At 62.4% G+C, this 113,513-nt stretch carries 105 protein-coding genes and 1 pseudogene (1 of these 106 running past the window's edge); 75 read left to right on the top strand and 31 right to left on the bottom strand.

Annotation, left to right across the window (positions count from 1 at the left end; translation table 11 throughout):
• The 12 genes from ffh to AC58X1_RS15105 form a co-directional block, all read left to right on the top strand.
• Window positions 1-1,347, top strand: partial view of a signal recognition particle protein gene (gene ffh / locus AC58X1_RS15050; protein ID WP_101317095.1) — the 3' portion only. Its footprint begins 30 nt before the window's first position; the window shows 1,347 of its 1,377 coding nt (coding positions 31-1,377); its start codon lies off the left edge, out of view; the stop codon is at window positions 1,345-1,347.
• Window positions 1,348-1,592: 245 nt separating this feature from the next.
• On the top strand, window positions 1,593-1,844 hold the full coding sequence (gene rpsP / locus AC58X1_RS15055; protein WP_101317097.1) for a 30S ribosomal protein S16: 252 nt from the start codon (window positions 1,593-1,595) through the stop codon (window positions 1,842-1,844).
• A 5-nt stretch (window positions 1,845-1,849) separates the two neighbouring features.
• Window positions 1,850-2,386 carry a ribosome maturation factor RimM gene (rimM, locus tag AC58X1_RS15060; protein WP_101317099.1) on the top strand — a complete coding sequence of 179 codons (537 nt, stop codon included), beginning with the start codon at window positions 1,850-1,852 and terminating at the stop codon, window positions 2,384-2,386.
• A gap of 3 nt (window positions 2,387-2,389) precedes the next feature.
• Entirely contained in the window at window positions 2,390-3,142 is a 753-nt protein-coding gene (trmD, locus tag AC58X1_RS15065; RefSeq protein WP_103436271.1) for a tRNA (guanosine(37)-N1)-methyltransferase TrmD, read from the top strand.
• A gap of 42 nt (window positions 3,143-3,184) precedes the next feature.
• Window positions 3,185-3,535 (top strand): 50S ribosomal protein L19, encoded by a 351-nt coding sequence (gene rplS, locus AC58X1_RS15070; RefSeq protein WP_023629812.1) that lies wholly within the window; start codon window positions 3,185-3,187, stop codon window positions 3,533-3,535.
• 102 nt (window positions 3,536-3,637) lie between these two features.
• Window positions 3,638-4,048 (top strand): acyl-CoA thioesterase, encoded by a 411-nt coding sequence (locus AC58X1_RS15075; protein WP_188035502.1) that lies wholly within the window; start codon window positions 3,638-3,640, stop codon window positions 4,046-4,048.
• A gap of 81 nt (window positions 4,049-4,129) precedes the next feature.
• A complete protein-coding gene (gene xerD, locus AC58X1_RS15080) occupies window positions 4,130-5,026 on the top strand; it encodes a site-specific tyrosine recombinase XerD (RefSeq protein ID WP_101317105.1) in 897 nt (298 codons plus the stop codon).
• A 154-nt stretch (window positions 5,027-5,180) separates the two neighbouring features.
• On the top strand, window positions 5,181-5,933 hold the full coding sequence (locus AC58X1_RS15085; RefSeq protein WP_103436272.1) for a thioredoxin fold domain-containing protein: 753 nt from the start codon (window positions 5,181-5,183) through the stop codon (window positions 5,931-5,933).
• Between the two features lie 82 nt (window positions 5,934-6,015).
• Entirely contained in the window at window positions 6,016-7,320 is a 1,305-nt protein-coding gene (locus AC58X1_RS15090) for a homoserine dehydrogenase (RefSeq protein ID WP_101317109.1), read from the top strand.
• A 54-nt stretch (window positions 7,321-7,374) separates the two neighbouring features.
• On the top strand, window positions 7,375-8,784 hold the full coding sequence (gene thrC, locus AC58X1_RS15095; RefSeq protein ID WP_101317111.1) for a threonine synthase: 1,410 nt from the start codon (window positions 7,375-7,377) through the stop codon (window positions 8,782-8,784).
• A gap of 486 nt (window positions 8,785-9,270) precedes the next feature.
• The gene (locus tag AC58X1_RS15100; RefSeq protein WP_497429053.1) at window positions 9,271-9,711 is read left to right on the top strand and encodes a response regulator; all 441 of its coding nucleotides are present in this window, start codon (window positions 9,271-9,273) and stop codon (window positions 9,709-9,711) included.
• Window positions 9,712-9,786: 75 nt separating this feature from the next.
• Complete coding sequence (locus AC58X1_RS15105) at window positions 9,787-10,071, top strand: DUF3509 domain-containing protein (protein WP_101317115.1); 285 nt, start codon at window positions 9,787-9,789, stop codon at window positions 10,069-10,071.
• A gap of 131 nt (window positions 10,072-10,202) precedes the next feature.
• Here AC58X1_RS15105 and AC58X1_RS15110 read toward each other — a convergent pair whose 3' ends face one another.
• Together AC58X1_RS15110 and AC58X1_RS15115 are read right to left on the bottom strand one after the other, a co-directional pair.
• Window positions 10,203-11,084 (bottom strand): TIGR02285 family protein, encoded by an 882-nt coding sequence (locus tag AC58X1_RS15110; RefSeq protein ID WP_497429054.1) that lies wholly within the window; start codon window positions 11,082-11,084, stop codon window positions 10,203-10,205.
• A 14-nt stretch (window positions 11,085-11,098) separates the two neighbouring features.
• On the bottom strand, window positions 11,099-12,298 hold the full coding sequence (locus tag AC58X1_RS15115; RefSeq protein WP_101317120.1) for a CaiB/BaiF CoA transferase family protein: 1,200 nt from the start codon (window positions 12,296-12,298) through the stop codon (window positions 11,099-11,101).
• Between the two features lie 131 nt (window positions 12,299-12,429).
• Here AC58X1_RS15115 and AC58X1_RS15120 point away from each other — a divergent pair, with 131 nt between their 5' ends.
• The 3 genes from AC58X1_RS15120 (at window position 12,430) to AC58X1_RS15130 (ending at window position 15,966) form a co-directional block, all read left to right on the top strand.
• The gene (locus AC58X1_RS15120) at window positions 12,430-12,972 is read left to right on the top strand and encodes a YaeQ family protein (protein WP_103436278.1); all 543 of its coding nucleotides are present in this window, start codon (window positions 12,430-12,432) and stop codon (window positions 12,970-12,972) included.
• Window positions 12,973-13,002: 30 nt separating this feature from the next.
• A complete protein-coding gene (recJ, locus tag AC58X1_RS15125) occupies window positions 13,003-14,712 on the top strand; it encodes a single-stranded-DNA-specific exonuclease RecJ (RefSeq protein WP_188035506.1) in 1,710 nt (569 codons plus the stop codon).
• A gap of 144 nt (window positions 14,713-14,856) precedes the next feature.
• Entirely contained in the window at window positions 14,857-15,966 is a 1,110-nt protein-coding gene (locus AC58X1_RS15130; RefSeq protein ID WP_497429055.1) for an NADH:flavin oxidoreductase/NADH oxidase, read from the top strand.
• Between the two features lie 56 nt (window positions 15,967-16,022).
• On the opposite strand, the gene AC58X1_RS15135 is transcribed toward AC58X1_RS15130, so the two are convergent.
• The 5 genes and pseudogenes from AC58X1_RS15135 to AC58X1_RS15155 all read right to left on the bottom strand — a co-directional run bounded on the left by AC58X1_RS15135 (window position 16,023) and on the right by AC58X1_RS15155 (window position 20,668).
• Window positions 16,023-17,447 carry a gamma-aminobutyraldehyde dehydrogenase gene (locus AC58X1_RS15135; protein WP_497429056.1) on the bottom strand — a complete coding sequence of 475 codons (1,425 nt, stop codon included), beginning with the start codon at window positions 17,445-17,447 and terminating at the stop codon, window positions 16,023-16,025.
• A 46-nt stretch (window positions 17,448-17,493) separates the two neighbouring features.
• Complete coding sequence (locus AC58X1_RS15140) at window positions 17,494-17,940, bottom strand: methyl-accepting chemotaxis protein (RefSeq protein ID WP_412072367.1); 447 nt, start codon at window positions 17,938-17,940, stop codon at window positions 17,494-17,496.
• A gap of 105 nt (window positions 17,941-18,045) precedes the next feature.
• A pseudogene (locus AC58X1_RS15145) lies at window positions 18,046-18,759 on the bottom strand (PAS domain-containing protein); the annotation flags it as partial.
• Between the two features lie 18 nt (window positions 18,760-18,777).
• On the bottom strand, window positions 18,778-19,833 hold the full coding sequence (locus AC58X1_RS15150) for a GGDEF domain-containing protein (RefSeq protein WP_497429057.1): 1,056 nt from the start codon (window positions 19,831-19,833) through the stop codon (window positions 18,778-18,780).
• Window positions 19,784-20,668, bottom strand: coding sequence for a hypothetical protein (locus tag AC58X1_RS15155; RefSeq protein WP_497429058.1), 885 nt, complete (start codon window positions 20,666-20,668; stop codon window positions 19,784-19,786). The genes AC58X1_RS15150 and AC58X1_RS15155 overlap by 50 nt, the downstream gene beginning before the upstream one ends.
• Before the next feature lie 308 nt (window positions 20,669-20,976).
• Here AC58X1_RS15155 and AC58X1_RS15160 point away from each other — a divergent pair, with 308 nt between their 5' ends.
• From AC58X1_RS15160 to AC58X1_RS15230, 15 genes are all read left to right on the top strand, one after another.
• Window positions 20,977-21,672: a tellurite resistance TerB family protein gene (locus AC58X1_RS15160; protein ID WP_497429059.1), complete on the top strand. Its 696-nt coding sequence runs from the start codon at window positions 20,977-20,979 to the stop codon at window positions 21,670-21,672.
• Window positions 21,673-21,800: 128 nt separating this feature from the next.
• Window positions 21,801-23,423 (top strand): methyl-accepting chemotaxis protein, encoded by a 1,623-nt coding sequence (locus AC58X1_RS15165; RefSeq protein ID WP_497429060.1) that lies wholly within the window; start codon window positions 21,801-21,803, stop codon window positions 23,421-23,423.
• 5 nt (window positions 23,424-23,428) lie between these two features.
• Window positions 23,429-23,950: a chemotaxis protein CheW gene (locus AC58X1_RS15170; protein WP_375139946.1), complete on the top strand. Its 522-nt coding sequence runs from the start codon at window positions 23,429-23,431 to the stop codon at window positions 23,948-23,950.
• Complete coding sequence (locus tag AC58X1_RS15175) at window positions 23,947-25,233, top strand: CheR family methyltransferase (RefSeq protein ID WP_497429061.1); 1,287 nt, start codon at window positions 23,947-23,949, stop codon at window positions 25,231-25,233. The genes AC58X1_RS15170 and AC58X1_RS15175 overlap by 4 nt, the downstream gene beginning before the upstream one ends.
• A complete protein-coding gene (locus tag AC58X1_RS15180; RefSeq protein ID WP_150571530.1) occupies window positions 25,230-25,895 on the top strand; it encodes a chemotaxis protein CheW in 666 nt (221 codons plus the stop codon). The genes AC58X1_RS15175 and AC58X1_RS15180 overlap by 4 nt, the downstream gene beginning before the upstream one ends.
• Window positions 25,892-28,189, top strand: a complete 2,298-nt coding sequence (locus AC58X1_RS15185; RefSeq protein ID WP_312391775.1) for a hybrid sensor histidine kinase/response regulator — start codon at window positions 25,892-25,894, stop codon at window positions 28,187-28,189. Before AC58X1_RS15180 ends, AC58X1_RS15185 begins: the two co-directional genes overlap by 4 nt.
• A complete protein-coding gene (locus AC58X1_RS15190) occupies window positions 28,186-29,199 on the top strand; it encodes a chemotaxis response regulator protein-glutamate methylesterase (protein ID WP_101317146.1) in 1,014 nt (337 codons plus the stop codon). Before AC58X1_RS15185 ends, AC58X1_RS15190 begins: the two co-directional genes overlap by 4 nt.
• A gap of 51 nt (window positions 29,200-29,250) precedes the next feature.
• Complete coding sequence (locus AC58X1_RS15195; protein ID WP_101317149.1) at window positions 29,251-30,255, top strand: response regulator; 1,005 nt, start codon at window positions 29,251-29,253, stop codon at window positions 30,253-30,255.
• Between the two features lie 96 nt (window positions 30,256-30,351).
• Window positions 30,352-31,447, top strand: a protein-coding gene (gene prfB / locus AC58X1_RS15200) for a peptide chain release factor 2 (protein ID WP_101317151.1) whose coding sequence is annotated in 2 segments (ribosomal slippage) — window positions 30,352-30,423 and window positions 30,425-31,447 — 1,095 coding nt in all. Because the reading frame shifts where the segments join, the coding sequence is not laid out codon by codon here.
• Window positions 31,448-31,521: 74 nt separating this feature from the next.
• Window positions 31,522-33,024, top strand: a complete 1,503-nt coding sequence (lysS, locus tag AC58X1_RS15205) for a lysine--tRNA ligase (protein ID WP_497429062.1) — start codon at window positions 31,522-31,524, stop codon at window positions 33,022-33,024.
• A gap of 123 nt (window positions 33,025-33,147) precedes the next feature.
• Window positions 33,148-33,852, top strand: coding sequence for a TetR/AcrR family transcriptional regulator (locus tag AC58X1_RS15210; protein ID WP_101322957.1), 705 nt, complete (start codon window positions 33,148-33,150; stop codon window positions 33,850-33,852).
• Between the two features lie 45 nt (window positions 33,853-33,897).
• On the top strand, window positions 33,898-34,449 hold the full coding sequence (locus tag AC58X1_RS15215; protein ID WP_101317156.1) for a hypothetical protein: 552 nt from the start codon (window positions 33,898-33,900) through the stop codon (window positions 34,447-34,449).
• 22 nt (window positions 34,450-34,471) lie between these two features.
• Window positions 34,472-35,749, top strand: coding sequence for a flavohemoglobin expression-modulating QEGLA motif protein (locus AC58X1_RS15220; RefSeq protein ID WP_101317158.1), 1,278 nt, complete (start codon window positions 34,472-34,474; stop codon window positions 35,747-35,749).
• Window positions 35,721-36,632, top strand: a complete 912-nt coding sequence (locus AC58X1_RS15225; protein ID WP_497429180.1) for an alpha/beta hydrolase — start codon at window positions 35,721-35,723, stop codon at window positions 36,630-36,632. The genes AC58X1_RS15220 and AC58X1_RS15225 overlap by 29 nt, the downstream gene beginning before the upstream one ends.
• Complete coding sequence (locus AC58X1_RS15230; protein ID WP_101317164.1) at window positions 36,629-36,955, top strand: PA3694 family proteiin; 327 nt, start codon at window positions 36,629-36,631, stop codon at window positions 36,953-36,955. Before AC58X1_RS15225 ends, AC58X1_RS15230 begins: the two co-directional genes overlap by 4 nt.
• A 141-nt stretch (window positions 36,956-37,096) precedes the next feature.
• On the opposite strand, the gene lptF is transcribed toward AC58X1_RS15230, so the two are convergent.
• The 3 genes from lptF to AC58X1_RS15245 all read right to left on the bottom strand — a co-directional run bounded on the left by lptF (window position 37,097) and on the right by AC58X1_RS15245 (window position 38,971).
• Window positions 37,097-37,882, bottom strand: a complete 786-nt coding sequence (gene lptF / locus AC58X1_RS15235) for a lipotoxin F family OmpA-related lipoprotein LptF (protein WP_101317166.1) — start codon at window positions 37,880-37,882, stop codon at window positions 37,097-37,099.
• Between the two features lie 48 nt (window positions 37,883-37,930).
• A complete protein-coding gene (locus tag AC58X1_RS15240) occupies window positions 37,931-38,344 on the bottom strand; it encodes a DUF4398 domain-containing protein (RefSeq protein ID WP_101317168.1) in 414 nt (137 codons plus the stop codon).
• A gap of 282 nt (window positions 38,345-38,626) precedes the next feature.
• Window positions 38,627-38,971, bottom strand: coding sequence for a pilin assembly protein (locus AC58X1_RS15245; RefSeq protein WP_103436297.1), 345 nt, complete (start codon window positions 38,969-38,971; stop codon window positions 38,627-38,629).
• Between the two features lie 177 nt (window positions 38,972-39,148).
• On the opposite strand from AC58X1_RS15245, the gene ppc reads away from it, so the two are divergent.
• The 7 genes from ppc to AC58X1_RS15280 all read left to right on the top strand — a co-directional run bounded on the left by ppc (window position 39,149) and on the right by AC58X1_RS15280 (window position 46,293).
• Window positions 39,149-41,776: a phosphoenolpyruvate carboxylase gene (gene ppc, locus AC58X1_RS15250; protein WP_497429181.1), complete on the top strand. Its 2,628-nt coding sequence runs from the start codon at window positions 39,149-39,151 to the stop codon at window positions 41,774-41,776.
• Window positions 41,777-42,034: 258 nt separating this feature from the next.
• Window positions 42,035-42,682 (top strand): adenylate kinase, encoded by a 648-nt coding sequence (gene adk, locus AC58X1_RS15255; protein WP_497429063.1) that lies wholly within the window; start codon window positions 42,035-42,037, stop codon window positions 42,680-42,682.
• An 87-nt stretch (window positions 42,683-42,769) separates the two neighbouring features.
• A complete protein-coding gene (gene tsaB, locus AC58X1_RS15260; protein WP_103436300.1) occupies window positions 42,770-43,444 on the top strand; it encodes a tRNA (adenosine(37)-N6)-threonylcarbamoyltransferase complex dimerization subunit type 1 TsaB in 675 nt (224 codons plus the stop codon).
• 131 nt (window positions 43,445-43,575) lie between these two features.
• Entirely contained in the window at window positions 43,576-43,863 is a 288-nt protein-coding gene (locus AC58X1_RS15265) for a hypothetical protein (RefSeq protein WP_101317179.1), read from the top strand.
• A 3-nt stretch (window positions 43,864-43,866) separates the two neighbouring features.
• Window positions 43,867-44,736, top strand: a complete 870-nt coding sequence (locus AC58X1_RS15270) for a DUF72 domain-containing protein (protein ID WP_497429064.1) — start codon at window positions 43,867-43,869, stop codon at window positions 44,734-44,736.
• Between the two features lie 30 nt (window positions 44,737-44,766).
• Window positions 44,767-45,597, top strand: coding sequence for an isocitrate lyase/PEP mutase family protein (locus AC58X1_RS15275; protein WP_101317183.1), 831 nt, complete (start codon window positions 44,767-44,769; stop codon window positions 45,595-45,597).
• A 6-nt stretch (window positions 45,598-45,603) separates the two neighbouring features.
• The gene (locus AC58X1_RS15280) at window positions 45,604-46,293 is read left to right on the top strand and encodes an extensin-like domain-containing protein (RefSeq protein WP_497429065.1); all 690 of its coding nucleotides are present in this window, start codon (window positions 45,604-45,606) and stop codon (window positions 46,291-46,293) included.
• Here the strand turns inward: AC58X1_RS15280 and AC58X1_RS15285 are convergent.
• Entirely contained in the window at window positions 46,290-46,910 is a 621-nt protein-coding gene (locus AC58X1_RS15285; protein ID WP_101317188.1) for an energy transducer TonB, read from the bottom strand. The genes AC58X1_RS15280 and AC58X1_RS15285 overlap by 4 nt on opposite strands.
• A gap of 94 nt (window positions 46,911-47,004) precedes the next feature.
• On the opposite strand from AC58X1_RS15285, the gene AC58X1_RS15290 reads away from it, so the two are divergent.
• Window positions 47,005-47,787, top strand: a complete 783-nt coding sequence (locus AC58X1_RS15290; protein ID WP_497429066.1) for a class I SAM-dependent methyltransferase — start codon at window positions 47,005-47,007, stop codon at window positions 47,785-47,787.
• On the opposite strand, the gene AC58X1_RS15295 is transcribed toward AC58X1_RS15290, so the two are convergent.
• Together AC58X1_RS15295 and AC58X1_RS15300 are read right to left on the bottom strand one after the other, a co-directional pair.
• Complete coding sequence (locus AC58X1_RS15295) at window positions 47,784-48,425, bottom strand: TetR/AcrR family transcriptional regulator (RefSeq protein ID WP_150571539.1); 642 nt, start codon at window positions 48,423-48,425, stop codon at window positions 47,784-47,786. The two genes, AC58X1_RS15290 and AC58X1_RS15295, sit on opposite strands and share 4 nt — an antisense overlap.
• 64 nt (window positions 48,426-48,489) lie before the next feature.
• Window positions 48,490-48,639, bottom strand: coding sequence for a hypothetical protein (locus tag AC58X1_RS15300; RefSeq protein WP_497429067.1), 150 nt, complete (start codon window positions 48,637-48,639; stop codon window positions 48,490-48,492).
• Between the two features lie 209 nt (window positions 48,640-48,848).
• Between AC58X1_RS15300 and AC58X1_RS15305 the strand changes: the two genes are divergently transcribed.
• From AC58X1_RS15305 to AC58X1_RS15315, 3 genes are all read left to right on the top strand, one after another.
• Window positions 48,849-49,910 (top strand): NAD(P)/FAD-dependent oxidoreductase, encoded by a 1,062-nt coding sequence (locus AC58X1_RS15305; protein WP_497429068.1) that lies wholly within the window; start codon window positions 48,849-48,851, stop codon window positions 49,908-49,910.
• A gap of 392 nt (window positions 49,911-50,302) precedes the next feature.
• Window positions 50,303-51,403 carry an efflux RND transporter periplasmic adaptor subunit gene (locus tag AC58X1_RS15310; protein WP_497429069.1) on the top strand — a complete coding sequence of 367 codons (1,101 nt, stop codon included), beginning with the start codon at window positions 50,303-50,305 and terminating at the stop codon, window positions 51,401-51,403.
• Between the two features lie 6 nt (window positions 51,404-51,409).
• A complete protein-coding gene (locus AC58X1_RS15315; RefSeq protein ID WP_497429070.1) occupies window positions 51,410-54,463 on the top strand; it encodes an efflux RND transporter permease subunit in 3,054 nt (1,017 codons plus the stop codon).
• Window positions 54,464-54,517: 54 nt separating this feature from the next.
• On the opposite strand, the gene AC58X1_RS15320 is transcribed toward AC58X1_RS15315, so the two are convergent.
• The 3 genes from AC58X1_RS15320 to plsB all read right to left on the bottom strand — a co-directional run bounded on the left by AC58X1_RS15320 (window position 54,518) and on the right by plsB (window position 58,229).
• A complete protein-coding gene (locus AC58X1_RS15320) occupies window positions 54,518-55,207 on the bottom strand; it encodes a DUF4197 domain-containing protein (RefSeq protein WP_101317199.1) in 690 nt (229 codons plus the stop codon).
• A 35-nt stretch (window positions 55,208-55,242) separates the two neighbouring features.
• Window positions 55,243-55,641: a YbaY family lipoprotein gene (locus AC58X1_RS15325; RefSeq protein ID WP_101317201.1), complete on the bottom strand. Its 399-nt coding sequence runs from the start codon at window positions 55,639-55,641 to the stop codon at window positions 55,243-55,245.
• Between the two features lie 98 nt (window positions 55,642-55,739).
• Complete coding sequence (gene plsB, locus AC58X1_RS15330; protein ID WP_101317203.1) at window positions 55,740-58,229, bottom strand: glycerol-3-phosphate 1-O-acyltransferase PlsB; 2,490 nt, start codon at window positions 58,227-58,229, stop codon at window positions 55,740-55,742.
• Window positions 58,230-58,460: 231 nt separating this feature from the next.
• On the opposite strand from plsB, the gene AC58X1_RS15335 reads away from it, so the two are divergent.
• Window positions 58,461-58,670, top strand: coding sequence for a cold-shock protein (locus tag AC58X1_RS15335; RefSeq protein ID WP_101317205.1), 210 nt, complete (start codon window positions 58,461-58,463; stop codon window positions 58,668-58,670).
• Between the two features lie 86 nt (window positions 58,671-58,756).
• On the opposite strand, the gene AC58X1_RS15340 is transcribed toward AC58X1_RS15335, so the two are convergent.
• From AC58X1_RS15340 to AC58X1_RS15355, 4 genes are all read right to left on the bottom strand, one after another.
• The gene (locus AC58X1_RS15340) at window positions 58,757-59,134 is read right to left on the bottom strand and encodes a hypothetical protein (protein ID WP_150570837.1); all 378 of its coding nucleotides are present in this window, start codon (window positions 59,132-59,134) and stop codon (window positions 58,757-58,759) included.
• Between the two features lie 17 nt (window positions 59,135-59,151).
• Window positions 59,152-59,964: a putative RNA methyltransferase gene (locus tag AC58X1_RS15345; protein ID WP_101317209.1), complete on the bottom strand. Its 813-nt coding sequence runs from the start codon at window positions 59,962-59,964 to the stop codon at window positions 59,152-59,154.
• Window positions 59,964-61,115, bottom strand: coding sequence for a succinyl-diaminopimelate desuccinylase (dapE, locus tag AC58X1_RS15350; RefSeq protein ID WP_150570838.1), 1,152 nt, complete (start codon window positions 61,113-61,115; stop codon window positions 59,964-59,966). Before dapE ends, AC58X1_RS15345 begins: the two co-directional genes overlap by 1 nt.
• Before the next feature lie 103 nt (window positions 61,116-61,218).
• A complete protein-coding gene (locus AC58X1_RS15355; protein WP_101317213.1) occupies window positions 61,219-63,810 on the bottom strand; it encodes a glycosyltransferase in 2,592 nt (863 codons plus the stop codon).
• Window positions 63,811-64,065: 255 nt separating this feature from the next.
• Between AC58X1_RS15355 and tcdA the strand changes: the two genes are divergently transcribed.
• The gene (tcdA, locus tag AC58X1_RS15360; RefSeq protein ID WP_150570840.1) at window positions 64,066-64,887 is read left to right on the top strand and encodes a tRNA cyclic N6-threonylcarbamoyladenosine(37) synthase TcdA; all 822 of its coding nucleotides are present in this window, start codon (window positions 64,066-64,068) and stop codon (window positions 64,885-64,887) included.
• A gap of 15 nt (window positions 64,888-64,902) precedes the next feature.
• Here the strand turns inward: tcdA and AC58X1_RS15365 are convergent, their stop codons facing one another.
• The 4 genes from AC58X1_RS15365 to AC58X1_RS15380 form a co-directional block, all read right to left on the bottom strand.
• The gene (locus AC58X1_RS15365; RefSeq protein ID WP_497429071.1) at window positions 64,903-65,313 is read right to left on the bottom strand and encodes a SufE family protein; all 411 of its coding nucleotides are present in this window, start codon (window positions 65,311-65,313) and stop codon (window positions 64,903-64,905) included.
• Window positions 65,310-66,515 (bottom strand): cysteine desulfurase, encoded by a 1,206-nt coding sequence (locus AC58X1_RS15370; protein WP_497429072.1) that lies wholly within the window; start codon window positions 66,513-66,515, stop codon window positions 65,310-65,312. Before AC58X1_RS15370 ends, AC58X1_RS15365 begins: the two co-directional genes overlap by 4 nt.
• A 76-nt stretch (window positions 66,516-66,591) precedes the next feature.
• Window positions 66,592-67,626, bottom strand: a complete 1,035-nt coding sequence (gene dapD / locus AC58X1_RS15375) for a 2,3,4,5-tetrahydropyridine-2,6-dicarboxylate N-succinyltransferase (RefSeq protein WP_101317221.1) — start codon at window positions 67,624-67,626, stop codon at window positions 66,592-66,594.
• 43 nt (window positions 67,627-67,669) lie between these two features.
• Window positions 67,670-68,017, bottom strand: coding sequence for an ArsC family reductase (locus AC58X1_RS15380; protein WP_101317223.1), 348 nt, complete (start codon window positions 68,015-68,017; stop codon window positions 67,670-67,672).
• A gap of 270 nt (window positions 68,018-68,287) precedes the next feature.
• On the opposite strand from AC58X1_RS15380, the gene AC58X1_RS15385 reads away from it, so the two are divergent.
• Window positions 68,288-69,934: a Na+/H+ antiporter gene (locus AC58X1_RS15385; RefSeq protein ID WP_497429073.1), complete on the top strand. Its 1,647-nt coding sequence runs from the start codon at window positions 68,288-68,290 to the stop codon at window positions 69,932-69,934.
• A gap of 2 nt (window positions 69,935-69,936) precedes the next feature.
• Here AC58X1_RS15385 and AC58X1_RS15390 read toward each other — a convergent pair whose 3' ends face one another.
• The 4 genes from AC58X1_RS15390 to map all read right to left on the bottom strand — a co-directional run bounded on the left by AC58X1_RS15390 (window position 69,937) and on the right by map (window position 75,485).
• Window positions 69,937-70,671 (bottom strand): M12 family metallopeptidase, encoded by a 735-nt coding sequence (locus AC58X1_RS15390; protein WP_150572029.1) that lies wholly within the window; start codon window positions 70,669-70,671, stop codon window positions 69,937-69,939.
• A gap of 87 nt (window positions 70,672-70,758) precedes the next feature.
• Window positions 70,759-71,955: a succinyldiaminopimelate transaminase gene (dapC, locus tag AC58X1_RS15395; RefSeq protein ID WP_150570845.1), complete on the bottom strand. Its 1,197-nt coding sequence runs from the start codon at window positions 71,953-71,955 to the stop codon at window positions 70,759-70,761.
• Window positions 71,956-71,978: 23 nt separating this feature from the next.
• A complete protein-coding gene (locus tag AC58X1_RS15400) occupies window positions 71,979-74,681 on the bottom strand; it encodes a [protein-PII] uridylyltransferase (RefSeq protein ID WP_101317232.1) in 2,703 nt (900 codons plus the stop codon).
• A gap of 21 nt (window positions 74,682-74,702) precedes the next feature.
• Window positions 74,703-75,485, bottom strand: a complete 783-nt coding sequence (gene map / locus AC58X1_RS15405) for a type I methionyl aminopeptidase (RefSeq protein WP_101317234.1) — start codon at window positions 75,483-75,485, stop codon at window positions 74,703-74,705.
• Window positions 75,486-75,832: 347 nt separating this feature from the next.
• Here map and rpsB point away from each other — a divergent pair, with 347 nt between their 5' ends.
• From rpsB to ispD, 23 genes are all read left to right on the top strand, one after another.
• Window positions 75,833-76,570, top strand: coding sequence for a 30S ribosomal protein S2 (gene rpsB, locus AC58X1_RS15410; protein ID WP_101317236.1), 738 nt, complete (start codon window positions 75,833-75,835; stop codon window positions 76,568-76,570).
• Window positions 76,571-76,757: 187 nt separating this feature from the next.
• A complete protein-coding gene (tsf, locus tag AC58X1_RS15415) occupies window positions 76,758-77,621 on the top strand; it encodes a translation elongation factor Ts (protein ID WP_101317239.1) in 864 nt (287 codons plus the stop codon).
• 181 nt (window positions 77,622-77,802) lie between these two features.
• Window positions 77,803-78,546 (top strand): UMP kinase, encoded by a 744-nt coding sequence (gene pyrH, locus AC58X1_RS15420; RefSeq protein WP_101317241.1) that lies wholly within the window; start codon window positions 77,803-77,805, stop codon window positions 78,544-78,546.
• On the top strand, window positions 78,543-79,100 hold the full coding sequence (gene frr, locus AC58X1_RS15425) for a ribosome recycling factor (protein ID WP_150572028.1): 558 nt from the start codon (window positions 78,543-78,545) through the stop codon (window positions 79,098-79,100). Before pyrH ends, frr begins: the two co-directional genes overlap by 4 nt.
• Before the next feature lie 16 nt (window positions 79,101-79,116).
• A complete protein-coding gene (uppS, locus tag AC58X1_RS15430) occupies window positions 79,117-79,872 on the top strand; it encodes a polyprenyl diphosphate synthase (protein WP_101317245.1) in 756 nt (251 codons plus the stop codon).
• Window positions 79,872-80,687 carry a phosphatidate cytidylyltransferase gene (locus AC58X1_RS15435; RefSeq protein ID WP_101317247.1) on the top strand — a complete coding sequence of 272 codons (816 nt, stop codon included), beginning with the start codon at window positions 79,872-79,874 and terminating at the stop codon, window positions 80,685-80,687. The genes uppS and AC58X1_RS15435 overlap by 1 nt, the downstream gene beginning before the upstream one ends.
• Window positions 80,684-81,874: a 1-deoxy-D-xylulose-5-phosphate reductoisomerase gene (ispC, locus tag AC58X1_RS15440; protein WP_497429074.1), complete on the top strand. Its 1,191-nt coding sequence runs from the start codon at window positions 80,684-80,686 to the stop codon at window positions 81,872-81,874. Before AC58X1_RS15435 ends, ispC begins: the two co-directional genes overlap by 4 nt.
• Before the next feature lie 46 nt (window positions 81,875-81,920).
• A complete protein-coding gene (gene rseP / locus AC58X1_RS15445) occupies window positions 81,921-83,273 on the top strand; it encodes an RIP metalloprotease RseP (protein WP_150572026.1) in 1,353 nt (450 codons plus the stop codon).
• A 73-nt stretch (window positions 83,274-83,346) separates the two neighbouring features.
• Window positions 83,347-85,695 (top strand): outer membrane protein assembly factor BamA, encoded by a 2,349-nt coding sequence (bamA, locus tag AC58X1_RS15450; RefSeq protein WP_101317252.1) that lies wholly within the window; start codon window positions 83,347-83,349, stop codon window positions 85,693-85,695.
• A 45-nt stretch (window positions 85,696-85,740) separates the two neighbouring features.
• Complete coding sequence (locus tag AC58X1_RS15455) at window positions 85,741-86,244, top strand: OmpH/Skp family outer membrane protein (protein ID WP_101317254.1); 504 nt, start codon at window positions 85,741-85,743, stop codon at window positions 86,242-86,244.
• A gap of 1 nt (window position 86,245) precedes the next feature.
• A complete protein-coding gene (gene lpxD / locus AC58X1_RS15460) occupies window positions 86,246-87,301 on the top strand; it encodes a UDP-3-O-(3-hydroxymyristoyl)glucosamine N-acyltransferase (RefSeq protein ID WP_497429075.1) in 1,056 nt (351 codons plus the stop codon).
• Window positions 87,302-87,416: 115 nt separating this feature from the next.
• The gene (gene fabZ / locus AC58X1_RS15465) at window positions 87,417-87,857 is read left to right on the top strand and encodes a 3-hydroxyacyl-ACP dehydratase FabZ (RefSeq protein ID WP_101317259.1); all 441 of its coding nucleotides are present in this window, start codon (window positions 87,417-87,419) and stop codon (window positions 87,855-87,857) included.
• Window positions 87,854-88,630, top strand: coding sequence for an acyl-ACP--UDP-N-acetylglucosamine O-acyltransferase (lpxA, locus tag AC58X1_RS15470; protein ID WP_101317262.1), 777 nt, complete (start codon window positions 87,854-87,856; stop codon window positions 88,628-88,630). The genes fabZ and lpxA overlap by 4 nt, the downstream gene beginning before the upstream one ends.
• A 1-nt stretch (window position 88,631) precedes the next feature.
• The gene (gene lpxB, locus AC58X1_RS15475) at window positions 88,632-89,759 is read left to right on the top strand and encodes a lipid-A-disaccharide synthase (protein WP_497429076.1); all 1,128 of its coding nucleotides are present in this window, start codon (window positions 88,632-88,634) and stop codon (window positions 89,757-89,759) included.
• Complete coding sequence (gene rnhB, locus AC58X1_RS15480) at window positions 89,760-90,383, top strand: ribonuclease HII (RefSeq protein WP_497429077.1); 624 nt, start codon at window positions 89,760-89,762, stop codon at window positions 90,381-90,383.
• Window positions 90,384-90,495: 112 nt separating this feature from the next.
• Window positions 90,496-94,020, top strand: a complete 3,525-nt coding sequence (gene dnaE, locus AC58X1_RS15485; protein WP_497429078.1) for a DNA polymerase III subunit alpha — start codon at window positions 90,496-90,498, stop codon at window positions 94,018-94,020.
• A gap of 106 nt (window positions 94,021-94,126) precedes the next feature.
• A complete protein-coding gene (locus AC58X1_RS15490; RefSeq protein WP_101317270.1) occupies window positions 94,127-95,074 on the top strand; it encodes an acetyl-CoA carboxylase carboxyltransferase subunit alpha in 948 nt (315 codons plus the stop codon).
• Between the two features lie 56 nt (window positions 95,075-95,130).
• A complete protein-coding gene (gene tilS, locus AC58X1_RS15495; RefSeq protein WP_150570851.1) occupies window positions 95,131-96,426 on the top strand; it encodes a tRNA lysidine(34) synthetase TilS in 1,296 nt (431 codons plus the stop codon).
• A 270-nt stretch (window positions 96,427-96,696) separates the two neighbouring features.
• Window positions 96,697-98,325 carry a CTP synthase gene (gene pyrG / locus AC58X1_RS15500; RefSeq protein ID WP_101317274.1) on the top strand — a complete coding sequence of 543 codons (1,629 nt, stop codon included), beginning with the start codon at window positions 96,697-96,699 and terminating at the stop codon, window positions 98,323-98,325.
• A 3-nt stretch (window positions 98,326-98,328) separates the two neighbouring features.
• On the top strand, window positions 98,329-99,174 hold the full coding sequence (gene kdsA / locus AC58X1_RS15505) for a 3-deoxy-8-phosphooctulonate synthase (RefSeq protein WP_101317276.1): 846 nt from the start codon (window positions 98,329-98,331) through the stop codon (window positions 99,172-99,174).
• A gap of 154 nt (window positions 99,175-99,328) precedes the next feature.
• Window positions 99,329-100,618, top strand: coding sequence for a phosphopyruvate hydratase (gene eno, locus AC58X1_RS15510; protein ID WP_101317278.1), 1,290 nt, complete (start codon window positions 99,329-99,331; stop codon window positions 100,616-100,618).
• Between the two features lie 158 nt (window positions 100,619-100,776).
• Entirely contained in the window at window positions 100,777-101,058 is a 282-nt protein-coding gene (gene ftsB, locus AC58X1_RS15515) for a cell division protein FtsB (RefSeq protein ID WP_101317280.1), read from the top strand.
• Window positions 101,055-101,762 (top strand): 2-C-methyl-D-erythritol 4-phosphate cytidylyltransferase, encoded by a 708-nt coding sequence (gene ispD, locus AC58X1_RS15520; protein WP_188035530.1) that lies wholly within the window; start codon window positions 101,055-101,057, stop codon window positions 101,760-101,762. The genes ftsB and ispD overlap by 4 nt, the downstream gene beginning before the upstream one ends.
• 4 nt (window positions 101,763-101,766) lie before the next feature.
• Here ispD and AC58X1_RS15525 read toward each other — a convergent pair whose 3' ends face one another.
• On the bottom strand, window positions 101,767-102,663 hold the full coding sequence (locus tag AC58X1_RS15525) for a LysR substrate-binding domain-containing protein (RefSeq protein ID WP_178080817.1): 897 nt from the start codon (window positions 102,661-102,663) through the stop codon (window positions 101,767-101,769).
• Window positions 102,664-102,770: 107 nt separating this feature from the next.
• Here AC58X1_RS15525 and AC58X1_RS15530 point away from each other — a divergent pair, with 107 nt between their 5' ends.
• From AC58X1_RS15530 to rpoS, 8 genes are all read left to right on the top strand, one after another.
• Window positions 102,771-103,883, top strand: coding sequence for an S-(hydroxymethyl)glutathione dehydrogenase/class III alcohol dehydrogenase (locus tag AC58X1_RS15530; protein ID WP_103436338.1), 1,113 nt, complete (start codon window positions 102,771-102,773; stop codon window positions 103,881-103,883).
• Between the two features lie 8 nt (window positions 103,884-103,891).
• Entirely contained in the window at window positions 103,892-104,746 is an 855-nt protein-coding gene (gene fghA, locus AC58X1_RS15535; RefSeq protein WP_312392080.1) for an S-formylglutathione hydrolase, read from the top strand.
• Between the two features lie 93 nt (window positions 104,747-104,839).
• Window positions 104,840-105,313 (top strand): 2-C-methyl-D-erythritol 2,4-cyclodiphosphate synthase, encoded by a 474-nt coding sequence (ispF, locus tag AC58X1_RS15540; RefSeq protein WP_101317291.1) that lies wholly within the window; start codon window positions 104,840-104,842, stop codon window positions 105,311-105,313.
• Window positions 105,310-106,368 carry a tRNA pseudouridine(13) synthase TruD gene (truD, locus tag AC58X1_RS15545; protein ID WP_150572018.1) on the top strand — a complete coding sequence of 353 codons (1,059 nt, stop codon included), beginning with the start codon at window positions 105,310-105,312 and terminating at the stop codon, window positions 106,366-106,368. Before ispF ends, truD begins: the two co-directional genes overlap by 4 nt.
• Window positions 106,356-107,105, top strand: a complete 750-nt coding sequence (gene surE, locus AC58X1_RS15550) for a 5'/3'-nucleotidase SurE (RefSeq protein ID WP_150570857.1) — start codon at window positions 106,356-106,358, stop codon at window positions 107,103-107,105. The genes truD and surE overlap by 13 nt, the downstream gene beginning before the upstream one ends.
• 38 nt (window positions 107,106-107,143) lie before the next feature.
• Window positions 107,144-107,782: a protein-L-isoaspartate(D-aspartate) O-methyltransferase gene (locus AC58X1_RS15555; RefSeq protein WP_178080818.1), complete on the top strand. Its 639-nt coding sequence runs from the start codon at window positions 107,144-107,146 to the stop codon at window positions 107,780-107,782.
• A 200-nt stretch (window positions 107,783-107,982) separates the two neighbouring features.
• A complete protein-coding gene (locus AC58X1_RS15560; RefSeq protein ID WP_103436343.1) occupies window positions 107,983-108,837 on the top strand; it encodes a peptidoglycan DD-metalloendopeptidase family protein in 855 nt (284 codons plus the stop codon).
• Window positions 108,838-108,945: 108 nt separating this feature from the next.
• Window positions 108,946-109,953, top strand: a complete 1,008-nt coding sequence (rpoS, locus tag AC58X1_RS15565) for an RNA polymerase sigma factor RpoS (RefSeq protein WP_101317301.1) — start codon at window positions 108,946-108,948, stop codon at window positions 109,951-109,953.
• Between the two features lie 498 nt (window positions 109,954-110,451).
• Here rpoS and fdxA read toward each other — a convergent pair whose 3' ends face one another.
• Together fdxA and mutS are read right to left on the bottom strand one after the other, a co-directional pair.
• On the bottom strand, window positions 110,452-110,775 hold the full coding sequence (gene fdxA / locus AC58X1_RS15570; protein WP_101317303.1) for a ferredoxin FdxA: 324 nt from the start codon (window positions 110,773-110,775) through the stop codon (window positions 110,452-110,454).
• Window positions 110,776-110,915: 140 nt separating this feature from the next.
• On the bottom strand, window positions 110,916-113,492 hold the full coding sequence (gene mutS / locus AC58X1_RS15575; protein ID WP_497429079.1) for a DNA mismatch repair protein MutS: 2,577 nt from the start codon (window positions 113,490-113,492) through the stop codon (window positions 110,916-110,918).
• Window positions 113,493-113,513: the final 21 nt, after the last annotated feature.

Raw genomic sequence — 113,513 nt, forward strand, 5'->3', positions numbered from 1 at the left:
CAGACGCTGCGCCATGTCACCGGCAAGGCCAAGCTGACCGAAGACAACATCAAGGACACGCTGCGCGAAGTGCGCATGGCGTTGCTCGAAGCCGACGTTGCGCTGCCGGTGGTCAAGGATTTCGTCAACAGCATCAAGGAACGCGCAATCGGCACCGAGGTGTCGCGCAGCCTGAGCCCGGGCCAGGCGTTCGTGAAGATCGTCCAGGCCGAACTCGAAAGCCTGATGGGCGCAGCCAACGAAGACCTTGCCCTGAACGCCGCCCCGCCCGCCGTGGTGCTGATGGCCGGCCTGCAGGGTGCGGGCAAGACCACCACCGCCGGCAAGCTGGCGCGCTTCCTTAAAGAGCGCAAGAAGAAGTCGGTGATGGTTGTGTCTGCCGACGTCTACCGTCCGGCGGCGATCAAACAGCTGGAGACCCTGGCAGGCGAAGTCGGCGTGACCTTCTTCCCGTCCGATATCAGCCAGAAGCCTGTGGCAATCGCTGAAGCGGCGATCCGCGAGGCCAAGCTCAAGTTCATCGACGTGGTCATCCTCGACACCGCCGGTCGTCTGCACATCGACAGCGACATGATGGACGAGATCAAGGCGCTGCACGCTGCGGTCAAGCCGGTAGAGACCCTGTTCGTGGTCGACGCCATGACCGGTCAGGATGCCGCCAATACCGCCAAGGCGTTTGGTGATGCGCTGCCGCTGACCGGCGTAGTGCTGACCAAAGTCGACGGTGACGCCCGTGGCGGTGCCGCGCTGTCGGTACGCTCGATCACCGGCAAGCCGATCAAGTTCATCGGTATGGGCGAGAAGAGCGACGCGCTCGAGCCGTTCCACCCTGACCGTATCGCCTCGCGCATCCTCGGCATGGGCGACGTGCTCAGCCTGATCGAGCAGGCCGAGCAGACCATCGACAAGGCCAAGGCCGACAAGCTGGCCAAGAAGCTGAAGAAGGGCAAGGGCTTCGACCTCGAAGACTTCCGCGACCAGCTGCAACAGATGAAGAACATGGGCGGCCTCGGCGGCTTGATGGACAAGCTGCCGAGCATCGGCGGGGTCAATCTGTCGCAGATGGGCAATGCCCAGGGCGCGGCCGAGAAGCAGTTCAAGCAGATGGAAGCGATGATCAACTCGATGACCCCGGCCGAGCGCCGCGATCCCGATTTGATCAGCGGTTCGCGCAAGCGCCGCATCGCCCTCGGCTCCGGCACCCAGGTGCAGGACGTCGGCCGGTTGATCAAGCAGCACAAGCAAATGCAGAAGATGATGAAGAAATTTTCCACCAAGGGCGGCATGTCGAAGATGATGCGCGGCCTTGGCGGCATGATGCCAGGTGGCGGCATGCCCAAGATGTAACCCTACTCAGGCCAGTGGCGCGAAGGCGCGGCTGGCCGGGATCCCGCTTCGGCGGGGACACCGCTGCCTTGCGAGAGGCAGCTTTATCGCAGATCGGCAGGCGGGTCTTTTTTCAGGGTGAACAACCCGGTGAAAAAAGGCATTTGCAAATGTCCGGATATTCCTTGAGAATATGCGGCCTTTCGGGCACCCGTGTGCCCGCTGTGCATCATGATTTGCAGCACCGACTACAGGAACGATGTTCAATGCTTACCATTCGTCTTGCCCGTGGCGGCTCCAAAAAGCGCCCGTTCTACCAACTGACCGTAACCGACTCGCGTAACCCGCGTGACGGCTCCCACATCGAACAGGTTGGCTTCTTCAACCCAGTCGCTCGTGGTCAGGAAGTTCGTCTGTCCGTTAAACAAGACCGCGTTGCTCACTGGTTGAGCGTTGGCGCACAGCCGTCTGAGCGTGTTGCTCAGCTGCTGAAGGAAGCTGCCAAGGCTGCTGCCTGAACAGTATGAACGCGACGCCAGAAAAGGCTGACGACCTCATCGTCGTTGGCAAGATTTTTTCGGTACACGGCGTTCGCGGCGAGGTGAAGGTTTATTCCTTTACCGATCCGATTGAAAACCTGTTGGATTACCAGAACTGGACGCTTCGGCGCGAAGGGACGGTCAAGCAGGTCGAGCTGGTCAGTGGCCGTTCCAATAAAAAGGAGCTGGTCGCCAAGCTCAAGGGCCTCGACGATCGTGACGAAGCACGTCTTCTGAGCGGTTACGAGATTTGCATCTCGCGAAGCCTTTTGCCCAACCTGACTGACGACGAGTACTACTGGTACCAGTTGCAAGGTCTGAAAGTCATCAACCAGGACGAGCATCTGTTCGGCACGGTTGATCACCTGTTGGAGACCGGCGCGAACGATGTAATGGTGGTCAAGCCTTGTGCAGGCAGCCTGGATGACCGTGAGCGTCTGTTGCCCTATACGGCGCAATGCGTGCTTGCAGTCGACCTTGAAGCCGGCGTGATGCGGGTCGAATGGGACGCGGATTTCTAACTGATGGGTAACCTTCGCGTAGAAGTCATCACGTTGTTCCCCGAGATGTTCTCGGCCATTACTGAGTACGGCATTACCAGCCGCGCGGTGAAGCAGGGCTTGTTGCAAGTCACTTGCTGGAATCCGCGGGACTACACCACAGATCGTCACCATACGGTGGATGATCGGCCGTTTGGCGGTGGTCCGGGGATGGTGATGAAGATCAAGCCTCTGGAAGATGCACTGGCTAGCGCCAGGCAAGCGACCGGAGCAACGGCGAAGGTGATCTACCTCTCGCCACAGGGCCGCAAGCTGGATCAGCAGGCGGTTCAAGGCTTGGCCGAACAGGAATCTTTGATCCTGATCGCCGGCCGATACGAAGGCATTGACGAGCGCTTTATTGAGGCTCATGTCGATGAAGAGTGGTCGATTGGTGACTATGTACTTTCCGGTGGCGAGCTGCCGGCCATGGTACTGATCGATGCGGTTACGCGGCTGCTGCCCGGAGCTTTAGGGCATGTAGGCTCGGCGGAGGAAGATTCCTTCACCGATGGCTTGCTGGATTGCCCGCACTACACCCGACCTGAGGTGTATGCGGATCAGCGTGTACCCGACGTGTTGCTAAGTGGCAACCATGCACATATCCGGCGATGGCGGATGAAGCAGTCCCTTGGTAGGACCTTCGAACGTCGCGCCGATCTTCTGGAAAGTCGCTCACTTTCTGGAGAAGAGAAAAAGCTGCTCGAGGAATACCTCCGCGAGCGGAACGATAGTTAACGTATCGATGGTGGATCACGTTTTCCACCTTAGGAGCACAGCATGACTAACAAAATCATCCAGCAGCTCGAAGCAGAGCAGATGAGCAAGGAAATCCCTACCTTCGCACCAGGCGACACCATTGTCGTTCAGGTTAAAGTGAAGGAAGGTGATCGTTCCCGTCTGCAGGCATTCGAAGGCGTTGTTATCGCCAAGCGTAACCGCGGTCTGAACAGCGCCTTCACTGTGCGCAAGATCTCCAGCGGCGTTGGCGTTGAGCGTACCTTCCAGACCTACAGCCCGCAGATCGACAGCCTGGCCGTGAAACGTCGTGGTGACGTGCGTAAAGCCAAGCTGTACTACCTGCGTGACCTGTCCGGCAAAGCCGCTCGCATCAAAGAAAAACTGTCCTGAGTACAGTTTGACTGGCGGCTGCGGCCGCCATGCGAGAAAAAAAGCAGCCTTCGGGCTGCTTTTTTGCTTTCTGCAACCTTGCCTTAGTGATGTGACATAACCATGACCAATACCCGCGAGCAGGAAATCCAGCGCCGCACCGAACTGTCGATAACCCGCGTGACCAAGGCGGTGTTCCCCAACACCACCAACCACCACAACACCTTGTTTGGCGGCACCGCGCTGGCCTGGATGGATGAAGTGTCGTTCATCGCCGCAACGCGCTTTTGCCGCTTGCCGTTGGTGACCGTGTCGACCGATCGCATCGACTTCAAACACCCGATCCCGGCCGGAACCATCGTCGAGCTGGTCGGCACTGTGATCAAGGTGGGCAATACCAGCTTGCAGGTGCAGGTCGATGTGTTCGTCGAGAACATGTATCTGGATGGCCGCGAGCGCGCCATTCATGGGGTCTTCAGCTTTGTCGCCATCGACGAGGACAAACGCCCGGTGCCGGTGCTGGCCGGGTTCTGACGGCTGCAGCGCGGAGCGCCGATGACAGCGTGTCGGTGGCTGTGAAACACTCAGCCCATCTTCCCTGGATAGCGACTGTGCATGCCCGCCCTCGACCACCCTTTGATTGACCAGTTTCTCGATGCGCTATGGCTTGAGAAAGGCCTGTCCGACAACACCCGCGTGTCCTACCGCAGTGACCTTGCGCTGTTCAACGGCTGGCTGCAGGAGCATGGCGTTGCCCTGCCAGATGCTGGTCGCACGTTGATTCTCGATCACCTGGCCTGGCGCCTCGATCAGGGTTACAAACCGCGCTCGACGGCGCGTTTCATCTCCGGCCTGCGTGGCTTCTTTCGCTACCTGCTGCGGGAGAAGCTGATCGCGGTCGATCCCACCCTGCAGATCGACATGCCGCAACTGGGCAAGCCACTGCCCAAGTCGCTGTCGGAGGCTGACGTCGAGGCGTTGCTGCAGGCGCCGGATCTCAGCGAGGCTATTGGTCAGCGTGATCGGGCCATGCTCGAGGTGTTGTATGCCTGTGGTTTGCGCGTTACCGAACTGATCAGTCTGACCCTTGATCAGGTCAATCTGCGCCAGGGCGTGGTGCGGGTAATGGGCAAGGGTAGCAAGGAACGGCTGGTGCCAATGGGTGAGGAAGCTGTGCTGTGGCTGGAGCGCTATGTGCGTCATGGCCGCCCTGAGCTGCTCAACGAGCGCCCCAGCGACGTGCTGTTCCCCAGCCTGCGCGGCGAGCAGATGACCCGGCAGACCTTCTGGCACCGGATCAAGCACCAGGCCAAGGTTGCCGGAATCGACAAGGCCCTGTCGCCGCACACCCTGCGTCATGCCTTTGCCACGCACCTGCTCAATCACGGTGCAGACCTGCGCGTGGTGCAGATGCTGCTGGGCCACAGTGACCTGTCGACCACGCAGATCTACACCCATGTAGCCAAGGCTCGGCTGCAGCAGCTGCACGCACAGCACCATCCGCGTGGATGAAGCAAATTCATGTTGCGCCGAGCGGTCGCTGAGGGCTCATTCAGCACAGCCTGATGTGGTAGGCTTGGGCGGTTTGCACCAAGGGCCGCACGGTCGCCGCGGTTTTTTACCCGCAGGTGACGTCTTCGGCCCGGTCCGTCTTCAGGAGTACCCCATGCGCGTGACCCGTATCATTGCCGCCGCCGCCTTGGCGCTGGCCAGTACCTTTGCTGTGGCTGCAACCAGCGAAACCAACAATGGCGCCGAGCAGGCAATCCGCAAGAGCCTGCAGACCCTCGAGCTGGAAGTGCCGATCGAGAGCGTCGCCAGCAGCCCGCTCAATGGCCTCTATGAAGTCAAGCTGCAGGGCGGCCGCGTGCTCTACGCCAGCGCCGACGGCCAGTTCGTCATGCAGGGTTATCTGTTCCAGATCGCCGACGGCAAGCCGGTCAACCTGACCGAGAAGACCGAGCGCCAGGGTATCGCCAAGCTCATCAACGGCATTCCAGCTGCCGAGATGGTGGTTTATCCTGCCAAGGGCGAGACCAAGTCGCATATCACCGTGTTCACCGACACCACCTGCCCGTACTGCCACAAGCTGCACGCCGAAGTACCCGAGCTCAACCGTCGCGGTATCGAAGTACGCTATGTCGCCTTCCCGCGCCAGGGCCTGGGTTCGACCGGTGACGAGCAGTTGCAGGCCGTCTGGTGCTCCAGCGACCGCCGCGCGGCGATGGACAAGATGGCCGATGGCAAGGACGTCAAAGCGGCCAAGTGCGTCAACCCGGTGGGCAAACAGTTCCAGTTGGGCCAGTCAATCGGTGTCAACGGTACGCCAGCCATCGTGCTCGAGAGCGGGCAGGTGATTCCTGGTTACCAGCCAGCCCCGCAAGTGGCCAAGCTGGCCCTGGCTGCCGGCAGCAAGTAATCCAATTCAGTGCGCCGTCGCCATGCGGCGGCGGTAGTTTTCACGGTCGGCCGAGTGCCGGCCGTTCTATGGGGAGTTCACAGTGAAACCGGTCAAAGTAGGCATCTGTGGGTTGGGGACCGTCGGTGGCGGTACCTTCAATGTACTTCAACGCAACGCCGAGGAGATTGCCCGTCGTGCCGGGCGCGGTATTGAAGTTGCTCAGATTGCCATGCGCTCGCAGAACCCGAACTGTCAGATTACCGGTACCCCCATTACCGCTGACGTGTTCGAGGTTGCCAGCAACCCGGAAATCGACGTCGTCATCGAACTGATCGGCGGCTACACCATTGCCCGTGACCTGGTCCTCAAGGCCATCGAAAACGGCAAACATGTGGTTACCGCGAACAAGGCGCTGATCGCCGTGCATGGCAACGAGATCTTTGCCAAGGCGCGCGAGAAGGGCGTTATCGTTGCTTTCGAAGCCGCCGTTGCCGGTGGTATTCCGGTGATCAAGGCGATCCGCGAAGGGCTTTCGGCCAACCGCATCAACTGGCTGGCCGGGATCATCAACGGCACCGGTAACTTCATCCTCACCGAAATGCGCGAAAAAGGCCGGGCGTTCCCCGATGTGCTGGCCGAAGCGCAGGCGTTGGGTTACGCCGAAGCCGATCCGACCTTCGACGTCGAAGGCATCGATGCAGCGCACAAGCTGACCATCCTGGCCTCGATTGCCTTTGGTATCCCGCTGCAGTTCGACAAGGCCTACACCGAAGGCATCACTCAGCTGACCACTGCTGACGTCAACTATGCCGAAGCACTGGGCTATCGCATCAAGCACCTGGGCGTGGCTCGTAGCACCGAGGCCGGTATCGAGCTGCGCGTGCACCCGACGCTGATCCCGAGCGACCGCCTGATCGCCAACGTCAATGGCGTGATGAACGCGGTCATGGTCAATGGCGATGCCGCGGGTTCCACGCTGTACTACGGCGCTGGCGCCGGCATGGAGCCGACTGCTTCGTCGGTGATCGCCGACCTTGTCGACGTGGTACGGGCGATGACCTGCGACCCGGAAAACCGCGTGCCGCACCTGGCCTTCCAGCCGGATTCGCTGTCGGCCCACCCGATCCTGCCGATCGAAGCCTGCCAGAGCGCCTACTACCTGCGCATCCAGGCCAAGGATCACCCCGGTGTGCTGGCTCAGGTCGCGAGCATCCTCTCCGAGCGCGGGATCAACATCGAGTCGATCATGCAGAAGGAAGCCGAGGAGCAGGACGGCCTGGTGCCGATGATCCTGGTCACTCATCGCGTGGTCGAGGAGCACATCAACGACGCGATCCTGGCTCTGGAGAGCCTGCAGGATGTAGTCGGCAAGGTCGTGCGCATCCGCGTCGAGCAGCTCAACTAATTTCGCCGTCGGGCCGCGTCTGCGGCCCAGGCCCCAGCATTGAAGGTTTGCACCATGCGCTATATCAGCACTCGCGGCCAGGCACCGGCCCTGAACTTCGAAGACGTCCTGCTTGCCGGTCTCGCCAGTGATGGCGGCCTGTATGTGCCGGAGAACCTGCCGCGCTTTACCCAGGAAGAAATCGCCTCGTGGGCCGGCCTGCCGTACCACGAGCTGGCCTTCCGGGTGATGCGCCCGTTCGTGGCCGGCAGCATTGCCGACGCCGACTTCAAGAAGATCCTCGAAGAAACCTACGGCGCCTTCGCCCATGCGGCAGTGGCGCCGCTGCGTCAGCTTGGCTCCAATGAATGGGTACTGGAGCTGTTCCACGGCCCGACCCTGGCGTTCAAGGACTTTGCCCTGCAACTGCTCGGCCGCCTGCTCGATCACGTATTGGCCAAGCGCAACGAGCGCGTGGTGATCGTCGGTGCTACCAGCGGCGACACCGGCTCGGCAGCTATCGAAGGCTGCCGCCGTTGCGACAACGTCGACATCTTCATCCTGCACCCGCATCAGCGCGTATCGGAAGTGCAGCGCCGGCAGATGACCACCATCTTTGGCGAAAACATCCACAACATTGCCATCGAAGGCAACTTCGACGATTGCCAGGAGATGGTCAAGGCCAGCTTCGCCGACCAGTCGTTCCTCAAAGGCACGCGCCTGGTGGCAGTCAACTCGATCAACTGGGCGCGGATCATGGCCCAGATCGTCTACTACTTCCACGCCGCCCTGCAGTTGGGCGGGCCGGCGCGTTCTGTGGCGTTCTCGGTGCCGACCGGCAACTTCGGCGACATCTTCGCCGGTTACCTGGCGCGCAACATGGGCCTGCCGATCAGCCAGCTGATCGTCGCGACCAACCGTAACGACATCCTGCACCGCTTCATGAGCGGCAATCAGTACGTCAAGGAAACCCTGCACGCGACCCTGTCGCCGTCGATGGACATCATGGTTTCGTCCAACTTCGAGCGGCTGCTGTTCGACCTGCACGGGCGCAACGGTGCGGCGATTGCCGAGTTGATGGCCAACTTCAAGCAGGGTGGTGGTTTCAGCGTCGAGCAAGACCGCTGGACCGAGGCACGCAAGCTGTTCGATTCGCTGGCGGTCAGTGACGAGCAGACCTGCACGACCATTGCCGAGGTGTTTGCCAGCACGGGTGAGGTGCTGGATCCGCACACGGCGATTGGCGTGCATGCTGCGCGTGAGTGTCGGCGCAGTCTGGATACGCCGATGGTGGTGTTGGGGACGGCGCATCCGGTCAAGTTCCCCGAGGCGGTGGAGAAGGCTGGGGTGGGCAAGGCGTTGGAATTGCCGGCGCACCTGACTGACCTGTTTGAGCGGGAAGAGCGGTGTACGGTGTTGGCCAATGACCTGAAAGTGGTGCAGGGGTTTGTTAGCCAGCATGGCAATCGCGGTAAGCCATTGTGATGGGGTAGCTGGGGGACGGTCCCCTCGCTCCGGTCTTGCTCCCGGGGGACCGCGCTGTACGGGCCATCCTGGCCCGCAGCGCTTGCCGGCCATCCATGGCCGTCACCTCCCTTCGCAAGACCTGCGCTCGGCCTCCTGAGTCGCCGGTGGATCAACATCAAAAGCAGATCAAGATCAAAAGCACGCCTCGCTGCGCTGGCGCAGATTAACAGCGGGGCCGCTTAGCGGGTGAATCCGCTCCCACAGAGTTCGCGTTGCCAGGAGTGGTGTGCAGTATGGAAGCGAGGTTGCTGGAGCGTCGAACCAAAGGTCTGCTGAGAGCATCGCATCCTGTGGGAGCGGGTTCACCCGCGAAGGTCTGCGAAGCAGACCCCATTCACGGATTGTCCTGTTCGCACTTTCAGCCTTTTCCTATATCCCTCGCACTTGACCCTTTCTACAGTTGGCGCTACTTCAACCCGGGCGCGCGGCGCTCAGGAGCGCCCTATGTACCGGCTCAACGTCGTCATCTATCACACTCGTCCCGCCCAGCAGATCAGCCTGCATCAGGCTTGCAATGCTCAGGGCATATTCAATGTGCGCATCGCCGACAACCTGATCATCGCCACAACCTTGCTGGCTCGCCGGCGTGCACCTGATCTGCTGATCATCGATCACACCATGCCCAGTGCCGACGGCAAGGCGTTGCTGCAGCACCTGAGCTTGACCTGCCCATCTACGGCGTTGCTGTTGATCGGTCAGCCCCGTCCCGAGCATCTTGATATCGCCCAGCAGGCCCGGCAAAAAGGCTTGTGGGTGGTCAACGAACTGGCCTGGCCTTTGTCGATGCCAGCACTGCAACGAACGCTGCAGCGAGTGGGTGGCAGCCGCCATAAGCCTGCTGTGAGCGATTTTCAAACTGTCATGATGCGCGCGCATGCTCACTGAACCCCGCAGCAACGAACTTTCTGCGGCCGCCAAGGGTCAGTACCCATATAGCCAAAAAACAAGTGAGTGCGCCGGATGGAAAGAATTTGCAGACTGCTCAATGATGCTCTGACCCCTTACCAAGCTCACCTTGCCGCCGCCGATGCCAATGGCAATCGTCAACTGGTTCTGCGTGATCCCCAAGGCAATGTCACCCTGCAACGGGCTGTCACCTCGCGACAATTGCAGGAACAGAGCCTGCTGATAGATCTGGTCGATGGCCTGCATCGGGATGTGCAGATTGCCGAAGGACGCCTGCAGCCTTGTGTGATCGCTGCCCTGCAGCAGCGCCAACCGATTCACGGAACCTTTGCCAGCTGATTGCGTCTTATTTGCTAATGGCAGCCCAGCGGCGCTTTGCTCCGGTGACGTTGTGCTGCCACGGAAAGTCCAGATGACTTTCGCTTGACCCCGGTCGTCTTCCCCAGCGACCGGGGTTTCTTTTTTCTGGCTCAGGGCGTGGCGTAGGCCTGATCGTCGGCCAGCTCTGCGGCCCGCTGCATATACGCTTCGCGCTGCTCTGGATCTAGCCAGCGGGCATACAGATCCGGCAATGTGTCACGGCGCAGCGCCGGCAACAGTTTGTCGATATGGCCGATCGCCTCACGCCCGAGCGGTGTGTCGGAGCAGGCGACATGCAGTAGCTGGTAGGGCTGCACGCTCTGGATCGGATAAAAACGGTAGCTGTGCGTATCCGCGCCTTGCTGATTGAGCAGGTAGCGCAACTCTGGCCAGTAACCCAGCACCAGCTGCAAACGGCCCAACTGCTGCATCTGCAGCAAGCTGGCGGTCGCTTCGGTGCCGTAGTGACGGTTGAAAGCGCTGTCGGGCAGTTGCCTGAGCAACTTATCGACCGAGGCGCTGTAACTGCGCTCGGCAACAATCCCGAGCTTCAACGTGCTCTGGGTCAGTAGGCCTTTGAGGTCGACGCTGCCGCCTTGCAGGTAAGGTTCGATCAGCGCCTGGTCCTCGTTGCGCACCAACAGGCCGCTGCTCAACGTGGCCATGGTCGGGCTGGAGAAATAAGCGTATTTGGCCCGCTCCGGGGTCCACAGCAGGGTAGGGTCGCAGGTGAAGGAAGGCTCTTGCAGCATCTGGATACCGCGGGCGCGGTTGACCCGGACGATGCTGTGCTCGTACTCGGGCATCTGCGCGATCAGCAGCGGCAGCATGCGGTCGAGCACGCCTTGGCCTTGTTCAGGCCCTTCAAAAATCGTGAAGGGCGGCAGATCGCGGATCAGCCACAGCAGCTTTTCCTTGGCCGTGGCTACGCCGGGCAGCAGCGCGCAGCTAACTGCAAGCGTCAGCAGCCAGCGTAACTTGAGCCTGAACACCACGGCGGCGCGGTTCAGACCGCGCCGTCCTTGCGCAGCCGGGCAATGGCTGCAGCATCGTAGCCAAGCCCGCTGAGCAGCGCCGTGGTGTGTTCGCCCAGCGCCGGGCCAACCCATTCAGTCGAGCCTGGCGTGTCGGACAGCTTCGGCACAATGCCGGGCATCTTGAACGCTTTGCCATCGGGCAAGCGGCCCTGCAGGAACATTTCGCGGGCCAGAAACTGCGGGTCGCTGAACATGTCCTCTGCCGAATAGATCCGGCTGGCCGGCACCTGCGCGGTGTTCAAAACCTCCAGTACCTGTTCCAGCGGCAAGCCATTGACCCAGCGATCGATCACGCCGTAAAGCTCGTCACGGCGCAGGTCGCGGCCGTCGTTGCTGGCCAGGGTTGGGTCATCGGCCAGGTCGTCGCGGCCGATTGCCTGCATGAAGCGCTTGAAGATCGCATCGCCGTTGGCGCCGATCTGCACATGCTTGCCGTCGGCGCTGGTGTGGATGCACGAGGGAGTGATGCCAGGCATGATGTTGCCGGTGCGCTCGCGGATAAAACCGAACACATCGAATTCCGGCACCATGCTTTCCATCATGGCGAAGATCGCTTCATACAGCGCCACATCGACCACTTGCCCGGCACCGCCATTGACCTCGCGGTGACGCAGCGCCATCAATGCACCGATCACGCCCCACAGGGCGGCAATCGAGTCGCCGATGGAGATACCGGTACGCACGGGCGGGCGATCATCGAAGCCGGTGATGTAACGCAAGCCACCCATCGATTCGCCGACCGCACCGAAGCCTGGCTGGTCTTTCATCGGCCCGGTCTGGCCGAAGCCCGACAGGCGCACCATGACCAGGCGCGGGTTCAGCGCATGCAGCACGTCCCAGCCCAGGCCGAGTTTTTCCAGCACGCCGGGGCGGAAGTTCTCGATCAGGATGTCGGCTTCGGCCAGTAGCCGCTTGAGGATCTCGCGACCTTCCTCGTGCTTGAGGTTCAGCGTCAGCGACTGTTTGTTGCGCGCCTGGACGAACCACCACAACGACGTGCCTTCATACAGCTTGCGCCATTTGCGCAACGGATCACCGCCGTCGGGCGATTCGACCTTGATCACCTCGGCACCGAATTCGGCGCAGATGCGCGACGCAAAGGGGCCGGCGATCAGGGTCCCGAGCTCGATGACTTTAAGGCCGGCGAGGGGTTTGCTGGGCGTTGGCATGGGGGCATCCGTGGCGGCAGAAACAAAGCGCTGGTTTTATCACAGCTCGCCTGCGGCAGATACTGCCGCGACGCAAGCAGGGCAGGATCAGTTAGACTAGCCGACTTTCTCCAGCTAGAAGCCCGTCACCCATGGCCCAGCCGTCCACCACCTACAAGTTCGAACTGAACCTGACCGACCTCGACCGCAACGTCTACGAAAGCGTCAAGCAGACCATCGCCCGCCACCCTTCGGAAACCGAAGAGCGCATGGCCGTGCGCCTGCTCGCCTACGCGCTCTGGTACAACGAGCAACTGTCGTTCGGCCGTGGTCTGTCGGACGTCGACGAGCCTGCGCTGTGGGAAAAGAGCCTGGATGATCGCGTCCTGCACTGGATCGAAGTCGGCCAGCCCGACGCTGATCGACTGACCTGGTGCTCGCGTCGCACCGAGCGCACCAGCCTGCTCGCCTATGGCAGCCTGCGCGTGTGGGAAACCAAAGTGCTCGGCGCGATCAAGAACCTGAAAAACGTCAACATCGCTGCCGTCCCGCAAGATGTGCTGGAAGTCATCGCCAAGGACATGCCGCGGGTGATCAAGTGGGATGTGATGATCAGCGAAGGCACGGTGTTCGTCACCGACGACCGCGGCCAGCACGAAGTGCAGCTGCAGTGGCTGCTCGGCGAGCGCGGCTGATTTCAACCTTTATAGACTGCTGAAGACCCCATGCGTATCGAACCCCGCCCGTTGCCGCCCACCCTGCCTTTTCTGGGAGCCTTGCCGCCGTTGCTGACCCGCCTGTACGCCGCTCGCGGCGTGCAATCGGAGGCTGAACTGGACAAGAGCCTGGCCCGTCTGCTGCCGTATCAGCAGCTCAAGGGCATCGATGCGGCGGTCGATCTGCTGGTCGAGGCGCTGGACCAGCGCCAGCGCATCCTCATCGTCGGCGACTTCGATGCCGATGGCGCCACCGCCAGCACCGTTGGCGTGCTGGGCCTGCGGCTGCTGGGCGCGGCGCATGTCGACTATCTGGTGCCAAACCGCTTCGAGTACGGCTATGGCCTGACCCCGGAAATCGTCGAAGTCGCGCTGCAGCGCCAGCCGCAGCTGCTGGTCACCGTCGACAACGGTATTTCCAGTGTCGAGGGCGTTGCCGCTGCCAAGGCGGCCGGGCTCAAGGTGCTGGTGACCGACCACCACTTGCCCGGCCAGCACTTGCCGGACGCCGACGCCATCGTCAACCCGAACCAGCCAGGCTGCGAGTTCCCCAGCAAGTCGCTGGCCGGGGTAGGGGTGATCTTCTACGTGCTGATGGCCTTGCGCGCGCGTTTGCGCAGCCTTGGCCGTTACCAGACCCAGGCGCAACCGAACATCGGCGAGCTGCTCGACCTGGTCGCGCTTGGCAGTGTCGCCGACGTGGTGCCGCTGGATGCCAATAACCGCATCCTGGTCCATCAGGGCCTCGAGAGAATTCGCGCTGGTCGCGCCCGCGCTGGCTTGAAGGCGATCCTGGAAGTCGCTCGCCGTGACTACCAGCGCATCACCTCGACCGATCTGGGCTTTATCCTCGGCCCGCGCCTGAACGCCGCAGGCCGGCTGGACGACATGAGCCTGGGCATCGAATGCCTGCTCTGTGACGACCCGGCGCTGGCCCGTGACATGGCCGAGCAGTTGGACGGCCTCAACCAGGATCGCAAGTCGATCGAGCAGGGCATGCAGCGCGAGGCGCTGGCCCAGCTCAAGGACCTGCCGCTGGAGTCGATGCCGTATGGCCTGTGCCTGTTCGATGCCCAGTGGCATCAGGGCGTGATCGGCATCCTCGCCTCGCGCCTGAAAGAACGTTACCACCGCCCGACCATCGCCTTTGCCGATGCCGGTGAGGGTTTGCTCAAGGGCTCGGCGCGTTCGGTGCCAGGCTTTCATATCCGCGATGCGCTGGATGCCGTGGCTGCGCGTCACCCGCAACTGATCAGCAAGTTTGGTGGTCACGCCATGGCCGCCGGTTTGTCGCTGCCGGCAGAGAACTTCCCGGCGTTTGCCGCCGCGTTCGACGAAGAAACCCGGCGTCAGCTCAATGAAGACGACCTGACCGGGCGGTTGCTGACCGACGGCAGCCTGGCGGTTGAAGAATTCCACTTGGACCTGGCCCGCGCCCTGCGCAACGCCGGCCCGTGGGGCCAGCATTTTCCCGAGCCGCTGTTCCATGGTGTGTTCCAGCTGGTTGAGCAGCGTGTGGTCGGCGAGCGGCATTTGAAGGTGGTGCTCAAGAGCGAGTGCGGTGCGGTCAAGCTCGACGGTATTGCCTTCGGTATCGACCGCGAAGTCTGGCCCAACCCCACCGTGCGTTGGGTCGAGCTGGCCTACAAGCTGGACGTCAACGAGTTTCGCGGCAACGAAAGCGTGCAACTGATGATCGCGCACATCGAACCACGCTGATCGGCTGCTGCGCGGATCCCTCTGCGACCGGGCTGAACCCTGGTCGCAGCAAACTGGTCTAGGCTCAAGAGAACCGGTACCAGGCCACGGCTGCACATCAGTGCCCGGGCCGGTCACCCATTTGGAGTCCCAGGGAGATCCCCCATGAGCCTGCTGTTAGAGCCCTACACCCTCCGCCAGTTGACCCTGCCCAACCGCATCGCCGTGTCGCCGATGTGCCAGTATTCGGCCGCCGATGGCTTGGCCAATGACTGGCATCTCGTGCACTTGGGCAGCCGTGCCGTAGGCGGGGCCGGGCTGGTCTTCACCGAAGCCGTGGCGGTCACCGCCGATGGTCGGATTACCGCTGAAGACCTCGGTCTGTGGGATGACCAGCAGATCGCGCCGCTGCAGCGCATCACCCGCTTTATCACTGCCCAGGGTTCGGTACCCGCCATTCAGCTGGCCCATGCCGGGCGCAAGGCCAGCACTCATCGGCCCTGGCTGGGCAAGCACGGCAGCGTCAAACCGGAGGACGGCGGCTGGCAGCCTGTCGGCCCGTCGAAAATAGCCTTCGACCCGGAGCACACTGCACCGCGTGAGCTGAGTACCGGCGAGATCCAGGAGATCATCGACGCCTTCGTCAAAGCCGCCGAGCGCGCGCTCACTGCGGGTTTCAAGGTGGTCGAACTGCACGCTGCCCATGGCTACCTGCTGCATCAGTTTCTCTCGCCGCTGAGCAACCAGCGCCGCGATGCATACGGCAGCAGCTTCGAAAACCGCATTCGCTTTACCCTTCAGATTACCGAGGCTGTGCGTGCGGTATGGCCCAAAGAGCTGCCGCTGTTCGTCCGGGTGTCGGCCACCGATTGGGTCGAAGACGGCTGGAACCCTGACGAAACCGTCGAGCTGGCGCGCCGCCTGCGTGCGCTAGGGGTGGACTTGATCGACGTGTCGTCGGGCGGCACTTCGGTCAACGCCGAGATTCCCACCGGCCCGGGCTATCAAACGCGCTTTGCCGAGCGCGTGCGCAAAGAGGCGGAGATTGCCACCGGCACCGTCGGCATGATCACCGAACCCGCCCAGGCCGAGCACATTCTGCGCACGGGGCAGGCTGACCTGATCTTCCTCGCCCGTGAACTGCTGCGTGATCCGTACTGGCCGCTGCATGCCGACGACGATCTGGGTGGCAACAAGGCCACGTGGCCAGCGCAATACCAACGGGCGACCCACCGCGCCAACCCGATTCACGAGTCCGACCTGCGCGACGCCTGACGTTGATGTGGCTGCCTTGTCGTCGACAGAAGACGGCGACAAGGCAGCCAACACGGCTAGTGCTTGAACATCACATGGCGGACACAGGTGTAGTCCTCCAGCCCATACATCGACATATCCTTGCCGTAGCCCGATTGCTTCTGCCCGCCGTGGGGCATCTCGCTGATCAGCATGAAGTGCGTGTTGACCCAGGTGCAGCCGTATTGCAGGCGTGCGGCAAGGCGGTGCGCGCGGCCCACGTCAGTGGTCCACACCGATGAGGCCAGGCCGTACTCGGAGTCGTTGGCCCACTCCAGCGCCTGGGCTTCGTCGGCAAAGCGAGTGACGGTGACCACCGGGCCGAACACCTCATGACGGGCGATCTCGTCGTCCTGCAGCACGTCGGCCAGCAGGGTCGGCGCGTAGAAGAAGCCTGCACCCTCCAACACCTTGCCGCCAGTGACCAGGCGGATATGCGGCTGGTCGAGGGCGCGTTGCACCATGCCTGCTACCTTGTCGCGGTGTTGCGCACTGATCAGTGGGCCGAGTTCGGTGTCGGCCGCATCCTGAGGTCCCGGCTTGATGCTGGCGACAGCCTGGCCCAGGCGCTCGACCAATTCATCGTAGATGGCGTCCTGCACATACAGCCGGCAGGCGGCGGTGCAGTCCTGGCCGGCATTGTAGAAACCAAAGCTGCGAATGCCATCGACGGCCGCATCGAGATCGGCGTCATCGAAGATCAGCACTGGCGCCTTGCCGCCCAACTCCATGTGCATGCGCTTCACGCTGGCGGCAGTGGCGCCGATGATGTTCGCCCCGGTCGGGATCGAGCCGGTCAGCGATACCATGCGTACGCGCGGATGAGTGACCAGCGGCGTGCCCACAGTCGCGCCACGGCCAAACAAAATGTTCAACACACCGGCCGGGAAGATCTCGCGGGCCAGCTCGGCCAGGCGCAGCGCTGTCAGCGGGGTCAGCTCGGAGGGCTTGAGCACCACGGTGTTGCCTGCGGCCAGTGCCGGCGCGATCTTCCACGCGAGCATCATCAGCGGGTAGTTCCACGGCGCAATCGAGGCGACCACGCCCAATGGGTCACGCCGCACCATCGAGGTGTGCCCCGGCAGATACTCACCTGCCGCCGAACCGCCCAGGCAGCGCGCCGCCCCGGCGAAATAGCGAAACACGTCGACGATTGCCGGGATCTCGTCATTGAGGGCGGCGGTGAGGGGCTTGCCGCAGTTCTGCGATTCGAGGCTGGCCAGTTCTTCGCCGTGTTGTTCAATGGCATCGGCCAGCGCCAGCAGGGCCAGCGAGCGGTCTTTCGGGCTGGTCTGCGACCAACTGGCAAAGGCGCTGTCGGCGGCGCGCACGGCGCTGTCGACCTGCGCCTCGCTGGCCTCGCTGATCTGCGCCAGGGCAGTGCCTGCGGCTGGGTCGAGTACGGTCCAGGCCGGGCCTTCACCGGCCACCAGTTGGCCGTTGATCAGCATCTGGGTGTGCATGGGGCAATCCTCCGAGGCATTTGCGATGGTCGATAGCGTAGACCACTCACTGCAGCTCATTGGCTACCCGGCTGGTGACCTCGACGACCTGGCGTGCGCCGCGGCTGATTTCGTCCATCGCGTTGCCAGCCTGGCTGGCCAGGTCCTGCACAGCGCAGGCATGCTCGCGGCTGTTCTGAATGCCATTGAAGGCGCCATTGGCCAGTTCTCGGTTCAGACGCACTACCTCGAAAATGTCCCGGGTGGCCTCGGTAGTGCGCGCGGCCAGGCGCCTGACTTCATCGGCAACCACAGCAAAGCCACGGCCCTGATCGCCGGCACGGGCGGCCTCGATGGCCGCATTGAGTGCCAGCAGGTTGGTCTGCGCCGCAATCCCGCCGATGGTCTCGACGATCGCACCAATGTTCAGCGACTGCGCCTGCAGCGCTTGCATGTCCTGGCCAACGCTGGCCATTTCCCCGGCGATGGATTGCATGGCCGACGCGGCCTGCATGACTACTGTCAGGCCTTGCTGTGCGCTGTGCTCGGTGGTCAGCGAAACATCATGGGCGAGTTCGGCAGCGCGGCGCACGAGGTCGGCCTTTTCCACCTGTTCGGTTACCACATTGGCGAACTTGGCCACCTTGTAGAGGCGACCGTGCTGGTCCTTGATCGGGTTGTAGGTCGCTTCAAGCCATACGGTATTGCCGCGGGCGTCGATACGACGAAAGCGCCCCGCCACGAACTGCCCGCGATTGAGCGCTTGCCAGAGCTGGGTGTAGTCGGCGCAGGCGGCGTCCTCGGCGGAGCAGAACATGCGGTGGTGCTTGCCGAGAATCTGCGTCAGGCCATAGCCCATGGCGGTGAGAAAGGCTTTGTTGGCGTCGAGCACCATGCCGTTGAGGTTGAACTGGATGATGGCAGTGGAGTGGTCAAGGGCGTTGTACAACTCCAGCCCGTCCCGGTCGCGGCGGCTGGTGCCGGGGCTGGCGCAGCCGTAGCCATGATGTTGGCCCAGCGCGTCGCGCAACCAGCATAGCTGAAGTAGCACCGGGCGGCCGTCGGCGCCCCGGCAACTGAGCGACGGCGAGCCTGTCAGTGGTGCCGGCAAACTGCAGCCTGGTTCAAGCAGGGCTTCGAGCTTGACCCCGAGCAGTTGCGCGGCGCAAAAGCCAAGCGCGTTGGCGAACGGCGCATTGACCTCGGTGAAGCAGCCGTTGGCATCGAGGCGAGCGCTGAGCAGTTGCTGTTCCAGTTGGGCGAGCACAGCTTGCAGGCTGTCCAGTTGTTGTTGGCAAGCGAGCAGTGCCTGCGTGCAGCGGCGGTTGAACACGGCGACCTCCGGTAATTGTCAGGATAAATGCTCGCCTGCACCGAAATGCACCCGGTCCTTGCCGGCGCGTTTGGCCTTGTACAGGCAGCGGTCGGCGTGGATAAGGATGTCGGCTAGGGCTTGATCGTGGCTGAAGGGCACCAGCCCAGCGCTGAAGGTGAAGCGGGCGGGAGCTTCGCGGCTGTTGCGTACCGCCTCCAGCAGGCGCTCGGCGATGGCCAGGGCGATGGCTGGGCTCTGGGCATCGATGATGACGCCGAATTCCTCACCGCCCAGCCGCCCGGCACAGTGGCTGCCGGCCATGTTGCGCAGACGTGCAGCGAGCACGCGCAGCACTTGATCGCCGGCAGCGTGGCCGAGTTGGTCGTTGATCCGCTTGAAGTCGTCGATATCGATCATCATGAAGAAACCGCCGCCGTGGCTTTCGATGACGCGCTCGAAGCGATCCATCAATGCTCGTCGGTTGTAAAGCGAAGTCAGGTAGTCGGTCTCCGACAGGGTGCGATAGTGCTGCTCGATCTGCAGTGTGATGCTCAGTGCGCGCAGGTAGGTGCGGCTGTTGATCCAGCCCAGGCTGATCGAGAAGGCAAAAAAAATAGCCAGATACCAGCGGTAGTCGCTCACCTCATCGTGACCGATGTGGGGCATCACCAGCACCCAGCTCAACACGGCGGCCAGCAGATAATCCATTGGCCCACGGATCAGCAGCGATGCGCCGACCACCGCCAGAACGGTCACGGCCAGAGAGAACTGACGATGCAATGGCGGGTAGTCGAGAAAGATCAGCTTGAAGCCGAGCACCACCGTCAACATGAACAGCAAGCCCGAATACCGCCATACATTGTCCGAGTTTGTCCGTGTCTGGATGATGAACAGAGCTACCATCATCAATAGCGGTCCCCAGGCGCCGAGCGTGACGATGCGTTCGTCAAGCACCAGGTGAACGGCAAGCCAGCTGGCGATAACCAACACTTGCACGGCGATGATGCCCTCGCGCAGCAGCAGCCTGATGCGCGGGCGATGATCAGCCGAGACATCCAGCTCCAGGCTGGGGTATTTCCGATTCAAGGGCATAACTACCAAGCTCCATGCTGACCCGCGTGACGGCGAAGTAGATCGCCATGGTGTGCCTGACCAGCTCGGCGAACGCCGGGCGCATCTCGACCAGTGATCCCTGGGTGCGGAAGTAGCCTTTGCTTTCGCCTTCCTTGACCAGCCGTGCCACGTGCATGGTGGATACCCCGAGCCGGGAGGACAGCTCGGCGTAGCTGGAGACCTTGTAGCCGCCGTCGTTTAAGCGAAAGCCCCGGGTATCAAGGTACAAGCTCAGCATCGGCAGATGACCACCGTCGCGGTTCATGATCCACTTGGCCCCCGGCAGCAGCCCGTCCAGCAGCACGTCGGCATCCAGCAGGTGAGCGAATCCGCTGAAGTATTGACGCAGGAACGCCGTTGGCTCGGTACGCTGCCAAGGCTGGGCATCGGGTATCAGCTTCTGGGCCGGTATGAGGTATGCGCTGATCAGTTGTGTGGCCAGATCGATAGCGGTTTTGCTGGGTCTGTAGATGCGTTGCCGAGCATCATCCGGGTGGGGCGATACGTGCATATAGCCCGATATCAGGAAGAACGAGAAGTACGACTCCAGGGTGTTGCGCGTCAGGTAGCCACGCCGCTCGCAAAATGCCTTGACCCGCGATAACGGTGTCATAGGGTCGTGGAAATAAAAGGCGAACAGCGACAGCACGACCATCAGGCGGTCGTATTTGAGCAAGCTCTTGAAGAAGAACGGTTTGCGCCGGTATTGCTCAAGCATCAACTGCAGGTGGTGGTCCAGCGCGGCATCGGAATCAAGCCGGTAGAAGTTGCTGATCGTCAAATGCAGGTAGTCCAGCAGTTCGGCTCGTTTCATGGCTAGCAACATCACCTAATATCAATGGCTGCACATGGCCATTATCGTTTCAGCGCCGATTATGCGGTCTCGCGGAGCAAATTCAGGATGGCCCCAAAAATGTTGCAAGGTTGACCGCTGGGCAAGGTTTGGCCATGCATGGTCGATGGAGCTGGACCCTTGGCGGCTATTCGATGATCAGGCCGAGCGTGCCGCCTTGCCAGCGCACTTGGTCGGCTTGTGCAACATCCCGAAGCAAATACTTCCATGGCGAACGACAAGCCAAGCCTTACTCTGGGTTTTCCTTTCTGTAGCGTGGAGACGTACGCATGAACACCCGAGGTTTGCTCGATCAACTGTTCAAGACCGGCCAGGAAATGCTCAGCAAACAAACCGGTAAAAGCGCTGGCGGCAAGCCGTCGCTCGGTGCAGGCGGTCTCGGTGGGCTGCTCTCCGGGATGGGCGGCGGCGCCTTGGCAAGTGGCGCCATGGGCTTGTTGCTCGGTAACAAGAGCGCGCGCAAGTTCGGCGGCAAGGCGCTGACCTACGGCGGCCTGGCAGCGCTGGGGGTGATCGCCTACAAGGCCTTCAATAACTGGCAGGCGCAGCAGGCCAATGGCCAGGTGCGCGAGCCGCAGACGCTCGACCGGCTGCCACCGGCTGAAGCCGAGCTGCACAGCCAGGCCGTGCTGCGTGCGCTGGTCGCGGCAGCCAAGTCCGATGGCCATATCGATGAGCGTGAGCGTGAACTGATCGAAGGTGAATTCACCCGTCTGGACAGCGACCGCGAGCTGCAGCAATGGCTGCACGCCGAGCTGAACAAACCGCTCGACCCGGCAGAAGTCGCCCGCGCCGCGCAAACCCCGGAAATGGCCGGCGAGATGTACCTGGCGAGCCTGATGATGGTCGATCAGGAAAACTTCATGGAGCGCGCCTACCTCGATGAGCTGTCGCGTCAGCTGCGCCTGGATCCGGCGCTGCGCCAGGAGCTTGAAGCCCAGGCCAGGCTTGCCGCCGGTCAGTAATCTGGCTATTTGCCACCTTTGCCGGCAGGGATGCCGCAAACGCCGCTCATTCAGCTGAGAAACCCGGCTCATGCCTGGGCTATACTCGAGCGATTTCCCCGCTCGTACTGAATTCTTGAGGGCTGATTTTGAAAAACTGGACCATGCGCCAACGGATCCTGGCAAGTTTTGCCGTGATCATCGCCATCATGTTGTTGATGATCGTTGCAGCCTACTCAAGGTTGGTCGCCATTTCCGCGAGCGAGGAAGCGGTCGGTTCCGATGCCATCCCCGGCGTCTACTACAGCTCGATGATCCGCAGCGCCTGGGTCGACAGCTACGTCACCAGCCAGCAGTTGGTCGGCCTGAGCAAGCATCGCGATATCGCCTCTGCGGATATCCAACTGTTCAAGAGCTTTGAAGAGCGCCTGCGCCAGCACATGGCCAGTTATCAGGGAACCATTCGTAATACCGAAGACCAGACCAGCTTCGACGCCTTCGTCGACATGGAAAAACGTTACATCGCCGACATCGAACTGGTACTCGAGGCCTACCGGCAGAAGAACTACGCCGAAGCCGAGCGCTTGATCACCGACGTGCTGACGCCCGCCTGGGTTGAAGGGCGCAAGCACCTCAACACCGTGATCGAACGCAATCGGGAAGCGGCCGATGTAGCCACCAAAGACATCGTCAGCGCCGTGGCCACCGCCAAGGGCAGCATGATCGTTTCGCTGATCCTGGCCATCATCGCTGCCGGCATTTGCGGGCTGCTGTTGATGCGTGCGATCACCACGCCCATGCAACGCATCGTACATGCCCTCGATAAGCTGCGCTCGGGTGACTTGAGCATGCGCCTGGACCTGGACCGTAAGGACGAGTTTGGCGCCATCGAAACCGGCTTCAACGAAATGGCCGAATCCCTCGCCAGCCTGGTCGCCCAGGCCCAGCGCTCGTCGGTGCAGGTGACCACCTCGGTTACCGAAATCGCCGCCACCTCCAAGCAGCAGCAAGCCACGGCCACCGAAACCGCAGCCACTACCACCGAAATCGGCGCCACCTCGCGTGAGATCGCCGCCACGTCGCGTGATCTGGTGCGGACCATGACCGAGGTCACCTCGGCTGCTGACCAGGCCTCGATCCTCGCCGGCTCCGGCCAGCAAGGCCTGGCACGCATGGAAGAAACCATGCACCAGGTGATGGGCGCGGCCGATCTGGTCAACGCCAAGCTGAGCATCCTCAACGAGAAGGCCAGCAACATCAATCAGGTGGTGGTGACCATCGTCAAGGTTGCCGACCAGACCAACCTGCTGTCGCTGAACGCTGCGATCGAGGCCGAGAAGGCCGGCGAATACGGCCGCGGCTTCGCCGTGGTGGCCACTGAAGTGCGCCGCCTGGCCGACCAGACCGCCGTGGCGACCTACGACATCGAGCAGATGGTGCGCGAGATCCAGTCGTCGGTTTCGGCCGGGGTAATGGGCATGGACAAGTTTTCCGAAGAAGTCCGCCGCGGCATGTTCGAAGTGCAGCAGGTTGGCGAGCAACTCAGCCAGATCATCCATCAGGTCCAGGCGCTGGCGCCGCGGGTATTGATGGTCAACGACGGCATGCAGGCCCAGGCCACCGGTGCCGAGCAGATCAACCAGGCGCTCTCTCAGCTCAGCGACGCCAGCACCCAGACCGTCGAATCGCTGCGCCAGGCCAGTTTCGCCATCGATGAGCTGAGCCAGGTCGCGGCTGGCCTGCGTGGCGGTGTCTCGCGTTTCAAAGTCTGATGACAATCAAGGATCTGCCTCAGCGCGAACCCACAGCCGGCTCCGGCAAAGGCGTGCTGTACCTGCAGTTTCGCCTCAACGACCAGCGCTTCGCCCTGGATGTGCGTGAGGTGGTGGAAGTGCTGGCGCTGCGTACGCTCAAGCCTATCGCTCAGGCCCCGGGGTGGGTGCGGGGGATTCTCAGCCATCGTGGTGCGCTGATCCCGGTGATCGACCTGGCCGCGCTGAGCTTTGCCAGGCCGGCCGCAGCACGCACCAGCACGCGGCTGGTGGTGGTGCGTTATCACCCGGCTGCCAGCGCTATCACGCTGCACCTGGGTTTGATCCTCGAGCAGGCCACCGAGACCCTGCGCTGCCAGCCTGACGAGTTCCAGCCGTATGGGCTGGACAACGGCGAGGCGCCCTATCTGGGCCCGGTGCGCCAGGATGCCCAGGGCATGTTGCAGCGCATCGAGATCGACCAGTTGCTCAGTGACGAGGTCCGTCGCTTGCTGTTCCCGGATGCGCCAGCGCAGGTGCCGGCATGATCGAACAGCAGTTTTTTCGATTCTTGCAAGAGCGCATCGGCCTGGATGTCGAGTCGGTCGGAGTGCCCATGGTCGAGCGTGCCCTGCGTCAGCGCAGTGCTGCGCTGGCAGCCCACGACTTGAACGATTACTGGCTGCTGCTGCAGCAATCGACGGCTGAACAGCAAGCGCTGATCGAGGCGGTGATCGTCCCGGAAACCTGGTTTTTCCGTTATCCCGAGTCGTTTGCCGCGTTGGCCGGCCTCGCGCACAAGCGCTTGGCCGAACTGGCCGGTGTGCGGCCGCTGCGCATCCTCAGCCTGCCGTGCTCGACCGGCGAAGAGCCGTATTCGATTGCCATGGCGCTGCTCGACAGCGGCATGAGCGCCGCCGCGTTCAGTGTCGATGGGCTGGACATCAGCCCCAACTCGGTCGCCCGTGGACGCCAGGCGCTGTACGGGCGCAATTCCTTTCGTGGCAGTGATGTGGCCTTTCGCGAGCGGCATTTCAGCGCTACCGGTGAGGGCCATCAGTTGCATGAGCGAGTCTGCCACCAGGTCGATCTGCAGGTCGGCAACGTGCTTGATCCAGCCCTGGCTAGTCGCAACGGGCATTATGACTTCGTGTTCTGTCGCAACCTGCTGATCTACTTCGACGTGCCCACCCAGCACCGGGTGTTTGCGGTGCTCAAGCAATTGCTGCATGCCCAGGGTGTGCTGTTCATTGGCCCCGCCGAAGGCAGCCTGTTGGCGCGCCTGGGCATGCGGCCATTGGGCATCCCGCAGTCGTTCGCCTATGTGCGCCAGCCGGAACAAGCCGTGCCCGTAGTTACCCCGACGCCTGCACGGCCGGCCCTGGCGTCTGCGCCATGGAGCCAGCCGCCTGTGCCGCGTAGCGTGCCGCCAGCGCCGCGTAGCGTGCCGCCAGCGCCGCGGCAAGTGCGCCCAGCGCCCGCCCCGTCGATAGTGGCCACTGCCGGGCAGGCCGGCGAGAGCGAGCTGCTGGCGCAAATCGCCCGCCAGGCCAACGCCGGCGACAGTCAGGCCGCGCTGGCCAGTTGCGAGCGCTACCTGCGCCAGTTCGAACCCAAGGCGCAGCTGTACTACTGGCTGGGCCTGCTCAGCGACACCGCAGGCGACAGCCACAACGCCATTATCCATTACCGCAAGGCCGTGTACCTTGAGCCGCAACACCCCGAGGCGCTGCTGCAACTGGCCACGCTGCTCGCCGCACAAGGCGATGAGGCCGGTGCGCGGCGTCTGCAGGAACGCGCCGCGCGTGCCGGTCGGGAGCCGCAACGATGAGCGAGATTCATGAGCTGCTGCTGGTCAGCGAAGACCACGCGCCGATCGACGACTGCTGGAATCGCATCGGCGTGCATGGCAACAAACAATGCCCTTTGCTTGAACAGCATATTCACTGCCGCAACTGCGAAGTGCATGCCGCAGCCGCCACGCGCCTGCTCGATCGCTACGCCCTGCAGCAGGACCAAGAGCCTGTCGCCGCCGCGCCGCTGACCGAATGCACCGGGCGTTCGATGCTGGTGTTCCGCCTGGGTGAAGAATGGCTGGCGCTGGCGACTGCCAGCCTCGCCGAGATCGCTCCGGTGCAATCCGTGCATTCCCTGCCGCATCAGCGCTCGCGGGTACTGCAAGGTGTAGCCAATGTGCGCGGCGCCCTGGTGCCGTGCCTGTCACTGGCCGCGCTGCTGGGGGCCGACAGCCTGCCGGCCAGCCCCATCAATGGTCGGGTAATGCCACGCATGCTGATTCTGGCCGCCGAAGGCGGGCCGGTAGTTGCTCCAGTGGATGAAGTCGATGGCATTCATCGGCTTGATATCGATGCCTGTGAAGACGGCCAGGACACTGCGCGCTTCACTGCCGCCGTGCTGCAGTGGCGCGGGCGCAGCGTGCGCGTACTGGATTCGACCCACTTGCTATCGGCTGTCAAGCGGAGCCTGTCATGACCCCTGAGCAAATGCGTGATGCGTCTTTGCTGGAGCTGTTCAGCCTGGAGGCCGAAGCCCAGACCCAGGTGCTCAACACTGGCCTGATTGCGCTCGAGCGCAACCCGACCCAGGCCGATCAGCTCGAAGCCTGCATGCGTGCCGCGCACTCGCTCAAAGGCGCGGCGCGGATCGTCGGCGTCGACGCCGGGGTGAGCGTCGCCCACGTCATGGAAGACTGCCTGGTCGCGGCCCAGGAAGGTCGGCTACGTTTGCGTGGCGAACACATCGATGCCTTGCTGCAAGGCACCGACCTGCTGATGCGCATCGCTACGCCGGGCGATGCCGCCGGTGAGCTGGCAGTGCCGGGCTTTGTCGCGCAGATGACGGCGTTGCTCGACCCCGCTGCCGCTTTCAGTGCGGCGCCGCAGTTGGTTGCTGCAGCAGTGAGTGAGGCGTTGCTGGCCGCGCCGTCGGTGGCCAGCGCTGAAGTACCCGCGCTGGCCGCCCAGGCGCAAGCCGATGTCGAGCCTGCACCGCGGCCAGGCAAACGCAGCAGCCAGACCGGCGAGCGAGTATTGCGGGTGACGGCGGATCGCTTGAACAGCCTGCTCGACCTGTCCAGCAAGTCGCTGGTGGAAACCCAGCGGCTCAAGCCCTACCTGGCCAGCCTGCAGCGGCTCAAGCGCATGCACGGGCAGGGCATGCGTGCCCTCGACGGGCTGAAGAGCCAGCTTGAGAGCAGCGGCCAGAGCCCTGAAGTACTCGATGCGCTGGCCCAGACCCAACGCCTGCTCGGCGAAACCCAGGCCATCCTGCAACAGCAAGCAGCCGAGCTCGACGAGTTCGGCTGGCAAGCCAGCCAGCGCGCGCAAAACTTGTATGACACGGCGCTGGCCTGCCGCATGCGGCCATTCGCCGACGTGCTTACCGGGCAGAGCCGGATGGTCCGCGATCTGGGCCGCTCGTTGGGCAAACAGGTGCAGTTGCAGATCGAGGGCGAGAAAACCCAGGTCGATCGCGATGTCCTGGAAAAACTCGAAGCCCCGCTGATTCACCTGCTGCGCAACGCCGTCGACCATGGCATCGAACTGCCCGAACGACGCCTGTTGGCGGGCAAGCCCAGCGATGGCGTGATCCGCCTGCGTGCATCCCACCAGGCTGGGATGCTGATTGTCGAGCTGAGTGACGATGGCGCCGGCATCGACCTTGAACAGCTGCGCTGCAGCATTGCCGAACGGGCCTTGTCACCGGCCGAGACCGTGGCGCAGATGAGCGAAGCCGAGCTGCTGACGTTCCTGTTCCTGCCCGGTTTCAGCATGCGCGATCGGGTCACCGAGGTATCCGGTCGCGGGGTGGGGTTGGACGCAGTGCAGCATATGGTGCGCGAGCTGCGCGGCTCGATCGAGCTGACCCAGGTTGCTGGCCAAGGCTGTTGCTTCCATCTGCAGGTGCCGCTGACCTTGTCGGTGGTGCGCAGCCTGGTGGTTGAGGTCGGCGGCGAGGCGTATGCCTTTCCGCTGGCGCATATCGAGCGCACCCTTGACGTGCCCGCCGAGGCCATCGTCCAGATCGAAGGGCGTCAACACTTCTGGCACGAGCAGCGCCATATCGGTCTGGTCTCGGCCAATCAGTTGCTCAATCGCCCGCAAGGGCAGGGCGATGAGCGCAGCCTGCGGGTTGTGGTCATTCGCGAGCGCGAGCAGCTCTACGGGATTGCCGTCGAGCGCCTGATCGGCGAGCGCGTGCTGGTGGTCATGCCGCTCGATGCGCGCCTGGGCAAGGTTCAGGATATCTCTGCCGGAGCGTTGCTCGACGATGGCTCGGTGGTACTGATCGTCGACGTCGAAGACCTGCTGCGCTCGGTGGAAAAGCTGCTGACTACCGGCCGCCTGGAGCGCATCGAACGCAACGGCGCCAGTGCCAAGGGCGTCAGCCGCAAGCGCGTGCTGGTGGTGGACGACTCGCTGACGGTGCGTGAGCTGCAACGCAAGCTACTAAGCAATCGCGGCTACGACGTGGCCGTTGCGGTGGATGGTATGGACGGCTGGAACGCCCTGCGCGGCGATGACTTCGACCTGCTGATCACCGACATCGACATGCCGCGCATGGACGGCATCGAGCTGGTCACCCTGGTGCGCCGCGACCAGCGCCTGCAAGGCTTGCCGGTGATGGTGGTGTCGTACAAGGACCGTGAAGAAGACCGCCGGCGTGGCCTGGATGCCGGCGCCGACTACTATTTGGCAAAGGCCAGCTTCCACGATGACGCGTTGCTGGATGCAGTGGTCGAGTTGATCGGAGGTGCACAAGGATGAAAATTGCCATCGTCAACGACATGCCCCTGGCCGTCGAGGCGCTGCGCCGGGCGCTTGCGCTGGAGCCGGCGCATGAGCTGATCTGGGTCGCCGGCAATGGCCAGGAGGCGGTCGAGCGCTGCGCCGCACAGATCCCGGACCTGATCCTCATGGACCTGATCATGCCGGTGATGGACGGCGTCGAGGCAACCCGGCGAATCATGGCGGTAACGCCCTGCGCTATCGTCATCGTCACGGTCGACCGCAAGCAGAACGTGCACCGCGTGTTCGAGGCCATGGGCCACGGCGCGCTGGACGTGGTCGATACGCCGGCGCTGGGCGCGGGTGATCCGCGCGAAGCGGCCGCGCCATTGTTGCGCAAGATCCTCAATATCGGCTGGCTGATCGGTCAGCAGCGCACTTCGGCGCCAAGCAGCGTGCCCACCGCTGTGCGCGAAGTCTCGCAGCGTACCGGCCTGGTGGCGATTGGTTCGTCTGCTGGCGGCCCGGCCGCGCTTGAAGTTTTGCTCAAGGGCCTGCCGAAGCAGTTTCCGGCGGCCATCGTGCTGGTGCAGCATGTTGACCAAGTGTTTGCCGCAGGTATGGCCGACTGGCTCAGCAGTACCTGCGGCCAGGTCGTACGGCTTGCCCGCGAAGGCGAGCCGCCGCAGGCCGGGCAGGTATTGCTGGCAGGCACCAACCACCATATCCGCTTGCTGAAAAACGGCCAGCTCGCCTACACCGCCGAGCCGGTCAATGAAATCTACCGACCCTCGATCGATGTGTTTTTCGAGAGCGTGGCACGCCATTGGAATGCGCCCGGCGTGGGCGTTCTGCTCACCGGGATGGGCCGCGATGGCGCCCAGGGTTTGAAGATGATGCGCCAGCAGGGCTTTTTGACCCTTGCCCAGGACCAGCAGAGCAGTGCTGTATATGGCATGCCCAAGGCCGCTGCGGCGATTGATGCAGCGATGGAGATCCGCCCGCTCGAGCGCATTGCCGGGCGATTGACGGAGTTTTTTACCAAATGACATCAGCAATTGAGTCACACCGCCTGGACGGTCGTGATCAGGTGAACAGGCATGATTGATCTACCAAGCGCAGGTCTTGTGACCGCCAACGAAAACTCGGCGATGGTGCTGCTGGTGGACGATCAGGCAATGATCGGCGAAGCGGTGCGGCGTGGGCTGGCCCATGAAGAGAATATCGACTTCCACTTCTGTGCCGATCCGCATCAGGCCATCGCCCAGGCCATGCGCATCAAGCCGACGGTGATCCTCCAGGACCTGATCATGCCGGGCCTGGATGGCCTCACCCTGGTGCGCGAATACCGCAACCACCCGGCCACCCAGGACATCCCGATCATCGTCCTGTCTACCAAGGAAGACCCGTTGGTCAAGAGCGCCGCGTTTGCCGCCGGGGCCAATGATTACCTGGTCAAGCTGCCGGACACCATCGAACTGGTGGCGCGAATTCGTTACCACTCGCGCTCCTATATGACCCTGTTGCAGCGCGACGAGGCGTATCGCGCACTGCGCGTCAGCCAGCAGCAACTGCTCGACACCAATTTGATGCTGCAGAGCCTGATGAACTCCGATGGCTTGACCGGCTTGTCCAACCGCCGCCACTTCGACGAGTACCTGGAACTGGAGTGGCGCCGGGCCATGCGTGAGCAGCAGCAGCTGTCGCTGTTGATGATCGACGTCGACTACTTCAAGGCCTTCAACGACAGCTTCGGCCACCTGGCCGGTGACGAGGCGCTGCGCCAGGTGGCTGCAGCGATTCGCAATTCATGCTCACGGCCAAGCGACCTGCCGGCGCGCTACGGCGGCGAAGAGTTCGCCCTGGTGCTGCCTAACACCTCGCCGGGTGGCGCCCGTCTGATTGCCGAAAAACTGCGCCAGTCGGTCTACGGCCTGGGCATTGCCCACACCGCACCCGAGGCCGATGCGCGGCTGACCGTGAGCCTGGGCATCGCTACCTTGACCCCGGCCATCGGTAGCCATTGCCGGCAACTGATCTCGGCCGCCGACAAGGGCCTGTACCTGGCCAAGAATAATGGGCGCAATCAGGCCGGTATTGCCTGATAAGCGCTTTGCGCCTGCCCGGCGGGTCTGCCGCCGTGGCTCGGACTGGTTTATACTCACCGGCTTTTCACCGAATTCGCGCGAGTAGCCTGCCCAATGGAAATCCAACCGATCCTCAACACCATCAAAGACCTCACCGAACGTTCCGAATCGATTCGGGGGTATCTTTGACTACGATCTGAAAGCTGAGCGCCTGATCGAAGTCAACCGCGAGCTGGAAGACCCGGCCGTGTGGAACAAACCCGAGTACGCCCAGGAGCTGGGCCGCGAGCGCGCCATGCTGGCGCAGATCGTCGGCACCCTGGACGAGATGTCCAGTGGCCTGGCCGATTCGCGCGAGCTGCTCGACATGGCCGTCGAAGAAAACGACGAAGCGGCGGTCAACGACGTTGTCGAGGTGCTCGAAGGTCTCGAAGAGTCCCTGGCCAAGCTGGAATTCCGTCGCATGTTCAGCGGCGAGATGGACATGAACAACGCCTACCTGGATATCCAGGCCGGTTCCGGCGGTACCGAAGCACAGGACTGGGCCAACATCCTCCTGCGCATGTACCTGCGCTGGGCCTCCAAGCGTGGCTTCGACGCCACCATCATGGAGCTGTCCGAAGGTGAAGTCGCCGGCATCAAAGGCGCCACCGTGCACATCAAGGGCGAGTACGCGTTCGGCTGGTTGCGTACCGAGATTGGCGTTCATCGCCTGGTGCGCAAGAGCCCGTTCGACTCCGGCGCGCGTCGTCATACCTCGTTCTCGGCTGTGTTCGTCTCGCCCGAGATCGACGACAAGGTCGAGATCGACATCAACCCGTCCGACCTGCGTATCGACACCTACCGCTCCTCGGGTGCCGGTGGTCAGCACGTCAACACCACCGACTCGGCGGTCCGGATCACTCACGTGCCGACCAACACCGTGGTCAGCTGCCAGAACGAACGTTCTCAGCACGCCAACAAGGACACCGCCATGAAAATGCTGCGGGCCAAGTTGTACGAGCTGGAAATGCAAAAGCGCAGCGCAGCCTCGCAGGCTCTGGAAGACAGCAAGTCGGACATCGGCTGGGGTCACCAGATTCGCTCGTACGTGCTCGACGCGTCGCGAATCAAAGACCTGCGCACCAACATCGAACGCAGCGACTGTGACAAGGTGCTGGACGGCGATATCGACGAATACCTCGAAGCGAGCCTCAAGCAAGGCCTGTAACTTCTCGGCTGCTGAGCTGCAAGACCCTCGCCTGCGGGCGAGGGCAATGAATCCTTGATGGAAAATCTGACGACATGAGCGATCTCAAACTCGACCCGCAAGACCTGCAACAGGAAGAAAACACCCTGATCGCGCTGCGCAAGGAAAAGCTTGCCGCCGAGCGTGCCAAGGGCCAGGCCTTCCCCAACGACTTCCGTCGCGACAGCTACTGCAGCGATCTGCAGAAGCAGTATGTCGACAAGACCAAGGAAGAGCTGGAAGCTGCAGCGATCCCGGTCAAGGTTGCCGGTCGTATCATGCTCAACCGTGGCTCGTTCATGGTTATCCAGGACATGACCGGGCGCATCCAGGTCTACGTCAACCGCAAGACCCTGCCGGAAGAGACCCTGGCTGCGGTCAAGAGCTGGGACCTGGGCGACATCATTGCCGCCGAAGGCACCCTGGCGCGTTCCGGCAAGGGCGACCTGTACGTCGAGATGACCAGCGTGCGTCTGCTGACCAAATCGCTGCGTCCGTTGCCGGACAAGCACCACGGCCTGACCGACACCGAGCAGCGCTATCGCCAGCGCTACGTTGACCTGATGGTCAACGAAGAGACCCGCCACACCTTCCGTGTGCGTTCGCAGGTGATCTCGCACATCCGCAGCTTCCTTGCCAAGCGCGACTTCCTCGAAGTGGAAACGCCGATGCTGCAGACCATCCCAGGCGGCGCGGCGGCCAAGCCCTTCGAAACCCACCACAACGCGCTGGACATGCAGATGTTCCTGCGGATCGCGCCTGAGCTGTACCTCAAGCGTCTGGTCGTGGGTGGTTTCGAGAAGGTCTTCGAGATCAACCGCAACTTCCGTAACGAAGGTGTTTCGACCCGGCACAACCCCGAGTTCACCATGCTCGAGTTCTACCAGGCCTACGCCGACTACGAAGACAACATGGACCTCACCGAAGAGCTGTTCCGCGAGCTGGCGCAGCTGGTGCTGGGCAGCACCGACGTGCCTTACGGCGACAAGGTGTTCCACTTCGGCGAGCCGTTCGTGCGCCTGTCGGTGTTCGACTCGATCCTCAAGTACAACCCCGAGCTGACCGCCGCCGACCTGCAGGACGTCGACAAGGCCCGCGCGATTGCCAAGCAGGCAGGTGCCAAGGTGCTCGGCCACGAAGGCCTGGGCAAGCTGCAGGTGATGATTTTCGAAGAGCTGGTCGAGCACAAACTGGAGCAGCCGCACTTCATTACCGAGTACCCGTTCGAAGTGTCGCCGCTGGCCCGCCGCAACGACGCCAACCCGAACGTCACCGACCGCTTCGAGCTGTTCATTGGTGGCCGCGAAATCGCCAACGCCTACTCCGAGCTCAATGATGCCGAAGACCAGGCCGAGCGCTTCCTGGCCCAAGTGGCGGAGAAGGACGCCGGTGATGACGAAGCCATGCACTATGACGCCGACTTCGTCCGTGCGCTGGAATACGGCATGCCGCCGACTGCCGGTGAAGGCATCGGTATCGACCGCCTGGTGATGTTGCTGACCAACTCGCCGTCGATCCGTGATGTGATCCTGTTCCCGCATATGCGCCCACAGGCCTGAGTGCTGTGAACAAGCCGCCTTTCGAGGCGGCTTTTTCTTGGCTGTCATCCACGGCTCGGCCGCTGGGTGACAGCAGTGCTGTACGACGATCAATTCCACGAGGTATTCAGCGTGAACCCAGCAATCGCCGAACAAGGCGCAGCCGGCGTAGCCAGCGCCGTCGCTGAAAGCGTGCAGTACCAAGGGCGCAAGACCAGCCGCCAGGGCAGTGAACAACGCCGCCAGCTGATTCTCGATGCAGCGATGCGCATCGTCGTCCGCGATGGCGTGCGCGGCGTGCGCCACCGCGCCGTAGCCGCCGAGGCCGGTGTGCCGCTGTCGGCCACCACCTACTACTTCAAGGACATCGAAGACCTGCTCACCGATACCTTTGCCCAGTACGTCGAGCGCAGCGCCGACTACATGGCCAAGCTGTGGGCAACCAGTGAAGGGGTGTTGCGCCAGTTGCTCGCGCAGGACGATGGCAGCGCCGCATCACGGACGCGGCTGGTCGATGAAATCGCGCGGATGACCGCCGACTACGTCAGCCGGCAACTGAGCAATCGGCGTGACTTTCTCATGGCCGAGCAGGCCTTCCGCCAGGAGGCCTTGCTCTGCCCGCGGCTGGCCGAGCTTGTGCGCGCGCACGAACGGATCCTCGCGCAAGGCGCGCGGCAGATGCTCCAGGTAATCGGCTCGCATCATCCCGAGCAGGACGCACAGATGTTGACGGCGATTATCGAGCAGATGGAATATCAAGGCCTGCTTGAACAAACGAACGGGCAGGCCGATGGGCAGATGCTCGCTATTCTTACCCGCTACCTGCACCTGGTGCTGGCATCGGTCTGAGCTGCGAGCGGTTTGCGCTGTCACCGATCTATCTAGGAGAGCCTGATGAAAGCCTGGCGTATGGTGTTGTTGACGTTGTCATTCCTGATGCTGGGCGGTTGTCTGGTGACCTTTGGCGACCCGCTGCCGGCCAACCAGACCGCACCCAAGGCGTTGCTGGGCAAGTGGAGCAGCAAGGATGCCTGGGGCGAGCCGCTCAAGCTGAGCATCAGCCGCGCGGCTGGCAACAGCTACAAGGCGCTGGCCACAGCCAAAGGCAAGCCGGCTGAAGACTACGTGTTTACCGTGGCCCGTCATGGCAGCCGCTGGTACCTGTCGGCCGGGGTGCCCAAGCGCCTGGGCGGCAACTTCCTGATTGGCGGCTTCGAGGTCAGCGCCGACGGCAAGGAACTGGTGGTGTACAACCTGGACGTCGATCAGGTGCACGAGGCGCTCACGCGCAAGGAACTCAGCGGGCGCAGTATCGAGGTGCCGGAAGACAACGGTCCGGGCGTGTTGATCGACAGCCCGACCGAGCGAGTGCTGGCCTACCTGGATGACCCGGCCAACTCTGACCTGTTCGTCGAAGTGGCGCGCTTCCAGCGCGTCGGCAAGTAATAGCCGCTACAAGGAATTAGCCGTGGACGAGTATCAGCAGACCATTCGCGCGTTGTCCGACCGCATTGTCGTGGCGCAGACGCCGATCCGCGTGCTCGATGCGGTGAAGTGGGACGACAACATCCGCCAGGCCTTCATCAACGGCAAGGGCAAAGAGCCGCCTGCCGTGGACCGCGCCTATTACCAGTCGCGCCCCCTGGGCTTCGATTCGAGTGCATTGAAGGCCGAGTTTCAGAGCATCGAGCGCGACATCACTCGCCAGCTGGGCCAGTTCAACCCGGTCGGGCAGATCATGCGGCGCATGTGCCGCGAGTACCGCATGGTGGTGCGCATGCTGGAAGCGCGCGGCACCGAGGACTTCGGCCTGATTTCGCAGGAGCTGTATGGTGCAGCTTCCGATGCGTTTCATGCCGGCGACCCGACCCTGGCCGACCTTGGCCTGATGCTTTCTGATTACCTGAACAACATCGATGGCCGCGGCGATCTCAAGGACGAGCCGAAGAACCTCACGGCCAAGCAAGCGGTGGATATCCTCCAGCGCCGGCTGAATACGGTGTTCGGCGAGGCCGAAGGCACCATCCGCGTGTTCGAGTCCGACGGTATCGTCGCCGATGCAGCGGCGGGCGCCGACTACATCAAGGTGCGCGCCGATGCCATGTTCAACAGCCGTGATGTGCGTGCGCTGGAGGTTCATGAAGGGCTGGTGCATGTTGGTACCACGCTCAACGGGCTTAACCAGCCGATCTGCACCTTCCTCGCCAAGGGGCCGCCGTCGTCGACTGTGACTCAGGAAGGCCTGGCCATCCTTATGGAAGTGATCGCCTTTGCCTCGTACCCGAGTCGCCTGCGCAAGCTGACCAACCGCACTCGGGCCATTCACATGGTCGAGCAGGGCGCCGACTTCATGCAGGTGTATGAGTTCTTCCGTGGCCAGGGCTTCGAGATCGGCCAGAGCTACAGCAACGCCAGCCGAGTATTCCGCGGCTCGGTGCCGAACGGCCTGCCATTCACCAAGGACTTGTCCTACCTCAAGGGCTTCATCATGGTTTACAACTACATTCAGTTGGCGGTGAAGAAGGGCAAACTTGAGCAGATCCCGTTGTTGTTCTGCGGCAAGACCACTCTGGAGGACATGCGCACCCTGCGTCAGTTGGTCGAAGAAGGCCTTGTCGAACCTCCCAAGTACCTGCCCGAGCAGTTCCGCGACCTGAATGCGCTGTCTGCCTGGATGTGCTTCTCCAACTTCCTCAATCACCTGAGCCTTGATCGCATTGAAGCCGACTACGCGAACATTCTGTAAAGGCCTGGCGCTGACCCTGGCGCTGACTCTCGGCGGCTGCAGCAGCCTGCTGTTCTATCCCGAGCCGGGCCAGGCATTCACCCCCGAGCGGGCCAAGCTGGCCTATCGCGATGTGACCCTGACCACCAGTGATGGCGTGCACTTGCACGGCTGGTGGCTGCCGGCCAAGGATGGCGTCGAGGTCAAGGGTACGGTGCTGCACCTGCACGGCAACGGCGGCAACCTGCCTGGGCACCTCGGCGGCAGCTACTGGCTGCCGGAGCAGGGCTACCAGGTGTTGATGATCGACTATCGCGGTTATGGCCTGTCTGAAGGCAAGCCAAGCCTGCCTGAGGTGTACGAAGACATAGCTGCGGCCATGAGCTGGCTTGAACGGGCGCCTGAGGTGCAGGGCAAACCACTGGTGCTGCTGGGGCAGAGCCTGGGCGGAGCGATGGCGATTCATTACCTGGCGGGCCACCCTGAGCAGCGTCAGCGCTTCAGTGCGCTGGTGTTCGATGGCGTGCCGGCCAGTTATCGCTCGGTCGGGCGATACGCACTGGGTACCGGTTGGCTGACCTGGCCGCTGCAGGTGCCGTTGTCATGGCTGGTGCCCGACGGCGACAGCGCGATCCGCTCGATCGAGCGCCTGGACAGCCCGCCGAAGTTGTTTTTCCACAGCATCGACGATGCCCTGGTGCCGCTGGAAAACGGTCTGGACTTGTACCGTCATGCGCCACCACCACGGGTGTTGCAACTGACCCGCGGCGGCCACGTGCAGACCTTTGCCGACCCGACCTGGCGCCAGGTGATGATCCGCTTCCTGGATGATCCGACCCATTTCAACGGCCTGCGGCGCTTGGCCGAAGTGCCTAATTTCCCTGATGAGAAGAACAAGCAATGAGTGAAGAACGCAACGCCATCCCGCTGATTCTGACCGGCGTCGGTAGCATCATCGTGACGGTAGGGGCCCTCTGGTATTACGGCTACCTGCATTTTGCCAAGCCTGAGGATGCCCTGTTGCTGCAGGACTTCACCATGCTCAAGACGGTGCCGGGCGAGGATTACAAGGTCTCGCTGGAGCCTGCGGCGCAGGTGGCGCAGTGCATGGATGGGGTGTTGGTATTGATCGATATGCAGCAGAAGGGCCTGACCGGTGTGCTGGTCGACAACCGCAAGCGTGCGGTGCGCTGTGTTGGCGAGGAGACACCGCGGCAAGTGCAGTGAATCGCATTGGGGCCGCTGCTCGGCCCCAGCAATTCTGAATCCCCCGCCAAAGCAGAGCACAAAAAAACCGCGTGAGCCCAAAGGCTTCACGCGGTTTTTGTTTGTCGCCACGGGGCTGCCAGGCAGCCCCGCTGGCAACCCTTACTGGTTGGCAGCAGTACGCGGTGCAACCGGCTGGTTGTCGTTGGAAATGGTTACTTCCACACGACGGTTCTGGGCACGGCCGGAGTTGCTGGTGTTGTCAGCAACCGGGTATTCCTTGCCATAGCCCTGCGAGACGATACGCGCTGGATCTACACCGGCACGTACCAGGGCCATGCGCACAGCGCCAGCACGACGCTCGGACAGGCTCTGGTTGTAGCTGGCCGAACCGACGCTGTCGGTGTAGCCCTCGACAATCACTTTACGCTCTGGGTTTTCAGCCAAGAACTGCGCCAGCTTGGTCACGTTGGGCAGGGCGCTGCTCTTCAGTTCAGCCTTGTTGAAGTCAAACAGCACGTCGCCGAAGGTCACCAGGGTGCCACGGTCGGTCTGTTTGGCGTTGAGGCTGTCCTGCAGCTTCTTGATCTGGGCGTCACGGGCATCCAGGCGAGCCTGGGCACGTTGCGCAGAAGCGTTTTTCAGCTCGCCTTCAGCAGCGCGCAGGGCGATGGTCTGCTTGGCGACTTCAACGCGCTGGCTGGTCAGGTAGGCCAGCTGGTCGACTTTCTTGGTGTCTTCGCGATCCATGTAGGCCTTGTCGGCCTTGTTCAGCCAATCCTGCGCGTCCTTGGTCTCAAGGGCGGCCAGTTTGGTCGACTGTGGATCGCTCTGCAGCGCAGAGAAGCTGGTGCGAGCAGACTCGAGGTTGGCGTTTGGATCATGCGAGCAAGCAGCAAGGCCAACACTCAGGGCCAGCAGGGCGGGGATCATGACGTAGTTGCGCATAGTGTTCTTCCTTTAATCAGTAACGAAGGCTGGGGGAGGCGGGCAGGCTTATTCAGCGCTGCGCAGGCCTTCCTCACGCAGTTCCTGGACGCCTTGGCGGGAGTCCTGCACGGCTTTTTGCGCTTTGGCAGCCTGTGCCTTGCGCTCTGCTACGCGGGCGTCCCACTCAGCCTGCTCGGCGAGCACCTTGGCTTCTTCGTACTTTTTGTCGTGCATGGCAATTTCAGCTTTCTTGAACTTGTCCTGCGCCGCTTTCATTTCCACTGCAGCGAACTCGGTACCGCCGGAGCTCACCGCCGCGTTGACCGCAGATTGGGTCACGGCGTACTGCTCGGTTGGCGGCTTGCCGGCGCAACCAGCGAGGACAAACGTGCTGCCCAGGGCCAGCGCGGCCAGTTTCAGGCCATGCATGCGGGTGGATGATGTTGGCATAGTGCGGCTCTTCATGTTGGTCAGCTCCATTGGATCACTCCTGATGACAATGTCCGTGGCAGTCCATCGCTCGTTCCCTGACAGTGCGCGCTTCAGCTGAACTGTGCACTACCACTGTGTGCAGGGTTTTAGCGTGATGGCTATTGGCTCGGACTGGAGCGTTTTTCGAATAGTTCCGAAAAAAATAGCAAGCCGTTACAAGTATTTTCTGACTGAACGGTCAGCGAGAAACTGCGGAACTTTCAGCTCGCGCAGGGGTAGGGCAGGGTAACTGCGGCGGGGCGCACGGGCCCCCCCGCGGTCGTCAGCACGTTATTTGGCAGGGTCTTGATCGGTGCTTGCGAGCGTCTGCAGATGCTGCCGCGACAGAGCCAGAAAGCGCGGCGTAGAGCCTACGTCTTCATACATGGGGTCGCCTTGCTCATCGGTGGCAATCACCTGCCGGCCCTGCACATAGGGGAAGCTCGCTTCCAGCTCTTCGAGGGCCGAGGCGACCAGTTCGCCGAGCAGTTCTTCGGCGGTGCGTTTGGGGAACATATCGATCAGCGCGGCCAGGCGCGCCTCCGATTCCAGGTCCAGATGCAGGATGTGGCTGGTCGGGCTCAGGCTGCCTGCGGCGTTCTGTTCCCAGTGTTGGGCGAGTTCGCGGATTTTCATGATGACCTCTGTGCAGCTTGGATAGGGCGTAATGCCATGCACTGATTGGGAGTGGCACTGCTCAACTTTAGTTGCTTTGGCGGTGTCAGGCTTGCCTTGAGCGCGCTGCTGTGGGCACTCTTGGGGCTGCTGGTTCCTGAATGGATGCGCGGACGAGCCGCGCTGGAGAAAGGCCTGATGACCGATATCGATGTACGCTTGCGTGAGGATGTCCATCTGTTGGGGGAACTGCTGGGTGAAACCATTCGCCAGCAGCATGGCGATGCGTTTTTGCAGAAGATCGAAGCCATCCGCCACAGCGCCAAGGCCGACCGCCGCGGCGCGGCCGAGCAGCTCAGCTCGACCCTCGACGACCTCGCCGATGACGAGCTGTTGCCGGTGGCGCGGGCCTTCAACCAGTTTCTCAACCTGGCCAACATCGCCGAGCAGTATCAGCTCATCCACCGCCGCGCTGCCGACCAGCCCGAGCCGTTCGAGAGCCGGGTTTTGCCCGAGCTGCTGGCCCGCCTGAAGCAGGAAGGGCACAGCGACGATGCCCTCGCTCGGCAGTTGGCCAAGCTCGATATCCAACTGGTGCTGACCGCGCATCCAACCGAGGTCGCGCGGCGCACCCTGATCCAGAAATACGACGCCATCGCCGCGCAATTGGCCGTGCAGGATCACCGCGACCTGACCCCCGCCGAGCGCGAGCAGGTGCGCGACAAGCTGCGTCGGTTGATCGCCGAGGCCTGGCACACCGAGGAAATCCGCCGCACTCGGCCGACCCCGGTGGACGAAGCCAAATGGGGCTTCGCAGTCATCGAACATTCACTGTGGCAGGCCGTGCCCAGCCATCTGCGCAAAGTCGACAAGGCGCTGTTCGAGGCAACCGGCCTGCGCCTGCCGCTGGAGTCGGCGCCGGTCCGTTTCGCCTCGTGGATGGGCGGTGATCGTGATGGCAACCCCAACGTCACCGCCGCCGTGACCCGCGAGGTGCTGCTGCTGGCGCGCTGGATGGCCGCGGACCTGTTCCTGCGTGATATCGATAGCCTGGCCGCCGAACTGTCGATGCAGCAGGCCAGTGCTGAACTGCTCGAACAGGCAGGCGAGGGCGCTGAACCCTATCGCAGTGTGCTCAAGCAGCTGCGCGAGCGCCTGCGTGCGACTCGCAGCTGGGCCCAGGCCGCACTGACCAGCAACCAACCGCCTGGTGCCCAGGTACTCAGCGACAACCGTCAACTGCTCGACCCGCTGGAGCTGTGCTACCGCTCGCTGCACGAGTGCGGCATGGGGGTGATCGCCGATGGCCCGCTGCTCGACTGCCTGCGCCGCGCCGTCACCTTTGGCTTGTTCCTGGTGCGCCTGGACGTGCGCCAGGACGCCGCTCGCCATCGCGATGCGATGAGCGAGATCACCGACTACCTCGGCCTTGGCCGTTATGCCGACTGGGATGAAGAGCAGCGCATCGAATTCCTCCAGGCTGAACTGAAAAATCGCCGGCCGTTGCTCCCGGCCCATTTCAAACCGCAGGCCGAGACCGCCGAGGTCCTCGATACCTGCCGCGAGGTGGCCGCCGCGCCGGCGGCGTCACTTGGCTCATACGTCATCTCCATGGCCGGCGCGGCATCGGATGTGCTGGCCGTGCAACTGCTGCTCAAGGAAGCCGGCCTGACCCGGCCAATGCGCGTGGTGCCGTTGTTCGAGACCCTGGCCGACCTGGACAACGCCGGCCCGGTCATGCAACGGCTGCTCGGCCTGCCGGGTTACCGCAGCGGCCTGCGCGGCCCGCAGGAAGTGATGATCGGTTACTCCGACTCGGCCAAGGACGCCGGCACCACGGCGGCGGCCTGGGCGCAGTATCGCGCCCAGGAAACCCTGGTGCAGATCTGCCGCGAGCATCAGGTCGAACTGCTGCTGTTCCACGGCCGTGGCGGCACCGTCGGCCGCGGCGGTGGCCCGGCCCATGCGGCGATCCTGTCGCAGCCACCCGGCTCGGTCGCCGGGCGCTTCCGTACCACCGAGCAGGGCGAGATGATCCGCTTCAAGTTCGGCTTGCCGGGCATCGCCGAGCAGAACCTCAACCTGTACCTGGCCGCCGTGCTCGAAGCCACCCTGCTGCCGCCACCGCTGCCTGAGCCGGCCTGGCGCCAGGTGATGGACCAACTCGCCGCCGATGGCGTCAAGGCCTATCGCGGGGTGGTGCGCGAGAACCCTGACTTCGTCGAGTACTTCCGCCAGTCGACTCCCGAGCAGGAGCTGGGCCGCCTGCCGCTGGGCAGTCGCCCGGCCAAGCGCCGCGCGGGCGGTATCGAAAGTCTACGGGCAATTCCATGGATCTTCGGCTGGACGCAGACACGGCTGATGCTGCCGGCCTGGCTTGGTTGGGAAAGCGCCCTGAACAATGCCTTGGCGCGCGGCCAGGGTGAGCTGTTGGCGCAGATGCGCGAGCAGTGGCCGTTCTTCCGCACCCGCATCGACATGCTCGAGATGGTCCTGGCCAAGGCCGATGCGCAAATTGCCGAGGCCTACGACCAACGTCTAGTGCAACCCGAGCTGCTGCCATTGGGTGCGCACCTGCGCGACCTATTGTCGCAGTCATGCCAGGTGGTATTGGGCCTGACCGGGCAGCCGGTGCTACTCGCACACAGCCCTGAGACCCTCGAATTCATTAGCCTGCGCAACACCTATCTGGACCCGCTGCATCGCCTTCAGGCCGAGCTGCTGGCGCGCTCGCGCAGCCGTGAAGCCGCTCTGGACAGCCCGCTGGAGCAGGCGCTGCTGGTCACTGTGGCAGGGATTGCCGCCGGCCTGCGCAACACCGGCTAGGGTGCCTCCAAAGGAGGCTCAGGTGGGCGGGGGCGGGCTACGATAGTGCACGGCAGAACAGGGTTGCACCGAGGGCAACCCTTGCCACGGCAGGTCGCAAGTGGCGGTTTATCGCAACTTTGGGACGCTTGTCTGGTCGCCGGGCGCTGTGTATCTTGATCAGCCTTTTGACCGATTTTCTGGTCGACACCTGATTTTCCGGACTTGGCCCTGACGCCGACTCCGTTGATTTGCATAAAAAAATATGAGGAGCACAAGATGCGCGTAATTCTGCTGGGAGCTCCCGGGGCCGGTAAAGGTACTCAGGCAAAATTCATCACCGAAAAGTTCTCGATCCCACAGATCTCCACCGGCGACATGTTGCGTGCCGCAGTGAAGGCTGGCACCCCCCTGGGCATCCAAGCCAAGGCGATCATGGACGCTGGCAAGCTGGTCTCCGACGAGCTGATCATCAACCTGGTCAAGGACCGTATCGCCCAGCCAGACTGCGCCAACGGTTTCCTCTTCGACGGCTTCCCGCGCACCATTCCGCAGGCTGAAGCGCTGGTCACTGCCGGCGTAGAGCTGGACGCTGTGGTCGAGATCGCTGTGGAAGATGAAGAGATCGTTCAGCGCATTGCTGGCCGTCGCGTCCACGAAGGCTCGGGTCGCGTCTACCACGTGGTCTACAACCCGCCAAAGGTTGCCGGCAAAGACGACGTGACTGGCGAAGATCTGGTCCAGCGTAAAGACGACACCGAAGAAACCGTGCGTCATCGCCTGTCGGTCTATCACGACCAGACCAAGCCATTGGTCAACTTCTACCAGAAGCTTGGCGCTGCCAACGGCAAGCCGAAGTACAGCCACATCGAAGGTGTCGGCTCGGTTGAAGCAATCACTGCCAAGGTCCTCGCAGCCCTGAGCTGATCGTTACCTTGTATACGACAACGGCCCGCTTGCGGGCCGTTGTCGTTTATACTGGCGCTCTTTTTCTTGCGTCTGGAAACCCGTTCGATGACCACCTTGCTGGCCCTGGATACCGCCACCGAAGCCTGTTCCGTTGCATTGCTGCATGACGGCAAGGTCACCAGCCACTATGAGGTCATCCCGCGTCTGCACGCGCAAAAGCTGCTGCCGATGATCAAGCAGTTGCTGGCCGACGCGGGCGTGGCGCTGAGCGCTGTCGACGCCATCGCCTTCGGTCGCGGCCCTGGCGCCTTCACCGGCGTGCGCATTGCCATTGGCGTGGTCCAGGGCCTGGCCTTCGCCCTGGAGCGGCCGGTGCTGCCGGTTTCCAACCTCGCCGCGCTGGCCCAAGGCGTGTTGCGTGAGCGTGGCATCGCTCAGGTTGCCGCAGCCATCGATGCGCGCATGGATGAAGTCTACTGGGGCTGCTATCAGGCCACTGCTGGCGAGATGCGCCTGGTTGGCCGCGAAGCGGTGCTGCCGCCGGAGCGGGTAGCGCTGCCGGATGGCAGCAGCGGCGACTGGTTCGGCGCCGGCACTGGCTGGGCTTACCACGAGCGCCTGGCGGTACCGGTCAGCGCCATGGACACCAGCTTGCTACCCAGCGCGCTCGATGTGCTGAGCCTGGCCGGGTTTGCCTGGGCCCGCGGTGAAGCGGTCGCCGCCGACCAGGCACAACCGGTTTATCTGCGCGATAACGTGGCCACGCCCAAGGCGGTTTAAGCGGCTGTTCGTCGGCTGCTTACTTTTGCGCTAAACCTTTGGTGAGAACTGTGGTCCAGTTATCACAACGGCATTAGCGATGGATCTCTGATGCTGCTAAATTGCCATCATTGATCCTGAGTGTTCATTTCATGCGTATCGACGGCTTTTCACCGCAGTCCTATCCGATCAAGCGCGCACCGCGCAAGGCACCGGTGCGTGACGAAGCAGTCGAAGATGCCGAGCTGATCGAAGAGTCCGAGGTCGCGCAGGAAACCCGCACTCGCCGCAGCGCGGGCGGCTTGCCCGCCCGCCAGCAGGACATGGTTTTCCCCCGCGCCCGCGACCGGCGCACTGCAACCGCTCTGGCCAGCTACATGGCGACTGCCGGATTCACCGATTGGGATATGGAAGTGTTGGGGCTTGATCTGTACATTTGATGGATGAAGCCATCGCCCCTGCCATACTTTCTCGGTTGCCCGTCCTGGAGCGAAAGCGCCTGGCGCGACTATCTCTACCCCGCCGATGCCCGCGTCACTGACTACCTCGCGCTGTACAGCCGGGTCTTCAACGCCGTCGAAGGCAATACCACCTTTTATGCCAGCCCGGCACCGTCCACGGTAGAACGCTGGGCGCAGATCATGCCGCCCGGCTTTCGCTTCACCGCCAAATTCCCGCGTGAAGTCAGCCATGGCGGTGATCTACGTGAGCAACTTGAGGCAGGGTTGGCCTTTACCCGGCTGATGGCGCCGCTGGGTGGGCGGGTCGCGCCGTACTGGCTGCAGTTGCCGGCCACCTTTGGCCCTTCGCGGTTGCCCGAGCTTGCGTACTTTCTGCAAGAGATCGGCGTGCCGGTTGCAGTCGAGGTGCGTAACGACGCTTTTTTCGCTCGCGACGAAGAAGAGCGGTCGCTCAATCGTCTGCTGCATGGCATGGGTGTCGAGCGCATCTGCCTGGACTCGCGTGCGTTGTTCAGCTGCACCTCACGCGAGCCTGCCGTGTTGCATGCGCAGAGCAAGAAGCCTCGCGTACCGGCGCGTCCGGCTGCTTTCAGCCAGCACCCACAGGTGCGCTTCATCGGCCAGCCTGAAGTGATTGGCAACGAGCCGTTCCTGACGCCATGGGTGAGCAAGGTCGCCGAGTGGATCGAAGCCGGCCTGAGCCCTTATGTGTTTCTGCATACTTCCGATAACCAGCAAGCTGCGGCCCTGGCTCAGCACTTTCACCAGCGCTTGAGCGAGCGTCTGCCGGGGTTGCCAGCACTGGCGGAATTGCCACGAGCGCCTGAGGTCGAACAGCTGGGTCTACTCTGACCACTCGTCAATCTGCCGGAGCCAGTGATCATGGATGTACAAACCCTGCGAGCTGAGGCCTTCAAGGCGCTGCATGAGCGTGACGGTGCCTTTGTCATGGCCAATCCCTGGGACGCCGGCTCGGCCAAACTCCTGGCCAGCATGGGCTTCGAAGCGCTGGCGACCACCAGTGCCGGCCTTGCCTTCAGCCTCGGCCGCGCCGACGCCGAGGGTGCGCTGAGCCTGGACGATACTTTGGACAACGCCCGCGCCATCGTCGATGCGAGCGCCTTGCCAGTCGCCGCCGACCTGGAAAACGGCTTTGGTGACTTGCCTGAAGACTGCGCCCAGGCGATCCTGCGCGCGGCCGAGGCGGGCCTGGTGGGCGGCTCGATCGAGGACGCCACTACCCGCAGCGATGCCCCCATCTATGACATGGGCCTGGCCGTGGAGCGGATCCGTGCCGCCGCCCAGGCCGCGCGTAGCCTGCCGTTCACCTTCACCCTGTGCGCCCGCGCGGAAAACCTGCTGCATGAGCGGATGGACCTCGACGACACCATCCTGCGCTTGCAGGCCTACGCCGAAGCGGGGGCCGATGTGCTCTACGCACCAGGCCTGCGCAGCGCAGACGAAGTGCGCGCGGTGGTGCAGGCGCTGGCACCCAAGCCGGTCAACGTGCTGATGGGCCTGGCTGGCGTGCCATTGAACGTCAATCAGCTGCAGGACCTTGGCGTGCGCCGCATCAGCGTCGGCTCGTCATTGGCCCGCGCGGCCTTTGGCGCGCTGCAGCGGGCAGCGCTGGAAATCCGCGAGCAGGGCACCTTCAGTTACGCCGAGCAGAGCATGCCGTTTGCTCAGCTCAACGATCTGTTCCGTCGCTAAGCCCAGATGCGCTGGCTCGGTTGGCTGCTGTTCATCCTCGCTCTGGCGGCGGCGCAAGCCTGGTACCTGGGCTGGCGCCCGCCTGCCGCCTGGAACCCATGGGCAGCGCTCGACGTACGCCAGCCGCCTAACTGGTTGACCGCGTACAAGCTGTCGCGGCTGCGCCAGGATCCAGCCCTGTGCGAACAAGCCCTGCAAAGCTCCGGCCTGCGTTATCGCGCCCAGGCCGACAGCCCGGCCAGCGCGCGCTGTCCTTTGAGCAATGTGTGGCGGGTCGAGGCAGGCCAGGCCAGCCTGAGTAGCAGTTTCCTCGCCAGCTGCCCGCTGGCGGTGGCCTATGCCTTGTTCGAGACCCATGGCTTGCAGCCGGCCGCGCAGCGCGTGTTTGGCCAGCCGGTGACAAGGGTCGAGCACCTTGGCAGCTTTGCCTGTCGCAATGTGTACAACCGCAAGGAAGGGCGCCTGAGCCAGCATGCGACGGCCAACGCCCTCGATATCAGCGCTTTTCGGCTCAAGGATGGCCAGCGCATCGTGCTGGCGCAGGACTGGCAGGTTGGCGGGCAAAAGGCTGAGTTTCTGCGCGAGGTGCGCAAGGCTGCATGTGCCAGCTTCAGTACGGTGCTAGGCCCGGACTACAACGCTGCTCATCACAATCATTTTCACCTGGACATGGGCGTCTGGCAGGTCTGCCGTTAGGCATGTACGCGCACGTTGTTCAGCACCACCGGGCGTGCCCAGTGCATGTCGAACTCAAGGTCGTGCTGCTGCAGCGTCAGTGTCGGCTGATCGAACGGCTCCGGCGCCGGGTCGAGCAAGTCCATGTCGAATTCGGCAATCGGCAGGTACAGCGGGCGCGGCGCGGGGGCGGCGCCAGGCGTTGGCAGCGGCTGGCCCTGGTGCATGACGACCGGGCGTAACCAGCTGTTGTTGAGGTCCAGATCGCGCTGCTGCTCGATCATCTCGGCGGCGCTGAACGGCTCGGGCGCAGGTTCGAGCAGTGCGGCTTCAAGCTCCGCCTTGGGCAGAAACAGCGGCTCGGGTGGCTTGACCTCGGTGTCGCTGACCTGACAGCTACGCTGTAGGTCGATCAATGCCAGGGCGCGGGCGCCGCCGGTGGGCTCACCACTGACCTGGTCATGCTGCTGCAGCGCCTGGCTGACCGGGTCCACTTCGACAGCACTTTGGTCGGCCATCGCTCGGGCGAAGAAATCCTGCCACAGATGGCTGACGCCACCGAGTGCCTGGGTATTCTGCCGACCGTAGTTGCCGACAGGCGACAGGTAGGTCAAGCCGATGGGAAGAGTGTCTGTCATGGCAGTCGCGGCGGTTCAGCTCTGGCACAATAGCGGATACTGCGTGTATCGGCCGTGGCCGGGGTTTCATTAATTTTTTCGGGTGCAGGATCGGATGGTAGAGCAAGAGCAGGGCACGGGCATCACAGTCGAGGCGTTGGCGCCCGAGTACCAGGCCCAGGCGCAGCAGTGGGCTGTGCAACTGGGTTTGCCGCTGAACGACGACAGCGCCGCCGTGGCGCTGCAGATCGGCGCCGACGGCCTGCAACTGCAGCAGCTCGGAGCGCAGGCGCCAGGGCCGGTGCGGGTCGACTTCGTCGAAGGTCAAGCTGCGCACCGGCGCCTGTTTGGCGGCGGCAGCGGGCAGATGATCGCCAAGGCGGTCGGCGTGGCCCAGGGCGTGCGCCCGCAGGTACTGGATGCCACTGCCGGCCTGGGCAAGGACGCCTTCGTGCTGGCCAGCCTCGGTTGCCAGATGACCCTGATCGAGCGCCAGCCGCTGGTTGCCGCGTTGCTCGCCGACGGCCTGCAACGCGCCCGCGACGACCATGAGGTCGGGCCCATCGTCGAGCGCATGCGCTTGTTGGTCGGCAACGCCATCGACACCATGCACGCCTGGCAAGGGGAGCCACCCCAGGTGATCTACCTCGACCCGATGTTTCCCCATCGAGAGAAGACCGCGCTGGTGAAAAAAGAGATGCGTGTGTTCCGCCCGCTGGTGGGCGACGACCTCGATGCTCCGGCGTTATTGGCTGCCGCGCTGGCACTGGCCAGCCATCGCGTAGTGGTCAAGCGCCCGCGCAAGGCGCCGATCACTGACGGGCCCAAGCCCAGCCACAGCCTGGAAGGCAAATCGAGTCGCTACGACATCTACCCGAAAAAAGCCCTCAAGGCCTAAGGCGCGTACGCCCGCACAAACAGCTCGACTACCTCGCGCACATGCGCCTCGGCCTCTGCGCCTACCAACGGCGGCGCGCAGCCGAGCAGCAAGCGATAATCCGGCGCGCCCTTGATCAGGCAGAAGAAGTGTTCGGCCGCTCGCCACGGGCTGTCGACGCGCAACAAGCCACGGTCAGCGGCATTGCGTAGCAGTGCTTCCATTTCGGCAAGAATCCGTTTGGGCCCGGCCTCATAGAAATACCGGCCAAAACTTGGGTCATGGCTGCCTTGGGCCATGATCAGCCGGCTCAGCTTGACCGACTCGTCGCTGCTGATCAGCGCGTGGAAGTTTCGCGCGATGTTCAGCAGCACCTGGTCAATCGGCACACCGTCGGGCAGCTCGAATATCAGCTCCGGCAATTGGCTTTGGCAGGTCGCCATCACCGCCGAGCCGAACAGGGTCTGCTTGTCGGTGAAATGGCTGTAGACCGTCAGTTTTGAAACACCTGCCGCCGTGGCGACCGCATCCATGCTGGTGTTGGCGTAGCCAAGGCTCAGGAATAGCGCTTTGGCAGCTTCAAGGATGGCCTCGCGTTTGGCTAGGTCCTTCGGCCGGCCAGGGCCGATGGGTGCGTCGTTTGGCATCAGGGTCTGCATCTTGGTGAACAGGAAGCCATCTTACCGGTTCAAAGGCGCTACGGCTGTAGTGGTCGATCAATCGTCAAGCCGAGCCGTCAGGCTTGTAGCCCAGGCTGCGCATCAGATCAACCCAGGCAACGCCGTAAGGGATGGCGTTGACCAGGCCGAGCCGTTGGCGGCGTTGTGTAGTGTGGCTGGCATCGCGGTCCTGGTAATCGGCCGCAAACGTCAACTCGAGAAACAGGCGGGCAGTGCGGTCGTCGCCAAGTAACTTACCTCAGCTGTTCCCCGATGCCCGCGTTTCTCTCTGAGGAGCGTGGGCATCGTCGTTTCCCGGCATGCGTCATTGTGGCCGTAGCTGTAGCAGCGCCCGCGGACCAGCTGTAGATCCTGTTCTGCTAGTGAGACATAGTCATGCGCACGGGTGACAAGGAGAGCACGATGAACACAGGTTCGGCGATGACAGTTGTGGTGGTTGGGGCGGGTATTGTGGGGGCCTCCGTGGCTTATCATCTCTCACGGCTGGGTGTGCGGGTCACCATAGTGGAAGCAGGGCGGGTGGCGTCTGGTGTGACATCGACGTCCTTTGCATGGATCAATACCTGCTGCAGCGGCGCAGACCCGGTCGCACCGCTGCGTGCCGCTGCCATCGCTGACTACCGCCGCCTCGAGGCGGAGTTGCCGGGGGTGAATGTGCAGTGGACAGGGGCGCTGACCTATGGCATTTCGCCGATGCCGCCTGCTTGTGCCAAGTCTGCTGGGGTCGCAACAGTCTCTTGTGCCGAGATTCTGGCTCTGGAGCCGAATCTCAAGCATCCACCTGTTCAGGCTATTTATGCAGCAGAGGAGGGGGCACTGAACGCGGTCGATGTTACCTGGGCGCTGATTGAGGGTGCTCGGGGTCATGGTGCCAGGCTTATGGAAGGGACCCAGGTACTGGGGTTCACCGAAAGCGCTGATCGCGTCTCGGGTGTGCGAACCAGCAGCGGGGTAATCGATGCTGATCTAGTGGTGCTTGCAGCTGGTATGGGTATTACGGCGCTGTTGGGCTCTTTGGGTTACTCGCTTGCGCTGGAGGCCTCACCTGCCATCTATATCCGTTACAGGTCGCCCAGTCGGCTTGTCAGGGGGATTGTGTCCAATGCGGCGATGGAGGTGCGGCAGGGCAAGGATGGAAGCCTGCTGGCGGCGGAGGATTATCTGGATGATGCGGTCGATAACCGGCCGGGGGCGATTGCGCTCAGAGCCGCTGGGGCGATCAAGAGTGAGTTGCATGGCGTTGCTTCGCTCGACGTTGTGGAGGCTTGTGTTGGTTTGCGGCCTGTGCCGAGTGATGGTGCGCCGCTTGTTGGATATGTGCCGGGCATCGGTGGTGTGTACGTTTGTGTGATGCACCCTGGGGTTACTTTGGCTGCTACCGTGGGGCGTTTGGTGGGGGCGGAGATTGTGAGTGGCGTGGAGGCTACTGATTTGGCGGCTTGTAGGCTTGAGCGCTTTGGTTAGCTTCGGGATTTATGGTGGTTGCCTTTGGTCTGCTCTGCGGGGTTCCCTCGCTCCGGTCTTGCTCCCGGGAGGACCGCGCTGTACTGGGCCTCTTGGGCCGCTGCTTTTGACTTTCGCTCTTGATCTTGATCTACCTGCGTCTTCAGGAGCAAGACCGGAGCGAGGGAATCCCGTAGCGCAGCGAAGGGGCCGGAACCATCACTAATGAATCGGATAAGTCCACCCTCTCATAGGCGCAATCCGGCCCCGCGCAGCCAGATGCCCAGCATCCACATACACTAACCACCACCCAATAATTTCTACCTTTCACCGACTTCCCGCCACCGCACAGCTGATTTAATATACTCGCCAGTATAAATATTAGAAGCGCCTTACACGGACGGTCCCCCATCATGTTGCGTCATGCCTGGTCAATTGCTTTGCCCGCCGCTGCAGCCTTGCTGCTGGCCGCCTGTGGTCAGGAGACCGCGCCGCCCACCGCGCCGCGTCCGGCCCTGGTCGTGCAGCCGCAGCCGGCCAGCGCTGCCGCCGACAGCTACCCCGGCGAAGTACGCGCCCGCTACGAGCCTGAGCTGGCCTTCCGCATTGGCGGCAAAGTCAGCAAGCGCCTGGTGGAAGAGGGCCAGCGGGTCAAGGCCGATCAGCCACTGGCCGAGCTCGACCCACAGGATGTACGCCTGCAATTGCAAGCCAACCGTGCCCAGCTTGCCGCCGCGCAGGCCAACCTGGCGCTGGTGCAGACCGAACGTGAGCGTTATCAGAAATTGCTCGACCGGCAGATGGTCAGCCGCTCGCAGTTCGACAACGCCGAAAACCTCTACCGCGCAGGCCTCGCCCGCCTCAAGCAAGCTCAGGCCGAAGCTGATGTGGCCGGCAACCAGGCCGACTATGCAGTGCTGCGTGCGCCGCAGGCGGGGGTGATTTCCAAGCGTCAGGTCGAGGTCGGCCAGGTCGTCGCAGCAGGGCAGACGGTGTTTACCCTGGCAGCAGATGGCGAACGTGAAGTGGTCATCGGCCTGCCTGAGCAGCAGTTCGCGCGCTTTGCCGTCGGCCAGCCCGTCAGTGTCGAACTGTGGTCGCAGCCCAATCAGCGTTACCCCGCGCGCATCCGCGAACTGTCCCCGGCAGCCGACCCGCGCTCGCGGACCTTTGCCGCACGCATCGCTTTTGACTCGAGCAAGGCCCCGGCTGAGCTGGGCCAAAGCGCCCGAGTGTTCGTCGCCCATGAAGGCCAGCCGGCATTGGCGCTGCCGTTGTCGGCGGTGACCGCCGAGCAGGGCCAGGCCTACGTGTGGCGAGTTGACAAGGACAAACGCCTGCAGCGCGTTGCGGTGCGCCTGGGTGCCTATGGCGCCGACAGCGTGCCGGTGCTTGACGGGCTGGCGCCGGGCGACTGGATCGTCGCTGCCGGTGGTCATGTATTGCGCGAGGGCCAGCAGGTGCGGCCGGTCGACCGCAGTAATCGTGATGTGGATCTGGCGGCCAAGGAGTAAGTCCCGATGGGTTTCAACCTTTCCGCCTGGGCGCTGCGCAATCGCCAGATCGTACTGTTCCTGATGATTCTGCTGGCCGCGATTGGTGCGATGTCCTACACCAAGCTGGGGCAGAGCGAGGATCCGCCGTTTACCTTCAAGGCCATGGTCATCCGTACCATCTGGCCAGGTGCGAGCGCCGAAGAGGTGTCGCGCCAGGTTACCGAGCGCATCGAAAAGAAGCTGATGGAAACCGGCGAGTACGAAAAGATCGTTTCGTTCTCGCGCCCAGGCGAGTCGCAGGTCACTTTCATGGCGCGCGACTCGTTGCACTCCAAGGACATCCCCGAGCTGTGGTACCAGATCCGCAAGAAGGTCGCGGATATCCGCCATACCTTGCCGCCGGAGATCCAGGGGCCGTTCTTCGATGACGAGTTCGGCACCACCTTCGGCAATATCTATGCGTTGTCTGGCGAAGGCTTTGACTACGCCGTGCTCAAGGATTACGCCGACCGCATCCAGATCCAGCTGCAACGGGTCAAGGATGTGGGCAAGGTCGAGCTGATCGGCCTACAGGATGAAAAGATCTGGATCGAGCTGTCCAATCTCAAGCTGGCTACCCTTGGCGTGCCGCTGGCCGCCGTGCAGCAGGCGCTGCAAGAGCAGAATGCGGTGAGCAGCGCGGGCTTCTTCGAGACCCCGAGCGAGCGCCTGCAACTGCGCGTCAGTGGCCGCTTCGACAGTGTCGAGCAGATCCGCCAATTCCCGATCCGGGTCGGCGAGCGCACCTTCCGTATCGGCGATGTCGCCGAGGTGCACCGTGGCTTCAATGACCCACCGGCGCCGCGCATGCGCTTCATGGGTGAAGACGCCATCGGCCTGGCCGTGGCGATGAAGGACGGCGGCGATATCCTGGTGCTGGGCAAGGCGCTGGAGGTCGAGTTCGCTCGGCTGGCGCACAACCTGCCAGTTGGTATGGAGCTGCGCAAGGTGTCCGACCAGCCGGCGGCGGTCAAGGCCGGGGTCGGCGAGTTCGTGCAAGTGCTGGTCGAAGCGTTGGTGATCGTGCTGCTGGTGAGCTTCTTCTCGCTCGGGCTGCGTACCGGGCTGGTGGTGGCGCTGGCGATTCCGCTGGTGCTGGCGATGACCTTTGCCGCCATGCACTACTTCGGCATCGGCTTGCACAAGATTTCCCTCGGTGCGCTGGTATTGGCCCTGGGTCTGTTGGTCGACGACGCGATCATTGCTGTGGAGATGATGGCGATCAAGATGGAGCAGGGCTACGACCGGCTCAAGGCGGCCAGTTACGCCTGGACCAGCACGGCGTTCCCGATGCTCACCGGCACCCTGATTACCGCGGCGGGCTTTTTGCCAATCGCCACCGCGGCCTCCAGTACCGGCGAATACACTCGCTCGATTTTCCAGGTGGTGACCATCGCCCTGCTGACCTCCTGGGTAGCGGCGGTGCTGTTCGTGCCGTACCTGGGCGAGCGTTTGCTGCCGGATCTGGCCAAGCTGCATGCCGCTCGCGGCCACACTGACCCCTATGCGACGCCGTTTTACCAACGTGTGCGGCGAGTGGTGGAATGGTGCGTGCGCCGGCGCAAGACGGTGATCCTGCTGACCATCGCCGCGTTCGTCGGCAGCATCCTGCTGTTCCGTTTCGTGCCGCAGCAGTTCTTCCCAGCCTCGGGTCGGCCGGAGCTGATGATTGACCTCAAGCTGGCCGAAGGCGCCTCGCTGAGTAATTCCGCCGAACAGGTCAAGCGCCTCGAAGGCCTGCTCAAGAACCACGACGGCATCGACAACTATGTGGCCTACATCGGCACCGGCTCGCCGCGCTTCTACCTGCCGCTGGACCAGCAGTTGCCGGCGGCCAGTTTTGCCCAGTTCGTGGTGCTGGCCAAATCCCTGGAAGATCGCGAGGCCCTGCGTAGCTGGTTGATCGCGACCCTGAATGAGCAGTTCCCGCAATTGCGCTCCCGCGTCACGCGCCTGGAAAACGGCCCGCCGGTAGGTTACCCGGTGCAGTTCCGGGTCACCGGCGAGCACATCGAGAAGGTCCGCGCGCTGGCCCGGGAAGTGGCGAGCAAAGTGCTGGAGAACCCGCACGTAGTCAACGTGCACCTGGACTGGGAAGAGCCGAGCAAGGCGGTGTTCCTGCAAATCGATCAGGAGCGTGCGCGGGCGCTGGGGGTGAGTACTGCCCAGCTGGCGAGCTTCCTGCGCAGCTCGTTGACCGGCAGCTCGGTCAGCCAGTTCCGCGAAGACAACGAGCTGATCGAGATCCTGGTGCGGGGCACGGCCGAGGCGCGTGGCGACCTGGGTAACCTGGCAAGCCTCGCAGTGCCGACCGATAACGGCCAGAGCGTGGCGCTGTCGCAGGTGGCGACTCTTGAGTACGGCTTCGAGGAAGGCATTATCTGGCATCGCAATCGCTTGCCAACGGTGACCGTGCGCGCCGATATCTATGACAAGCAGCAGCCGGCGACGCTGGTCAAGCAGATCGAGCCATCGTTGCAGCAGGTGCGTGCCAGCTTGCCGGACGGCTATCTGCTTGAGGTCGGCGGCACTGTCGAGGACTCCGAGCGCGGGCAGAAGTCGGTCAATGCCGGCATGCCGCTGTTCATCGTGGTGGTGTTGAGCCTGTTGATGATCCAGCTGCGCAGCTTCTCGCGCACGGTGATGGTGTTCCTCACCGCACCGCTGGGGTTGATCGGGGTGACCCTGTTCCTGCTGATCTTCCGCCAGCCGTTCGGCTTCGTCGCCATGCTCGGCACCATTGCCCTGGCCGGGATGATCATGCGCAATTCGGTGATCCTGATCGATCAGATCGAGCAGGACATCGCCGCGGGCATGCAGCGCTGGCAAGCCATCATCGAAGCCACGGTGCGGCGCTTCCGGCCAATCGTGCTGACTGCACTGGCCGCCGTGCTGGCGATGATTCCGCTGTCACGCAGCGTGTTCTACGGGCCGATGGCGGTGGCGATCATGGGCGGCCTGATCGTCGCCACGGTGCTGACGCTGCTGTTCCTGCCGGCGCTGTATGCGGCATGGTTCAAGGTCAGGAAGGAAGCGTAAGAGGCGCTGGGCGCACCTGCTGCCAATCTGCAGCAGGCGCGCCAGCGAAGGGCCTCAGAGGGCGCCGAAGACTTTCTTGGCCAGGCTGGTAGCGGCCTGCGCCGGGTTCTGGCGAATGCTCTGCTCTTGCTTGGCAATCATTTCGAACAGGCCATCGAGGGCCTTCTCGGTGACGTAGCTTTCGACGTTGGCGCTCTTGCTGCTGCCAAGGCCCAGGGCCGAGGCTTGACCGGCGAAGCTGTTGTACTGCTGGACGACGCCGACCTTGTCGGTGGCGGCCTTGACGATCGGTAGGAACTTGGCGCGGATCTGCTCGCGGCTGCTCTTGTTCAGGTACTGCGTGGCGGAGTCTTCACCGCCGCTGAGGATGCCCTTGGCATCGGTCACGGTCATCTTCTTCACCGCATCGACGAGGATCGCCTGAGCCTGCGGTACGGCGGCTTCGGCGGCCTTGTTCATGCTGTCTTCCAGCGCTTGCACCTGGTCGCCCTTGCCAAACATCTTCATCGCCTTGGCGGCTTTGCCGAGGTTGCCTGGCAGCTCGATGCGCACGTCGGGATTGTTGCTGAAGCCACCGGGGGTGCCGAGTTGCTTGATCGCCACTTGGGCGCCTTGGGTGAGGGCGTCTTTCAGGCCGCCGGTAGCGTCCTGCTGGCTGAGGTCGCCGAGCGACAGGGCCAGCGCACTGGCGGACAACAGCAGGCCAGCGCAGAGGCCGCCGAAGCGCAGGGAGGAGCGAATCATGGATTATTCCTTATGACAGTGAATAGGTGCAGGGCTCAGCGAGCCGGGTCGACTTTGATCCGCAGCGGCTGCTGGTCGCTGCCGTCGAGCGCGACGCTGTGCTGTTCGGTGCTGATGAACAATAGTTGGCCTTGATACTCGATGCGGGCACTGACCGCGTAGCGGTGTCCCGGTTTGACCTGAGCAGGGTCATAGCTCAGGTGGAACGGCAGCGGCACGTTGCCTTGGATCGGGCCGGCCTGGCTGGCCAGGGTCACGGCTGGGGCATCCATCAGCGATACATCCTGCAAGCTGACGCTGAGGGTAGCGGCTGGCGGCAGGGCAATGCGCTGCAGGTAGAACACTTCGCCATCAAGGCTGGCCTGTGGTGCCGGGCTGTTGCTGGAGCAGGCTGCAAGCAGAGAGGCGCAGCACAGCATAAAGAGCTTTTTCATGGATTCTCCGTAGTCCTGGGGTCGGCTTGTGACCAACCCCGGGGACTGTAGCGGATTTTCCTGCCAAGGTCGCGGCAGTCGCGGCCAAGGGTTTGCACTCAGGTGGGGATTTGCTCCACACCTTCTATTTCGCGGTGCAGCGCCACCTGGCGAATCGACAGGCGCAGCTCGGCCGACAGCACGCGCTTGGCCACACCCTCGGCCAGCTCGCCGAGCTTGTCGTGATGGCTGAGCTTGCCGTTGCCGGCGGGCCGCAGCACGCCTTGCTGGAGCAAGGTCTGGATGAAGTGGCGGAACAGGCTCTTGTCGAAGAACTCCGGTGCATTCAGGCCATGCAGGATCGACAGCCGCTGGGCCATCATCACGCAGAGGTCTTCCAGTTCTTCGGCGGTCAGGGTCTGCTGGCCGTTGTTGACCAACAGTGAGGTCGCCATGTAATAGCGCTGCAGGGCCTGGGTGATGGTCCGCGAGAGCAGCGTCAGCAATACGAACGCACGCGAACTCGGTGCCGGGCGCAGGTAGACGCCGTTTTCCACCCGCAGCAGGCCTTGGGCAACCAGCGCGTCGAGCCAGTGATCGATGGTTTCGTCGAGTTGCTCGGGCGTCCAGCGCAGGAACAGCTCGGCTTGCAGGTACGGATACAGCGCCTTGACGTACTGGCCGATCAGCTCGCGGCTGATCCGTGAGCTGCTCTGGAAGAAGCTCGCCAGCAGCGCCGGCAGGGCAAAGATGTGCAGTACGTTGTTGCGGTAATAGGTCATCAGCACCGCGTTGGCTTCATCCAGATAGAGGATGCGGCCCATGGCATCGTTCTGCTCGGACAGCAGGTTCATGCCTTTGACGTGGCTGATCAAGGCCATGCCATCGCCCTCAGGCAGGGTGGTATGCGCCGAATAGGGCACTTCACGCAGCAAGCTCAGGTATAGGTCGAGCACCCGCACAAGGGCGCTTTCGTCGAGCGCGTGACGGCTGGTCGAGAGCAATGCCAGCGCGACCAGGTTGACCGGATTGACCGCCGCGGCTTCGTTGAGGTGGCGGGCCACGGTTTCGCCCAGGCGGTGGGTGGTGTCGTTCAACCAGGCCGGACGAAACTGCTCGCCGTGATCCTCTTCGCGCCAGCCTGGGCGCTGCTCATCGAGGAAGCTGGCCAGGCGGATCGGCTCGCCGAAGTTGACCGACACCTGGCCGTAGCGCTGTTTGAGCGCGCCGATGACCTTGAAGATGTCGAAGATGGATTCTTTTTTCTTGCTCGCCCCACGCAGCTCGCCCAGGTAGGTGCGGCCTTCGAGCACCCGCTCATAGCCGATGTACACCGGCACGAACACGATCGGTGTGCGCGACGAGCGCAGGAAACTGCGCAGGGTAATCGCCAGCATGCCGGTGCGTGGCTGCAGCATGCGCCCGGTGCGCGAGCGGCCGCCTTCGACGAAGTATTCGACCGGGAAGCCCTTGGTGAACAGCGTGTGCAAGTATTCGTTGAACACCGCGGTGTACAGCGGGTTGCCCTTGAACGTACGGCGCATGAAGAACGCCCCGCCACGGCGCAGCAGGCTGCCGATGACCGGCATGTTGAGGTTGATGCCCGCGGCTACGTGCGGTGGCGTCAGGCCGTTGCGAAACAGCAGGTAGGACAGCAGCAGGTAGTCGATGTGGCTGCGGTGGCAGGGCACATAGATCACCTCGTGACCGGGAGCGATGCCTTGCACCTGCTCGATGTTGTTGACCTTGATGCCGTCGTAGATCTTGTTCCAGAACCAGCTCAGCACCACTTCAAGAAAGCGGATCGCGGTGTAGGTGTAGTCCGAGGCAATTTCGTTGCCGTAGCGCAGCGCTCGCGCCTCGGCTTTCGCCAGCGGAATCTGCTCGCGTTCTGCCTCCTCGGCGATGGCCTGACGCACCTGCTGGTCGTGGATCAGGCCTTTGACCAGGTTGCGCCGGTGCGAAATGTCCGGGCCGATGACCGCGCTCTTGAGGTTGCGAAAGTGCACGCGCATCAGGCGCTGGGCCATACGCACGGTACGCGCATGGCCCTTGTTGTGCTCGACCAGCTCGCGCAGGTGGATCGGCGCCGAGAACTGCACGCGGGTCTTGCGCCCGAGCATGATGATGGTGAGCAAGCGACGCAGGCGTCCGGTTACCGCCCAGCTGTCGGCAAACAGCAGCTTCCATGGGCTCGATTCACTGGCCGGGGTCTGCCCCCAGAACACGCTGACCGGGATGATCTGTGCGTCTTCTTCGGCATGCTGGCTGACTGCTTCGACCAGCCGCTCCAGGGTCGGCGGCGCGCCGCGTTTGTCGTGGCGGCCGAGCCAGTCCGGCTCCGGGGTCAGATAGAAAAACGCCGCAGGCTCGTGCAGCGGGCCAACCACAACGGGCAACACTGGCCGCGGCAGCCCCGCTTTGGTGCATTCGCGGTCGAGCACCGCCAGGTCGGTCAGCGACGGCGAGGGCAGGGCATAGAACACCGGGCGGCTGCGGTCGAGCTTTAGGGTCAGCGATGACTGATTGATGGTCTCGGAGCGTACCCACAGGTAAAGCACGCGGCGCAGGGCGCCGAAGATCAAGCGGCGCAGGGGGGAACGGGTCATGTGATGTGTGGGCCCTGGGAAGAATTTCGGATCGATTTGCAGTCAGTGAGTCTGCCGTATCTGCGCAAGTTCAGCAAAAAACTGCATTGAACAGGCCTGTCATGAATTTTCTTTGTTCTCTGTCATATACTCGGTCCGCCCCTTGCAGGATATTTCAGCAAGCGGCGTCGGCACGGGGAAACTCAGTGCCTGCAAGGCGATCTTCACAATAAAAAAACTGGAGTAGTTCAGATGTCGTCTCGTGAGACTGGGAATGTAAAGTGGTTCAACGATGCCAAGGGTTATGGCTTCATTCAGCGCGAAGATGGGGCCGATGTATTCGTCCACTATCGGGCGATTCGTGGTGAAGGGCATCGCTCGCTGGTTGAAGGGCAGCAGGTTGAATACAACCTCACCCAAGGCCAGAAAGGTCTCCAGGCCGAGGATGTAGTGGGCCTGTAAGCGCTGGTTGGCAAGCCTCAAGCTGCAAGTTGTCCGTGGAACTTGCAGCCTGATGCGATTGCTCGTGTTACATCCCTCTCGCAGTATTACTGCGTGCGCCAGGTGATTTCCTCTTCACCGTCGGCGCTGATACGGATCCAACGGTCGGCATCCTCCTCCCCGTGTTCTTCGCTCCAGCTGCCCGGTGCACAACGCACTTCGACGTTGAGTGCGGCAAAGGCTGCGCGTGCGCAGGCAATGTCGTCCTCCCACGGGGTCTGGTCGCTTTCCAGGTAGAGGCTGTTCCATTTCCCTACAGCCTTCGGTAACCAGGTCACCGGGATGTTACCGGCCTGGCATTTCCAGGTCAGGCCTTTCTGGGTCCATTCGGTGCACGGGCCCAAGGCCTCGACCAACCACTGGGCAATCTGCTTGTGGTCGACGTCGGTGTCCTTCAGGTAAATCTCGATATCAGGTTGACGCATAAAGGGCTCCGGTGTGCTCAGGATTGGCGCAGGAAATAGTCATAACGCATGGAAACGGTTACCTCGAACGGCGCGGCCTGGTCGATCACCAGCGCGCGCTTTTCAGCGCTTGCTCGCCAGCCGTGCGGGGTCATCGCCAGCAGGTCGGCGCGAGCCTTGGGTGCGGCCAGGCTGAGGCGAAACTCGAGGGTTTCACTGTGAGCATGGACCATTCCCGCTGGCACCAGTGCCAGGTGCTTGTCGTCAGCATACGGACGCACTTCATCGTAAAGCACCTCGCGCAGCTCCATCAGGTGACCGCTGGTCGGGCCGACCCGCATCAGGCCGCCGCCAGGGCTGAGCAGGCGCAAGGCCTCCTGCCAGTCGAGCGGGCTGAAAACGCTGGCGATGAACTGGCAGCTGGCATCGGCCAGGGGCACGCGGGCCATGCTGGCGACCATCCAGGTCACCTGCGGCGCGCGCTTGCAGGCGCGTTTAACCGCTTCACGGGAAATATCCAGGGCGTAACCCTGGGCCGCCGGCAGGGCATTGGCGAGTTGCGCGGTGTAATAGCCTTCGCCGCAGCCGATATCCAGCCAGGCGCCGGGCTGGCGCTCGGCAGCCAGCTGCGCCAGGCGCTCGGCGACCGGGGCATAGTGGCCACCGTCGAGAAAGTCACGGCGGGCCTCGACCATCGCCTGATTGTCACCTGGATCACGGCTGTTCTTGTGCTGCACCGGCAACAGGTTCAGATAACCCTGGCGAGCACGGTCGAAGCGATGGCCGGCGCTGCACGCGACACCGTTGTCCAGCGCTGCCAAGGCCGCCTGGCAAAGAGGGCAGATGAGCATCAGGCGAGCAACCGCACCAGGGTCTGGTAGTAGATCTCGGTCAGCAGGTCGAGATCGCTGGCCAGGATGCGCTCGTCGACCTGGTGGATAGTGGCGTTGACCGGGCCGAGCTCGACCACCTGAGTACCCATGGTGGCGATGAAGCGGCCGTCGGAGGTGCCGCCGCTGGTCGATGGCTGGGTATCGCGGTCGGTGACGGCCTTGATGCTGGCCGCTACCGCGTCGAGCAGTTCACCTGGCTCGGTGAGGAACGGCAGGCCCGACAGCGCCCAATCGATCGACCAGTCCAGCTGATGCTTGTCGAGAATCGCCGCCACCCGCGCCTGCAGGCCCTCGACGGTCGACTCGGTGGAGAAGCGGAAGTTGAACAGCGCAGTCAGGTCGCCAGGCACGACGTTGGTCGCGCCGGTACCGGAATTGAGGTTGGAGATCTGGAAGCTGGTCGGCGGGAAGAACGCATTGCCTTCGTCCCAATGCTCTGCTGCCAGTTCGGCCAGCGCTGGCGCGGCCAGGTGGATCGGGTTGCGCGCCAGGTGCGGATAGGCAACGTGGCCCTGCTTGCCGCGTACGGTCAGCTTGGCACCGAGCGAACCGCGGCGGCCGTTCTTGACCACGTCACCGAGCAAATTGGTGCTCGATGGCTCGCCGACGATGCACCAGTCTAGGCGCTCGTTGCGTGCGACCAGGCGCTCGACGACGGCCTTGGTGCCGTGATGGGCGGGGCCTTCTTCGTCGCTGGTGATGAGGAAGGCGACCTTGCCGCGGTGGTTGGGGTAGTCGTGCACAAAGCGCTCGCTGGCCACCACCATCGATGCCAGGCTGCCCTTCATGTCGGCAGCGCCGCGGCCGCAGAGCATGCCGTCGGCATCGATCAGTGCCTGGAACGGCTCATGTTGCCACTGCTGCACCGGGCCGGTCGGGACCACGTCGGTGTGGCCGGCAAAACACAACACCGGGCCGTCCTTACTGCCATGGGTGGCCCAGAAGTTGTCGACGTCTTCGATGCGCATCGGTTCAAGCTGGAAGCCGACAGCGCCCAGGCGGTTCATCATCTGGGTCTGGCAGTCGGCATCGACCGGGGTCACCGAGGGACGACGGATCAGGTCGCAGGCCAGTTGAAGGGTAGGCGAGAGCTCGGCGGGGGCCGTCATGGGGAACTCCGGGGGCAAGGCAAGGACGAAAAAACAGGCGCGTTATCTTATATCAAATGCGCCCGCCGGGCACCTTCAGGGTGCCAGCGGGTGGCCTTTGTGGTCAGGCAGTCGAGGCTTGTGCTGCATCGCTTGCCGGTTTGGGCAGCGACGACAGGAAGGCCATGATCAGCGCGGCCAGGTACGGCAGCGATTGCACCAGCAGCATGGCTACCCAGAAGCGCATGTCCGAACTGGGCAAGCCCTGCACCAGGTAGATGCCACCGGCAGCGCCCCACAGCAAGAGCATGATGAACAGCTCTTCGCGCGCCTCGGAAATCGCCACCAGCAAACCATGGCTGTCGGCGTTCTTCGGCGTGCGGAAGAACGGCATGCTGCTGGTGAAGAAACCGTACAGCACGGCCTTGGCAATCGTATGCGACAGCGCCAGCCCGGCCAGGGCGGCAGCGAAGGCGTCCTTGAGGTTGACGCCGACCGCACGACGGTAGAGGAACAGGATCTTGCCGACTTTGAAGAAGAACAGCGCCAACGGCGGGATGGCAAAGATCATCAGCGGTGGATCGACCCGGTGCGGGACGATGATCATCGCCGCCGACCACAGCAGCGCACCGACGGTGAAGAAGATGTTCATGCCATCGGCGACCCATGGCAACCAGCCGGCGAGGAAGTGATAGCGCTGGCCGCGGGTCAGTTCACTGCCCTTGCCCTGCAGCAGGGCGCGGGCGTGGTGCTTGATGATCTGGATCGCGCCGTAGGCCCAGCGGAAGCGCTGCTTCTTGAAGTCGATGAAGGTGTCGGGCATCAGGCCCTTGCCGTAGCTGTTGTGCGCGTAGGCGGCAGACAAGCCTTTTTCGAACACGCGCAGGCCCAGCTCGGCGTCTTCGCAGATGCACCAGTCGGCCCAGCCGAGTTCTTCCAGCACCGAGCGCCGGGTCATGGTCATGGTACCGTGCTGGATGATCGCGTCACGGTCGTTGCGGGTGACCATGCCGATGTGGAAGAAGCCTTTGTATTCGCTGTAGCAGAGCTTCTTGAAGGCGCTTTCGTGCTGGTCGCGGTAGTCCTGCGGCGACTGCACCACAGCGATCTTCGGGTCGGCGAAGTGCGGCACCATGTGCTTGAGCCAGTTGCGGTCGACGCAGTAGTCCGAGTCGATCACGGCGATCACTTCGGCGTCCTTGGCCGTGTGCGGCAACAGGTAGTTGAGTGCGCCACCCTTGAAGCCGGCCAGCGGCGCAACGTGGAAGAACTTGAAGCGCTCACCGAGCAGCTCGCAGTGGGCCTTGAGCGGCTCCCACACGGCCGGGTCCTTGGTGTTGTTGTCGATCACCAGCACTTCATAGTCGGGGTAGTCGAGCGCTGCGAGGGCGTCGAGGGTCTGTTTGACCATCTCCGGTGGCTCGTTGTAGCAGGGCACGTGCACCGACACTTTCGGACGGTAGGCGCTGTCGCCCTGCACCGGCAGGAATTCGCGACGGCGCTTGGCCGTCCACACCGTTTCGGCCAGTTCATGGGCTTCGGTCATCAACACGATGAACACACCAATCGCCCCCAGCGCCAGCAGGAAACCGACGATCAGGCTGAACCAGGTGCTGTATTGCTGGCTGTAGTCGTAGGCGATCCACACCAGCACCGAGCCACAGAGGAAGGTAATGAAGGTGAGGAAGGTGCGCCCGCGTTGGCGTAGCGCCGAGCCATCGATCAGCAGGATGGTCAGGGCAAGCATCGCCAGCACCACCGAAGCGACCGCAAGGGCGCGCCACTGCGGAATCGCCACCACCGGCCCTTCGAAGTTGAATTTCTGTTGGCGCTCGGCGTTGAACACGCCCCAGTAGGCGCCCACTGAACCTTCGTCGCTGGCCTTCCACGGTTGGTCGTAGGCCTCGATGACGAAGTAGTTGTAGCCGCGTCGGTTGAGGGTGTTGACCAGCGTGCGCAGGTAGATGGCCTGGTCGGCCTGGGTGGCATCGGCGCCGCCGCGCATGCGGCCGTTGCTCGGCCAGCCAACCTCCGACAGCAGCAGCGGTTTGCGCGGGAACTGCTGCTTGAGCTCACGGGCGCGATCAAGCACGAACTCGACCGAATCCTGCATCGGCACAAACTCCCAGTACGGCAAGATGTGCGCGGCGATCAGGTCGACGTGGGGGGCAAGCTCCGGGTTTTCTTTCCAGATATGCCACTGTTCACTGGTGGTCACCGGCACCTTGACCGCCGCGCGGACCCGATCCAGGTACTGGATCAGCGCCTCGGGGGTGACCTCTTTGCGGAACAACGCCTCGTTGCCAACCACCACCCGCACCACGCTGCGCGAGCTGTTGGCCAGCTCGATGGCCTTGCTGATCTCGCGCTCGTTGCGCTCAAGGTCCGGGCTGATCCAGATACCCAGGGTGACGCGCAGGCCGAATTCCTCAGCCAGCCGCGGGACTTCGGCCTGGGTGCCTTCGACGGTATAGATACGGATACTGTCGGTCAGTTTGCTCAACTGCTCGAGGTCCTGGCGCATCTCCTCCTCGCTCGGGTACTGGCCCTTTTGCGGGCTTTCACCCAGGCGAAACGGCGAGTAGGAGAAGCCGGAAATCTGCTCCGGCCAGGCCGGCGCGGACACCGGGCGGTTGATCAGCGCCCAGAACCCGGTGAACAGCGCGGCGATGACCAGCACCACTACCAGGTTGAGGCCGAATTTGCGTGATGACATAAGCGATTGTAGGTTCCGAAGAGGGGAGTGGGCGGGTGCCAGCTGGGGCTGCGTTCTACGCTTGGACAAGAAAGCAGCAGTGCCATTCGGCGCAGAGGGTGACGCTCTGGTCCCACTCGGTTGTCGTCCAAGTCTGACTCTCTGATCGGATATTAAAGCAGGATTGGTAGGTTTTTTACCAACTAACAGCGCCGTGCGGCCCGGCAACCCGCCAGCTGGCATATAATGCGCGCCGGTTTTTTGCGGATAGCGAGCATGAGTACAGAAGATCCACGCTTCGCCGGCGTTGCCCGTTTGTACGGCGACCAAGGCCTGCAACGCCTGCGCGACGCCCATGTGGCGGTGGTCGGCATCGGCGGGGTCGGCTCATGGGTGGCCGAGGCGCTGGCGCGCAGCGGTGTTGGCGAAATCAGCCTGTTTGACCTTGATGATGTCTGCGTGAGCAACACCAACCGCCAGGCGCATGCGCTGGAAGGCCAGGTGGGGCGGGCTAAAGTCGAGGTCATGGCCGAGCGTCTGCTGGCAATCAACCCGGCCTGCACAGTCCATGCAGTGGCAGACTTCGTCACCCGTGACAGCATGGCCGAGCACATCACCGAGCAGATGGACTGCGTCATCGATTGCATCGACAGCGTGATGGCCAAGGCGGCGTTGATTGCCTGGTGCCGGCGGCGCAAGATCGCCGTGGTCACCACCGGTGGCGCCGGCGGCCAGATCGACCCCACGCAGATCCAGATCGGCGACCTGAACAAGACCTTCAACGACCCGTTGGCCTCACGCGTGCGCTCGACCCTGCGCCGCGACTACAACTTCTCGCGCAACACCTCGCGCAATTACGGCGTGCCGTGCGTGTTCTCCAGCGAGCAGCTGCGTTATCCCAAGGGTGACGGCAGCGTTTGCCTGCAAAAGAGCTTTGTCGGTGAGGGCGTGCGCCTGGATTGCTCCGGCGGCTTTGGCGCGGTGATGATGGTCACCGCCACGTTCGGCATGGTGGCGGCGAGCAAAGCCATCGAAAAACTGGTGGCCGGTGCGCGCCGGCCGTCGGAACGGGTGGTCGCGCCGGCGGCTGATCTGTAAGCAGCGGTCAGCGCTTCACGCTTCGCTGGCGAGCTGCGCCATACGCTGCAGTACCGCATGCAGGCCGTTGCTGCGCGACGGCGACAATTGGCGTTCAAGCCCCAGCTCGCTGAACCAGCCGCGCAGGTCGAGCTGGGCCAGCTCGGCGCTGGCCAGCCCTTGTACCCGCGCCAGCAACAGCGCCAGCAAACCGCGTAACAGACGCGCATCGCTGGTGGCCTTGAAACGCCATTGGCCATCATCGACTACGGCCACCAACCAGACCAGGCTTTCACAGCCGTGGACACGGTTGCTTTCGGTTTTCTCGGTGTCATCCATCGGCGCCAGGCGCTCGCCCCACTGCATCAGCAAGCGTGCGCGCTGTTCCCAGCCACGGGCTTCGGTGAAGCACGCCAATGCCTCGCGAGCTTGTTCGGGCAGGCTCATCGCAGCAGCTCCAGGCCTTGATCCAGCGCTTCCAAAAGGCGCGCCAGATCGTCACTGTCGTTATACAGCCCCAGCGACACGCGGATCGCGCCCTCAAGGCCGAGGCCTTTGAGCAGGGGCATCGCACAGTGATGACCGGCGCGCACGGCGATGCCTTGCTCGGTCAGTACATGGGCGATGTCGGCGTTGTGCACGCCGTCGACGACAAAGCTGACCAGCGCGGTCTGTGGTGCGCCCAGTACGCGAACGCCCTCGCGATCGGCCAGACCGCGCAGCAGGTGCTGGTGCAGGCTTGCTTCGTGGCGCTCGACCGCGTTGGCATCAAGGCTGGCCAGATAGTCCAGCGTGGCGCCCAGGCCAATCACGCCGGCAATCGGTGGCGTGCCGGCTTCGAAGCCGAGCGGCGCAGGACGAAAACTGGCGCTGTGGTAATCCGCCAGTTGGACCATCTCGCCGCCAAACTGCCAATGGCGCAACTGCTGCAGCGCGCGGTGGCGGCCGTAGAGCACGCCGACGCCTTCCGGGCCGTACAGCTTGTGGCTGGAGAACACGTAGAAGTCGCAGCCCAGTTGTTGCACGTCGTGGCGTCCATGCACCACGCCCTGAGCGCCATCGACAACGGTCAACGCGCCTTGGGCGCGGGCATGGGCGAGCAGGGCTGGCAGCGGTTGCCAGGTGCCGAGCACATTCGACAGCTGGCTGACCGCCAGCAAGCGTGTACGTGGGCCGATCAGCTGCAGTGCCTGGTCAAGGTCAATCTGGCCTTGCGAGTTCACCGGCAATATCACCAGGCGCAGATTGCGCCGCTGCGCCAGTTGCTGCCAGGGCAACAGGTTGGCGTGGTGCTCCAGCGCACTGATGGCGATCTCGTCGCCGGCATTGAAGCCGTGCTCAAGGCCATAGGCGAGCAGGTTCAGCGCTGAGGTCGCGCCGTGGGTGAAGATGATCTGTTGCGCATCAGCGGCATTCAGCCAGGCAGCCACTTTGTCGCGGCTGGCCTCGAACGCTTGAGTGGCCAGTGCTCCCGGCAGGTGTTGCGCGCGGTGCACATTGGCGGCGCCATGGCTGTAGTAATGGCTCAGTGCATCAAGCAGGGCCTGTGGCTTCTGGGTAGTGGCGGCGCTGTCCAGGTAAGTCTGGTGCTGGCGTTGCAACGCGGCGATCGCGGGGAAGTCGGCGCGCCAGGGGGAGGGCTGAAACATGTTTGCGGGACCTGCAATGAAAATCGGGCCTGGCTTTACGCCAGACCCGATCTTATCACTTCGAACCTGATGGTTCTCAGTTGTGCGCGTGCAGCGCCTCGTTCAGCTCGATTGCCGACTTGTGCGTCTTGCACTCGACTGCGCCGTTGAGCGAGTTGCGACGGAACAGCAGGTCGGTCTGGCCGGCCAGATCACGGGCCTTGACCACCTTGACCAGTTCGTTGTTCTCGTCGAGCAGGTTCACCTTGGTGCCGGCCGTGATGTACAGGCCAGCTTCAACGGTGTTGCGGTCGCCCAGCGGGATACCGATACCGGCGTTGGCGCCGATCAGGCAGCCTTCGCCGACCTTGATGACGATGTTGCCGCCACCGGACAAGGTGCCCATGGTCGAACAACCGCCGCCCAGGTCCGAACCCTTGCCGACGAAGACGCCCGCCGAGACGCGGCCTTCGATCATGCCTGGGCCTTCGGTGCCGGCGTTAAAGTTGACGAAGCCTTCGTGCATGATGGTGGTGCTTTCGCCAACATAGGCGCCCAGACGCACGCGCGCCGCATCGGCGATACGCACGCCGGCCGGGACCACGTAGTCGGTCATTTTCGGGAACTTGTCGACCGAGAACACTTCCAGCAGTTCGCCCTTCAGACGTGCTTCCAGTTGCAGTTCGGCGAGCTCAGCCAGGTCGACCGCGCCACGATTGGTCCAGGCTACGTTCGGCAGCAGCGGGAAAATGCCGGCCAGGCTCAGGCCGTGCGGCTTGACCAGGCGGTGCGAGAGCAGGTGCAGTTTGAGGTAGGCCTCAGGCGTCGAGGTCAGTGCGCTGTCTTCGGCCAGCAGGGTGGCGACCAGCGGCTTGTGGCTTTCTGCCAGGCGGGTCAGCAGCGCGTACTGGGTAGCGTCGACCGACTTGACCGCATCGGCCAGCTGGCCGGCCTGGGCATTGCTGAACGCGATGGCCTGGTTGCCGCCTTCATAGCCCAGCACCGGGGCGATGGCAGCGATCAGTTCGGCGCTGGGGTTGAGCAGTGGTTGTGCGTAGAACACTTCCAGCCAAGTGCCCTGACGGTTTTGGGTGCCGACACCGAAGGCCAGGCTGAACAGAGTAGTGGACATGCGATTACCTCTTGCGAATAGGGGGGTGGCAGCGCTGTTGGGCTCAGCCCAGCGCAGCGGCGTACAGATCCGGCTTGAAGCCGACCAGGGTGCGTTCGCCAAGGTCGAGCACCGGGCGCTTGATCATCGACGGCTGGGCCAGCATCAATTCGACGGCCTTGGCCTGGTCAATGTCGGCTTTGCTGGCATCGTCGAGTTTGCGGAACGTGGTGCCGGCGCGGTTGAGCACAACCTGCCAGCCGTGCTCGTTGCACCAGCGGATCAGGCTGTCACGGTCGATGCCTTGGCTTTTATAGTCGTGAAAGGCGTAGTCGATGGCGTGTTCTTCAAGCCAGCTACGGGCCTTTTTCATGGTGTCGCAGGCCTTGATGCCGTAGAGAGTGTAAGCCATTGAATTCAAAGGGTCCGGCGGGTTCACCCAAAACCTCCCCAATATCTCCCGTTGTTTAGTCGGCGGATTATGCGACATCGCTGGGGCTGGCGCCACGGCTGGCTGCCGAATGCCCGCGGTTAAGCGCGTTGAGTAGCACGCTGTTACACATTCTGCGGCAGCCTGCGACTATCGTGCAGCGGCAGATGCCCTTAACTCCCCGCTAACATATTGTTTCAATTGCGGTCCTAGCGCTGTAAGCGTTTCTCCAATTTGACAGGATTTTTACCGATGCAGTCAGCCTATACCGTCCTCATCCTGCTGACGCTGGTAAGCGTATCCAAGCTGGTCGGGCGCTTGATCCCGCTGCCGTTGCCGTTGGTACAGATCGCGGCAGGCGCACTATTGGCGTGGCCCAGCCTTGGCTTGCATGTGGCATTGGAGCCGGAGCTGTTCCTGTTTCTGTTCCTGCCGCCGCTGCTGTTCGCCGATGGCTGGCGTATCCCCAAGCGGGAGCTGTGGCGCATGCGCGGCCCGGTCATCGCCCTGGCCGTTGGGCTGGTGCTGTTTACCGTGGTCGGCGCGGGTTACTTCATTCATTGGCTGCTGCCGAGCATTCCGCTGCCGGTGGCGTTTGCCCTCGCCGCCGTGCTGTCGCCGACCGATGCAGTGGCCGTCTCGGCCATTGCCCAGGACCGACTGCCGACGCCGTTGATGCACATGCTTCAGGGCGAAGCCTTGCTCAATGATGCCTCGGGCCTGGTGACCTTCAAGTTCGCCTTGGCTGCGGCGATTACCGGGGTGTTTTCGCTCACCGACGCGAGCTTGTCGTTCGTACTGGTGGCCTTGGGAGGGCTGGCCGTCGGCGTGGCGTTGAGCTGGCTGGTCGGGCGGCTACGCGCGTGGATGATCACCCGCGGCTGGGATGATCCGGCCACCCATGTGGTGTTCATGCTGTTGCTGCCGTTCGCGGCCTATGTGCTGGCCGAGCGTCTTGGTGTGTCGGGCATCCTTTCGGCGGTAGCCGCAGGCATGATGCAGAGCTGGCTGGATCTGCTGCCGCGCCAGACCAGCACCCGGCTACTCAATCGCAGCGTCTGGTCGTTGCTTGAGTTCGCCTTCAACGGTTTGATCTTCTTGCTGCTGGGCCTGCAGTTGCCGGACATCATCAAGGCAGTGGTCAGCCACGAAACCTCGCTGTGGCCGGCGCTCGCCTACCGCTGCCTGGAAGTGCTGGCGATCTTTGCGGCGCTGATCGTGCTCCGTTTCATCTGGGTGCAGAGCATCTGGCGGGCGATTGGCGTGGTACGCCGCTGGCGCGGCAAGCCTGAACTGGTATTGGTGCCGACTGCACGTTCCTGCTGGCTGTTGACCCTGGGCGGCGTGCGCGGGGCGGTGACCTTGGCAGGCGTGATGTCGGTGCCGTTGTTGATCAGTGCCGGGGAGGCGTTCCCGCAACGCGACTTGCTGATCTTTATTGCCGCCGGGGTGATTCTGTTGTCGTTGATCAGTGCATGCATTGCCTTGCCGCTGCTCTTGCGCGGCATTACCCAGAGCCCGGACGAGCGCTTGCAGCAGGAAGTGCGGGAGGCGTGGCGGCTGACCGCAGAGGCGGCGATCCATGCGCTCGAAGCCGAGGAAGTGGTCGATGCCAACGCTGCTCAGGATGCTACTCAGGCAACCTTGGCGGTCGAGCTCAAGGCGCGGCTGATGGCCGAGTATCGCGATGAACTGGCCAGCTACAACGACAGCGCCGAAGCCCGTGAGCTGGCGCACCAGATGGACTTGCTCGAGCGTCGCCTGCGTTTGCGTGCGCTGCGTGCCCAGCGCCTGGAGCTGTATAGCCTGCATCGCCAGCACCTGGTAGGTGATGAGGTCGTGCGCCAGGTGTTGGGCGATCTGGACATGAGCGAGGCCAACCTTGGACAGGTTCGCTAGGTTCAGTCGTGCGGGTAGGCCAGGCGCATCAGCTCAAGGTCCTTTTCGCTGAGCTGGTGGTTGCGTGCGATTTCAAAATCGCCGATGGTCTGCCATTGCGCGACGGCATAATGCATGATCGACAACGGGTCGTAAGCGGTTTTTATCATGGCTGTATCAGCCTGCACGTCCAGATACTGCTGGTGCACATCCTGTGCAGTCCAGCCAGCGGCTTGGAGCGTGGCGATAAGCGCCTGTTCGTTCCACGGGATATTGGCATCAGGGTGGGTGTGTTCGTGCTGTAGTCCGAGGGCGTGGCCGAACTCATGCAGCACTGTACATTCAAACCACTCTTCGCCGGGAGCGACGTTCAGGCACATGGTCTCATCGGTATAGGCCAGCGCATCGGTGCCGAGGTCTGATTGATTGTGCAGGACATCCTTGCCGGTCAGAACCCTGATCTGGGCCTTGGCATCGTTGTCTTCGGCCAGATCCAATTCCAGATTCGCCTCGGACAAGTCAGTCCACTGGCTCGCCAGTTCGAAAATTGCCATTTTCAGGCTTCGATCAGGTGAGCCCATGAACGAGATCCACAGCGTGCGGCCCGGCTCCCACAAGTGCGTGTGTTTGACGAGGCCGCGTTTGTGTCGCCCGCCACTACTTACGCCTCTGTTGCGTGGGTTTTCGGCGATCGCCAGGTCGTAGGAGAGCTGCTCTGGGATGCGGTTGCGGCAACAAGGCCGGGAATCGATGATCATCGGGAAAGCTCCTGGTCAATTGATGGACCACGAGCTTCGCCGATCGGCTATGCAGCTGTGCCTTACATATATCAGCTTGTAACTGGCTCAGCGGCGTTCAAGGAAGCGCTGGATACGCGACGCCGCCTCGATGCACTCCTCCAATGGTGCGACCAGGGCCATGCGCACACGGCCTGCGCCTGGGTTGACGCCGTCGACTTCGCGGGACAGGTATGAACCCGGCACGACGGTGACATGCTCAGCTTCGAACAGATCGCGGGTGAAGTCAGCATCGCAACCCGGCACCTTGGCCCACAGGTAGAAGCTGCCATCGGGCCGCTGCACGTCCATAACCGGCTGGAGAATCTCCAGCACGGCGTCGTACTTGGCCCGGTACTGGTCGCGGTTGGCCCGTACGTGGGTTTCGTCCTGCCAGGCGGCCACGCTGGCCAGCTGGGTTTGCACGGGCATGGCGCAGCCGTGATAGGTGCGGTACAGCAAAAACGGCTTGATGATCTGCGCATCGCCCGCGACAAAGCCTGAGCGCAGGCCGGGCAGGTTGGAGCGCTTGGACAGGCTGTGGAACACCACGCAGCGCTTGAAGTCGCTGCGACCCAGCTCGGCGCACGCGGTGAGCAGGCCCGGCGGCGGGTTTTCTTCGTCGAAGTACAGCTCGCTGTAGCATTCGTCGGAGGCAATCACGAAGTCATGCTCGTCGGCCAGGGCGATCAGCTTTTTCAGCGTGTCCAGCGGCACCAGCGCGCCGGTCGGGTTGCCTGGCGAGCACAGGAACAGGATCTGGCAGCGTTGCCAGGTGTCGGCCGACACTGCGTCGAAGTCAGGGTTGAAACCGTTGTCTTCCAGGCACGGCAGGTAGTGCGGGGTGGCACCGGCCAGCAGCGCTGCACCTTCGTAGATCTGGTAGAACGGGTTGGGGCTGATCACCAGGCCATCGTCGGCGCGGTTGACCACCGCCTGGGTGAACGCAAACAGGGCCTCGCGGGTACCGTTGACCGGCAGGATGTGACGGTCAGCGTCAAGCCAGCCGCCGGGCACATTGAAGCGGCGTTCGCACCACTGGCCAATCGCCTGACGCAGGGCCGGCAAACCCAGCGTGCTGGGATACACCGCCAGCTTGTCGAGGTTGTCTGCCAGGGCCTTGGCTACAAAGGCCGGCGACTCGTGCTTGGGTTCGCCGATCGACAGGGCAATCGCACGTTTGTCAGCGGCGGGCTGCACGCTGCCGAGCAGGGCGCGCAGCTTCTCGAACGGGTAGGGCTGCAGCTGGGTCATGGCTTGGTTCATCGGCACGAGGTCTCGTCAATCATCTAGATAGTCAGGCGGGCAGGGCTGTTGTCGCTGCCTTGGCTGGGCTGCAACTGCTGGACCAGCGCTTCTTGCAGGCGGCTGCACAGTTGCGGGTCGGACAGCGGCTGGTTGTTGGCGTCGGTAATGAAGAACACGTCTTCGACCCGCTCGCCGAGAGTGGCGATCTTGGCGTTTTGCAGCGACAGGTCGAACTCGAGGAAGATCCGCCCGATCCGTGCCAGCAGGCCAGGCCGGTCGGGAGCCGTGATCTCGAGAATGGTCACCGCGCGCTGGGCATCATTGAGGATGGTCACCTGCGGCGCAAAGGTGAAGTGCTTGAGCTGACGCGGGACTCGCCGCTGGATGATGGTCGGGTAGTCTTCCGGGTTGCGCAAGGCTTCGGTCAAACCGTCGCGAATCTGCTTGACCCGCTGCGGATTGTCGCCGATCGAGCCGCCGTCGTTGTCCAGCACGATGTAGGTGTCGAGGGTGAACTGGCTGCTCGAAGTGATGATGCGCGCGTCGTGGATGTTCAGGTTCAGCTGCGACATCGCCGCCACCGTCACCGCAAAGAAGTCGTGCTGGTCGGGCGCATAGATGAAGATCTGCGTGCCACCTTCGAACTCGCGCTGGGTGGTTTCCTTGATCAGCACCAGCGGGCCGCCGTCAGCCGGCTGCTGCAGGATTGCATCGCTGTGCCAGGCGACGTCGGCGGCGGTGTGCTTGAGGAAGTAGTCGTCACCCAGTTGCGACCAGAGCTGCTCGACGTCGTCCGGGTCGGTGCCTTCGCGGATCAGGATGTCCAGCGCAGCGCTTTGTGTCTGGCGGATCTGCTCTTCGCGGTCGAGCGGGTTTTCCAGGCCGCGGCGCAGGGCACGCTTGGTCTCGCTGTAAAGCTGGCGCAGCAGGCTGGCGCGCCAGGAGTTCCACAGCGTCGGGTTGGTCGCGTTGATGTCGGCAACGGTCAGTACGTAGAGATAGTCGAGGCGCGTTTCATCGCCGACGTGCAGGGCAAAATCATTGATCACCTGCGGGTCGGAGAGGTCCTTGCGCTGGGCCGTGGTCGACATCATCAGATGGTTGCGCACCAGCCAGACGATCAGCCGAGTGTCCCAGGTCGGCAGCTGGTGGCGTTCGCCGAACGCCTGCGCATCGACTGCACCGAGCTCGGAGTGGTCGCCCTGACGGCCCTTGCCGATGTCGTGATAGAGCCCGGCCAGGTAGATCAGCTCGGGTTTGGGCAGACGGCCCATGAGCTTGCTGGCCAGCGGGAATTTCTCTGATACCGGGGTGTACTGCAATTTGCGCAGGTGCTTGATCAGGTTGAGCGTATGCGCATCGACCGTATAGATGTGGAACAGGTCATGCTGCATCTGCCCGACGATCAGGCCGAACTCGGGCAGGTAACGGCCAAGAATGCCATAGCGGTTCATCCGGCGCAGGTTGCGGTGGATGCCGATCTCGCACTTGAACAGCTCGATGAACAGGCTGGTGTTGCGGATATCGTTGCGAAAGTCATCGTCGATCAAGTGTCGATGGGCGCGCAGCAGGCGCACGGTATCGGCGCGCACGCCCTTGATTTCGGGGTGCTGGGCCATCAGCACGAACATCTCGAGCATGGCAAACGGGGTGCGCTTGAACACGTTCTGATGGGCGGCCTCGATGTAGCCATCATGCAGCCGGAAGCGGGCGTTGAGCGGCTGGGTGGTGCCGCTGTCTTCGTCCGCCAGAATCACTTCTTCGAAATGCTGGATGATCAGGTCGCAGAGCTGGCTGATGCTCATCACCACCCGATAGTACTGCTGCATGAACTGCTCGATGGCACGCTTGGGGTTTTCGTCGCTGAAGCCGAGCAAGGCGGCGATGCTGCGCTGGTGGTCAAACAGCAGGCGGTCTTCGGCGCGGCCGGCGAGCATGTGCAGGGCATAGCGCACCCGCCAGACAAACGCCTGGGACGATGCCAGCAGTTCGTTTTCGCTTTCCAACAGGAAGCCTTCGCCGGCCAGGGCGTGCAGGTTCAAGGTGCCGTACTGGCGGCGCGCGACCCAAAGCACGGTCTGGATATCACGCAGGCCGCCGGGCGAGCCCTTGACGTTGGGTTCGAGGTTGTATTCGGTGTCGTTGTACTTGTGGTGGCGGGCCTTGAGTTCGGCGCGCTTGGCCAGGAAGAACTCCTTGCTCGGCCACAGGTGCGAGGTACTGGTGGCCTCGAGCATGCGCTGACGCAGGGCTTCGGGGCCGCAAATGGTGCGGCTTTCCATCAGGTTGGTGATCACCGTCAGGTCGGCGCGGGCCTGCTCGACGCACTCGTCGACACTGCGCACGCTCTGGCCGACTTCAAGGCCGATGTCCCAGAGCAGGGTCAGTAGCTGTTCGATGGCGTCGCGATACTGCTCGTGCTGGGCGCCGTCGAGCAGAATCAGCAGGTCGATGTCCGAGTACGGGTGCAGTTCGCCGCGGCCATAGCCGCCCACGGCGATCAGGGCGATCGCTTCGGGTGGTTGCCAGTCGAACTGGCTCCAGGCCTGTTGCAGGATGTTGTCGACGAACCAGGCGCGATCTTCGATCAGCCGGCGGATGTCACGGCCTTCGCGAAAGCGCCGATCGAGCACCTCGCGGGCCAGGCGGATAGCCTTCTTGAAGGCAGCGATGGGGCTTGCCTTGAGCGCCAGTTCCGCCTGGAACTGGCCGCGGTCGAACAGCTCGGGATCCACCTGGGGCATCGAGTCGCTTTCCTGAAAGTGTTAGGCCGACGTGCGGGGGATGGTGTCGTCTTTGCGCAGGGTGAAGATCTCGTAACCGGTCGCGGTAACCACCAGGGTGTGCTCCCACTGCGCCGACAGCTTGCGGTCCTTGGTGATGGCCGTCCAGCCGTCGCCCAGTACTTTGGTGTCGGCCTTGCCCTGATTGATCATCGGCTCGATGGTGAAGGTCATGCCTTCCTTGAGTTCCATGCCAGTGCCGGCACGGCCGTAGTGCAGGATCTGCGGTTCTTCATGGAAAACCTTGCCAATGCCGTGACCGCAGAACTCGCGCACCACCGAAAAACCGTTCTTCTCGGCGTGCTTCTGGATCACTTCGCCGATGTCGCCCAGACGGCAGCCCGGCTTGACCAGCTCGATCGCCTTGTACATGCATTCCTGGGTGACCTGGGACAGGCGCTCGGCCCACACCGGCACGGTGCCGACATGGAACATGCGGCTGGTATCGCCGTGGTAGCCGTCCTTGATCACGGTCACGTCGATGTTCAGCGTGTCGCCATCCTTCAACGGCTTGTCGTTGGGGATGCCATGGCAGACCACGTGATTGATCGAGGTGCAGATCGACTTCGGGTAGCCTTTGTAGTTGAGCGGGGCCGGGATGGCCTGCTGAATGTTGACGATGTAGTCGTGGCACAGGCGGTCGAGCGCTTCGGTGGTAACGCCGGGCTTGACGTGTGGCTCGATCATCTCCAGCACTTCAGCGGCCAGGCGGCCGGCGATGCGCATCTTTTCGATGTCTTCTGCAGTCTTGATGGTAACGGTCATTGACAGGCTCTCTACGGCGCCGTGCAGGGCGCGAACAAACGGGAAAGGCCAGATTCTACCAGAGCGAGGCGCCCATCTGTCGGCAGAAAGGCCCGCTGGCGGCTCTCTATATGAGGCATTTTGGCGCGATTGCGGGCCCGCTGCAAAAAGCACTGACGGACGCGACAGGATTGCAGTTCCGTCAGCGCCGAGTCTGTGGTATAAAGTGCGCCGCTTTCGGGGACGACCTCGACTGCCTTAACCCACACACGTGTCGACACGATGACCTGGGTGCCCCGACCGCTTCGGCGACGTGGGTTGGTCATTGGGATACGTGGAGGCCCAACCCGACTTATCAAGGAACAATCATGTCCCAAGTCAATATGCGCGATATGCTGAAGGCCGGTGTGCACTTCGGTCACCAGACCCGTTACTGGAACCCGAAAATGGGTAAATACATTTTCGGCGCGCGTAACAAGATTCACATCATCAACCTGGAAAAAACCCTGCCGATGTTCAACGACGCTCTGTCGTTCGTCGAGCGCCTGGCCCAGGGTAAAAACAAGATCCTGTTCGTCGGCACTAAGCGTTCCGCCGGCAAACTGGTCGCCGAGCACGCTGCTCGCAGTGGTTCGCCATACGTCGACCACCGCTGGTTGGGCGGCATGCTGACCAACTACAAGACCATCCGCGCTTCGATCAAGCGTCTGCGTGATCTTGAAGTCCAGGCTGAAGACGGTACCTTCGCCAAGCTGACCAAGAAAGAAGCTCTGATGCGTTCGCGCGATCTGGAGAAACTGGACCGCAGCCTGGGTGGTATCAAGGACATGGGCGGTCTGCCTGACGCACTGTTCGTCATCGACGTTGATCACGAGCGCATCGCGATCACCGAAGCCAACAAGCTGGGCATCCCGGTTATCGGCGTTGTCGATACCAACAGCAGCCCGGAAGGTGTTGATTACATCATCCCAGGCAACGATGACGCCATCCGCGCAATCGAGCTGTACATGGCTTCGATGGCTGACGCCATCATCCGCGGCCGCAACCATGTTGCTGGCGGCACCGAAGTCTATGTTGAAGAAGCAGCGGCACCAGCTGCTGAGTAATTGACGCCTGGCGTCTACTTGGCACGCAAAAAGGGGGCTTGGCCCCCTTTTTGCCACCTGAAATCCTCCTGTCAGCAATAACGCCGCATGATGACCTCCTGCTGGCAACAAGACAGTGGATTAGCAGAATTGAACGCCCGTGACGAGCGGGTGGAATGGTTGAAAAACTTTCCAAGAGGATTTTGAAATGGCAGCAATTACTGCAGCGCTGGTCAAAGAACTGCGCGAGCGTACCGGCGAAGGCATGATGGATTGCAAGAAAGCCTTGGAAAAGGCTGACGGCGATATCGAAAAAGCCATTGACGACATGCGTGCCTCCGGCGCCATCAAGGCCGCCAAAAAGGCTGGCAACGTTGCCGCTGAAGGCGCTATCGCCATCAAGGCCGACGACAAGTCCGCCGTCCTGCTGGAAGTGAACTCGCAGACCGACTTCCTGGCTCTGCAAGACGACTTCAAAAACTTCGTTGCTGAAAGCGTGGAACAGGCTTTCAACGACAAGCTGACCGACGCTGCCCCGCTGATCGCTGCGCGCGAATCGGCGCGTGAAGCACTGGTCGCCAAGGTTGGTGAGAACGTCAACATCCGTCGCCTGGTGCGCGTTGAGGGTGACGTTGTTGGTGCCTACCTGCACGGCAACAAGATCGGTGTTGCGGTTGTTCTGAAGGGCGGCGATGTTCAGCTGGCCAAAGAAATCGCCATGCACGTTGCTGCGTCGAACCCTGAGTTCCTCGATTCGTCGGAAATCTCCGCCGAGGCCATCGAGCGCGAGAAGGCTGTGTTCCTGCAGCTGAACGCTGACAAGATCGCCGGCAAGCCGGAAAACATCGTTGAGAACATGATCAACGGTCGTATCACCAAGTTCAAAGCCGAAGCCTCGCTGAAAGAGCAAGCTTTCGTCATGAACCCGGAGATCAAAGTCGGCGAACTGGCCAAGAAAGCCGGTGCTGAAATCGTTTCCTTCACCTACTTCAAAGTAGGCGAAGGCATCGAGAAGCCGGTCGACAACTTCGCTGAAGAAGTTGCCGCCCAGCTGGCTGCTGCCAAGCAGTAAGACAGCCTCGTCTGTCGCCCTAAAGAGGCTGCCCGCTCACGCGCGCAGCCTCTTTGTCAAACCGGCACCAGGTTTATCCGGCCTGGTACCGCTGGCGCTGAAGCAGCGCCACGCTACAGTTAGCTGGCTGTAACCCAGCCCGCGCAGAATTTTCTTAAAAACGCCGCAGGAGAGACTCGCAATGGCTCAGCAGGTGAGTGGTCGCCAACCTCGCTATAAACGCATTTTGCTCAAACTTAGCGGCGAGGCCCTGATGGGCTCGGAAGAGTTCGGGATCGACCCGAAAGTGTTGGACCGCATGGCCCTCGAAGTGGGTCAGCTGGTCGGCATCGGTGTCCAGGTGGGCCTGGTCATCGGCGGCGGCAACCTGTTCCGCGGTGCAGCGCTCAGCGCCGCCGGCATGGATCGGGTTACCGGCGACCACATGGGCATGCTCGCCACGGTGATGAATGGCCTGGCCATGCGCGACGCCCTCGAGCGTTCGAACATCCCGGCACTGGTCATGTCGGCCATCTCCATGGTCGGCGTCACCGACCATTACGATCGTCGCAAAGCTATTCGCCACCTCAACTCCGGGGATGTGGTAATTTTCTCCGCCGGTACCGGCAACCCGTTCTTCACCACCGACTCCGCAGCCTGCCTGCGCGGCATCGAAATCGATGCAGATGTGGTGCTGAAGGCGACCAAGGTCGACGGTGTGTACACTGCCGATCCATTCAAGGACCCGCACGCCGAGAAGTTCGATCGCCTCACCTATGATGAGGTTCTGGATCGCAAGCTGGGTGTGATGGACCTGACCGCAATCTGTCTGTGCCGCGACCACAAGATGCCATTGCGTGTATTCAACATGAACAAGCCTGGCGCCCTGCTGAATATCGTGGTGGGTGGCGCTGAAGGTACTTTGATCGAGGAAGGCCAAGCATGATCAACGAAATCAAGAAAGATGCTCAGGAACGTATGACCAAGTCGCTGGAATCGCTCCAGCATGCGTTCAGCCGCATCCGCACCGGTGTTGCTCACCCAAGCATTCTCGAAGGCGTGATGGTGCCGTACTACGGTGCGGATACGCCGATCAAGCAAGTGGCCAGCATCACCGTCAAGGATTCGCGCACCCTGCAGGTCGTTGCTTTCGAGCGCAACATGCTCAGCGCGGTCGACAAGGCTATCGGTAGCGCAGGCCTCAACCTGAACCCGACCAACCTGGGCGAGCTGCTGCTGATCACCATGCCAGCCCTTACCGAAGAAACCCGCAGGGGCTTCACCAAGCAGGCTCGTGAAGCTGCCGAAGATGGCCGTGTCGCCGTGCGCAACATCCGTCGTGATGCGCTCAGCCAGCTCAAGGACCTGGTCAAGGAAAAGGAAATCAGCGAAGACGAAGAGCGTCGTGCGGCTGATGACATCCAGAAACTGACCGACAAGTTCGTCGCGGATATCGAGACTGCCGTGAAGGCGAAGGAAAAGGACCTGATGGCCGTCTGAGGCCAGGGTTCTCTTCATGGAAAAGACCAAGCAAGCGGCGCCGTCAGGGGTGCCGCGTCACGTCGCGATCATCATGGACGGCAACAATCGCTGGGCGAAGAAGCGTCTGCTGCCCGGTGTTGCCGGGCATAAAGCTGGCGTGGATGCTGTGCGCGCGGTGATTGAGGTATGTGCCGAGGCGGGTGTCGAAGTCCTGACCCTGTTCGCCTTCTCCAGTGAAAACTGGCAACGCCCGGCCGATGAAGTCGGCGCATTGATGGAGTTGTTTTTCACGGCCTTGCGCCGCGAAGCCCGGCGCCTCAATGACAACAACATCAGCCTGCGCATCATCGGTGATCGCAGCCGCTTTCATCCGGAGCTGCAGGCCGCCATGCGCGAGGCCGAAGCGGCAACCGCCGGCAGCAATCGCTTCATCCTGCAGGTCGCTGCCAATTATGGTGGTCAGTGGGATATCGCCCAGGCAGCGCAACGGCTGGCCCGTGAGGTGCAGGCTGGGCATCTGCGCCCGGATGACATCACTCCGGGGTTGTTGCAGGCCTGTCTGTCGACCGGCGACCTGCCGCTGCCTGACTTGTGTATTCGTACCGGCGGCGAGCATCGCATCAGTAACTTCCTGTTGTGGCAGCTGGCCTACGCCGAGCTGTATTTCTCCGACCTGTTCTGGCCGGACTTCAAACACGAGGCCATGCGTATCGCGCTGGCCGATTTCGCTTCGCGCCAACGCCGCTTCGGGAAAACCAGCGAGCAGGTCGAGGCTGGAGCTCGTGCTTAATGCTTAAACAACGCATCATTACTGCGCTGATCCTGCTGCCGATTGCACTGGCTGGATTCTTTCTTCTGCAGGGCGGCGACTTCGCCCTGTTCATCGGCTGTGTGGTCACCTTGGGCGCCTGGGAATGGGCGCGTCTGGCCGGCTTGATGGCTCAACCAATGCGCATCGCTTATGCCGCTGTGGTGGCTGCGGCGTTGATGCTGCTGTACCTGTTGCCCGAACTGGCGCCTTGGGTGCTCGGCGCAGCGGTGATCTGGTGGGGGTTGGCGACCTGGCTGGTGCTGACCTACCCGCGCAGCAGCGAACTGTGGTCGAGTGCCGCCTGCCGCCTGCTGATCGGCTTGCTGGTGCTGCTGCCGGCCTGGCAAGGCCTGGTGTTGCTCAAGCACTGGCCGCTGGGCAACTTCCTGATTCTCTCGGTGATGGTGCTGGTGTGGTCTGCCGACATCGGTGCGTACTTTTCCGGTCGCGCGTTCGGCAAGCGCAAGCTGGCCCCTCACGTCAGCCCCGGCAAGAGCTGGGAAGGCGTGTATGGCGGCCTTGCCGTCAGCCTGCTGATCGCGTTGGGCGTAGGCCTGGTGCGTGACTGGAGCATCGGCCAGCTGCTGTTGGGGCTGCTGGGTGCGGTAGTGGTGGTGATGGCTTCGGTGGTGGGTGATCTCACTGAAAGCATGTTCAAACGCCGCGAAGGCATCAAGGACAGCAGCAACCTGCTGCCTGGCCATGGTGGTGTGCTTGATCGCATTGACAGCCTGACCGCTGCCATCCCGATGTTCGCCGTGCTGCTGTGGGCCGCTGAATGGGGTGTCATGTGAGCCGTAGGCAACGGATCACGGTGCTTGGCGCTACCGGTTCGATTGGTCTGAGCACGCTTGACGTGATTGGCCGTCACCCAGAGCGCTACCAGGTATTTGCGCTCAGCGGCTATTCCCAGGTCGAGCAGCTGCTGGCGCTGTGTTTGCGCCATAGCCCAGCGTTTGCTGTGGTACCAAGCGCTGACGCTGCGCTGCGCCTGCGTGCGGATCTGGCGGCGGCGGGCAGTGCTACCGAGGTGCTCGAAGGCGAGGCCGGCCTGTGTCAGGTGGCTGCAGCCAGCGAAGTCGACGCGGTAATGGCTGCGATCGTCGGTGCTGCTGGCTTGCGTCCAACCCTGGCGGCGGTTGAGGCCGGCAAGAAGGTTCTGCTCGCCAACAAGGAAGCGCTGGTTATGTCCGGCGCATTGTTCATGGACGCAGTGCGGCGCAGTGGCGCGGTGTTGCTGCCGATCGACAGCGAGCACAATGCTATTTTCCAATGCTTGCCCGGCGATTATGCGCGTGGTCTGGGTGCAGTTGGCGTGCGCCGCATCTTGCTGACGGCCTCCGGCGGGCCGTTCCGCGAAACGCCATCGGCGCAGCTCGAAGCAGTCACGCCCGAGCAGGCCTGTGCCCATCCCAACTGGTCGATGGGGCGCAAGATTTCGGTCGACTCGGCGAGCATGATGAACAAGGGCCTCGAGTTGATCGAGGCGTGCTGGTTGTTCGATGCTGCGCCAGCTCAGGTCGAAGTTGTGGTGCATCCGCAAAGCGTGATCCACTCATTGGTGGATTACGTCGATGGTTCGGTGCTCGCCCAATTGGGTAATCCCGACATGCGCACGCCGATTGCCAATGCGCTGGCCTGGCCAGAGCGGATCGACTCCGGCGTTGCCCCGCTTGACCTGTTTGCCATCGCCCGGCTGGATTTCCAGGCGCCCGATCCGCATCGCTTCCCCTGCCTGCGCCTGGCGCGTCAGGCGGCAGAAGCCGGCGACAGTGCACCTGCGGTACTCAATGCGGCCAATGAAGTGGCAGTTGAGGCATTTTTGCAGCGGCGTATCCGCTTCCCGGAGATCGCGGGTATGATCGAGCAGGTGCTCGAACAGGAGCCAGTTGTGCCACTGACGTCGCTGGATGCGGTGTTTGCTGCCGACCAGCGCGCGCGGGAGCTGTCCCGGGAATGGCTGCGGCGGAACGGCCGCTGATGCGTGCTCGCTCCAGGGTTGTCCTGAACGTCTTTCGGAGATGGATATGACTGCGCTCTACATGATCATCGGTACCCTGGTTGCGTTGGGCGTGCTGGTCACCTTCCATGAATTTGGTCATTTCTGGGTTGCGCGCCGTTGCGGGGTCAAGGTGCTGCGTTTCTCGGTAGGCTTCGGCACCCCGCTGTTGCGCTGGCACGACCGGCATGGCACGGAATTCGTGGTTGCGGCCATTCCGCTGGGCGGTTACGTGAAGATGCTCGACGAGCGCGAGGGCGAAGTGCCGCCGGCGCTGATCGAGCAGTCGTTCAATCGCAAGCCGGTCGGCCAGCGCATCGCCATTGTCGCCGCTGGGCCGATCGCCAACTTCCTCCTGGCAATCGTGTTCTTCTGGCTGCTGGCCATGCTTGGCACCCAGCAGGTTCGGCCGGTCATCGGTGCGGTCGAGGCGGGTAGCCTGGCCGCCAGTGCCGGCCTCGCTGCTGGCCAGGAAATCGTCTCGGTGGACGGCAAGGCGACCAATGGCTGGTCTGCGGTCAACCTGCAACTGGTGCGCCGCCTTGGCGAGAGCGGCACCCTGCGCGTGGGTGTGCTGGACGAGGGCAGCACTGCCGAGAAGCAACACGAGATCAACTTGAACCAGTGGCTGCGCGGGGCGGATGAACCCGATCCGATCCAGTCGCTGGGTCTGCGCCCGTGGCGCCCGGTGATTGCCCCGGTACTGGCCGAAATCGACCCGAACGGGCCGGCGGCGGCAGCGGGGCTGAAAACCGGTGACAAGCTGCTGAGCCTGGATGACATTGCCCTTAACGACTGGCAACAAGTGGTCGACAGCGTGCGTGCCCGCCCAGAGGCCAAGGTGCAGCTGCGGATCGAGCGCGATGCTGCGGTGCTGGATGTCGCGGTAACCCTGGCGCGCAAAGGCGAAGGCCAGGCCTCCGGTGGTTACCTCGGGGCAGGGGTCAAAGGTGGCGAATGGCCGGCGACTATGCTGCGCGAAGTCAGCTATGGGCCGCTGGCCGCGATGGGCGAAGGCCTGACGCGGACCTGGAACATGAGCATTCTGACCCTTGAGTCGTTGAAGAAAATGCTGTTCGGCGAGCTCTCGGTAAAAAACTTGAGCGGACCGATAACCATTGCTAAAGTGGCGGGCGCTTCAGCCCAGTCGGGCGTTGGGGATTTCCTGAATTTCCTGGCCTACCTGAGCATAAGCCTGGGGGTTCTGAACCTGCTGCCCATTCCAGTACTGGATGGGGGGCATCTGTTGTTCTACCTGATCGAGTTGGCACGCGGCCGTCCGCTGTCGGATCGGGTGCAAGGTTGGGGGGTCCAGATCGGTATAAGTTTGGTCATAGGGGTGATGTTGCTCGCCCTGATCAACGATCTGGGTCGACTATAAAGCTTCGCTCAATTGCAAACCTGCCGCCTTTTTGCGGCGGGTTGTTTATTGCCAGTTGGAATAAAAGGACTTCATGAAACGTCTGCTGCTAACTGCGGTCCTCTCCGCACTGATGATCGCTGAAGTTCACGCTGAGTCCTTCACCATCTCCGATATCCGCGTCAACGGCCTGCAGCGGGTTTCCGCCGGCAGCGTGTTCGGCGCACTGCCTCTGAACGTGGGCGATCAGGCTGACGACCGTCGCCTGGTGGATTCCACCCGCTCGCTGTTCAAGACTGGCTTCTTCCAGGATATCCAGCTGAGCCGCGACGGCAACGTCTTGATCATCAATGTGGTCGAACGTCCGTCGGTAGCCAGCATCGAGATCGAAGGCAACAAGGCGATCAGCACTGAAGACCTGATGAAAGGTCTGAAGCAGTCTGGTCTGGCCGAAGGCGAGATCTTCCAGCGCGCCACCCTCGAGGGTGTGCGTAACGAACTGCAACGTCAGTACGTGGCCCAGGGCCGCTACTCGGCCGAGGTCGAAGCTGAAGTCGTGCCACAGCCGCGTAACCGGGTTGGCCTGAAGATCAACATCAACGAAGGCACGGTTGCCGCGATCCAGCACATCAACGTGGTGGGCAACACCGTGTTCGATGATGACGAACTCGGCCAGCTGTTCGAGCTGAAAACCACCAACTGGTTGTCGTTCTTCAAGAACGACGACAAGTATGCCCGCGAAAAACTCTCCGGTGACCTCGAGCGTCTGCGCTCCTACTACCTGGACCGCGGCTACATCAACATGGACATCGCTTCTACCCAGGTGTCGATCACCCCGGACAAGAAGCACGTCTACATCACCGTCAACATCAACGAAGGTGAGAAGTACACCGTTCGTGACGTGAAGCTGTCCGGTGACCTCAAGGTTCCGGAAGACCAGGTCCAGTCGCTGCTGCTGGTGCAGCCAGGCCAGGTCTTCTCGCGCAAGGTGATGACCACCACGTCTGACCTGATCACCCGCCGTCTGGGTAACGAAGGCTATACCTTCGCCAACGTCAACGGCGTGCCGCAGGCGCACGATGAAGACCACACCGTCGACATCATGTTCGTGGTCGACCCGGGCAAGCGTGCCTACGTCAACCGCATCAACTACCGCGGCAACACCAAGACCGAAGATGAAGTGCTGCGTCGCGAAATGCGCCAGATGGAAGGCGGCTGGGCTTCGACCTACCTGATCGACCAGTCCAAGACTCGCCTTGAACGTCTCGGCTTCTTCAAGGAAGTCAACGTCGAGACCCCGCCTGTGCCGGGTACCGATGACCAGGTCGACGTCAACTACAGCGTTGAAGAGCAGGCCTCCGGTTCGATCACCGCCAGCGTCGGTTTCGCCCAGAGCGCCGGCCTGATCCTCGGTGGTTCGATCAGCCAGACCAACTTCCTCGGAACCGGTAACAAGGTTTCGATCGGCCTGACCCGCAGCGAATACCAGACCCGCTACAACTTTGGCTTCGTTGACCCCTACTGGACTGCCGATGGCGTCAGCCTGGGCTACAACGCCTTCTACCGCAGCACCGACTACGACGACCTCGACGTCGACGTGGCCAGCTATGCAGTAGACAGCCTGGGTGCCGGTGTCAGCGTCGGTTACCCGATCAGCGAGACATCGCGTCTGACCTACGGCCTGAGCGTGCAGCAGGACAAGCTGAAGACCGGTCGCTACACCGTTGACGAGATCTTCGACTTCGTCGACAAAGAGGGCGACAACTTCCTCAACTTCAAGGCGTCTGTCGGCTGGTCCGAATCGACCCTGAACAAAGGTGTACTGGCTACCCGTGGTCACTCCCAGAGCCTGACCCTGGAAAGCACCGTGCCGGGCAGCGACCTGTCGTTCTACAAACTGGACTACCGTGGCCAGCTGTTCAAGCCGCTGTCCAACGATTACACCCTGCGTCTGCACACTGAGCTGGGTTACGGTGACGGTTATGGCAGTACCTCTGGTCTGCCGTTCTACGAGAACTACTACGCCGGTGGTTTCAACTCGGTACGTGGCTTCAAGGACAACACCCTCGGCCCGCGCAGTACGCCGAGCAAGGGTAACCGTCCGGGTACCGCGGCTGACCCCGATCAGGATCCGTTGGCCTTCGGTGGCAACGTGCTGGTCCAGGGTGGTGTCGAGTTGCTGTTCCCGCTGCCGTTCGTCAAGGACCAGCGCTCGCTGCGCACCTCCGTGTTCTGGGACGTGGGTAACGTGTTCGACACCAACTGCGGTTCCAAGCCTGATTGCACCAAGGTCGGCTTCTCGGACATGGCCAGTTCGGTTGGCCTGGGCGTAACCTGGATCACTGCGCTGGGCCCGTTGAGCTTCAGTTTGGCAATGCCGATCAAGAAGCCGGCAGAAGCCGAAACCCAGGTGTTCCAATTCTCTCTGGGGCAGACCTTCTAAGGTCGGCCCCGTGCTTAACGACAACGGATTCTCCAGGAGTGCATCGTGCGTAAGTTGACCCAACTGGCCTTCGTGGCTGCGGCGCTGGTCGCCACCCCCGCTTTCGCCGAAATGAAAGTGGCTGTGCTGAACTATCAGATGGCACTGCTCGAGTCGGACGCCGCCAAGCGTTACGCCGTCGATGCCGAGAAGAAGTTCGGCCCGCAACTGACCAAGCTCAAGGGCCTGGAAAGCAGCGCCAAAGGCATCCAGGACCGTCTGCTCAAAGGCGGCGACAAGATGCAGCAGCAAGAGCGTGAGCGTCTTGAGCTCGAGTTCAAGCAAAAAGCCCGTGACTTCCAGTTCCAGTCCAAGGAACTCAACGAAGCCAAGGCCGTTGCCGACCGTGACATGCTCAAGCAGCTCAAGCCGAAGCTGGACGGTGCTGTTGAAGAAGTGATCAAGAAAGGCGGCTTTGACCTGGTACTCGAGCGCGGCGCAGTGATCGATGTCAAACCGCAGTACGACATCACTCGCCAAGTCATCGAGCGCATGAACCAAGCCCGTTGATATGACCGTGACCATGACGCTCGGCCAATTGGCCGAGGCGCTCGGCGCTACCCTCAAGGGGCCCGAGGCGCTGCAGATTACCGGGCTGGCCACCTTGCAGGAGGCCGGTCCCGGGCAATTGAGCTTTCTCGCCAACCCGCAGTACCGCAAGTACCTGGACAATTCCCAGGCTTCTGCGGTTCTGCTCAAGGCAGCAGACGCCGAAGGCTTCGCCGGTAACACCCTGATCGTCGCCGACCCGTATCTGGCTTACGCGCGCATCTCTCACCTGTTTGATCCAAAGCCCAAGGCTGTAGCGGGGATTCACCCCAGCGCCGTGGTTGCTGATGACGCTCAGGTCGATGCCAGTGCCAGCATTGGGCCGTTTGCGGTGATCGAGAGCGGTGCGCGCATCGCTGCCAATGTCACCGTGGGTGCGCACTGCTTCATTGGTGCGCGCTGTGTGATTGGCGAAGGCGGCTGGCTGGCCCCGCGGGTCACGCTGTATCACGACGTGACCATTGGTGCGCGGGTGACGATTCAGTCCGGTGCGGTGATCGGCGGCGAGGGCTTCGGCTTTGCCAATGAGAAGGGCGTCTGGCGCAAGATTGCCCAGATCGGCGGTGTGAGCATCGGTGATGATGTCGAGATCGGCGTCAATACTGCGGTAGACCGCGGTGCATTGGCGGATACCCAGATCGGCAACGGGGTCAAGCTCGACAACCAGATCCAGATCGCGCACAACGTGCAGATTGGCGATCACACGGCTATGGCCGCGTGTGTCGGCATCTCTGGCAGTACCCGCATTGGCAAGCATTGCACCATTGCTGGCGGTGTTGGCATGGTTGGCCATATCGATGTCTGCGACAACGTGTTCGTCTCCGGCATGACCATGGTTACCCGTTCGATCACCGAGCCGGGTGCCTATTCTTCCGGCACGGCCATGCAGCCGCTGGGTGATTGGCGCAAGAGTGCGGCGCGGATTCGCCAGCTCGACGATATGGCCAAACGCCTGCAGCAGATGGAAAAACGCTTCGAGACCGTGACCTCAGGTGGCCAGCCGACATCAGAAGGCTGATACCATTTCCTGAGCCAAGAGTGATCCGTTGCTAGCTGGCTCCTCTATTGGATTGCTAAAGGAGCGTGTGGTCAGCACCTGCGCTCCCTATTCTTACTACAGGCTTCCCCCCGAAATGATGGACATCAACGAGATTCGCGAATACCTGCCTCACCGTTACCCGTTCCTGCTGGTGGACCGGGTCACGGAGCTGGACTTCGAGGCCCAGAGCATTCGTGCCTACAAGAATGTCAGCATCAACGAGCCGTTCTTCAATGGCCACTTCCCGGCCCACCCGATCATGCCAGGCGTGCTGATCATCGAAGCCATGGCCCAGGCAGCCGGGATTCTCGGGTTCAAGATGCTCGATGCCAAGCCGGCAGACGGCACGCTGTACTACTTCGTTGGCTCCGACAAGCTACGCTTCCGTCAGCCAGTGTTGCCAGGCGACCAGTTGGTCCTGGAAGCCAAGTTCCTCAGCCGCAAGAGCATGATCTGGAAGTTTGAGTGCCGTGCCCTGGTTGACGGCAAGCCGGTATGCTCGGCGCAGATTACCTGTGCGGAACGCTCCCTATGAATTCAATTGATCCGCGGGCTATCGTCGATCCTTCTGCCAGGCTGGCGGACGGTGTCGAGGTGGGCCCCTGGTCGATCATTGGTCCCGATGTCGAAATCGGGGAGGGCACAGTAATCGGCCCACATGTGGTACTCAAAGGGCCGACCCGGATCGGCAAGAACAACCGTATCTACCAGTTTTCCTCGATTGGCGAAGACACCCCTGACCTCAAGTACAAGGGTGAAGCCACGCGTCTGGTGATCGGCGACCACAACGTGATCCGCGAAGGCGTGACCATTCACCGCGGAACCGTTCAGGACCGTGCTGAAACCACCCTCGGCGATCACAATTTGATCATGGCCTATGCCCACATCGGCCATGACAGTGTGATCGGCAACAATTGCATTCTGGTCAACAACACTGCGCTGGCTGGCCATGTGCATGTGGGCGACTGGGCAATTCTGTCTGGTTACACCCTGGTTCATCAGTACTGCCATATCGGCGCTCACGCGTTTTCCGGCATGGGCACCGCGATCGGCAAGGACGTACCCGCGTTCGTCACTGTATTTGGCAGCCCGGCCGAAGCCCGCAGCATGAACTTCGAAGGCATGCGTCGGCGTGGATTCAGCGATGAAGTCATCCTCGCGCTGCGCAAGGCCTACAAAATGGTCTATCGCCAGGGCTTGACGGCTGACGAGGCTATCAACGAGTTGCAGGAGTTGGCTGCATTGCACCCTGAGGTCGAGCTGTTCCGTGCCTCCATCCAGAGCTCCGCTCGCGGCATCACCCGCTGATATGAGTGAGCTTTGTGTAGCGTTGGTCGCAGGTGAGGCCAGCGGCGATATCCTTGGCTCCGGTTTGATGCGCGCACTCAAGGCGCGCCATCCTGGTGTGCGCTTTATCGGTGTCGGCGGCCCGTTGATGGAGGCCGAGGGCATGCAGTCCTACTTCCCCATGGAGCGCCTGGCAGTGATGGGGCTGGTTGAGGTGCTCGGGCGTCTGCGTGAGCTGCTCAAGCGACGCAAACTGCTGATCGAGACCCTGCTTGACGCGAAGCCCGATGTGTTCATCGGCATCGATGCACCCGACTTCACCCTCAATATTGAACTGAAACTGCGCCAGCACGGCATCAAGACCGTGCACTACGTCAGCCCGTCGGTCTGGGCCTGGCGGCAGAAGCGGGTGCTGAAGATCCGCGAAGGCTGCGACCTGATGCTGACCCTGCTGCCATTCGAGGCGCGCTTCTATGAAGAGCAGGGTGTACCGGTGCGCTTTGTCGGCCATCCGCTGGCCGATACGATTCCGCTGGAGGCTGACCGTCAAGCCGCTCGTGCCGAGCTGGGCCTGCCCGCCGGGCCGCTGGTGGCATTGATGCCCGGCAGCCGCGGCGGCGAAGTCGGCCGGCTGGGTGCGCTGTTCCTGGAGGCCGCCGAGCGTTTGCAGCAGTTGATCCCGGGTGTGCGGTTTGTCTTGCCCTGCGCCAACCAGACCCGCCGTGAGCAGATCGAGCAGATGCTGGCAGGTCGCGACCTGCCGTTGACTCTGCTCGATGGTCAGTCGCATGAGGCACTGGCCGCCTGCGATGCAGTGCTGATTGCGTCGGGTACCGCTACGCTGGAAGCGATGCTGTACAAGCGGCCAATGGTTGTCGCCTATCGCCTGGCGCCGCTGACCTACTGGATTCTCAAACGCATGGTCAAAAGCCCCTACGTGTCGCTGCCTAATCTGTTGGCGCAGCGCATGTTGGTGCCGGAACTGCTGCAGGACGCCGCCACCAGCGAGGCCCTGGCGCAGACCCTGGCACCGTTACTTGCCGATGGTCAGCATCAGACTGACAGCTTTGATCAGATTCACCGCACCCTCCGCCGTGACGCCTCGAACCAGGCGGCGGACGCAGTGCTGGCCTTGTTGGAGCGACGCTAGATGCAGCTGGGACTGGATTTCAACCTGGTCGAAGAACTCGTTGCAGGCGTCGACGAAGTTGGCCGCGGGCCACTCTGCGGTGCGGTGGTTACGGCAGCGGTGATCCTCGATCCACGGCGGCCGATCCTCGGCTTGAACGACTCCAAGAAGCTCACCGAAGCCAGGCGCGAAGCGTTGTTCGACGAAATCTGCGAAAAAGCCCTGAGCTTTTGCATTGCGCGGGCTGAGGTTGATGAAATCGACCGGCTGAACATTCTCCATGCCACCATGCTGGCCATGCAGCGCGCGGTCGAGGGCTTGAGCATCACGCCCAAGCTTGCCTTGATCGATGGCAATCGCTGCCCGGTGCTGGCTGTGCCATCCGCCCCAGTGGTGCAGGGCGACGCCAAGGTGCCTGCGATCGCTGCCGCGTCGGTCCTGGCCAAGGTCACCCGCGACCGCGAGATGAGCGCCTTCGAGTTGATCTACCCCGGCTACGGCATGGGTGGTCACAAAGGCTATCCGACCCCCGTGCACCTTGAGGCACTTGCCCGGCTTGGGCCTACGCCGATCCACCGGCGCTCCTTCGCGCCGGTGCGGGTGGCCTGGGAAGCGCGCGCGGGCGTGCCTACCTCACTGATCTGATCGCCTGCGCGGGTCGCGCTGCGACCCTGCAGGCCGTCACGTGGCAGCGCAGCCGTTCACATTTGCGGTACAATCCCGCGCTTGTCCGCTGCTCTGCTATAGGCCCCCTTACATGTCGGTTTCTTTCGTTCACCTTCGTGTGCACTCCGAATTCTCCCTGGTCGATGGCCTGGTGCGGATCAAGCCGCTGGCCAAGGCCTTGGCCGGACTGAACATGCCGGCAGTGGCGATTACCGACCAGAGCAACATGTGCTCGTTGGTGAAGTTCTACAAGAGCGCGATGGGCAACGGCATCAAGCCGATTTGCGGCGCCGATTTGTGGCTGGCCGGGGCTGATCCGGAAGCGCCATTGTCGCGTATCTGCTTCCTGGCGATGAACCCCAAGGGTTATCGCAACCTCACCGAATTGATTTCGCGCGGCTGGGTCGACGGCCAGCGCAATGGCTTGGTGGTCATCCAGCGCGACTGGATAGCCCAGGCCAGCGAAGGCTTGATCGCGCTGTCTGCCGCCCGCGAGGGGGATATCGGCATGGCCCTGCTCAGCGGCCGCAGCGCAGAGGCAGAAGCGTTGCTGCGCGACTGGCTGGGCATGTTCCCCGGGCGCTTCTACGTCGAGCTGCAGCGCACCAATCGCCCTGGCGATGAAGACTACCTGCACGCCGCTGTAGCCCTGGCTGACCGGGTGGGCGCGCCGCTGGTCGCGACCAACGATGTGCGCTTCATCAAGCAGACCGATTTTGACGCCCACGAAACCCGCGTCTGCATCGGTGAGGGCTGGACCCTCGACGACCCGCGCCGACCGCGCCTGTACAGCGATCAGCAATACCTGAAAAGCCAGGAAGAGATGGTCGAGCTGTTCAGCGACCTGCCCGACGCCGTGGCCAACACGGTGGAAATCGCCAAGCGCTGCAACATCGAGGTGCAACTGGGCAAGCACTTCCTGCCCGACTTCCCGACGCCCAATGGCATGGGCATCGATGACTATCTGCGCCACGTTTCTCACGAGGGCCTGGAAGAACGCCTGACGGTGATCCTGCCCAAGGGCACTACCGAGGGCTACGAGGCCAAGCGTCAGGTCTATCTGGACCGGCTCAAGTTCGAGCTGGATATCATCATCCAAATGGGCTTCCCCGGTTACTTCCTGATCGTTATGGACTTCATCAAGTGGGCCAAGAACAACGGCGTACCGGTCGGCCCTGGCCGGGGTTCGGGTGCCGGTTCGCTGGTCGCCTACGTGTTGAAGATCACCGACCTGGACCCGCTGGCCTACGACCTGCTGTTCGAGCGCTTCCTCAACCCTGAGCGGGTATCGATGCCCGACTTCGACGTCGACTTCTGCATGGATGGCCGCGACCGAGTCATCGAGTACGTCGCCGACGCCTATGGGCGTAACGCGGTAAGCCAGATCATCACCTTTGGCACCATGGCTGCGAAAGCGGTGGTGCGCGATGTGGCGCGGGTGCAGGGCAAGTCCTACGGGCTGGCTGATCGTCTGTCGAAGATGATCCCGTTCGAAGTCGGCATGACCCTGGAAAAGGCCTACGAGCAGGAGGAGGTGCTGCGCGACTTCCTCAAGAGCGACGAGGATGGCCGCGAGATCTGGGACATGGCCCTCAAGCTCGAGGGCGTCTGCCGCGGTACCGGCAAGCACGCGGGTGGTGTGGTTATCGCACCGACCAAGCTCACCGACTTTTCTCCGATCGCCTGTGACGAAGAGGGCGGCGGCCTGGTAACCCAGTTCGACAAGGACGACGTCGAGGCGGCGGGGCTGGTCAAGTTCGACTTCCTCGGCCTGCGCACCCTGACCATCATCAAGTGGGCGATGGAGACGATCAACCGCGAGCAGGCCAAGGAAGGCTTGCCCGATCTGAACATCGACTTCATCCCGCTGGACGACAAGAAAACCTACGAGCTGCTGCAAAAGGCCGAGACCACTGCGGTATTCCAGCTCGAGTCGCGCGGCATGAAAGAGCTGATCAAGAAGCTCAAGCCCGACTGCCTGGAAGACCTTATCGCATTGGTGGCGTTGTTCCGCCCAGGCCCACTGCAGTCGGGCATGGTTGATGACTTCATCAACCGTAAACACGGTCGCGCCGAGCTGGCCTACCCACACCCGGACTACCAGTACGAAGGCCTGCAGCCTGTATTGGCACCGACCTACGGCATCATCCTGTATCAGGAACAGGTGATGCAGATCGCCCAGGTCATGGCCGGCTACACCCTCGGCGGCGCTGACATGCTGCGTCGGGCGATGGGTAAGAAAAAGCCCGAAGAGATGGCCAAGCAGCGCGGCGGCTTCATCGAGGGTTGTGCCAACAACGGCATCAGTGCGGATCTGGCCGGTAACATCTTCGACCTGGTAGAAAAATTCGCCGGCTACGGCTTCAACAAGTCGCACTCGGCCGCCTACGGCCTGGTTTCTTATCAGACCGCTTGGCTCAAGACGCACTACCCGGCGCCGTTCATGGCGGCCGTACTTTCTGCGGATATGCACAACACCGACAAGGTGGTGGTGCTGATCGAAGAAGTGCGCACCATGAAACTGCGCCTTGACGCCCCGGATGTGAACGCCTCCGAGTTCAAGTTCACAGTCGACGACGATGGCCGCATCATTTATGGCCTGGGCGCGATCAAGGGTGTAGGTGAAGGGCCGGTGGAGGCCATTGTCGAGGCGCGCAGTGCCGGCGGGCCGTTCAAGGATCTGTTCGACTTCTGTGAGCGCATCGACCTCAAGCGGGTCAACAAGCGTACTCTCGACGCACTGATCCGCAGCGGTGCGCTGGATCGCCTCGGGCCGCACTTCCACGACGAGATCAAGGCCTACCAGGCCAACATCGACCGCAACCGGGCAGCGCTGATGTCGGCGCTCGAAGAGGCGGTGAAGTCGGCCGAGCAGACTGCGCGGACCGCCGATAGCGGCCACATCGACCTGTTTGGCGGGCTGTTCGTCGAAGCCGATGTCGACGTTTATGCCAACCACCGCAAGGCGCGCGAGCTGACCCTCAAAGAGCGCTTGAAAGGTGAAAAGGACACGCTGGGGCTGTACCTGACCGGCCACCCGATCGACGAGTACGAAGGCGAAATCCGCCGCTTCGCCCGCCAGCGGATCATCGACCTGAAACCGTCGCGCGAAGTGCAGACGGTGGCCGGGATGATTATTGCCTTGCGCGTGATGAAGAACAAGAAGGGTGACAAGATGGGCTTCGTCACCCTCGATGACCGCTCCGGACGCATCGAAGCCTCGCTGTTCGCAGACTCGTTCATGGCCGCCCAGGCACTGTTGCAGAACGATGCCATGGTCGTGGTCGAGGGCGAGGTCAGTAACGATGATTTCTCTGGCGGTCTGCGCCTGCGCGTCAAGCAGGTGATGACCATGGAAGACGCGCGCACGCGGCTGGCCGAGAGCCTGCGCCTGAAGGTCGCCCATGATGCACTCAAAGGTGACCGCCTGCGCTGGCTGGGTGAGCTGATCACCCGCCATCGTGGCGGTTGCCCGATCACCCTTGAATACACCGGTAGCGACGCCAAGGCCATGCTGCAGTTTGGTAATGACTGGGCGATCGACCCGGCGGACGGGCTGATTCAAGCCCTGCGTGACCAGTTCGGGCGTGAGAACGTCTTCCTGCAATACCGCTAATGCGATGAATTTTTAATCTCGACCTGAATGCGCCTGATCCTTTAAGGTAGGGCGCCAAACGGATCAACCGGCCGGCCGCCTGGCCGTAGACCCAAGACGGATGCCTATGAACCCGAATTTCCTCGATTTCGAACAGCCGATTGCCGACCTGCAAGCCAAGATTGAAGAGCTGCGTCTGGTTGGCAATGACAACTCGCTGAACATCAGCGATGAGATTGCCCGTCTGCAAGACAAGAGCAGCACCCTCACCGAAAGCATCTTCAGCAATCTGACCAGCTGGCAGATTGCGCGCCTGGCTCGTCACCCGCGCCGGCCGTACACACTGGACTACCTGCAGCACATCTTCACCGAGTTCGAAGAGCTGCACGGCGACCGCCACTTCTCCGACGACGCTGCCATTGTTGGTGGTACTGCGCGTCTGGACGGCAAGCCGGTGATGGTCATCGGTCACCAGAAAGGCCGCGAAGTGCGCGAGAAGGTGCGTCGCAACTTCGGTATGCCGCGTCCGGAAGGCTACCGCAAGGCCTGCCGCCTGATGGAAATGGCCGAGCGCTTCAAGATGCCGATTCTGACCTTCATCGATACTCCGGGTGCCTACCCAGGCATCGACGCCGAAGAGCGCAACCAGAGCGAGGCTATTGCCTGGAACCTGCGTGTCATGGCGCGGCTGAAAACTCCGATTATCGCCACCGTGATTGGCGAAGGTGGTTCGGGCGGTGCGCTGGCCATTGGTGTCTGTGACCAGTTGAACATGCTGCAGTACTCGACCTATGCGGTGATCTCGCCGGAAGGTTGCGCTTCGATCCTGTGGAAAACCGCCGACAAGGCTGCCGATGCAGCCGAAGCGATGGGCATCACTGCCGAGCGCCTGAAGAGCCTGAATATTGTCGACCAAGTGATCGAGGAGCCGCTGGGCGGCGCCCATCGTGATCCAGTCAAGGTTTCGCAAACCATTCGTGGCGAGCTGATTCAGCAGCTGGATATGCTCAGTGGACTGGACCATGACACGCTGCTCAAGCGTCGTTATGACCGCCTGATGAGCTACGGTCTCTGATCTGAGTTGATGCCGTCGGGGTCGCGCAGCGACCCCAGCTTCTCAGTGAGGCACACATGATCGACCTCACCCACAGCCTTTCCCCCTGGCAGCACGCTCCCGCCTGGTATGTCGCCCTCTCCGGCGGCCTCGACTCCAGCGTCCTTCTGCACCTTCTCGCTGACTATACCCGCCGCCACCGCGCGCCCCCCCTGCGTGCCATCCACATCCACCACGGCCTGCAAGCCGCCGCCGACAGCTGGCCAGCCCATTGCCAATCCCTGTGCGACAAGCTCGCCATCGAACTGCAGGTCATCCACGTCACGGTCGCGCCCGGCGCCAGCCTCGAGCAAGCCGCGCGCAATGCTCGCTATCACGCCTTTGCCGACATTCTGCGCCCCGGTGAAGTCCTGTTCACCGGCCAGCACCGCGACGATCAGGCTGAAACCCTGCTGTTCAGGCTATTGCGCGGCGCCGGCTTGCGTGGCCTGGCGGCAATGCCAGCAGCCAGGCCGCTTGGCCAGGGGCAACTGGTCAGGCCATTGCTGGCCCTGTCGCGGCAACAATTGCACAGCTATGCCGAGCAGTCCCAACTGCGCTGGATAGAAGACCCGAGCAATGCCGACACCCACTACGCCCGTAATTTTCTGCGCGGCGAGGCTTTACCGCTGCTGCACCAGCGCTGGCCGCAAGCCAGCCAGAGCCTGGCGCGCAGTGCCGATCATCTGGGCGAGGCGCTGAGCCTGCTCAACGAACTCGCCGCTGACGACCTGGCGCTGGCAGGGCAGGGCGCTCCGAGCGCATGGCCTGGGCTGGACTCACTCGCTCTGGAAGCGCTCAAGGCACTCTCGCCCGCCCGTCAGCGCAATGCTTTGCAGTACTGGTTAAGCACTCGCACGCGGTTGCCGGATAGCCGCCATTGGGTCGGTTGGGAAGCGTTGCGCGACGCCGCCGATGACGCGCAACCCATCTGGCGCCTGGCCGACGGTCAGTTGCAACGCAGCCACGGCCGCATCTGGTGGCTCAGCGGCGATTGGCTGGCCGCCCCTTCAGGCGAGCTTGCCTGGCCGGATCATGGTCGGCCGCTAGAGTTGCCGGGCAACGGCCGCGTACGCCTGTGCGGTACGTTGCCGCAGGCAGCGCTGCGGATTGCCTATCGTCAGGGCGGCGAACGGCTGGCGCTGCCCGGCCGCGGCCACCGCGACCTCAAGCGCTTGCTCAACGAGCATCAGGTGCCACACTTCATTCGGCCAAGGCTGCCGCTGCTGTGGCAGGGCGAGCGCCTGCTGGCAGTGGCCAACCTGCCGCAACTGGCCCAGGGCGACTGTACCTTGGAGTGGCGGATGCCGAGCAACGCGCAAGGTTTGAGCTGAGGATTAGATTCCGGTAGACTACCCTCCCTTCTTGATACAACTTCTGTGGCTTCATCGAAAACACAGCAGTTGCCGATTACCAAGCAGTTTTTTGCTGGGCTGATTTCCTAAAATGACGAGCGAGCTCCATGCCGGGTATGCACCTGGTCTGTACAGACGCGGCAGTTTTTCGAGATGCACTGTGATTGACGCAGGTGATCGGGGGCTTCGGCCTTCCTTCGCTTTCTCCGGCGGCGCTAGCCGCTTTAACGCAGACTTCTAGGGTTTTTCATGACGCGCTACATATTCGTCACGGGCGGTGTTGTTTCTTCATTGGGGAAAGGCATTGCCTCGGCTTCCCTGGCGGCCATCCTGGAAGCGCGGGGGCTTAAGGTCACCATGCTCAAACTGGATCCGTACATCAACGTCGATCCAGGCACCATGAGCCCGTTCCAGCATGGTGAGGTGTTCGTCACCCATGACGGCGCCGAGACCGACCTTGACCTGGGCCACTATGAGCGGTTCATCCGCACCACGATGACCCAGAACAACAACTTCACCACTGGCCGTGTCTACGAGCACGTGCTGCGCAAAGAGCGCCGTGGTGATTACCTGGGCGCGACCATTCAGGTCATCCCGCACATCACCGACGAAATCAAGCGCCGCATCATCAAGGGTGCTGGCGACGCTGACGTTGCCCTGGTCGAAATCGGCGGCACGGTCGGCGACATCGAGTCGCAACCGTTCCTCGAGGCGATCCGCCAGTTGCGCTTCGAAGTCGGCGCCAAGCGCGCGATGCTGATGCACCTGACGCTGGTGCCGTACATCGCCACTGCTGGCGAGACCAAGACCAAGCCGACTCAGCACTCGGTCAAGGAACTGCGCTCGATCGGCCTGCAGCCTGACGTGCTGGTGTGCCGCTCCGATCACCCGATCGACAACTCATCGCGCCGCAAGATCGCCCAGTTCACCAACGTTGAAGAACGTGCGGTGATCGCGCTGGAAGACGCCGACACCATCTACAAGATCCCGGGCATCCTGCATGCACAGGGTCTGGACGACTTCGTCACCGAGCGCTTTGGCCTGCAGTGCGACAGCGCTGACCTGTCCGAGTGGGACAAGGTGGTAGACGCCAAGCTCAACCCTGAGCATGAAGTCACCATCGCCATGGTCGGCAAGTACATGGAGCTGCTGGATGCGTACAAGTCGCTGATCGAAGCGATGAGCCACGCCGGTATCCAGAATCGCACCAAGGTCAACCTGCGTTACATCGACTCCGAAGACATCGAGAACCAGGGCACCAGCCTGCTCGAAGGTGCTGATGCCATTCTGGTCCCGGGCGGCTTCGGTCTGCGCGGTGTCGAAGGCAAGATCAAGGCGGTCCAGTTCGCTCGCGAGAACAAGGTGCCGTACCTGGGTATCTGCCTGGGCATGCAGGTTGCCGTGATCGAGTTCGCCCGTAACGTAATGGGCTGGGCCGACGCCAACTCCACCGAGTTCGACCGCAACAGCGAGCACCCGGTGGTGGGTCTGATCACAGAGTGGGCCGACAACACCGGTTCCGTCGAAACCCGTACCGAAGCCTCCGATCTGGGCGGCACCATGCGTCTGGGCGCTCAGGAATGCCAGCTGATCGGCAACTCCAAGGTCCACGATTGCTATGGCAAGGACGTGATCGTCGAGCGTCACCGCCACCGCTACGAGGTCAACAACAACCTGCTGCCGCAGATGATTGAAGCTGGCCTGCAGATTTCCGGGCGTTCCGGTGACGGCGCGTTGGTCGAAGTGGTCGAGTCGAAGGACCATCCGTGGTTCGTTGCTTGCCAGTTCCACCCCGAGTTCACATCCACCCCGCGTGACGGTCATCCGCTGTTCAGCGGCTTCGTCAAGGCGGCACTGGTCCAGAAGAACAAGGCCTGATCCATGACCCAGAAGATCATTCGCGTCGGTAACATCGAGATCGCCAACGACAAGCCGTTCGTTCTGTTCGGTGGCATGAACGTGCTGGAGTCGCGTGATCTGGCCATGAAGGTTTGCGAAGAGTACGTGCGGGTTACCGAAAAGCTCGGTATCCCTTACGTGTTCAAGGCCAGTTTCGACAAGGCCAACCGCTCTTCGGTCAGCTCCTACCGCGGCCCGGGCATGGAAGCAGGGCTGAAGATCTTCGAAGAGATCAAACAGACCTTCAACGTGCCGGTCATCACCGACGTGCACGAGCCGTATCAGGCAGCACCGGTTGCCGAAGTCTGCGACATCATCCAGTTGCCGGCCTTCCTCTCGCGTCAGACCGATCTGGTCGTGGCGATGGCCAAGACCGGCGCAGTGATCAACATCAAGAAAGCCCAGTTCCTTGCACCTCAGGAGATGAAACACATCCTGGCCAAGTGCGTCGAGGCGGGTAACGATCAGTTGATCCTGTGCGAGCGTGGCTCGAGCTTCGGCTACAACAACCTGGTTGTGGACATGCTCGGCTTTGGCCTGATGAAGCAGTTCGAGTACCCGGTGTTCTTCGACGTGACCCATGCCCTGCAGATGCCGGGTGGTCGCTCGGACTCTGCAGGCGGTCGCCGCGGCCAGGTCACCGACCTGGCCAAGGCTGGCATGAGCCAGGGTCTGGCCGGGTTGTTCCTGGAAGCACACCCGGACCCGGACAACGCCAAGTGCGATGGTCCATGCGCGCTGCGCCTGGACAAACTGGAGCCATTCCTGGCCCAGCTCAAGCAATTGGACGACCTGGTGAAAAGTTTTCCGACGGTAGAAACCGCGTAACACTCATTTCTCGGGTAAAGTACCGCCCGTTCTACCCCTGACCCTCGGGTCAGGGGCTCCCCTTCGCCAGGCCTGCCCTCTGCATATTCGCCTGGTGAAAGGCTCGAATTCCCTAAGCTGCGTTGTTTTCGTCAATTCTGGAGTGCTTACAACAATGGCAAAGATCGTCGACATCAAAGGTCGTGAAGTTCTCGATTCGCGTGGCAACCCCACCGTGGAAGCCGATGTACTGCTCGACAACGGCATCATCGGCAGCGCGTGCGCGCCGTCCGGTGCTTCCACCGGCTCGCGCGAAGCGCTGGAGCTGCGTGATGGCGACAAGAGCCGTTACATGGGCAAGGGCGTACTCAAAGCCGTTGCCAACATCAACGGCCCGATCCGCGACCTGCTGCTGGGCAAGGACCCGGTTGACCAGAAAGCCCTCGACCGCGCCATGATCGAACTGGACGGTACCGAGAACAAGGCCAAGCTCGGCGCCAACGCTATCCTCGCCGTGTCGCTGGCAGCTGCCAAAGCCGCCGCACAGGACCAGGACCTGCCGCTGTACGCGCACATTGCCAACCTCAACGGCACTCCAGGCCAGTACTCGATGCCAGTACCGATGATGAACATCATCAACGGCGGCGAGCACGCCGACAACAACGTCGACATTCAAGAGTTCATGGTTCAGCCGGTTGGCGCCAAGACCTTCTCCGACGGCCTGCGTATGGGCACCGAAATCTTCCATCACCTCAAAGCAGTGCTCAAGGCCCGTGGCCTGAACACCGCAGTCGGTGACGAAGGTGGTTTCGCACCAAACCTGGCCTCCAACGAAGACGCTCTGGCAGCCATCGCCGAAGCCGTTGCCAACGCTGGCTACAAGCTGGGCACCGATGTCACCCTGGCCCTGGACTGCGCTGCCAGCGAATTCTACGAAGACGGCAAGTACAACTTGTCCGGTGAAGGCAAGTCGTTCGACTCCGAAGGCTTTGCCGAGTACCTCAAAGGCCTGACCGAGCGCTTCCCGATCATCTCCATCGAAGACGGTCTGGACGAGTCCGACTGGGCTGGCTGGAAGATCCTCACCGACAAGATCGGCGAGAAGATCCAGCTGGTTGGCGATGACCTGTTCGTCACCAACACCAAGATCCTCAAGGAAGGCATCGACAAGAGCATCGGTAACTCGATCCTGATCAAGTTCAACCAGATCGGCTCGCTGACCGAAACCCTCGAAGCCATCCAGATGGCCAAGGCTGCCGGCTACACCGCAGTGATTTCGCATCGCTCCGGCGAAACTGAAGACTCGACCATCGCTGACCTGGCTGTCGGCACTGCCGCTGGCCAGATCAAGACCGGCTCGCTGTGCCGTTCCGACCGCGTCTCCAAGTACAACCAGCTGCTGCGCATCGAAGAGCAACTGGGCGCCAAGGCGGTGTACCGTGGTCGCGACGAGTTTCGCGGCTAAGCAAGAGATGGTAAAAAGGCAGCTGCCGAGGCTGTCTGAGCGTTCTTACTGAGCTTTCAGACACCTCCTACGGGTTTCTGTCAACGAAGCCTGGCCTCGGCCAGGCTTCGTGCTATCGGAAGCCCCGCAGCGGCGGCCTTTTAATCCTGGATACTTTGATGCGCAGTCCTTATTGGTTGTTTCTCATCTTGCTCCTGTTGCTGGGTGGCCTGCAGTACCGCCTTTGGGTGGGCAGTGGCAGCCTCGCGCAAGTGACCGAGCTCAAGCAGCAGATCGACGAACAGCACGCCGAAAACGAACGGCTGCTGGAGCGTAATCGCGTGCTCGACGCAGAAGTCATGGAGTTGAAGAAAGGTATGGAGACCGTCGAGGAACGGGCCCGTCACGAATTGGGCATGGTCAAAGAGGGCGAAACCCTCTTCCAGTTGCCACAGAAATGACCTCGCCACTGCCGGCCTTCTGGGCCGTGATCCCCGCTGCCGGGGTCGGTGCGCGAATGGCTGCCGACCGTCCCAAGCAGTACCTGCAGTTGGGCGGGCGGACGATTATCGAGCACAGCCTCGACTGTTTTCTAGGCCATCCCTCGCTCAAAGGGGTGGTGGTCAGTATTGCTGGCGACGATCCGTACTGGCCAGGCCTGGCCTGCGCCAACGATGCGCGTATCCAGCGTGCTGCCGGCGGGCGCGAGCGGGCCGACTCCGTGCTCAATGCCTTGTTGTTGCTGCACGCTCAAGGCGCGGCAGATGGCGACTGGGTGCTGGTACACGACGCCGCACGGCCGAACCTGGCTCGCAGTGACCTCGACCGGTTGCTGGCGGAACTGGCTGACGATGCGGTGGGCGGCTTGCTTGCAGTGCCGGCCCGCGACACCCTCAAGCGCGCCGACAGCAATGGCCGGGTCAGCGCTACGGTTGACCGCAGCACCATCTGGCAAGCCTTCACGCCGCAGATGTTCCGCCTCGGTGCCCTGCACCGGGCACTGGCCGAATGCCTGGTGTCCGATGTGACGGTGACCGACGAGGCGTCGGCGATGGAGTGGTCGGGATTGGCCCCGCGCCTGGTGGAAGGGCGCAGCGACAACATCAAGGTTACCCGCCCCGAAGATCTGGAGTGGTTACGCCAGCGTTGGTCGGCACGCGCCTGACACCTCAGGCAATGCCTGCGTATTCTGGCAACTGTCCAAGCTCCGCCTTCAAGTAATCCACCAGCCTTCTGACCTTGGGCGAGAGATGCCGTTGCTGCGGATACAGCGCCCACACTGCGGTATTGGGCGGCTGATGCGCTTCGAGCAGCGATACCAGTGCGCCGCTACGCAAATGCTCCTGCACGTAATAGTCCGGCAACTGACACAATCCAATCCCCTGCAGTGCGGCATCCAGCACTGCCTGACCACTGTTGCAGCGCCAGTTGCCCTGCACCCGCTGGCTCAGTTCACGACCTTCCTGTTTCAGCGCCCAGACATCACTGCTGCCAATCAGGCAGTTGTGCCGAGCCAGTTCCGATAGGCTGTGCGGCCGGCCGTAGCGCTCCAGATAAGCCGGCGAGGCGCACAGGTACATCTGTCGCGGTGCCAGGCGGGTGGCGACCAGACGTGAGTCCTGCAGGCGGCCCAGGCGGATCGCCAGGTCCATGCCCTCGTGGAGCAGGTCCAGGGTGCGATTGCTCAACTCGACCTCGACCCGCAGCTGCGGGTACTGGGTCATGAAGCGCGTCACCAGTGGCACGATGAAACGCTCGCCATAGGCCACGGCGCAGGTCATGCGCAACAGCCCCTTGGGCTCGCTGGCAAGATCGCCCATCGCCCGCAGAGCCTCCTCGTGGCCATCCTGCAAGCGCTGGCAGTGCTGCAGGAAAGTCTGCCCGGCCTCGCTCAAGGTTACCCGGCGGGTGCTGCGGTAGAGCAAGCGGGTCTGCAAGCGTTCTTCGAGGCGAGCGATTTGGCGGCTGACATGCGAGGACGATACGCCCAGGCGCTCCGCCGCGGCGGTGAACTGGCCAAGCTCGGCCACGGCCACGAATTCATCGATGCCTTCCCAGCGATTGATCATTGATTATCCCTGTATGGCAATAATGTTTTGTCTTGGTCAGGATTATTAATCAAAGTGCGCTGAATTACACTGGATGGATTGCCCACCACTCGCTGGAGATCCTGATGATCAAGTCCCGTGCTGCCGTAGCCTTCGAAGCCAACAAACCGCTGGAAATCGTTGAAGTCGATGTCGCCATGCCCAAGGCCGGTGAAGTGCTGGTGCGCATCGTTGCCAGCGGTGTCTGCCATACCGACGCCTACACCCTGTCGGGCGCTGACCCGGAAGGCATATTTCCGTCGATTCTCGGCCATGAAGGTGGCGGTATTGTCGAGGCAGTAGGCGAGGGCGTGACCTCGGTTGCCGTAGGCGATCATGTGATCCCGCTGTACACCCCCGAGTGTGGCCAGTGCAAGTTCTGCCGTTCTGGCAAGACCAACCTGTGCCAGGCAATTCGTGCGACCCAGGGTAAAGGCCTGATGCCTGATGGCACTACGCGCTTCTCCTACAAGGGCCAGCAACTGTTCCACTACATGGGCACCTCGACGTTCTCCGAGTACACCGTGTTGCCGGAAATATCCGTGGCCAAGATCCAGAAAGAAGCGCCATTGGAAAAAGTCTGCCTGCTCGGCTGTGGCGTGACCACCGGCATCGGCGCCGTGCTCAATACCGCCAAGGTCAAAGAAGGCGACACCGTGGCCATCTTCGGCCTGGGCGGTATCGGCCTGTCGGCGATCATCGGTGCGGCCAAGGCCAAGGCCGGGCGCATCATCGCCGTCGATATCAATCCGAGCAAATTCGAGATCGCCCGCCAGTTGGGTGCCACCGATTGCATCAATCCGAAGGACTATGACCGGCCTATCCAGGAAGTCATCGTCGACCTCACCGATGGCGGTGTGGATTACTCGTTCGAGTGCGTCGGCAACGTGCAACTGATGCGAGCGGCGCTGGAATGCTGCCACAAGGGCTGGGGCGAGTCGGTGATCATCGGCGTGGCCGGTGCCGGCCAGGAAATCGCCACCCGTCCGTTCCAACTGGTGACCGGGCGCGTCTGGCGCGGTTCGGCGTTCGGTGGCGTGCGTGGTCGCAGCGAACTGCCAAGCTACGTCGAGATGTCGCAGCAGGGCGAGATCCCGCTGGATACCTTCATCACCCACACAATGGGCCTGGAAGACATCAACAAAGCCTTCGACCTGATGCACGAAGGTAAAAGCATCCGCAGCGTGATCCACTTCTGAGGTCAGCCATGAGCCTGGAAAACATCTCCTGCCAGAAAAGCTTCGGCGGCTGGCACAAGCGTTACCGGCATCAGTCCAAGGTGCTCGGCTGCGACATGGTGTTTGCCGTGTACCTGCCGCCGCAGGCCGAACAAGGTGCCAAGCTGCCGGTGCTGTACTGGCTGAGCGGCCTGACGTGCAACGACGAGAACTTCATGCAGAAGGCTGGCGCCCAGCGCCTGGCTGCCGAGCTGGGGCTGATCATCGTTGCACCCGACACCAGCCCGCGGGGCGAGCAGGTGCCGGCTGATCCCGATGGCGCCTGGGATTTCGGCCTCGGCGCAGGTTTCTACCTGAATGCCACTCAGCAGCCCTGGGCGCAGCACTACCGCATGCATGACTACGTGGTCGAGGAACTGCCCGCGCTGGTCGAGGCGCACTTCCCGGCGTCGGATCAACGCAGTATCAGCGGCCACTCCATGGGCGGCCACGGCGCGCTGGTGTGCGCCCTGCGCAACCCTGGCCGCTATCAGTCGGTGTCGGCGTTTTCGCCGATCTGCAACCCGATGGACTGCCCGTGGGGCGAGAAGGCGTTCTCCCGTTATCTGGGCGAAGACCGCGCCCGCTGGCGCGAGTGGGATGCCAGCGTGCTGGTGGCCGAAGCCCCGGCCGGGCAATGCCCGCCGTTGCTGATCGAGCAGGGGGATCGGGATGATTTTCTCGCCACCCAGCTCAAACCCGAGGTGCTCGAGCAGGCCGCCCGCAAGGCTGGTCATACGCTGACCTTGCGCCTGCAGCCTGGCTACGATCACAGCTACTACTTCATCGCCAGCTTCATCGATGACCACCTGCGCCACCATGCCGCTGCGCTGGGTCGCCTGTAACTGCTACGTGGGCCGCACTGCGGCCCAACAACTGCGCCCAAGCCTGTGCAAAGCAGGTAGAATCCCGCCCTGACTTTATCAGGGCGTTTTTCTATGCGTATTGGCCATGGCTACGATGTGCACCGGTTTACCGACGGTGATTTCATTACCTTGGGTGGGGTGCAGATTCCTCACAAATACGGCCTGCTGGCCCATTCCGATGGCGACGTAGTGCTGCATGCACTGAGCGACGCCTTGCTCGGCGCCGCTGCGCTGGGTGACATCGGCAAGCACTTTCCGGATACCGACCCGCAGTTCAAGGGCGCCGACAGCCGCGTGCTGTTGCGCCACGTGCTGGCTGTGGTCCAGGCCAAAGGCTGGAAGGTCGGCAACGTCGACGCCACCATTGTTGCCCAGGCGCCGAAAATGGCCCCGCATATCGAAACCATGCGCCAGTTGATCGCCGCCGACCTGCAGGTCGAGCTCGACCAGGTCAACGTCAAGGCCACCACCACCGAGAAGCTCGGTTTCACTGGCCGTGAGGAAGGGATCGCCGTGCATGCGGTAGCCCTGCTGCTGGCGCTATGACCGAATTGGAACTGCTCGGGCCACGCGCTTCGGGTGAAGCGCTGGGCAGCGCTGTGCTCAAGGCAGTCGCGGAAGACTTCCAGGTCGATGAAGTGCTCGACATTCCGCTGACCGGGCAGGGTGAACACCTCTGGCTGTGGGTCGAGAAACGCGACCTCAACACCGAAGAAGCCGCCCGCCGCTTGGCCCGCGCCGCCGGTGTGCCGCTGCGCGCGATCAGCTATGCCGGCCTCAAGGACCGTCAGGCGTTGACCCGCCAGTGGTTCAGCCTGCACCTGCCGGGGAAGGCCGACCCTGACCTGAGCCGCGCCGAAGACGACACCCTGCGCATCCTCAAGCGCGACCGGCACCTGCGCAAGCTGCAGCGCGGCGCGCATTCGGCCAACGGTTTCACTCTGCGCCTGACAGCGTTGACGGCTGACCATGCCGCGCTGGATGCGCGCTTGCACCAGCTCAAGGCCCAAGGCGTGCCCAACTACTTCGGTAGCCAGCGCTTTGGTCATGGCGGCGGCAATGTCCAGGATGCGCAGAGTTGGGCCGAGCGTGCCGCCCTGCCCGAGCAGCGCAATGTGCGTTCGCGGCTGCTCTCGGCCGGACGCAGCTACCTGTTCAACCAGGTGCTGGCAGCGCGGGTCGCCGACGGCAGCTGGCAGCGGGCACAGGTGGGCGACTTGCTGGCGTTCACCGATAGCCGCAGCTTCTTCCCGGCGGGCGAGGCCGAGTGCGCCGATCCGCGTCTGGCCATTCTCGACCTGCACCCGACCGGTCCGCTGTGGGGGGAGGGGCCTACGCCAACCACCGGCGCCACCGCCGAACTGGAGTCCGCTGTCGGTGCACAACATGCTGCATTGGGCCATTGGCTGGCGCGGGCGGGCATGAGTCACGAACGGCGCATCCTGCGGCTCCCTATTGGCGGCCTGACGTGGCATTATCCCGAGCTTGATATCCTGCAACTGGAATTCGTCCTGCCGGCCGGATGCTTCGCCACCGTCGTGGTGCGCGAGCTAGTCGATCTGGTGCCGGTAGGGCAGACGGACAGCCCATGCGTATTCTGATTTCCAACGACGACGGTGTTACCGCCCCGGGCCTCGCCGCGCTGCATGCAGCGCTGGCGGACTATGCCGAGTGCGCGGTGATCGCCCCGGACCAAGACAAGAGCGGCGCCGGCAGTTCGCTGACGCTGGACCGGCCACTGCATCCGCAGGTTCTGGCCAATGGCTTCATCAGCCTCAATGGCACGCCCACCGATTGTGTCCACCTGGGGCTCAACGGGCTGTTGCCGCAAACGCCGGAGATGGTCGTCTCGGGGATCAACCTGGGCGCCAATCTGGGCGATGACGTGCTGTATTCCGGCACCGTCGCCGCTGCGCTGGAAGGGCGTTTTCTCGGTGGCACCTCGCTGGCGTTCTCGCTGGTGTCGCGCCAGCCCGACAACCTGCCCGCTGCCGCCCATATTGCCCGGCGCCTGGTCGAGGCGCAGTCGCGCCTGCAGTTGCCGCCGCGCACCGTGCTCAACATCAATATCCCCAACCTGCCGCTGGAGCATATCCGCGGTATTCAGGTCACCCGGCTGGGCCATCGTGCACGTGCGGCGGCGCCCACCAAGGTGGTCAACCCGCGCGGCAAGGAAGGCTACTGGATCGCCGTGGCCGGGGACGCCGAGGATGGCGGCCCGGGTACCGACTTCCATGCCGTTATGCAGGGCTATGTGTCGATCACCCCGCTGCAGCTCGACCGCACCTTCAACGATGCCTTCGACCAGCTCAGCGGCTGGCTGGAGGGCGTGCTCTGATGCGCGAACAGGACGATCTGCAACGCCGCGGAATTGGCATGACCTCGCAACGTACCCGCGAACGGCTGATCCAGCGTCTGACCGAAGAGGGCGTATCCAACCCCAAGGTGCTTGACGTGATCCGCCGTACGCCGCGTCATCTGTTCGTCGATGAAGCACTGGCGCACCGCGCCTACGAAGACACCGCGCTGCCGATCGGGCACAACCAGACCATCTCCCAGCCGTTCATGGTTGCGCACATGAGCGAGCTGCTGCTCGAGGCCGGCCCCTTGGACAAGGTGCTGGAAATCGGCACAGGCTCGGGATACCAGACGGCGGTGCTGGCGCAGTTGGTCGAGCGAGTGTTCTCGGTAGAGCGGATCAAGGTCCTGCAGGACCGGGCCAAGGAGCGGCTGCTCGAACTCAACCTGCGCAATGTCGTGTTCCGCTGGGGCGACGGCTGCGATGGCTGGCAGGCGCTGGCGCCTTACAACGGCATTATCGTGACGGCCGTGGCGCCTGAGGTGCCGCAAGCGCTGCTCGATCAACTGGCACCTGGCGGGCGCCTGGTGATCCCGGTTGGCCCCGCTGGCGAGCAACAGCAGCTGTTGATGATCGTCCGTGAAGAGCACGGCTTCTCTCGACGAGTCATGGGTACGGTGCGCTTTGTGCCGCTGCTCAATGGCCCGCTGGCCTGAGCCACAGGGAATATTTGCAGCTGCAACGAATTCCTGTGGCGTGTACCTGTCTATGTGGCGGGCGAGTGCTGAAAAACCAAGCACGTCCTGAAAGACTTTTGATGTTTTGCCTGCGCGCCCACACTTCAGTGGGCTCGGTTATAATTGCAACATTATTGCATTTTGTTTAGTCGGTTTTCGGCACCATGAGGGGAGCGCGGGTGGGTCACACAATCAGTCTGCAGCGCAAGGATCGGTCGTTTTTCAAGCTCCTGGTGGTGGCACTGGCCATGGGCACGCTGCTGACGGGCTGTTCCAGTACCGGCTCGAGCAGCGCCCGGGTGGTGGACCGCAACAACGCAGCGCCCAAGCGGCCGACAGTGACCACTGGTCAATACATCGTCAAACCGGGCGACACGATGTTCTCGATCGCCTTCCGTTACGGCTGGGACTACAAGGAGCTGGCAGCGCGCAACAACATTCCGGCGCCTTACACCATTCGCCCAGGTCAGCCGATCCGCTTCAACAGTGGTTCGACCGGTAGTACCACCGTGGTTTCCAGCCCTTCGTCCTCGAGCAAGACCACCGTTACCCGGCGCCCGGTGGGCACACCTGTACCGTCCGTCAGTGGTGGCAAGGTGATAACCAGCGCCCCATCGAGCACCACCACGACCGTTACCACAGTCCCCGCCGCAGAGCGTACGGCTGGCGGCTGGACATGGCCCGCCAACGGCGTATTAATTGGAAAATTTGCTTCAAACGGTAGTTTGAATAAAGGCATTGATATCGCCGGTGATTTGGGACAGCCTGTTTTTGCTGCGTCTGGTGGTGCAGTGGTATACGCCGGGAGTGGATTAAGGGGCTACGGCGAACTGATCATCATCAAACACAGCGATACCTACGTCAGTGCCTACGGTCACAACCGCAGGCTGTTGGTACGGGAAGGGCAGCAGGTCAAGGCAGGGCAGGCTATTGCTGAAATGGGGTCCACGGGCACTGACCGGGTGAAACTGCATTTTGAAATCCGCCGTCAGGGCAAACCCGTCGATCCGCTCCAGTTCTTGCCACGTCGTTGAATGTTGCACCCGGCCTGTTCCTTGGATGTAGAGGGGACAGGCTCCAGCGCTGCCACGGAATCAGGTGCCGCTAGAGTCTGAGTTCGAACTCAGCAAAGGACTATAACAATGGCTCTCAGCAAAGAAGTGCCGGAGTTTGACATCGACGATGACCTTCTCCTGATGGAGACCGGCATCGTTTTGGAAACGGATGTGGTGTCAGACGAACCTGCTGTATCTGCGGTTCGGACCAAGGCCAAATCGGCCTCATCGCTCAAACAGCACAAGTACATCGACTACACTCGGGCACTCGATGCGACTCAGCTGTACCTCAATGAGATCGGCTTCTCGCCGTTGCTCTCTCCCGAAGAGGAAGTGCATTTCGCACGGCTTTCTCAAAAAGGCGACCCTGCAGGTCGCAAGCGCATGATCGAAAGCAACCTGCGCCTGGTTGTGAAAATCGCCCGTCGTTACGTCAATCGCGGCTTGTCACTGCTCGATTTGATCGAAGAAGGCAACCTTGGCCTGATTCGCGCGGTAGAGAAATTCGACCCAGAGCGTGGCTTCCGTTTCTCCACCTACGCCACTTGGTGGATACGTCAGACCATCGAACGCGCCATCATGAACCAGACGCGCACCATTCGCCTGCCGATCCATGTGGTCAAGGAACTCAACGTCTACCTGCGCGCTGCGCGTGAGCTGACGCAAAAGCTCGATCACGAGCCGTCCCCCGAAGAAATCGCCAACCTGCTCGAGAAGCCGGTTGCAGAGGTCAAGCGCATGCTCGGGCTCAACGAGCGGGTGTCTTCGGTCGATGTTTCCCTGGGGCCTGACTCCGACAAGACCCTGCTCGATACCCTCACCGATGATCGCCCGACCGACCCTTGCGAACTGCTGCAGGACGATGATCTGTCGCAGAGCATCGATCAGTGGCTGGGTGAGCTGACCGACAAGCAGCGTGAAGTGGTGGTACGCCGCTTTGGTCTGCGCGGCCATGAAAGTAGCACCCTTGAAGATGTCGGCCTGGAGATTGGCCTGACCCGTGAGCGGGTTCGGCAGATTCAGGTCGAGGGGCTCAAGCGTCTGCGCGAGATTCTCGAGAAGAACGGTCTGTCCAGCGAGTCGCTGTTCCAGTAGCGCTGAGTGCGTCGAACAACGCCCCGATTTCTCGGGGCGTTTTTTTTAGCCTTGAGAATGTTGAAGTCGCCACCCTTGTTGCAGCTAGCGTACGAGATTGCTTACGGCCAGCGTAGGAGATTGGCCTATGGGTAAGTAAATCATTGTGGTTTTCAGTAGTTATGAATTCGTAAGTAGCTGATAAATAAAGAATTATTAGGAATGTGGAAATATGTCCGCTGTAACAATCAGAGAAATCTCCACGTTGTCTGTTCCGCTGAAATCGCTAGTATCTGAACTGTGCCAACGGACAGGCACAGGCTTTCAGGATGAAGGCCAAGGACATCGCAGGACGCGATTCATCAGGATGATGTACAGGGACAAGCAGGGACTACGGAAAAAAATGTGGGCGGTTCATACCGCCCCTTTTTTTGCCTGCGATTTGAGCTCGCGATTCTCGCCGGGCACAAAAAAAGCGACCCGAGGGCCGCTTTGTTCGAACCAGATGCGCCAAGCGTATCAGCGTTCCAGATCAGCAATCTTGCCAGGCTTGCCATCCCACTCTTCAGCGTCGGCCATGGCATCTTTGCGCTCGGTGATGTTCGGCCAGATCTCCGCCAGCTCGGCGTTCAACTCGATGAAGTTCTCCATGCCGGCAGGCACTTCGTCTTCCGAGAAAATCGCCTGTGCCGGGCACTCTGGCTCGCACAGCGCGCAGTCAATGCACTCGTCCGGATGAATGACCAGGAAGTTCGGGCCTTCATAGAAGCAGTCCACCGGACACACTTCCACACAGTCGGTGTATTTGCACTTGATGCAGTTGTCGGTGACGACGAAGGTCATTCTAATTTTCTCCTCAGGCAACGGCTGCATGCCCTTCCTTGCAGGGCAGCACGGTTCACAGGTGTGTGGCTGCAGGCCAGGCTAATAACCTGCAGCACCAGCAAACCGCGCGGGATTCTACCAGCTTGCGCAGGCAGCCGTTATAACAGGTTCTTCAGTTGATATAGCATTTCGATAGCTTGACGCGGGGTCATGTCATCCAGGTCGAGCTTGCCCAACTTTTCGATGGCAGGATGCGGCAGGCTGGCAAACAGGTCGCTCTGGTGCGGGACATGCGGGTCATGCACAGCTTTGCCTGGGCTGGTTACAGCCTCGCCAGGCAGGCTGGCAGTTTCCAGTCGGCTCAGGTGCTCGCGTGCACGTTGAATCACCGGGCCGGGTACGCCGGCCAGTTGCGCCACCGCCAGGCCGTAACTCTGGCTGGCAGGGCCTGGCAGGACGTGATGCAGGAAGACAATGCGTTCGTTGTGCTCGGTGGCGTTCAGATGCACGTTGGCCACCAGCGGCTGGCTCTCGGGCAGTACCGTCAATTCGAAGTAATGCGTGGCGAACAGGGTATAGGCGCGCAGTTGCGCCAGGCGCTCGGCGGCGGCCCAGGCCAGCGACAGGCCGTCGAAGGTGCTGGTGCCACGGCCGACTTCATCCATCAGCACCAGGCTGCGGTCGGTCGCGTTATGCAGGATGTTGGCAGTCTCGCTCATCTCGACCATGAAGGTCGAACGGCCGCCGGCCAGATCATCACTGGAGCCGATACGGGTGAAGATGCGGTCGACCAGCGACAGCTCGCAGCGCGCCGCCGGGACGAAGCTGCCAATGTGCGCCATCAGCACGATCAGTGCGGTCTGGCGCATGTAGGTCGATTTACCGCCCATGTTCGGGCCGGTGATGATCAGCATGCGCGTGCTGTCGTCCAGGCCCAGGTCGTTGGCCACGAACGGCGTGGTCAACACCTGCTCGACCACGGGGTGGCGGCCTTGCTCGATCCGCAGGCAGGGCTCGTCAACAAAGCTTGGGCAGTTCAGGTCGAGGGTCAGAGCGCGCTCGGCGAGGTTGCTCAGCACGTCCAGCTCGGCCAGTGCTGCGGCGCTGTCCTGCAGCGGCGCAAGGTGGCCGATCAAGTTTTCCAGCAGCGCATCGTAGAGCATCTTCTCGCGCGCCAGGGCCCGGCTCTTGGCCGACAGCGCCTTGTCTTCGAAGGCTTTCAATTCTGGCGTGATGAAGCGCTCGGCGCCCTTGAGGGTCTGCCGACGGATGTAGTCGGCAGGCGCTTGTTCGGCCTGCTTGCTGGGCAGCTCGATGAAGTAACCATGCACCCGGTTGTAGCCCACCTTGAGGTTGGGCAGGCCGGTGCGGGCTTTTTCCCGCACTTCCAGGTCGATCAGGAACTGGCCGGCGTTTTCGCTCATGGCCAGCAACTCGTCGAGCTCGCTGTCGTAGCCGGTCTTGAGCACACCACCGTCGCGGATAACTGCGGGCGGGTTGTCGATAATGGCTCGCTCGAGCAGGCTGGCCAGCTCCGGGTAAGTGCCGGTGATGGCCGCCAGGCGGGCCAGGTGCGGCGCCTCTAGGTCTGCCATGGCATTTTGCAGCTCAGGCAGGGCGGCGAGGGCGTCGCGCAGTCGCGCCAGGTCGCGCGGACGGGCGTTACGCAGGCCGATCCGGGCCAGGATCCGCTCCAGGTCGCCAATCTCTTTGAGTTGCGGCTGCAGCTTTTCATAGCGATAGCCGTCGAGCAGGCAGCGGATCGATTCCTGACGCGCTTGCAGCACCTTCTGGTCGCGCAGCGGGCGGTTCAGCCAACGGCTCAGCAGGCGGCTGGCCATGGCGGTCTGGCAACGGTCGATGACCGATTGCAGAGTGTTGTCGCGGCCACCGGCCAGGTTGATGTCCAGCTCCAGATTGCGCCGGCTGGCGCCATCGAGGATCACCGTGTCGTCCATGCGCTCGTGGCGCAGGCTGCGCAAGTGCGGCAGGGTGGTGCGCTGGGTTTCCTTGGCGTAGGTCAGCAGGCAGCCTGCGGCACCGATCGCCAGGGTCAGCTTGTCGCAACCAAAGCCCTTGAGGTCCTTGGTCGCGAACTGCTGGCACAGGCCCTTGCGCGCCGAATCGCGGTCGAAGTCCCACGGGGCGCGGCGCCGGCAACCGCGGCGCTTCTCGGCCGGCAGGTCGCGTGGCCAGTCATCCGGGATCAGCAGCTCGACCGGGTTGATCCGCTCAAGCTCGGCCAGCAGATTTTCCCAGCCTTTGATTTCCTGCACGCTGAAGTTGCCGCTGGTAATGTCCAGCACGGCCAGGCCGAACAGCCGCTCATCGCCGAGCACGGCGGCAATCAGGTTGTCGCGGCGCTCATCGAGCAGCGCCTCGTCGCTCACCGTGCCAGGAGTGATGATACGCACCACCTGACGCTCGACCGGGCCCTTGCTGGTCGCCGGATCACCGATCTGCTCGCAGATCACCACCGACTCGCCGAGCTTGACCAGCTTGGCCAGGTAGCCCTCGGCCGAATGGAACGGTATCCCGCACATCGGGATCGACTGGCCGGCCGACTGACCGCGCGCGGTCAAGGTGATGTCCAGCAGCTTGGCGGCTTTCTTCGCGTCTTCGTAGAAGATCTCGTAGAAATCGCCCATGCGGTAGAACATCAACTGGTCCGGGTGCTGATTTTTCAGCCGCCAGTACTGTTGCATCATTGGAGTGTGTGCGGAAAGGTTGGACATTCAAGGCCTTGGAACAGTGTG

This window comes from Pseudomonas sp. PGPR N4 (assembly GCF_059693665.1).

What these genes read in the sequence shown, in the direction of transcription:
- rpsP (WP_101317097.1), top strand. Translation starts at nt 1,593, where the DNA reads ATGCTTACCATTCGTCTTGCCCGTGGCGGCTCCAAAAAGCGCCCGTTC.
- rimM (WP_101317099.1), top strand. Translation starts at nt 1,850, where the DNA reads ATGAACGCGACGCCAGAAAAGGCTGACGACCTCATCGTCGTTGGCAAG.
- trmD (WP_103436271.1), top strand. Translation starts at nt 2,390, where the DNA reads ATGGGTAACCTTCGCGTAGAAGTCATCACGTTGTTCCCCGAGATGTTC.
- rplS (WP_023629812.1), top strand. Translation starts at nt 3,185, where the DNA reads ATGACTAACAAAATCATCCAGCAGCTCGAAGCAGAGCAGATGAGCAAG.
- AC58X1_RS15075 (WP_188035502.1), top strand. Translation starts at nt 3,638, where the DNA reads ATGACCAATACCCGCGAGCAGGAAATCCAGCGCCGCACCGAACTGTCG.
- xerD (WP_101317105.1), top strand. Translation starts at nt 4,130, where the DNA reads ATGCCCGCCCTCGACCACCCTTTGATTGACCAGTTTCTCGATGCGCTA.
- AC58X1_RS15085 (WP_103436272.1), top strand. Translation starts at nt 5,181, where the DNA reads ATGCGCGTGACCCGTATCATTGCCGCCGCCGCCTTGGCGCTGGCCAGT.
- thrC (WP_101317111.1), top strand. Translation starts at nt 7,375, where the DNA reads ATGCGCTATATCAGCACTCGCGGCCAGGCACCGGCCCTGAACTTCGAA.
- AC58X1_RS15100 (WP_497429053.1), top strand. Translation starts at nt 9,271, where the DNA reads ATGTACCGGCTCAACGTCGTCATCTATCACACTCGTCCCGCCCAGCAG.
- AC58X1_RS15105 (WP_101317115.1), top strand. Translation starts at nt 9,787, where the DNA reads ATGGAAAGAATTTGCAGACTGCTCAATGATGCTCTGACCCCTTACCAA.
- AC58X1_RS15115 (WP_101317120.1), bottom strand. Translation starts at nt 12,298, where the DNA reads ATGCCAACGCCCAGCAAACCCCTCGCCGGCCTTAAAGTCATCGAGCTC.
- AC58X1_RS15120 (WP_103436278.1), top strand. Translation starts at nt 12,430, where the DNA reads ATGGCCCAGCCGTCCACCACCTACAAGTTCGAACTGAACCTGACCGAC.
- recJ (WP_188035506.1), top strand. Translation starts at nt 13,003, where the DNA reads ATGCGTATCGAACCCCGCCCGTTGCCGCCCACCCTGCCTTTTCTGGGA.
- AC58X1_RS15130 (WP_497429055.1), top strand. Translation starts at nt 14,857, where the DNA reads ATGAGCCTGCTGTTAGAGCCCTACACCCTCCGCCAGTTGACCCTGCCC.
- AC58X1_RS15135 (WP_497429056.1), bottom strand. Translation starts at nt 17,447, where the DNA reads ATGCACACCCAGATGCTGATCAACGGCCAACTGGTGGCCGGTGAAGGC.
- AC58X1_RS15140 (WP_412072367.1), bottom strand. Translation starts at nt 17,940, where the DNA reads ATGCAGGCCGCGTCGGCCATGCAATCCATCGCCGGGGAAATGGCCAGC.
- AC58X1_RS15150 (WP_497429057.1), bottom strand. Translation starts at nt 19,833, where the DNA reads ATGCCCTTGAATCGGAAATACCCCAGCCTGGAGCTGGATGTCTCGGCT.
- AC58X1_RS15155 (WP_497429058.1), bottom strand. Translation starts at nt 20,668, where the DNA reads ATGAAACGAGCCGAACTGCTGGACTACCTGCATTTGACGATCAGCAAC.
- AC58X1_RS15160 (WP_497429059.1), top strand. Translation starts at nt 20,977, where the DNA reads ATGAACACCCGAGGTTTGCTCGATCAACTGTTCAAGACCGGCCAGGAA.
- AC58X1_RS15175 (WP_497429061.1), top strand. Translation starts at nt 23,947, where the DNA reads ATGATCGAACAGCAGTTTTTTCGATTCTTGCAAGAGCGCATCGGCCTG.
- AC58X1_RS15180 (WP_150571530.1), top strand. Translation starts at nt 25,230, where the DNA reads ATGAGCGAGATTCATGAGCTGCTGCTGGTCAGCGAAGACCACGCGCCG.
- AC58X1_RS15185 (WP_312391775.1), top strand. Translation starts at nt 25,892, where the DNA reads ATGACCCCTGAGCAAATGCGTGATGCGTCTTTGCTGGAGCTGTTCAGC.
- AC58X1_RS15190 (WP_101317146.1), top strand. Translation starts at nt 28,186, where the DNA reads ATGAAAATTGCCATCGTCAACGACATGCCCCTGGCCGTCGAGGCGCTG.
- AC58X1_RS15195 (WP_101317149.1), top strand. Translation starts at nt 29,251, where the DNA reads ATGATTGATCTACCAAGCGCAGGTCTTGTGACCGCCAACGAAAACTCG.
- lysS (WP_497429062.1), top strand. Translation starts at nt 31,522, where the DNA reads ATGAGCGATCTCAAACTCGACCCGCAAGACCTGCAACAGGAAGAAAAC.
- AC58X1_RS15215 (WP_101317156.1), top strand. Translation starts at nt 33,898, where the DNA reads ATGAAAGCCTGGCGTATGGTGTTGTTGACGTTGTCATTCCTGATGCTG.
- AC58X1_RS15230 (WP_101317164.1), top strand. Translation starts at nt 36,629, where the DNA reads ATGAGTGAAGAACGCAACGCCATCCCGCTGATTCTGACCGGCGTCGGT.
- lptF (WP_101317166.1), bottom strand. Translation starts at nt 37,882, where the DNA reads ATGCGCAACTACGTCATGATCCCCGCCCTGCTGGCCCTGAGTGTTGGC.
- AC58X1_RS15240 (WP_101317168.1), bottom strand. Translation starts at nt 38,344, where the DNA reads ATGGAGCTGACCAACATGAAGAGCCGCACTATGCCAACATCATCCACC.
- AC58X1_RS15245 (WP_103436297.1), bottom strand. Translation starts at nt 38,971, where the DNA reads ATGAAAATCCGCGAACTCGCCCAACACTGGGAACAGAACGCCGCAGGC.
- ppc (WP_497429181.1), top strand. Translation starts at nt 39,149, where the DNA reads ATGACCGATATCGATGTACGCTTGCGTGAGGATGTCCATCTGTTGGGG.
- adk (WP_497429063.1), top strand. Translation starts at nt 42,035, where the DNA reads ATGCGCGTAATTCTGCTGGGAGCTCCCGGGGCCGGTAAAGGTACTCAG.
- tsaB (WP_103436300.1), top strand. Translation starts at nt 42,770, where the DNA reads ATGACCACCTTGCTGGCCCTGGATACCGCCACCGAAGCCTGTTCCGTT.
- AC58X1_RS15265 (WP_101317179.1), top strand. Translation starts at nt 43,576, where the DNA reads ATGCGTATCGACGGCTTTTCACCGCAGTCCTATCCGATCAAGCGCGCA.
- AC58X1_RS15270 (WP_497429064.1), top strand. Translation starts at nt 43,867, where the DNA reads ATGAAGCCATCGCCCCTGCCATACTTTCTCGGTTGCCCGTCCTGGAGC.
- AC58X1_RS15275 (WP_101317183.1), top strand. Translation starts at nt 44,767, where the DNA reads ATGGATGTACAAACCCTGCGAGCTGAGGCCTTCAAGGCGCTGCATGAG.
- AC58X1_RS15280 (WP_497429065.1), top strand. Translation starts at nt 45,604, where the DNA reads ATGCGCTGGCTCGGTTGGCTGCTGTTCATCCTCGCTCTGGCGGCGGCG.
- AC58X1_RS15285 (WP_101317188.1), bottom strand. Translation starts at nt 46,910, where the DNA reads ATGACAGACACTCTTCCCATCGGCTTGACCTACCTGTCGCCTGTCGGC.
- AC58X1_RS15290 (WP_497429066.1), top strand. Translation starts at nt 47,005, where the DNA reads ATGGTAGAGCAAGAGCAGGGCACGGGCATCACAGTCGAGGCGTTGGCG.
- AC58X1_RS15295 (WP_150571539.1), bottom strand. Translation starts at nt 48,425, where the DNA reads ATGCAGACCCTGATGCCAAACGACGCACCCATCGGCCCTGGCCGGCCG.
- AC58X1_RS15305 (WP_497429068.1), top strand. Translation starts at nt 48,849, where the DNA reads ATGAACACAGGTTCGGCGATGACAGTTGTGGTGGTTGGGGCGGGTATT.
- AC58X1_RS15310 (WP_497429069.1), top strand. Translation starts at nt 50,303, where the DNA reads ATGTTGCGTCATGCCTGGTCAATTGCTTTGCCCGCCGCTGCAGCCTTG.
- AC58X1_RS15315 (WP_497429070.1), top strand. Translation starts at nt 51,410, where the DNA reads ATGGGTTTCAACCTTTCCGCCTGGGCGCTGCGCAATCGCCAGATCGTA.
- AC58X1_RS15320 (WP_101317199.1), bottom strand. Translation starts at nt 55,207, where the DNA reads ATGATTCGCTCCTCCCTGCGCTTCGGCGGCCTCTGCGCTGGCCTGCTG.
- AC58X1_RS15325 (WP_101317201.1), bottom strand. Translation starts at nt 55,641, where the DNA reads ATGAAAAAGCTCTTTATGCTGTGCTGCGCCTCTCTGCTTGCAGCCTGC.
- plsB (WP_101317203.1), bottom strand. Translation starts at nt 58,229, where the DNA reads ATGACCCGTTCCCCCCTGCGCCGCTTGATCTTCGGCGCCCTGCGCCGC.
- AC58X1_RS15335 (WP_101317205.1), top strand. Translation starts at nt 58,461, where the DNA reads ATGTCGTCTCGTGAGACTGGGAATGTAAAGTGGTTCAACGATGCCAAG.
- AC58X1_RS15340 (WP_150570837.1), bottom strand. Translation starts at nt 59,134, where the DNA reads ATGCGTCAACCTGATATCGAGATTTACCTGAAGGACACCGACGTCGAC.
- AC58X1_RS15345 (WP_101317209.1), bottom strand. Translation starts at nt 59,964, where the DNA reads ATGCTCATCTGCCCTCTTTGCCAGGCGGCCTTGGCAGCGCTGGACAAC.
- dapE (WP_150570838.1), bottom strand. Translation starts at nt 61,115, where the DNA reads ATGACGGCCCCCGCCGAGCTCTCGCCTACCCTTCAACTGGCCTGCGAC.
- AC58X1_RS15355 (WP_101317213.1), bottom strand. Translation starts at nt 63,810, where the DNA reads ATGTCATCACGCAAATTCGGCCTCAACCTGGTAGTGGTGCTGGTCATC.
- tcdA (WP_150570840.1), top strand. Translation starts at nt 64,066, where the DNA reads ATGAGTACAGAAGATCCACGCTTCGCCGGCGTTGCCCGTTTGTACGGC.
- AC58X1_RS15365 (WP_497429071.1), bottom strand. Translation starts at nt 65,313, where the DNA reads ATGAGCCTGCCCGAACAAGCTCGCGAGGCATTGGCGTGCTTCACCGAA.
- AC58X1_RS15370 (WP_497429072.1), bottom strand. Translation starts at nt 66,515, where the DNA reads ATGTTTCAGCCCTCCCCCTGGCGCGCCGACTTCCCCGCGATCGCCGCG.
- dapD (WP_101317221.1), bottom strand. Translation starts at nt 67,626, where the DNA reads ATGTCCACTACTCTGTTCAGCCTGGCCTTCGGTGTCGGCACCCAAAAC.
- AC58X1_RS15380 (WP_101317223.1), bottom strand. Translation starts at nt 68,017, where the DNA reads ATGGCTTACACTCTCTACGGCATCAAGGCCTGCGACACCATGAAAAAG.
- AC58X1_RS15385 (WP_497429073.1), top strand. Translation starts at nt 68,288, where the DNA reads ATGCAGTCAGCCTATACCGTCCTCATCCTGCTGACGCTGGTAAGCGTA.
- AC58X1_RS15390 (WP_150572029.1), bottom strand. Translation starts at nt 70,671, where the DNA reads ATGATCATCGATTCCCGGCCTTGTTGCCGCAACCGCATCCCAGAGCAG.
- dapC (WP_150570845.1), bottom strand. Translation starts at nt 71,955, where the DNA reads ATGAACCAAGCCATGACCCAGCTGCAGCCCTACCCGTTCGAGAAGCTG.
- AC58X1_RS15400 (WP_101317232.1), bottom strand. Translation starts at nt 74,681, where the DNA reads ATGCCCCAGGTGGATCCCGAGCTGTTCGACCGCGGCCAGTTCCAGGCG.
- map (WP_101317234.1), bottom strand. Translation starts at nt 75,485, where the DNA reads ATGACCGTTACCATCAAGACTGCAGAAGACATCGAAAAGATGCGCATC.
- rpsB (WP_101317236.1), top strand. Translation starts at nt 75,833, where the DNA reads ATGTCCCAAGTCAATATGCGCGATATGCTGAAGGCCGGTGTGCACTTC.
- tsf (WP_101317239.1), top strand. Translation starts at nt 76,758, where the DNA reads ATGGCAGCAATTACTGCAGCGCTGGTCAAAGAACTGCGCGAGCGTACC.
- pyrH (WP_101317241.1), top strand. Translation starts at nt 77,803, where the DNA reads ATGGCTCAGCAGGTGAGTGGTCGCCAACCTCGCTATAAACGCATTTTG.
- frr (WP_150572028.1), top strand. Translation starts at nt 78,543, where the DNA reads ATGATCAACGAAATCAAGAAAGATGCTCAGGAACGTATGACCAAGTCG.
- uppS (WP_101317245.1), top strand. Translation starts at nt 79,117, where the DNA reads ATGGAAAAGACCAAGCAAGCGGCGCCGTCAGGGGTGCCGCGTCACGTC.
- AC58X1_RS15435 (WP_101317247.1), top strand. Translation starts at nt 79,872, where the DNA reads ATGCTTAAACAACGCATCATTACTGCGCTGATCCTGCTGCCGATTGCA.
- rseP (WP_150572026.1), top strand. Translation starts at nt 81,921, where the DNA reads ATGACTGCGCTCTACATGATCATCGGTACCCTGGTTGCGTTGGGCGTG.
- bamA (WP_101317252.1), top strand. Translation starts at nt 83,347, where the DNA reads ATGAAACGTCTGCTGCTAACTGCGGTCCTCTCCGCACTGATGATCGCT.
- lpxD (WP_497429075.1), top strand. Translation starts at nt 86,246, where the DNA reads ATGACCGTGACCATGACGCTCGGCCAATTGGCCGAGGCGCTCGGCGCT.
- fabZ (WP_101317259.1), top strand. Translation starts at nt 87,417, where the DNA reads ATGATGGACATCAACGAGATTCGCGAATACCTGCCTCACCGTTACCCG.
- lpxA (WP_101317262.1), top strand. Translation starts at nt 87,854, where the DNA reads ATGAATTCAATTGATCCGCGGGCTATCGTCGATCCTTCTGCCAGGCTG.
- lpxB (WP_497429076.1), top strand. Translation starts at nt 88,632, where the DNA reads ATGAGTGAGCTTTGTGTAGCGTTGGTCGCAGGTGAGGCCAGCGGCGAT.
- rnhB (WP_497429077.1), top strand. Translation starts at nt 89,760, where the DNA reads ATGCAGCTGGGACTGGATTTCAACCTGGTCGAAGAACTCGTTGCAGGC.
- dnaE (WP_497429078.1), top strand. Translation starts at nt 90,496, where the DNA reads ATGTCGGTTTCTTTCGTTCACCTTCGTGTGCACTCCGAATTCTCCCTG.
- AC58X1_RS15490 (WP_101317270.1), top strand. Translation starts at nt 94,127, where the DNA reads ATGAACCCGAATTTCCTCGATTTCGAACAGCCGATTGCCGACCTGCAA.
- tilS (WP_150570851.1), top strand. Translation starts at nt 95,131, where the DNA reads ATGATCGACCTCACCCACAGCCTTTCCCCCTGGCAGCACGCTCCCGCC.
- pyrG (WP_101317274.1), top strand. Translation starts at nt 96,697, where the DNA reads ATGACGCGCTACATATTCGTCACGGGCGGTGTTGTTTCTTCATTGGGG.
- kdsA (WP_101317276.1), top strand. Translation starts at nt 98,329, where the DNA reads ATGACCCAGAAGATCATTCGCGTCGGTAACATCGAGATCGCCAACGAC.
- eno (WP_101317278.1), top strand. Translation starts at nt 99,329, where the DNA reads ATGGCAAAGATCGTCGACATCAAAGGTCGTGAAGTTCTCGATTCGCGT.
- ftsB (WP_101317280.1), top strand. Translation starts at nt 100,777, where the DNA reads ATGCGCAGTCCTTATTGGTTGTTTCTCATCTTGCTCCTGTTGCTGGGT.
- ispD (WP_188035530.1), top strand. Translation starts at nt 101,055, where the DNA reads ATGACCTCGCCACTGCCGGCCTTCTGGGCCGTGATCCCCGCTGCCGGG.
- AC58X1_RS15530 (WP_103436338.1), top strand. Translation starts at nt 102,771, where the DNA reads ATGATCAAGTCCCGTGCTGCCGTAGCCTTCGAAGCCAACAAACCGCTG.
- fghA (WP_312392080.1), top strand. Translation starts at nt 103,892, where the DNA reads ATGAGCCTGGAAAACATCTCCTGCCAGAAAAGCTTCGGCGGCTGGCAC.
- ispF (WP_101317291.1), top strand. Translation starts at nt 104,840, where the DNA reads ATGCGTATTGGCCATGGCTACGATGTGCACCGGTTTACCGACGGTGAT.
- truD (WP_150572018.1), top strand. Translation starts at nt 105,310, where the DNA reads ATGACCGAATTGGAACTGCTCGGGCCACGCGCTTCGGGTGAAGCGCTG.
- surE (WP_150570857.1), top strand. Translation starts at nt 106,356, where the DNA reads ATGCGTATTCTGATTTCCAACGACGACGGTGTTACCGCCCCGGGCCTC.
- AC58X1_RS15555 (WP_178080818.1), top strand. Translation starts at nt 107,144, where the DNA reads ATGACCTCGCAACGTACCCGCGAACGGCTGATCCAGCGTCTGACCGAA.
- rpoS (WP_101317301.1), top strand. Translation starts at nt 108,946, where the DNA reads ATGGCTCTCAGCAAAGAAGTGCCGGAGTTTGACATCGACGATGACCTT.
- fdxA (WP_101317303.1), bottom strand. Translation starts at nt 110,775, where the DNA reads ATGACCTTCGTCGTCACCGACAACTGCATCAAGTGCAAATACACCGAC.
- mutS (WP_497429079.1), bottom strand. Translation starts at nt 113,492, where the DNA reads ATGTCCAACCTTTCCGCACACACTCCAATGATGCAACAGTACTGGCGG.